106 protein-coding genes, 2 pseudogenes and 1 riboswitch (1 of these 109 running past the window's edge) are annotated in these 111,811 nt (G+C 73.2%); of the genes and pseudogenes, 57 read left to right on the forward strand and 51 right to left on the reverse strand.

Features of this window, described 5'->3' with window-relative positions:
• Positions 1-520: the 5' portion of an MBL fold metallo-hydrolase gene (locus M8C17_RS03950; RefSeq protein ID WP_252414932.1), read on the reverse strand. 110 nt of this gene lie to the left of the window's left edge; the window shows 520 of its 630 coding nt (coding positions 1-520); its start codon is at positions 518-520; its stop codon lies off the left edge, out of view.
• On the reverse strand, positions 517-1,605 hold the full coding sequence (locus M8C17_RS03955) for an S-(hydroxymethyl)mycothiol dehydrogenase (RefSeq protein WP_252414933.1): 1,089 nt from the start codon (positions 1,603-1,605) through the stop codon (positions 517-519). The genes M8C17_RS03950 and M8C17_RS03955 overlap by 4 nt, the downstream gene beginning before the upstream one ends.
• 184 nt (positions 1,606-1,789) lie before the next feature.
• On the opposite strand from M8C17_RS03955, the gene M8C17_RS03960 reads away from it, so the two are divergent.
• The 4 genes from M8C17_RS03960 to M8C17_RS03975 all read left to right on the forward strand — a co-directional run bounded on the left by M8C17_RS03960 (position 1,790) and on the right by M8C17_RS03975 (position 5,950).
• Positions 1,790-2,209, forward strand: coding sequence for a hypothetical protein (locus M8C17_RS03960; protein ID WP_252414934.1), 420 nt, complete (start codon positions 1,790-1,792; stop codon positions 2,207-2,209).
• 69 nt (positions 2,210-2,278) lie between these two features.
• Positions 2,279-3,166, forward strand: coding sequence for a glycosyltransferase family 2 protein (locus M8C17_RS03965; RefSeq protein WP_252414935.1), 888 nt, complete (start codon positions 2,279-2,281; stop codon positions 3,164-3,166).
• A gap of 72 nt (positions 3,167-3,238) precedes the next feature.
• Positions 3,239-4,426, forward strand: coding sequence for a low temperature requirement protein A (locus tag M8C17_RS03970; protein ID WP_252414936.1), 1,188 nt, complete (start codon positions 3,239-3,241; stop codon positions 4,424-4,426).
• Positions 4,427-4,492: 66 nt separating this feature from the next.
• Positions 4,493-5,950, forward strand: coding sequence for a cryptochrome/photolyase family protein (locus M8C17_RS03975; protein ID WP_252414937.1), 1,458 nt, complete (start codon positions 4,493-4,495; stop codon positions 5,948-5,950).
• Between the two features lie 3 nt (positions 5,951-5,953).
• Here the strand turns inward: M8C17_RS03975 and M8C17_RS03980 are convergent, their stop codons facing one another.
• Both M8C17_RS03980 and M8C17_RS03985 read right to left on the reverse strand, forming a co-directional pair.
• Positions 5,954-6,847 carry an SDR family oxidoreductase gene (locus M8C17_RS03980; RefSeq protein WP_252414938.1) on the reverse strand — a complete coding sequence of 298 codons (894 nt, stop codon included), beginning with the start codon at positions 6,845-6,847 and terminating at the stop codon, positions 5,954-5,956.
• A gap of 63 nt (positions 6,848-6,910) precedes the next feature.
• On the reverse strand, positions 6,911-8,410 hold the full coding sequence (locus M8C17_RS03985) for an NAD(P)/FAD-dependent oxidoreductase (protein WP_252414939.1): 1,500 nt from the start codon (positions 8,408-8,410) through the stop codon (positions 6,911-6,913).
• A 113-nt stretch (positions 8,411-8,523) separates the two neighbouring features.
• Here M8C17_RS03985 and M8C17_RS03990 point away from each other — a divergent pair.
• Positions 8,524-9,179: pseudogene (locus M8C17_RS03990) on the forward strand (TetR/AcrR family transcriptional regulator); the annotation flags it as partial.
• An 11-nt stretch (positions 9,180-9,190) separates the two neighbouring features.
• Here the strand turns inward: M8C17_RS03990 and M8C17_RS03995 are convergent.
• Both M8C17_RS03995 and M8C17_RS04000 read right to left on the reverse strand, forming a co-directional pair.
• A complete protein-coding gene (locus tag M8C17_RS03995) occupies positions 9,191-9,649 on the reverse strand; it encodes a hypothetical protein (protein ID WP_252414941.1) in 459 nt (152 codons plus the stop codon).
• Positions 9,649-10,128, reverse strand: a complete 480-nt coding sequence (locus tag M8C17_RS04000) for a hypothetical protein (protein ID WP_252414942.1) — start codon at positions 10,126-10,128, stop codon at positions 9,649-9,651. The genes M8C17_RS03995 and M8C17_RS04000 overlap by 1 nt, the downstream gene beginning before the upstream one ends.
• Positions 10,129-10,172: 44 nt before the next feature.
• Here M8C17_RS04000 and M8C17_RS04005 point away from each other — a divergent pair, with 44 nt between their 5' ends.
• The 7 genes from M8C17_RS04005 (at position 10,173) to M8C17_RS04035 (ending at position 19,453) form a co-directional block, all read left to right on the forward strand.
• The gene (locus M8C17_RS04005) at positions 10,173-11,165 is read left to right on the forward strand and encodes a YafY family protein (RefSeq protein WP_252414943.1); all 993 of its coding nucleotides are present in this window, start codon (positions 10,173-10,175) and stop codon (positions 11,163-11,165) included.
• A 99-nt stretch (positions 11,166-11,264) separates the two neighbouring features.
• On the forward strand, positions 11,265-11,897 hold the full coding sequence (locus M8C17_RS04010; RefSeq protein WP_252414944.1) for an ATP-binding cassette domain-containing protein: 633 nt from the start codon (positions 11,265-11,267) through the stop codon (positions 11,895-11,897).
• A complete protein-coding gene (locus tag M8C17_RS04015) occupies positions 11,894-13,174 on the forward strand; it encodes an ABC transporter substrate-binding protein (RefSeq protein WP_252414945.1) in 1,281 nt (426 codons plus the stop codon). The genes M8C17_RS04010 and M8C17_RS04015 overlap by 4 nt, the downstream gene beginning before the upstream one ends.
• The gene (locus M8C17_RS04020) at positions 13,171-14,937 is read left to right on the forward strand and encodes an ABC transporter permease subunit (RefSeq protein WP_252414946.1); all 1,767 of its coding nucleotides are present in this window, start codon (positions 13,171-13,173) and stop codon (positions 14,935-14,937) included. The genes M8C17_RS04015 and M8C17_RS04020 overlap by 4 nt, the downstream gene beginning before the upstream one ends.
• A complete protein-coding gene (locus M8C17_RS04025; RefSeq protein ID WP_252414947.1) occupies positions 14,934-17,312 on the forward strand; it encodes a tetratricopeptide repeat protein in 2,379 nt (792 codons plus the stop codon). Before M8C17_RS04020 ends, M8C17_RS04025 begins: the two co-directional genes overlap by 4 nt.
• Before the next feature lie 99 nt (positions 17,313-17,411).
• On the forward strand, positions 17,412-18,035 hold the full coding sequence (locus M8C17_RS04030) for an ATP-binding cassette domain-containing protein (protein WP_252414948.1): 624 nt from the start codon (positions 17,412-17,414) through the stop codon (positions 18,033-18,035).
• Positions 18,032-19,453 (forward strand): DUF6297 family protein, encoded by a 1,422-nt coding sequence (locus M8C17_RS04035; protein ID WP_252414949.1) that lies wholly within the window; start codon positions 18,032-18,034, stop codon positions 19,451-19,453. The genes M8C17_RS04030 and M8C17_RS04035 overlap by 4 nt, the downstream gene beginning before the upstream one ends.
• 32 nt (positions 19,454-19,485) lie before the next feature.
• Here the strand turns inward: M8C17_RS04035 and M8C17_RS04040 are convergent, their stop codons facing one another.
• The gene (locus tag M8C17_RS04040; protein WP_252414950.1) at positions 19,486-20,517 is read right to left on the reverse strand and encodes a PHB depolymerase family esterase; all 1,032 of its coding nucleotides are present in this window, start codon (positions 20,515-20,517) and stop codon (positions 19,486-19,488) included.
• A 166-nt stretch (positions 20,518-20,683) separates the two neighbouring features.
• Positions 20,684-22,165: a PLP-dependent aminotransferase family protein gene (locus M8C17_RS04045; protein WP_252414951.1), complete on the reverse strand. Its 1,482-nt coding sequence runs from the start codon at positions 22,163-22,165 to the stop codon at positions 20,684-20,686.
• 63 nt (positions 22,166-22,228) lie between these two features.
• Between M8C17_RS04045 and M8C17_RS04050 the strand changes: the two genes are divergently transcribed.
• Complete coding sequence (locus tag M8C17_RS04050; RefSeq protein ID WP_252414952.1) at positions 22,229-22,840, forward strand: LysE family transporter; 612 nt, start codon at positions 22,229-22,231, stop codon at positions 22,838-22,840.
• An 8-nt stretch (positions 22,841-22,848) separates the two neighbouring features.
• Positions 22,849-23,577: a B3/4 domain-containing protein gene (locus tag M8C17_RS04055; RefSeq protein WP_252414953.1), complete on the forward strand. Its 729-nt coding sequence runs from the start codon at positions 22,849-22,851 to the stop codon at positions 23,575-23,577.
• Here the strand turns inward: M8C17_RS04055 and M8C17_RS04060 are convergent.
• Entirely contained in the window at positions 23,550-24,152 is a 603-nt protein-coding gene (locus tag M8C17_RS04060) for an MBL fold metallo-hydrolase (protein WP_252414954.1), read from the reverse strand. The genes M8C17_RS04055 and M8C17_RS04060 overlap by 28 nt on opposite strands.
• An 87-nt stretch (positions 24,153-24,239) precedes the next feature.
• Between M8C17_RS04060 and M8C17_RS04065 the strand changes: the two genes are divergently transcribed.
• On the forward strand, positions 24,240-24,668 hold the full coding sequence (locus M8C17_RS04065) for an archease (RefSeq protein ID WP_252414955.1): 429 nt from the start codon (positions 24,240-24,242) through the stop codon (positions 24,666-24,668).
• A 6-nt stretch (positions 24,669-24,674) separates the two neighbouring features.
• Here M8C17_RS04065 and M8C17_RS04070 read toward each other — a convergent pair whose 3' ends face one another.
• Entirely contained in the window at positions 24,675-26,093 is a 1,419-nt protein-coding gene (locus M8C17_RS04070) for an RtcB family protein (protein WP_252414956.1), read from the reverse strand.
• Positions 26,094-26,172: 79 nt separating this feature from the next.
• Here M8C17_RS04070 and M8C17_RS04075 point away from each other — a divergent pair, with 79 nt between their 5' ends.
• Entirely contained in the window at positions 26,173-26,979 is an 807-nt protein-coding gene (locus M8C17_RS04075) for an SDR family oxidoreductase (RefSeq protein WP_252414957.1), read from the forward strand.
• Between the two features lie 7 nt (positions 26,980-26,986).
• Here M8C17_RS04075 and M8C17_RS04080 read toward each other — a convergent pair whose 3' ends face one another.
• On the reverse strand, positions 26,987-27,595 hold the full coding sequence (locus tag M8C17_RS04080) for a hypothetical protein (protein WP_252414958.1): 609 nt from the start codon (positions 27,593-27,595) through the stop codon (positions 26,987-26,989).
• 182 nt (positions 27,596-27,777) lie between these two features.
• On the opposite strand from M8C17_RS04080, the gene M8C17_RS04085 reads away from it, so the two are divergent.
• Positions 27,778-28,878 (forward strand): DUF5919 domain-containing protein, encoded by a 1,101-nt coding sequence (locus tag M8C17_RS04085; RefSeq protein WP_252414959.1) that lies wholly within the window; start codon positions 27,778-27,780, stop codon positions 28,876-28,878.
• 46 nt (positions 28,879-28,924) lie between these two features.
• On the forward strand, positions 28,925-29,848 hold the full coding sequence (locus tag M8C17_RS04090) for a pentapeptide repeat-containing protein (protein ID WP_374557032.1): 924 nt from the start codon (positions 28,925-28,927) through the stop codon (positions 29,846-29,848).
• 22 nt (positions 29,849-29,870) lie between these two features.
• On the opposite strand, the gene M8C17_RS04095 is transcribed toward M8C17_RS04090, so the two are convergent.
• A complete protein-coding gene (locus tag M8C17_RS04095) occupies positions 29,871-30,392 on the reverse strand; it encodes a MarR family winged helix-turn-helix transcriptional regulator (protein WP_252414960.1) in 522 nt (173 codons plus the stop codon).
• A 5-nt stretch (positions 30,393-30,397) separates the two neighbouring features.
• Here M8C17_RS04095 and M8C17_RS04100 point away from each other — a divergent pair, with 5 nt between their 5' ends.
• Positions 30,398-31,618, forward strand: coding sequence for an MFS transporter (locus M8C17_RS04100; protein ID WP_252414961.1), 1,221 nt, complete (start codon positions 30,398-30,400; stop codon positions 31,616-31,618).
• Positions 31,619-31,657: 39 nt separating this feature from the next.
• Complete coding sequence (locus tag M8C17_RS04105) at positions 31,658-31,894, forward strand: preprotein translocase YidC (RefSeq protein ID WP_252414962.1); 237 nt, start codon at positions 31,658-31,660, stop codon at positions 31,892-31,894.
• A gap of 7 nt (positions 31,895-31,901) precedes the next feature.
• Here M8C17_RS04105 and rnhA read toward each other — a convergent pair whose 3' ends face one another.
• On the reverse strand, positions 31,902-32,378 hold the full coding sequence (gene rnhA / locus M8C17_RS04110; protein ID WP_252414963.1) for a ribonuclease HI: 477 nt from the start codon (positions 32,376-32,378) through the stop codon (positions 31,902-31,904).
• Between the two features lie 94 nt (positions 32,379-32,472).
• Complete coding sequence (locus tag M8C17_RS04115; protein ID WP_252414964.1) at positions 32,473-33,735, reverse strand: lycopene cyclase family protein; 1,263 nt, start codon at positions 33,733-33,735, stop codon at positions 32,473-32,475.
• Between the two features lie 424 nt (positions 33,736-34,159).
• Between M8C17_RS04115 and M8C17_RS04120 the strand changes: the two genes are divergently transcribed.
• From M8C17_RS04120 to M8C17_RS04150, 7 genes are all read left to right on the forward strand, one after another.
• Positions 34,160-34,645, forward strand: a complete 486-nt coding sequence (locus tag M8C17_RS04120) for a hypothetical protein (RefSeq protein WP_252414965.1) — start codon at positions 34,160-34,162, stop codon at positions 34,643-34,645.
• A gap of 88 nt (positions 34,646-34,733) precedes the next feature.
• Positions 34,734-35,345, forward strand: a complete 612-nt coding sequence (locus M8C17_RS04125) for a class F sortase (RefSeq protein WP_252414966.1) — start codon at positions 34,734-34,736, stop codon at positions 35,343-35,345.
• Between the two features lie 112 nt (positions 35,346-35,457).
• Positions 35,458-36,567: a magnesium and cobalt transport protein CorA gene (locus M8C17_RS04130; RefSeq protein ID WP_252414967.1), complete on the forward strand. Its 1,110-nt coding sequence runs from the start codon at positions 35,458-35,460 to the stop codon at positions 36,565-36,567.
• A gap of 198 nt (positions 36,568-36,765) precedes the next feature.
• Complete coding sequence (locus M8C17_RS04135; RefSeq protein WP_252415085.1) at positions 36,766-37,533, forward strand: SGNH/GDSL hydrolase family protein; 768 nt, start codon at positions 36,766-36,768, stop codon at positions 37,531-37,533.
• 47 nt (positions 37,534-37,580) lie between these two features.
• The gene (locus M8C17_RS04140; protein WP_252414968.1) at positions 37,581-37,997 is read left to right on the forward strand and encodes a YchJ family metal-binding protein; all 417 of its coding nucleotides are present in this window, start codon (positions 37,581-37,583) and stop codon (positions 37,995-37,997) included.
• A gap of 201 nt (positions 37,998-38,198) precedes the next feature.
• Positions 38,199-38,915, forward strand: coding sequence for a DUF4287 domain-containing protein (locus M8C17_RS04145; RefSeq protein ID WP_252414969.1), 717 nt, complete (start codon positions 38,199-38,201; stop codon positions 38,913-38,915).
• Positions 38,912-39,298 carry a VOC family protein gene (locus M8C17_RS04150; protein ID WP_252414970.1) on the forward strand — a complete coding sequence of 129 codons (387 nt, stop codon included), beginning with the start codon at positions 38,912-38,914 and terminating at the stop codon, positions 39,296-39,298. The genes M8C17_RS04145 and M8C17_RS04150 overlap by 4 nt, the downstream gene beginning before the upstream one ends.
• A gap of 51 nt (positions 39,299-39,349) precedes the next feature.
• Here the strand turns inward: M8C17_RS04150 and M8C17_RS04155 are convergent, their stop codons facing one another.
• From M8C17_RS04155 to M8C17_RS04165, 3 genes are all read right to left on the reverse strand, one after another.
• The gene (locus M8C17_RS04155; protein ID WP_252414971.1) at positions 39,350-40,618 is read right to left on the reverse strand and encodes an MFS transporter; all 1,269 of its coding nucleotides are present in this window, start codon (positions 40,616-40,618) and stop codon (positions 39,350-39,352) included.
• 209 nt (positions 40,619-40,827) lie between these two features.
• Positions 40,828-41,910 (reverse strand): hypothetical protein, encoded by a 1,083-nt coding sequence (locus M8C17_RS04160; RefSeq protein ID WP_252414972.1) that lies wholly within the window; start codon positions 41,908-41,910, stop codon positions 40,828-40,830.
• Between the two features lie 80 nt (positions 41,911-41,990).
• Positions 41,991-42,872 carry an SPFH domain-containing protein gene (locus tag M8C17_RS04165; protein WP_252414973.1) on the reverse strand — a complete coding sequence of 294 codons (882 nt, stop codon included), beginning with the start codon at positions 42,870-42,872 and terminating at the stop codon, positions 41,991-41,993.
• A gap of 191 nt (positions 42,873-43,063) precedes the next feature.
• Here M8C17_RS04165 and M8C17_RS04170 point away from each other — a divergent pair, with 191 nt between their 5' ends.
• From M8C17_RS04170 to M8C17_RS04205, 8 genes are all read left to right on the forward strand, one after another.
• Positions 43,064-43,753, forward strand: a complete 690-nt coding sequence (locus M8C17_RS04170) for an RraA family protein (RefSeq protein WP_252414974.1) — start codon at positions 43,064-43,066, stop codon at positions 43,751-43,753.
• Between the two features lie 162 nt (positions 43,754-43,915).
• The gene (locus M8C17_RS04175; RefSeq protein ID WP_252414975.1) at positions 43,916-45,025 is read left to right on the forward strand and encodes a peptidoglycan-binding protein; all 1,110 of its coding nucleotides are present in this window, start codon (positions 43,916-43,918) and stop codon (positions 45,023-45,025) included.
• A 136-nt stretch (positions 45,026-45,161) separates the two neighbouring features.
• Positions 45,162-45,575, forward strand: a complete 414-nt coding sequence (locus M8C17_RS04180) for a VOC family protein (protein ID WP_252414976.1) — start codon at positions 45,162-45,164, stop codon at positions 45,573-45,575.
• Positions 45,576-45,636: 61 nt separating this feature from the next.
• Complete coding sequence (locus tag M8C17_RS04185; protein ID WP_252414977.1) at positions 45,637-47,211, forward strand: FMN-binding glutamate synthase family protein; 1,575 nt, start codon at positions 45,637-45,639, stop codon at positions 47,209-47,211.
• A gap of 56 nt (positions 47,212-47,267) precedes the next feature.
• Positions 47,268-47,792 carry a GNAT family N-acetyltransferase gene (locus M8C17_RS04190; protein ID WP_252414978.1) on the forward strand — a complete coding sequence of 175 codons (525 nt, stop codon included), beginning with the start codon at positions 47,268-47,270 and terminating at the stop codon, positions 47,790-47,792.
• Positions 47,789-48,316 (forward strand): GNAT family N-acetyltransferase, encoded by a 528-nt coding sequence (locus M8C17_RS04195; protein WP_252414979.1) that lies wholly within the window; start codon positions 47,789-47,791, stop codon positions 48,314-48,316. The genes M8C17_RS04190 and M8C17_RS04195 overlap by 4 nt, the downstream gene beginning before the upstream one ends.
• Before the next feature lie 27 nt (positions 48,317-48,343).
• On the forward strand, positions 48,344-49,531 hold the full coding sequence (gene dinB / locus M8C17_RS04200) for a DNA polymerase IV (protein ID WP_252414980.1): 1,188 nt from the start codon (positions 48,344-48,346) through the stop codon (positions 49,529-49,531).
• A 100-nt stretch (positions 49,532-49,631) separates the two neighbouring features.
• Entirely contained in the window at positions 49,632-49,994 is a 363-nt protein-coding gene (locus M8C17_RS04205) for a hypothetical protein (RefSeq protein ID WP_252414981.1), read from the forward strand.
• 30 nt (positions 49,995-50,024) lie between these two features.
• Here the strand turns inward: M8C17_RS04205 and M8C17_RS04210 are convergent, their stop codons facing one another.
• The 3 genes from M8C17_RS04210 to htpG form a co-directional block, all read right to left on the reverse strand.
• Positions 50,025-50,702, reverse strand: coding sequence for a transglycosylase family protein (locus tag M8C17_RS04210; RefSeq protein ID WP_252414982.1), 678 nt, complete (start codon positions 50,700-50,702; stop codon positions 50,025-50,027).
• Positions 50,702-50,875: riboswitch (cyclic di-AMP (ydaO/yuaA leader) on the reverse strand. (Overlaps the previous gene by 1 nt.)
• 165 nt (positions 50,876-51,040) lie before the next feature.
• Positions 51,041-51,697, reverse strand: a complete 657-nt coding sequence (locus M8C17_RS04215) for a ThuA domain-containing protein (protein ID WP_252414983.1) — start codon at positions 51,695-51,697, stop codon at positions 51,041-51,043.
• 73 nt (positions 51,698-51,770) lie between these two features.
• Positions 51,771-53,687, reverse strand: a complete 1,917-nt coding sequence (gene htpG / locus M8C17_RS04220; protein WP_252414984.1) for a molecular chaperone HtpG — start codon at positions 53,685-53,687, stop codon at positions 51,771-51,773.
• 161 nt (positions 53,688-53,848) lie between these two features.
• Between htpG and M8C17_RS04225 the strand changes: the two genes are divergently transcribed.
• Positions 53,849-54,547, forward strand: a complete 699-nt coding sequence (locus tag M8C17_RS04225; protein ID WP_252414985.1) for an SDR family oxidoreductase — start codon at positions 53,849-53,851, stop codon at positions 54,545-54,547.
• A 95-nt stretch (positions 54,548-54,642) separates the two neighbouring features.
• Here the strand turns inward: M8C17_RS04225 and M8C17_RS04230 are convergent, their stop codons facing one another.
• Positions 54,643-55,149: a hypothetical protein gene (locus M8C17_RS04230; RefSeq protein WP_252414986.1), complete on the reverse strand. Its 507-nt coding sequence runs from the start codon at positions 55,147-55,149 to the stop codon at positions 54,643-54,645.
• A gap of 138 nt (positions 55,150-55,287) precedes the next feature.
• On the reverse strand, positions 55,288-57,045 hold the full coding sequence (locus tag M8C17_RS04235; RefSeq protein ID WP_252414987.1) for a M28 family peptidase: 1,758 nt from the start codon (positions 57,043-57,045) through the stop codon (positions 55,288-55,290).
• Between the two features lie 317 nt (positions 57,046-57,362).
• On the opposite strand from M8C17_RS04235, the gene M8C17_RS04240 reads away from it, so the two are divergent.
• Positions 57,363-60,212: an ATP-binding protein gene (locus tag M8C17_RS04240; protein WP_252414988.1), complete on the forward strand. Its 2,850-nt coding sequence runs from the start codon at positions 57,363-57,365 to the stop codon at positions 60,210-60,212.
• Between the two features lie 19 nt (positions 60,213-60,231).
• Here the strand turns inward: M8C17_RS04240 and M8C17_RS04245 are convergent, their stop codons facing one another.
• Positions 60,232-61,002 (reverse strand): hypothetical protein, encoded by a 771-nt coding sequence (locus M8C17_RS04245; protein ID WP_252414989.1) that lies wholly within the window; start codon positions 61,000-61,002, stop codon positions 60,232-60,234.
• Positions 60,999-61,502 (reverse strand): SigE family RNA polymerase sigma factor, encoded by a 504-nt coding sequence (locus M8C17_RS04250; protein WP_252414990.1) that lies wholly within the window; start codon positions 61,500-61,502, stop codon positions 60,999-61,001. Before M8C17_RS04250 ends, M8C17_RS04245 begins: the two co-directional genes overlap by 4 nt.
• Before the next feature lie 136 nt (positions 61,503-61,638).
• Here M8C17_RS04250 and M8C17_RS04255 point away from each other — a divergent pair, with 136 nt between their 5' ends.
• A complete protein-coding gene (locus M8C17_RS04255; protein ID WP_252414991.1) occupies positions 61,639-62,484 on the forward strand; it encodes a DUF3152 domain-containing protein in 846 nt (281 codons plus the stop codon).
• A gap of 11 nt (positions 62,485-62,495) precedes the next feature.
• Here the strand turns inward: M8C17_RS04255 and M8C17_RS04260 are convergent, their stop codons facing one another.
• The 3 genes from M8C17_RS04260 to M8C17_RS04270 form a co-directional block, all read right to left on the reverse strand.
• Positions 62,496-63,191, reverse strand: coding sequence for a hypothetical protein (locus M8C17_RS04260; protein ID WP_252415090.1), 696 nt, complete (start codon positions 63,189-63,191; stop codon positions 62,496-62,498).
• A 123-nt stretch (positions 63,192-63,314) separates the two neighbouring features.
• Positions 63,315-64,604 carry a snapalysin family zinc-dependent metalloprotease gene (locus tag M8C17_RS04265; protein ID WP_374557053.1) on the reverse strand — a complete coding sequence of 430 codons (1,290 nt, stop codon included), beginning with the start codon at positions 64,602-64,604 and terminating at the stop codon, positions 63,315-63,317.
• Between the two features lie 70 nt (positions 64,605-64,674).
• Complete coding sequence (locus M8C17_RS04270) at positions 64,675-65,658, reverse strand: DUF5937 family protein (RefSeq protein ID WP_252414993.1); 984 nt, start codon at positions 65,656-65,658, stop codon at positions 64,675-64,677.
• 72 nt (positions 65,659-65,730) lie between these two features.
• Between M8C17_RS04270 and M8C17_RS04275 the strand changes: the two genes are divergently transcribed.
• From M8C17_RS04275 to M8C17_RS04310, 8 genes are all read left to right on the forward strand, one after another.
• The gene (locus M8C17_RS04275) at positions 65,731-66,993 is read left to right on the forward strand and encodes an MFS transporter (protein WP_252414994.1); all 1,263 of its coding nucleotides are present in this window, start codon (positions 65,731-65,733) and stop codon (positions 66,991-66,993) included.
• Between the two features lie 146 nt (positions 66,994-67,139).
• Positions 67,140-67,724, forward strand: a complete 585-nt coding sequence (locus tag M8C17_RS04280; RefSeq protein ID WP_252414995.1) for a hypothetical protein — start codon at positions 67,140-67,142, stop codon at positions 67,722-67,724.
• A gap of 89 nt (positions 67,725-67,813) precedes the next feature.
• A complete protein-coding gene (locus tag M8C17_RS04285; RefSeq protein WP_252414996.1) occupies positions 67,814-68,494 on the forward strand; it encodes a response regulator transcription factor in 681 nt (226 codons plus the stop codon).
• A 13-nt stretch (positions 68,495-68,507) separates the two neighbouring features.
• Positions 68,508-69,977, forward strand: coding sequence for a HAMP domain-containing sensor histidine kinase (locus M8C17_RS04290; protein ID WP_252414997.1), 1,470 nt, complete (start codon positions 68,508-68,510; stop codon positions 69,975-69,977).
• Positions 69,974-70,876: a Gmad2 immunoglobulin-like domain-containing protein gene (locus tag M8C17_RS04295; protein WP_252414998.1), complete on the forward strand. Its 903-nt coding sequence runs from the start codon at positions 69,974-69,976 to the stop codon at positions 70,874-70,876. Before M8C17_RS04290 ends, M8C17_RS04295 begins: the two co-directional genes overlap by 4 nt.
• A 137-nt stretch (positions 70,877-71,013) precedes the next feature.
• Entirely contained in the window at positions 71,014-71,643 is a 630-nt protein-coding gene (locus tag M8C17_RS04300; protein ID WP_252414999.1) for a TetR/AcrR family transcriptional regulator, read from the forward strand.
• A 39-nt stretch (positions 71,644-71,682) separates the two neighbouring features.
• A complete protein-coding gene (locus M8C17_RS04305) occupies positions 71,683-73,176 on the forward strand; it encodes an MFS transporter (RefSeq protein WP_252415000.1) in 1,494 nt (497 codons plus the stop codon).
• 107 nt (positions 73,177-73,283) lie between these two features.
• The gene (locus M8C17_RS04310; protein ID WP_252415001.1) at positions 73,284-74,075 is read left to right on the forward strand and encodes a maleylpyruvate isomerase family mycothiol-dependent enzyme; all 792 of its coding nucleotides are present in this window, start codon (positions 73,284-73,286) and stop codon (positions 74,073-74,075) included.
• 21 nt (positions 74,076-74,096) lie between these two features.
• Here M8C17_RS04310 and M8C17_RS04315 read toward each other — a convergent pair whose 3' ends face one another.
• The gene (locus tag M8C17_RS04315; RefSeq protein ID WP_252415002.1) at positions 74,097-74,675 is read right to left on the reverse strand and encodes a CGNR zinc finger domain-containing protein; all 579 of its coding nucleotides are present in this window, start codon (positions 74,673-74,675) and stop codon (positions 74,097-74,099) included.
• Between the two features lie 132 nt (positions 74,676-74,807).
• Here M8C17_RS04315 and M8C17_RS04320 point away from each other — a divergent pair, with 132 nt between their 5' ends.
• The gene (locus tag M8C17_RS04320; protein ID WP_252415003.1) at positions 74,808-75,806 is read left to right on the forward strand and encodes a zinc-dependent alcohol dehydrogenase family protein; all 999 of its coding nucleotides are present in this window, start codon (positions 74,808-74,810) and stop codon (positions 75,804-75,806) included.
• A gap of 35 nt (positions 75,807-75,841) precedes the next feature.
• Positions 75,842-76,861, forward strand: a complete 1,020-nt coding sequence (locus M8C17_RS04325; RefSeq protein ID WP_252415004.1) for an alcohol dehydrogenase catalytic domain-containing protein — start codon at positions 75,842-75,844, stop codon at positions 76,859-76,861.
• Between the two features lie 60 nt (positions 76,862-76,921).
• On the opposite strand, the gene M8C17_RS04330 is transcribed toward M8C17_RS04325, so the two are convergent.
• Positions 76,922-78,121: an RtcB family protein gene (locus M8C17_RS04330; RefSeq protein WP_252415005.1), complete on the reverse strand. Its 1,200-nt coding sequence runs from the start codon at positions 78,119-78,121 to the stop codon at positions 76,922-76,924.
• Positions 78,122-78,489: 368 nt separating this feature from the next.
• Positions 78,490-80,490 (reverse strand): translation factor GTPase family protein, encoded by a 2,001-nt coding sequence (locus M8C17_RS04335; protein WP_252415006.1) that lies wholly within the window; start codon positions 80,488-80,490, stop codon positions 78,490-78,492.
• Positions 80,491-80,707: 217 nt separating this feature from the next.
• Between M8C17_RS04335 and M8C17_RS04340 the strand changes: the two genes are divergently transcribed.
• Entirely contained in the window at positions 80,708-81,667 is a 960-nt protein-coding gene (locus M8C17_RS04340; protein ID WP_252415007.1) for a YafY family protein, read from the forward strand.
• 46 nt (positions 81,668-81,713) lie between these two features.
• Here the strand turns inward: M8C17_RS04340 and M8C17_RS04345 are convergent, their stop codons facing one another.
• On the reverse strand, positions 81,714-83,021 hold the full coding sequence (locus M8C17_RS04345) for an RICIN domain-containing protein (protein WP_252415008.1): 1,308 nt from the start codon (positions 83,019-83,021) through the stop codon (positions 81,714-81,716).
• Positions 83,022-83,189: 168 nt separating this feature from the next.
• Between M8C17_RS04345 and M8C17_RS04350 the strand changes: the two genes are divergently transcribed.
• Complete coding sequence (locus M8C17_RS04350) at positions 83,190-84,377, forward strand: spore photoproduct lyase family protein (protein ID WP_252415009.1); 1,188 nt, start codon at positions 83,190-83,192, stop codon at positions 84,375-84,377.
• Positions 84,378-84,401: 24 nt separating this feature from the next.
• On the opposite strand, the gene M8C17_RS04355 is transcribed toward M8C17_RS04350, so the two are convergent.
• The 7 genes from M8C17_RS04355 to M8C17_RS04385 all read right to left on the reverse strand — a co-directional run bounded on the left by M8C17_RS04355 (position 84,402) and on the right by M8C17_RS04385 (position 92,492).
• Positions 84,402-84,908: a DinB family protein gene (locus tag M8C17_RS04355; RefSeq protein ID WP_252415010.1), complete on the reverse strand. Its 507-nt coding sequence runs from the start codon at positions 84,906-84,908 to the stop codon at positions 84,402-84,404.
• A gap of 50 nt (positions 84,909-84,958) precedes the next feature.
• Positions 84,959-85,804: a M15 family metallopeptidase gene (locus M8C17_RS04360; protein ID WP_252415011.1), complete on the reverse strand. Its 846-nt coding sequence runs from the start codon at positions 85,802-85,804 to the stop codon at positions 84,959-84,961.
• A gap of 40 nt (positions 85,805-85,844) precedes the next feature.
• Complete coding sequence (locus tag M8C17_RS04365) at positions 85,845-86,843, reverse strand: acetylxylan esterase (RefSeq protein WP_252415012.1); 999 nt, start codon at positions 86,841-86,843, stop codon at positions 85,845-85,847.
• 7 nt (positions 86,844-86,850) lie between these two features.
• Entirely contained in the window at positions 86,851-89,226 is a 2,376-nt protein-coding gene (locus M8C17_RS04370) for a glycoside hydrolase family 3 N-terminal domain-containing protein (protein ID WP_252415013.1), read from the reverse strand.
• Positions 89,227-89,323: 97 nt separating this feature from the next.
• Positions 89,324-90,187, reverse strand: coding sequence for a carbohydrate ABC transporter permease (locus M8C17_RS04375; protein WP_374557066.1), 864 nt, complete (start codon positions 90,185-90,187; stop codon positions 89,324-89,326).
• 2 nt (positions 90,188-90,189) lie between these two features.
• A complete protein-coding gene (locus M8C17_RS04380; protein ID WP_252415014.1) occupies positions 90,190-91,188 on the reverse strand; it encodes a carbohydrate ABC transporter permease in 999 nt (332 codons plus the stop codon).
• Positions 91,185-92,492 carry an ABC transporter substrate-binding protein gene (locus tag M8C17_RS04385; RefSeq protein WP_252415015.1) on the reverse strand — a complete coding sequence of 436 codons (1,308 nt, stop codon included), beginning with the start codon at positions 92,490-92,492 and terminating at the stop codon, positions 91,185-91,187. Before M8C17_RS04385 ends, M8C17_RS04380 begins: the two co-directional genes overlap by 4 nt.
• A gap of 137 nt (positions 92,493-92,629) precedes the next feature.
• Here M8C17_RS04385 and M8C17_RS04390 point away from each other — a divergent pair, with 137 nt between their 5' ends.
• Positions 92,630-93,685, forward strand: coding sequence for a LacI family DNA-binding transcriptional regulator (locus M8C17_RS04390; RefSeq protein ID WP_252415016.1), 1,056 nt, complete (start codon positions 92,630-92,632; stop codon positions 93,683-93,685).
• Positions 93,686-93,906: 221 nt separating this feature from the next.
• Positions 93,907-94,935, forward strand: coding sequence for a LacI family DNA-binding transcriptional regulator (locus tag M8C17_RS04395; protein ID WP_252415017.1), 1,029 nt, complete (start codon positions 93,907-93,909; stop codon positions 94,933-94,935).
• Between the two features lie 162 nt (positions 94,936-95,097).
• Here the strand turns inward: M8C17_RS04395 and M8C17_RS04400 are convergent, their stop codons facing one another.
• The 3 genes from M8C17_RS04400 to M8C17_RS04410 all read right to left on the reverse strand — a co-directional run bounded on the left by M8C17_RS04400 (position 95,098) and on the right by M8C17_RS04410 (position 98,008).
• Positions 95,098-95,946: a peptidylprolyl isomerase gene (locus M8C17_RS04400; protein WP_252415018.1), complete on the reverse strand. Its 849-nt coding sequence runs from the start codon at positions 95,944-95,946 to the stop codon at positions 95,098-95,100.
• 70 nt (positions 95,947-96,016) lie between these two features.
• A complete protein-coding gene (locus tag M8C17_RS04405; RefSeq protein WP_252415019.1) occupies positions 96,017-97,228 on the reverse strand; it encodes a D-alanyl-D-alanine carboxypeptidase family protein in 1,212 nt (403 codons plus the stop codon).
• Between the two features lie 9 nt (positions 97,229-97,237).
• Complete coding sequence (locus M8C17_RS04410; protein WP_252415020.1) at positions 97,238-98,008, reverse strand: MerR family transcriptional regulator; 771 nt, start codon at positions 98,006-98,008, stop codon at positions 97,238-97,240.
• A 165-nt stretch (positions 98,009-98,173) separates the two neighbouring features.
• Between M8C17_RS04410 and M8C17_RS04415 the strand changes: the two genes are divergently transcribed.
• The gene (locus tag M8C17_RS04415) at positions 98,174-100,453 is read left to right on the forward strand and encodes an excinuclease ABC subunit UvrA (RefSeq protein WP_252415021.1); all 2,280 of its coding nucleotides are present in this window, start codon (positions 98,174-98,176) and stop codon (positions 100,451-100,453) included.
• Between the two features lie 27 nt (positions 100,454-100,480).
• On the opposite strand, the gene M8C17_RS04420 is transcribed toward M8C17_RS04415, so the two are convergent.
• The 5 genes from M8C17_RS04420 to M8C17_RS04440 all read right to left on the reverse strand — a co-directional run bounded on the left by M8C17_RS04420 (position 100,481) and on the right by M8C17_RS04440 (position 105,209).
• On the reverse strand, positions 100,481-100,900 hold the full coding sequence (locus M8C17_RS04420; protein ID WP_252415022.1) for a protein-tyrosine phosphatase family protein: 420 nt from the start codon (positions 100,898-100,900) through the stop codon (positions 100,481-100,483).
• A gap of 339 nt (positions 100,901-101,239) precedes the next feature.
• A complete protein-coding gene (locus M8C17_RS04425) occupies positions 101,240-101,800 on the reverse strand; it encodes a hypothetical protein (protein WP_252415023.1) in 561 nt (186 codons plus the stop codon).
• Between the two features lie 807 nt (positions 101,801-102,607).
• Positions 102,608-103,252: a response regulator transcription factor gene (locus M8C17_RS04430; protein ID WP_252415024.1), complete on the reverse strand. Its 645-nt coding sequence runs from the start codon at positions 103,250-103,252 to the stop codon at positions 102,608-102,610.
• Complete coding sequence (locus M8C17_RS04435; protein WP_252415025.1) at positions 103,243-104,400, reverse strand: sensor histidine kinase; 1,158 nt, start codon at positions 104,398-104,400, stop codon at positions 103,243-103,245. The genes M8C17_RS04430 and M8C17_RS04435 overlap by 10 nt, the downstream gene beginning before the upstream one ends.
• 20 nt (positions 104,401-104,420) lie before the next feature.
• A complete protein-coding gene (locus M8C17_RS04440; RefSeq protein WP_252415026.1) occupies positions 104,421-105,209 on the reverse strand; it encodes a DedA family protein in 789 nt (262 codons plus the stop codon).
• An 82-nt stretch (positions 105,210-105,291) separates the two neighbouring features.
• On the opposite strand from M8C17_RS04440, the gene M8C17_RS04445 reads away from it, so the two are divergent.
• The gene (locus tag M8C17_RS04445; RefSeq protein WP_252415087.1) at positions 105,292-106,008 is read left to right on the forward strand and encodes a carbon-nitrogen hydrolase family protein; all 717 of its coding nucleotides are present in this window, start codon (positions 105,292-105,294) and stop codon (positions 106,006-106,008) included.
• 35 nt (positions 106,009-106,043) lie between these two features.
• A complete protein-coding gene (locus M8C17_RS04450) occupies positions 106,044-106,874 on the forward strand; it encodes an MOSC domain-containing protein (RefSeq protein ID WP_252415027.1) in 831 nt (276 codons plus the stop codon).
• A gap of 30 nt (positions 106,875-106,904) precedes the next feature.
• Here M8C17_RS04450 and M8C17_RS04455 read toward each other — a convergent pair whose 3' ends face one another.
• Positions 106,905-107,516: a TetR/AcrR family transcriptional regulator gene (locus M8C17_RS04455; RefSeq protein WP_252415028.1), complete on the reverse strand. Its 612-nt coding sequence runs from the start codon at positions 107,514-107,516 to the stop codon at positions 106,905-106,907.
• 116 nt (positions 107,517-107,632) lie between these two features.
• Here M8C17_RS04455 and M8C17_RS04460 point away from each other — a divergent pair, with 116 nt between their 5' ends.
• Positions 107,633-108,499: an SDR family oxidoreductase gene (locus tag M8C17_RS04460; RefSeq protein WP_252415029.1), complete on the forward strand. Its 867-nt coding sequence runs from the start codon at positions 107,633-107,635 to the stop codon at positions 108,497-108,499.
• 101 nt (positions 108,500-108,600) lie between these two features.
• Here M8C17_RS04460 and M8C17_RS04465 read toward each other — a convergent pair whose 3' ends face one another.
• Entirely contained in the window at positions 108,601-109,476 is an 876-nt protein-coding gene (locus tag M8C17_RS04465; protein WP_252415030.1) for an alpha/beta fold hydrolase, read from the reverse strand.
• A 43-nt stretch (positions 109,477-109,519) separates the two neighbouring features.
• A complete protein-coding gene (locus M8C17_RS04470) occupies positions 109,520-110,017 on the reverse strand; it encodes an N-acetyltransferase (RefSeq protein ID WP_252415031.1) in 498 nt (165 codons plus the stop codon).
• Positions 110,018-110,096: 79 nt separating this feature from the next.
• On the opposite strand from M8C17_RS04470, the gene M8C17_RS04475 reads away from it, so the two are divergent.
• Entirely contained in the window at positions 110,097-110,621 is a 525-nt protein-coding gene (locus M8C17_RS04475; protein ID WP_252415032.1) for a GNAT family N-acetyltransferase, read from the forward strand.
• Positions 110,622-110,634: 13 nt separating this feature from the next.
• Here M8C17_RS04475 and M8C17_RS04480 read toward each other — a convergent pair whose 3' ends face one another.
• Together M8C17_RS04480 and M8C17_RS04485 are read right to left on the reverse strand one after the other, a co-directional pair.
• Positions 110,635-111,267 carry a histidine phosphatase family protein gene (locus tag M8C17_RS04480; RefSeq protein WP_252415033.1) on the reverse strand — a complete coding sequence of 211 codons (633 nt, stop codon included), beginning with the start codon at positions 111,265-111,267 and terminating at the stop codon, positions 110,635-110,637.
• Between the two features lie 33 nt (positions 111,268-111,300).
• Positions 111,301-111,811, reverse strand: a pseudogene (locus M8C17_RS04485) (serine/threonine protein kinase); the annotation flags it as partial.

Consider the following 111,811-nt stretch of genomic DNA (forward strand, 5'->3'; position numbering starts at 1 on the left):
GGGTACGGATCGACCGGACGATGGTGTCGAAGTCGCTGTACGAGCGGCCGGTGGCACCCGGCCCGCCGGCGAAGAGCGTGTCGCCGGTGAACACCGCGCCCAGCTCCGGGGCGTGGAAGCTGCACGCGCCGGGGCTGTGCCCGGGGGTGTGCAGCACCCGCAGCGTGGTGCCGGCCACCTCGATGCTCTGCCCGTCGTGCAGCTCGCCGTGCGGTGGCAACTGGGGGTGGACCATGTCCCAGAGCACCCGGTCGGCGGCGTGCAACAGCACGGGCGCGCCGGTGGCCCGGGCCAGCTCGGGCGCCACCCGGACGTGGTCGTCGTGCGCGTGGGTGGCCAGGATCGCCCGGACGTGGCGGTCGCCCACCAGGGTGAGGATCGCGTCCACGTCGTGCGGCGCGTCCAGGACGACGCACTCGCTGTCGTCGCCGAGCACCCAGACGTTGTTGTCCACGTCGAAGGTCTGCCCGTCCAGGGAGAACGTGCCGGAGGTGACCGCGTGGTCGACCCGGGCGGTCACGGGAACACCACCACCGAGCGGAGCACGTCGCCGTGGTGCATCCGGTCGAACGCGTTCTCCACCTGGTCGAGCGCGATCTCCTCGGTGACGAACGCGTCCAGGTCGAGCCGGCCCTGCAGGTACAGCTCGGTGAGCATGGGGAAGTCCCGACTGGGCAGGCAGTCACCGTACCAGCTGGACTTGAGTGCGCCGCCGCGCCCGAAGACGTCCAGCAGCGGCAGCTCGATCTGCATCTGCGGGGTGGGCACGCCCACCAGCACCACCGTGCCGGCCAGGTCCCGGGCGTAGAACGCCTGCTTCCACGTCTCCGGCCGGCCCACCGCGTCGATCACCACGTCAGCGCCGAAGCCACCGGTGGCGGCACGGATCGCCTCGACCGGGTCGGTCTCGGAGGCGTTGACGGTGTGCGTGGCGCCGAACTTTCGGGCCCAGTCCAGTTTGCGGCTGTCGGTGTCCACCGCGACGATCGTCGTGGCGCCGGCGAGGGCCGCGCCGGTGACCGCCGCGTCGCCGACGCCGCCGCAGCCGATCACCGCGACCGAGTCGCCGCGGGTGACGTTGCCGGTGTTCATGGCCGCGCCCAGCCCGGCCATCACGCCGCAGCCGAGCAGGCCCACCGCGGCGGGTCGGGCGGCCGGGTCCACCTTGGTGCACTGCCCGGCGTGCACGAGGGTCTTCTCGGCGAACGCGCCGATGCCGAGTGCGGGGGCGAGTTCGGTGCCGTCGGTGAGGGTCATGCGCTGGGTGGCGTTGTGGGTGTTGAAGCAGTACCAGGGGCGGCCCCGGCGGCAGGCGCGGCAGACCCCGCAGACCGCCCGCCAGTTGAGCACCACGAAGTCGCCCGGGGCGACCTCGGTGACGCCCTCCCCCACCTGCTCGACGATGCCCGCCGCCTCGTGGCCGAGCAGGAACGGGTAGTCGTCGTTGATGCCACCCTCGCGGTAGTGCAGGTCGGTGTGGCAGACCCCGCAGGACTGGATCCGGACGATCGCCTCAGCCGGGCCGGGATCGGGCACCACGATGGTGGTGACCTCGACCGGCGCGCCCTTGCTGCGGGAGATGACTCCCCGGACTTCCTGGCTCACTGCGCCTCCTGCTGGTGATCTGCGGCGGAGCTGGTGCCGGGCGGGCGGGTGCGCCGGCCCGGCGTTGGGCCCCTGGCGAACCTACCGCGATCACCACGGCTGGCCCAGTCGGCCGGTTGGCGGGTTATCGCCGGTCGGGACGGGTACGCGGGCCGCATTCGAGCCACGGCCACGGGGAGTGAACATGAAGCTGGCGCACCTGCCGCTACGGGTCAGCATCGGCGCGTACATCCTCAACTCGGGTCTGACCAAGCGGAACCTGGAGGGCGAGGCCGCGCAGGGCATGCACGGGATGGCCGTGGCGGCCGTTCCGCAGCTCGGCCAACTGGAGCCGGCGCGGTTCGCCAAGCTGCTGTCGTACTCGGAGATGGCCCTGGGGGCCGCGCTGATCGCCCCGTTCGTCCCGGCCACCCTGGCCGGGCTGGGCCTGACCGCGTTCGGCGTTGGCCTGGTGCAGCTCTACCTGAAGACGCCGGGGATGCGCGAGGCGGGCAGCGTGCGCCCGACGCAGCAGGGCAGCGGCCTGGCGAAGGACGTGTGGCTGGTCGGCGCCGGGTTGACCCTGGTGCTGGAGGGGTTGACGCACGGCCGCCGGCACCACTGATCCGACCGACGCGAGGGTCGGCCGGCCGCGGCAGGCGTGAGCTGGCCGCGCCGGGGTAGCAGGGCCGCCATGACCGACGTGACCGTGGTGGTGGCCACCCGCAACCGACGTGCGCAACTGCTCGACACGCTGGGCCGGCACGCCGCCCCGGTGATCGTGGTGGACAACGGCTCCGACGACGGCACCCCGGCCGCGGTGGCCCGGGCCTTTCCCGCGGTGCGGGTGGTGCGGCTCGACGGGAACGCGGGCGCTGGCGCGGCCCGCAACATCGGCGTCGAGCTGGCCGACACTCCCTTCGTGGCGTTCGCCGACGACGACTCGTACTGGGCGCCGGGTGCGCTGGAACGAGCCGCCGCAATCCTGCGGGGGCACCCCGGCACCGGCCTGCTCACCGGGCAGGTGCGGGTCGGGCGGGAGCAGCGGCTCGACCCGGTGTCCGCCGCGATGGCCCGCGCGCCGCTGGGCACCCCGCCGGGCGCGCCGGGGCCCGCGGTGCTGGGCTTCCTGGCCTGCGCGGTGGTGCTGCGCCGCTCGGCGTTCCAGCAGGTCGGCGGCTTTACCGAGCGGCTGGGCACGTACGGCGAGGAGGCGCTGCTGGCGATGGACCTGGCCGCGGCCGGCTGGCAGTTGGCGTACGCCGACGAGGTGGTGGCTCACCATCTGCCTCTGCCGGCGGGACGGGACGGGCTGGCCCGGCAGCGGATGGAGGCGCGCAACCGGCTGCTCACCGCGCTGCTGCGCCGCCCGGCCGGGGTGGTGCTGCGCACGGCGGCCACCGTGGCCCGGGACGCCGCCGGCCGGGGCGGGCTGTTCGACGTCGGCCGTGAGGTGGGGTGGGCGCTGCGGGGCCGGCGCCGGTTGCCGGCCGAGGTGGAGGCGGCCCTGCGCACCCTGGCCCGGCGTGAGGCAGGCGAGCCGGTCGCGCCGCCGCCGGCCCGGGTGGCCCCGGCCGGCTGACCTCGCCCTGCGGCGATCATTCTCGGGACGGGTGCCGGGCTCGCTATCGTGTGGGCGACCCGAGGAGCTGCGTTGACCCGTTCCCCATCCGTGCGGCCGTTCTACCGGCCGATGAGGCCCCGTTCCCGGGATGAGCCGCACCGCTCGGCCACTCCGCTGGAGCTGTTCTTCGACCTCTGCTTCGTGGTGGCCGTGGCGCAGGCCGCCAGCAGCCTGCACCACGACGTCTCCGAGGGTCACCTCGGTCACGCGGTGACCAGTTACGTGATGGTGTTCTTCGCGATCTGGTGGTCGTGGATGAACTTCACCTGGTTCGCCTCGGCCTACGACACCGACGACGACGTCTACCGGATCACCGCGCTGGTGCAGATCACCGGAGCACTGATCCTGGCGGCCGGGGTGCCGCGCGCCTTCGCCGACGGCGACTTCACCGTCATCACCTACGGGTACGTGGTGATGCGGCTGGCTGCCGTCGTGCAGTGGAGCCGAGCGGCAGTCGGCGACCCGGCGCACCGCGCGGCGGCACGCCGCTACGCGATCGGCGTGACCGTGGTGCAGGTCGGCTGGTTGCTGCGGTTGGCTCTGCCCGCCGAGTGGGGCATGGCGTCGTTCGTGCTGCTGGCGCTGGCCGACCTGCTCGTGCCGGCGGTGGCCGAGCGACCTGGAATGACCCCGTGGCATCCCCGGCACATCGCCGAGCGGTACGGACTGTTCACCCTCATCGTGCTCGGTGAGGTGGTGCTGTCCGTCTCGGTGGCGATCCAGACCGAGCTGGACGCCGGCGACCAGAACCTGTGGACGCTCACCGCGGCGGGTGTGATCATCGTGTTCGCGCTCTGGTGGCTCTACTTCGACCGGCCGATCGAGGCGCCCGACCGGCTGCCCTACTCGCTGGTCTGGGGCTACGGCCACTATCTGATCTTCGCCGCGGTCGCCGCGGTCGGCGCGGGCCTGGTCGTGGCGGTGGACCACGAGCGGCACATCGGGCACGTCTCCGGGGTCACCGCCGGGTACGCGGTCGCCGTCCCGGTCGCCGTCTACCTGCTCACCGTCTGGGTGCTGCACGTCCGCCGGCAGCAGCACGGGGCGGTGGTCGTCGCCTTTCCCGTCGTCGCGCTGTTGGCGCTGCTCGCGCCGCTGGGCCCGGCCCCGGTCCACGTGCTCGCGCTGCTCCTCTTCGCCCTGGTGGCGCTGACGGTGTTGATGCGCAGGCGCGACGTCCGACGGGGCACGATGCCGGTTGACGCCGACCCGGCCTGATTCGGCACCCCCGGGGTTCCGGCCCGCCACCGGGCGCGACGGCCCGGAAGTCGGCAGAATTGCGGCATGCTTCGCCGCCGATGGCTGTTGGCCGACCAGCTCGGGCCACACTTCCTCGACGACCCCGACCAGCCGGTGCTGCTGGTGGAGATCCGGGAGATGTTCCGCCGTCGGCCCATGCACCGTCAGAAGGCGCACCTGATCCTCTCCGCGCTGCGGCACCGCGCCGCGGAGCTGGGCGACCGGGCGCTGCTGCTGCGGACCGACACGTTCCGAGAGGCGCTGGCGCAGGTCGGCGAGCCCGTGGAGGTGTGCCATCCGCACTCCCGGGCGGCGCTGCGCTTCGCCCGGTCGGTCCCCGGGCTGACCGTGCTGCCGCCGCGCGGCTTCGTCACCAGCCAGGCCGACTTCGCCTCCTGGGCGGACCGGGCCCGGCGCGGCCCGCTGCGGATGACCGACTTCTACCGGCACGCCCGCCGCCGGCACGGTGTGCTGACCGCCGCCCCGGGCGACACGACCGGGCGACCCCGCACCGAGGGCCACGCCACGCCGGCGGCACCGCCACCGCCGCCACCGCCGATCGTCGAGGACGACATCGACGCGCAGGTCCGTCGCGAGCTGGACCGGTGGGCGGCCGACGGGGTGCGGTTCGTCGGCCGCGACGGCCCCCGCCGGTATCCGGCCACGCACGCCGAGGCGCAGGCCCGGCTGGAGCACTTCCTGACCCACCGGCTGCCCGGGTACGGCCGCTACGCCGACGTGATGAGCGTCGACGACCCGCTGTTCGCGCATTCGGTGCTCTCGTCCTCGTTCAACCTCGGGCTGCTCGACCCCGAGCCGGCCGTCCGCGCCGCCGAGCAGGCATGGCGGGCCGGCACCGCTGCGCGTACGGCGGTGGAGCCGTTCATCCGGGGGCTGCTCGGCTGGCGCGAGTTCCTCTGGCAGCTCTACTGGTACTTCGAGCCGGGGTTCCGGGGCGCCGACTGGCTGGCCGCCACCGAGCCGCTGCCGGAGTGGTTCGCCGAGCTGGACGCCGACGCGGTCGAGGCCCGCTGCCTGTCCGACGTGCTCGCCAGCGTCCGGGACCGGGCGTGGACGCACCACGCCCCCCGACTGCTGGTGCTGGGCAACTACGCGTTGCAGCGCGGCTGGCGCCCGGCCGAGGTCGTGGACTGGTTCCGGCAGTGCTTCGTGGACGGCACCGACTGGGTGATGAACGCGACCGTGATCGGCATGAGCCAGTACGCCGACCTGGCCCGGGTGGACACGCGACCGTACGCGGTGGACGGCACCGACATCGACGAGATGAGTGACTACTGCTCCGGCTGCCGCTACGCGCCGGAGCGGGCGCTCGGCGACCTGGCGTGCCCGTACACCGGGGGTTTCGAGAGTTTCCTGCACCGCAACCGGGACCGGCTGGTGGCCGACCCCCGGCTCGCGGCCGAGCTGGCCCGCCGCGACGAGCCGGAGCACCGCGAGGCGGTGCTCGCCCAGGAGGAGAAGCGGGGCAGCAGCCCGCCCTGACCGTCAGCCGCCGGCCACGTCGGCGGCCGGCGCGGCGGCGGTGGGCGCGGCGGCGGTCGCCGGGCGGACGACGCCCCGGTTCAGGCCGGTGACGAGCAGCCGGTTGTAGGAGGCCGGCAGGAGTCGGGCGAGCAGGTCGGGCACCTTCGCCGACCAGCCGATCAGCACCCGGCCCCGGCGACGCTCGACGCCACGCAGGATCACCTCGGCGGCCCGTTCCGGCGCGATGGTGAGCAGCTTCTCGAACTGTGCCCGGCCGGCCGCGTACTCCTCGTGGGAGACGCCGCTGCCGACCCGGGCGTTCTCGGTGATCCGGGTGCGGATCCCGCCGGGATGCACCGAGGTGACGCCGATGCCGTCGTCGACCAGCTCGTGTCGCAGGGCCTCGGTGAAGCCGCGTACCGCGAACTTGCTCGCCGAGTAGGCGGTCTGCCCGGCCGGCGCGATCAGCCCGAACAGGCTGGAGATGTTGACCAGGTGCGCGCCCGGCTCCGCCTTGAGGGCGGGCAGCAACGCGTGGGTCAGCTGCACCACGGCCCGGAAGTTGACGTCGATCACCCAACGGAACTCGTCGTACGTCACCTGGTCGAACCGGCCGCCGAGGCCGACACCGGCGTTGTTGATCAACAGCCGGACCCTCGGATGCCGCTGGCCGATCTCCGCGGCCACCTGGCCGGTGGCCGCCTCGTCGGCGAGGTCCACCACATGGGTGTGCAGGTGGCGGTCCGGGTGTTCGGCGCGGATCGCGGCGGTGACCACGTCCAGCCGCTCGGCGTCACGGTCCAGCAGGACCAGGTCGCTGCCCCGGCGGGCCAGGGCGTGCGCCAGTGCGGCACCGATGCCGCTGGCCGCGCCGGTGACCACGGCCGTGGCACCGGCGAAGTCGAACCTCTGCACGATGGGTGCTCCTCTCCTGGCGGGTCTCCGGCGGAGGCCGGGATGTGCTCGGGGATGCGCCGCTCAGGCAACCCGGGTGCCGGCCGACTCGGCCGGGTCGACGGCGCCACGAGCGCGGGAGAACCGCACTCCCTCGTCGGTCAGCCGGCCGTGCCGCATCAGCAGCACGTCGCGCGCGTAGTTCTGGTAGAGCCGCCACGGCGCCGCCGCGCCCTGCTTGGGCAGCGCGTCGATGCTGCGCAGCACGTACCCGGAGTGCAGGTCGATGAGCGGGACCCGCTCGTCGTCGGGCGGCGGGAGCGGGGTGACGACCTGCTGGCCGGTGCGGTCCAGGTGGCGCAGCAGCCGGCAGACGTAGCCGGCGACCAGGTCGGCCTTGAGCGTCCACGAGGCGTTGGTGTAGCCGATGGTCAGCGCGAAGTTCGGTACGCCGGAGAGCATCATGCCCTTGTAGGCGACGGTGCTCGCCAGGTCGACCTCGGCGCCGTCCACGGTGAGCGTCAGGCCACCGAGGGCCAGCAGGTTGAGCCCGGTGGCGGTGACCACGACGTCGGCGGGCAGCTCGTCACCGGAGGTGAGGCGGACGCCGTGCGCGGTGAACGTGTCGATGGTGTCGGTGACCACCGACGCCCGGCCCTCCTGCAACGCGGTGAAGAGGTCACCGTCGGGCACCACGCAGAGCCGCTGGTCCCAGGGGTCGTAGCGGGGCGAGAAGTGCCGGTCGACGTCGTAGCCGACCGGCAGCCGACCCTTGGCGGCCCGGCGCAGGAGCCGCCGTACCAGCCCGGGCGCGCGCCGACTCAACTGGAAGTTGAGGGTGGACAACAGCACGTTCTTCCAGCGCACCACCGGATACGCGGCCCTCGCCGGCAGCCAGCGCCGCAGCGCGTCGGCCAGCACGTCCCGTGAGGGCAGCGCCATGACGTACGTCGGTGAGCGCTGGAGCATGGTCACGTGGGCGGCCTGCTGCGCCATGGCCGGCACCAGGGTGACCGCGGTGGCGCCGCTGCCGATCACCACGACCCGCTTGCCGCTGTGGTCGAGGTCGTCGGGCCAGTGCTGCGGATGCACCAACCGCCCGGTGTACGCGTCGATGCCGGGCAGCGGTGGCGTGTAGCCCTCGTCGTAGCGGTAGTAGCCGGCGCAGGCGAAGAGGAACGAGCAGGTCAACACCGTGGTCTCGGCGGTGTCGGTGCGCTGGGCGTGCACCGTCCAGCGGGCGGTGGCGCTGTCCCACTCGGCGCGCAGCACCCGGTGGGAGAAACGGATGTGCCGCTGCACGTCGTACTCGCGGGCCGTCTCCCGGACGTACTCCCGGATCGCCGCGCCGTCGGCGATGGCCTTCGGGTCGGTCCACGGCTTGAAGGAGTAGCCGAGGGTGAACATGTCCGAGTCGGACCGGACACCCGGGTAGCGGAACAGGTCCCAGGTGCCGCCGATGGCGTCGCGCGCCTCCAGCACCGCGTACGTCTTGTCGGGGCAGTCGCGGCGCAGGTGGCAGGCGGCGCCGATGCCGGACAGGCCGGCGCCGATGATGAGCACGTCGACGTGGTCGGAGGTCATGGCGTTCCTCCATCCGGGGCAGTGGACCGGACACTATCCATCGACGTCGACACCCGTCAACACCCTGTCGAGTTTCGTCGACAGGGTGTTGAGTTCGGGTAGCATCAGCGGCCATGACGACCTCCCCCACCGGCACCGGGAAGGCCGGCGCACGGGGTCGCCGCGCCGCCCGCTCCACCGGCGACGACCGGGAGACGGCGATCCTCGGGACCGCCGAACGGTTGCTGGAGCAGCGCGCGTTCGCCGACATCTCGATCGACGACCTGGCCCGAGGTGCGGGCATCTCCCGGCCGACGTTCTACTTCTACTTCCCGTCCAAGGACGCGGTGCTGCTGACCCTGCTGGACCGGGTCACCGAGGAGGCCGACGCGGCCGCCGGAGACGTGCTCGTACGCCTCGCCGAGGACCCCCGGGCACGCTGGCGTGAGCTGATCCACCGGTTCCACGAGACGTTCGGCGCGCACCGCGCGCTGGTGCTCGCCTGCGCGCAGGTCCGTGGCACCAACGCCGAGGTACGCCGGCTCTGGGCGGCGGTGCTGGAGCGTTGGGTGCAGGCCATCGAGGCGGCCATCGAGGCGGAACGACGACGCGGCGCGGCCCCGGACGGCCTACCCGCCCGGGACCTCGCCATCGCGCTCAACTCGATGAACGAGCGCGTCTGGTACGCCACGTTCGCCGGCGACGGTCCCGCGGTCGCCGAGCGGGACGTGGTGGACGTGCTGCTCGACCTCTGGATGGCCGGCATCTACCGCGACACCACTCCCCGACCGTCGAGCTGACCTACTCCGCCGCCTTGGTGAACTCCATGATCCAGTTGGTCTCCCAGGTGCGCTCGCCGTCGGCGGAGAACGCCTGCTCCCAGCGGGCGGTGGTCGCGGTGATCCCCGACCAGATGAACCGGCACCGGACCGGGCGCCCCTCGTGCTGGTCGTCGGCGTAGAAGCGGCCGACGCCGTCGACGAAGCGGCCCACCATCGGCGGCTGCTCCAACTCGCCGCGATCGCTGTTCATCCAGTAGATCGACCACTCCTGGCGCGCCGGGTCGAAGATCCTGATCGTGGCGCCGGCCGAGCCCTTCGTCGGGAAGGTGATCTCGTCGAAGTGGCCGCCGCCGCCGAAGAAGCCGTGGGCGGTCGACAGCCCCGGAAACTCCTCCCACTCGTCCGAGCCGACCAGCCGCTTGCGCAGCCGGCGGTTGACCACGTTCCAGGTGCCCACAAAGAAGTCGAAGTCGCCCATCAGCGGCCCACCGGCCCTTCCGCTCGTGTGTCGTGCAGGTAACCGGTCAGGTCGGGGCTCTCCGGCACCAGCATGTGCCGGACCCAGGCGGCGCGCTCGTGCTCCAGCACCGCCAACTCCCAGACGCAGCCCGCTCCGGGACGGCGCAGGTCGACGAAGTGTGTCGGATCATCGTCCGGGCAGTCCAGTGCCGGTTGCCCGGCCGCCGCGATGCGGACCTCCACCACGTTGTCCCACATCCAGGTGTACGCCAGCAGGTAGGCGCCGCTGTCCGCCCCCCGGTGCAGCACCACCCACCCGGCGGCCGGCGTGCCGTCGTCCTCCACGTCGGCCAGCAGCGCCGGCAGCAGGTCGTACGCGGCCTTCTCCACCTCCGGTTCGATCCGCTGCTCCGGCTGGTCGATGTGGTAGCGCTTGAGCTGCCGGCCGTCCACCATGACCGGTCCCGGTGTTCGTAGATCCTTGTCGCGAAATGCCATGCCGGGACGGTAGGACCACTCCCCTGACAGCTAGTGTCAGTGAAGTGCGAGCGAGTCGACTTCTCTCCGTCCTGCTGCTGCTCCAGTCGCACGGCCGGCTGACCGCCGCGCAGCTCGCCGAGCGGCTGGCCGTCTCGCCGCGCACCATCTACCGGGACGTGGAGTCGCTGCACGCCGCCGGCATCCCGCTCTACGGCGAGGCCGGGCACGCCGGCGGCTACCAACTGGTCGACGGCTGGCGGACCCGGTTGACCGGGCTGACCGTCGAGGAAGCCGACCGGCTCTTCCTCGCCGGGCTGCCCGGGCCCGCCGGCGAGTTGGGCTACGGCGACGTGGTGGCCGCGCTGCAACTCAAGCTGCACGCCGCGCTGCCCGCGCCGCTGCGCGACCGCGCCACCCAGCTCCAACAACGCTTCCACCTCGACACACCCGGCTGGTACGCCGACGGCGACGCCTCCCCCGAGCTGGCCCGCACGGCCGAGGCGGTCTGGCGGCAGCACCGCATCGAGGTGCGCTACCGCAGCTGGCGGGGTGAGGTGACCCGGGTGCTGGAGCCGTACGGCCTGGTGCTCAAGGGCGGCCGCTGGTACGTGGTGGCCGACCAGCCCGGTCGGGGCGCACCGGCGACCTACCGGGTCAACCAGATCCTCGCGCTGACCCCGCTCGAGCAGGGGTTCGAGCGGCCGGCCGACTTCGACCTGCCGGCCTGGTGGCGGGCACACGTGGTGCAGTTCCGGGCCCGCCTGCACCGCGACGAGGCCACCGTCCGGCTCTCCCCTGCCGGCCGGGCACGGCTGCGGGAGATCGGCAGCGATCCGGTGGTCGCCGCGATGGACGCCAGCGCCGGGCCGCCCGACGGGCAAGGCTGGGTGACCGCCGTGCTGCCGATCGAGTCGCTCACCCACGCCCATGGCGATCTGCTGCGCCTCGGCGCCGACGTGGAGGTGCTGACCCCGGTCGCGCTGCGCGAGCAGCTGACCGCCACGGCGGCCGGGCTGGCCGCCCTCTACGCGCCTGCCGACCAGTCCGCCCGGTGACAGCCCGCCCCGGGCGGCTTCTCCACAGTGGAAGATCCGAGGGGCATCGACCGTCGGCACGGTGTGCCACCCTGGGACGGTCACCAGCGGTCACCGGAGGTGAGGGTCACGTTACGGCTACGCGCACTGGTCGCCGTCCCCGGCACCGGGCCGGTGACCCTCGACGTCCCGGCCGGCTCGACGGCCGCCCTGGTGGCACCACCCCGGGTCGGCACGGCCGTCGCGCGGGTGCTGGCCGGGCTCGCCACCCCGGTCACCGGCCGCGTCCTGGTCGGCGACCGCGACGTCACCGCCCTGCCGCCGCCACGCCGGCAGATCGGCTACGTGCCCGCCGGCGGCGCGCTGCTGCCGCAGCTCACCGTGCGCCGCAACATCGAGTACGGCCAGCGCAAACGCGAACGGGTGCACGAGGTGGCCGACGACTGGACGGCCACCGTGGTGGACCGGCTGGAGCTGGCGCCGACGCTGGCCCTGCTGCCGCACCTGCTCTCCGACGCCCAGCGCTTCCGGGTCGCCCTGGCCCGGGCTGCGGTGTGCCTGCCCGAGGTGCTCGTCATCGACCTGCCCACCGACCCGGCCGGCGGCAGCCGCCTCGGCGATCTGCTGCCCCGACTCTCCCCACCGGACGCACCCGGGGTGGCCGTGCTCGTGTGCACTGCGGACCAGGCCGCCCTGACCGAGATCCCCCGCCGGCACGAGCTGCTCACCGAGCCCGACGGGATCAGCCGGTGACGCCGACGGGCCGGGTGAGCCGGCGTAGCCTGCTGCGCGCCGCCGCGGCCGGCACCGCGGTGACCGCCGCCGGCTGCACCGGAGGCACCCGGTCGGTGCAGGTGGCCGTCGTCTGGAGCGGAAGCGAGCTGGAGCGGTTCCGCAGGGTCGTCGCTGGCTACCCCGCCCCGGTGCACGTGGTCAGCGCCGGCAACGACATCGACGCGTTCCTGCGCGCCCGGCATCTCGCCGGCACCAGCCCGGACGTGGCGATCCTGCCGCGCCCCGGCCTGGTCACCGAGTACGCCCGGCGGGGGTGGCTGAGCCCCGTGCGCCCATCGACGGAGTACGCGGTGCCCACCGGGCTGAGCGACCTGCTGATGACCCGCGACCGGCGCTACGGCGTCTGGGTGAAGGCGGCGCACAAGTCCCTGATCTGGCGCCTGCCGTCGGTGCTGCCCGACCCGCCCGGCAGCTGGGACGAGCTGGTCACGCTGACCCGCCGCCTCGGCGCAGTCGCCCGGCGCGGCGCCGGCCCGGCACCGCTGGCGATCGGCGCGGCGGACGGCTGGGTGCTCACCGACTGGTTCGAGAACGTGCTGGCCGACCTGGCACCGGACGCCTACGACGCCCTCGCCGGGCCGGACGCCGACTGGCAGGGCCGGCCCGTGCGCGACGCCCTGGACCGGCTCGCCGAGCTGTGGAGCATCGACGGAGCCTTCCCCGGCGGGGGGCGCCGCGCCCTGCTCACCCAGTACGAGGAGTCGGTGATCCAGGTGGTGCGCTCCCGGCGCGCGGTCATGGTCTTCGAGGCCGACTTCACCGCCGAGGTGGTCGGCACGTTCCGGCGCGGCCCGGAGGAGCCGGTCACCTTCCGGTTCCCGAGCACCCGGCCCGGCGGGCGCGGCCCACTGATCGTCGGCGGCGACGCCGCGGTGGCGTTCGTCGACGCCCGGGGCGGGGTCGAGCTGGTCGAGTGGCTCACCAGGGCCGACTCGTTCCAGCCCTGGCTGCGCGCCGGCGGCTACCTGTCGCCCAACACCACCATCCCGCTGGACGGCTACGTCGACCCGGTCCGCCGCCAGCTCGCCGGCGAGATGCGCGCCCCCGGCACCCTGCGCTTCGACCTCTCCGACCAGCTGCCCGGGCCGTTCACCGGCTCCGACGGCCTGGGCATCTGGCGCATCATGCAGGACTTCTTCGCCGACGTCACCGACGGCGTGTCCGCCGCCGACGCGATCCGTCGGGCCACCGGCCAGCTCGCCGCAGCGGCACGCAGCGCGGGCAGCGGCCGATGAGCCAGGTCCGGGTGCTCGGCGAGCTGGCGGTGCTCGACGACGTGGGGCCGCCCCGGCGTGGCCGGGCGTACCCCGCGGCCGGGGCCACCTCCGCGCTGCTGCTGCCCGCCATCGTGCTGCTCGGTGGCCTGGTGGTGTGGCCGGTGCTGCGCACCCTGCACGCCAGCGTGACCACCGACGGTCGCTGGGTCGGCGTGGATCACTTCGAGACCGCGCTCGCCGCGCCGGGCACCGGCGCGGTGGTCGGCCGCACGGTGCTCTGGGCGGTGCTGGTGCCGGCGGTGGTGACGGCGCTGGGCTACCTGCTCGCCGCCGCGTCCCGCCGCTCGCAGGAGGGCGGGCTGGTCCGCCTGATCCTGCTGGTGCCGGTGGCGTTGCCGCTGGTCGTCACCGGGGTGACCTTCCGCCTGATGTACGACCCCGACCCGACCCGGGGCCTCGCCACGCTGGTCGCGGCGCGGCTGACCGGCCGGTCCGCCGAGGACGCCCCGCAACTGCTCGGGCCGGGCCTGGTCACGGTGGCGCTGATGTCGGCGTTCGTCTGGGCGTGGGTGGGGCTGGCCGTGCTGGTCTTCCGCGCCGCGCTGGACGCGGTCCCGCCGAGCCTGGCCGACGCGGTCCGCGCCTACGGCGGCGGTCGACGCCACGTGCTGTGGGACGCGCAGTGGCGGCCGCTGCTGCTGCGGACCGTCGCCGTCGTCTTCGCGCTGGTGGCGGTGGGGACCAGCCGCACCTTCGACCTGATCCTGGTGATGACTCCCGGCTCGGTCCGTGACGAGGCCGCCGTGCTCGCCCTGCGGGTGTGGCAGACCTCGGGTGGCACCACCACCGGCGAGGGCGCGGCCCTCGGCGTGGTGTGGATGGTCGCGGTCGTCGGCGGGATCCTGGTGGCGGCGCTGTTCGTCCGGCAGGCGTGGCCGCCCCCGCGTGCCGAGACACCACCGGACCCGGGCCGGGTCGCCCCGCCCCGGCGGGTGTTCCGGTTGCTCGCGGCCGGTGCCGCGGTGGCCTGGCTGGTGCCGCTGGCGGTGCTGGTCGCCACCTCCATGCACGGGCGGGTGGACGCCGCCGCGCGCGGCTGGTGGTCGGCACCGCCGGGCATCGGCTCCTACCGCGCCCTGCTCACCGGCACGGAGCTGTGGCGGACGCTGGCGTTCACGCTGCTGCTGGCCACCGTGGTGACCGCCACGGTGCTGGTGGTCGCGCTGCTGGCCGCGTACCCGCTGGCGTGGCTGACCGGGCCGGCCGCGCAGGCCACCGGGCTGCTGCTGCTCGCGGCCAGCGTGGTGCCGGTCCAGGTCATCGCCGGACCGGTCAACGAGGTGCTGGGCCTCGTGCTCTCCTCCGGCACCGCCCGCGGCCTGGCCCTCGTGCACGTGGCGCTGGGCGTGCCGTTCGCGGTGCTGGTGCTGCGCAACGCGTTCGCCGACCTGCCGGCCGAGCAGGTGCGCGGCGCCCGGCTGGGCGGACGGCGCTGGTGGGGCACCCTGCGCCGGCTGGCCCGGCACAACCTGCCCGCCGTGGTGGCGGTCTCCGTGCTGGAGTTCGTCCAGGTCTGGAACGACCTGGTGGTGGGTCTGCTGTTCAGTTCGCCGGAGGCGGCACCGCTGGGGCTGTTCCTGGCCGGGCAGACCCGCGGCTTCGTGAGCAACAGCGGTCTGCTGGCCGCCAGCTCGGTGCTCGCCTCGGTGCTGCCGGTGGTGCTGGTGGTGCTCGCCCGGCGGCACCTCGTCGCCGGGCTGGTCTCCGGGGGCGTCCGGTGACCAGCCCCACCGGCACCGGCCGGGGGCCGCGCTGGCCGGTGCTCATCGCGGTCGGCACGCTGGTCAGCGGGGTGCTCGGCAACCTGGCCAGCAACCTGCTCTCCGAGCTGGCCGCCAGCGTGCTCGGGCCGGCCAGCATCGTGCTGGTGATCAGCGGTGGAGTCGGCTTCGTGGTGTTCGAGATGCGCCGCCGCCGCGCCGCCCGGGAGGTGAGCCCGGAGCCCACCGACGTCGTCGCCGTACCGGCCACCGGCGCGCCGACGCTGCCCTATCCGGCCGGCTTCACCGGACGCGACGAGCACGTGCACGCGGTGCTCGGGCTGCTCGCGCGCGAGCACGCGGTGGCCGTGCTGGGCCGGCGGGCGGTGGGCACCTCCGCCTGCGCCGTGCAGGCGGCGAACCTGTGCCGGGAGGACTTCCCCGACGGGCAGTACTACCTCGACCTGCGCCGCGGCGGCCGACCCCGGTCCGCCCGGCAGGTGCTCACCGCGCTGGCCGGGGTCCTGGGCACCGCGCCGCCCACCTCGGGCCGGCCGGACGCCCTCGCGGTCGCCGCCGACGCGCTGCGCCGCCAGCTCGACGGCCGCAAGATCCTGCTGGTGCTCGACAACGTCGACCGCCCCGAGCAGGTCCGGCCACTGCTTCCGCCCACCGCACGCACCTGCCGGCTGCTGCTCGCCGGCGGCCCGGCGCTGAGCGGGCTCGAGGGCGTGGTCGCGCACTGGATCGCCGAGCCGGGCCCGGCCGAGGCGGTGGAGCTGTTCGCCGCCGCCGGCGTGGCCGCGCCAGCCGCCCGGATCCGCCGCGCGGACCCGCGGAGCGACCCGGCGGTCCGCGAGATCGTCGAGCTGTGCGGGCAGCAGCCACGCACCGTCCGGGCGCTGGGCTACCGCACCGCGCAGCACGGCTGGCGGCACGCCGACGTGCTGGACGCGCTGCGCCGCGCGGTGCAGACACCCCCGCACCAGCGGGTCACCATCTCGCCGGCGGCGCGGCTGGTCACCGAGCGGGACACCGCGTACCGGGCGCTGACCCGCGAGGCCCGCCGCCTGTACCGGCTGATGTCGCTGGCCCCCGCGCCGGTGGACCGGCCGGCCATCGCCGCGCTGGCCGGTCGACACCCGGAGCGGGTGACGGCGCTGCTCGACGAGCTGGCCGCCGCGGCGTTCGTGGTCGGCGCTCCCGGCGACCGGTACGAGATCCGCCCGCTGCTCGCCGGCAACGCCCGGCTGCACCTGCGAAGTGCCGATCCCGCGCGGGCCCGGGTCGCCGCGCAGGCCCGACTGACCCGGCACCTGGCCCGCCGGGCCGAACGGCACGCGGCCAACCTGGCCGTGCTCGGCTCCCCACCGGACCGGGAGTGGTCACTGCCGCTGGACGACGACCCGTACGGCTGGTTCGACCTGCACCAGGAGCTGCTGCTGGCGGTGGTGCGGGTGCCGGCCGGCGCGGCCGAGACGCTGCCCCGGCGGGTGCGACGGTGGTGGTTCCGGCTGGCCGTGGCGCTCTGCGGGTGGCTGGCACACGCCGAGCGGCTGGACGAGTGGGAGCAGGTGTGCCGGACGGTGCTCAACACCCCGACCGCCGACGACCGGCCCGAGATCGCCGGATGGGCGCACAACGAGCTGGGGGTGCTGCGCCGGCGCCGGCACGACCCGCAGGGGGCCGCCGCCGCGCTCACCCTGGCGGTGGCCGAGCGTGGGAGGCGGGGCACCGCCCAGGCCCGGATGAACCTCGGCCTGGCCCTGCTCGACCTGGGGCAGCTCGACGACGCGGTGGAGCACCTGGAGCTGTCCCGCCGGCACCGCTCGGGCGCGGACCGGGCCGGGCTCGCGCTCACCGACCTGGGCCTCGGCGCGGCGCAGCTGGCCCGGGGCGAGCTGGACACCGCCCACCACCACCTCGTGCGGGCGGCCAACACGTTCCGGTCGGTCGGTGACGCGCGCGGCTACGCCGCGGCGCTGACGAACCTGGTGCTGGTGCACTCCGCCCTCGGCGAGCACCTGGACGCCGCGCAGGCCTGGCGGGCCGCGCTGCGCGAGTACGAGTCGGTCAGCGACCCGACCAGCCGGGCGGCGGCGCTGCTCAACGCCGGTGCGACGCTGCTGACCGCCACGCCGGCCCAGGCACGCGCGGCATACGAGCTGCTGGCCGAGAGCCGGCGGCTGCGCGAGGAGAGCCGCCCCACCCCGGGGCTCGCGCGGACCCTGCTGTACCTCGGTGACGCCGCCGCCGAGCTGGGCGACCGGTCCGAGGCGCGGCGGCACTGGGCGGACGCGGCGGCGGTGGCCGAGGAGGTCGACGACGCCGACGGGCTGGCCGCCGCCGACCGCCGCCTGGACGACGGCGCGGACCGGGCACCAGCCGGCCCGTGATCAGCGGACGAGCGCCGGCGGGACGCTCCGGTCCGGCATCGGGCGCCGGCGTGATGTCGATCGCTCACGTTGGCCGGTGGAACGGGTCTGGGAGAGTGTGTGACCGTGGATGCGCTCTCGGTGCGGGGACTTAGCCGCAACTTCGGCAACCTGGTCGTGCTCGACGACGTGAGCTTCACGCTCCAGGCGGGCCGGATCGCGGTGGTGCTGGGCCCCAACGGCAGCGGCAAGACCACCCTGCTGCGCTGCGTGGTCGGCGCCGACCGGCCGGACGCGGGCGAGGTGCTGGTGCAGGGCCGCCGGGCCGACGAGACCGACCCCCAGGTGCGTGCCCTGGTGGCGGCCGCCCTGGACGACATCGACTTCTTTCCCGACCTGTCCGTGGTCGAGCACCTGGAACTGGTCGCGTACGCCCACGGGGGTGACGCCGACCCGGTCGACGAGGTCGTCGCCGAGCTGGGCCTGGAACCGGCCCGCGACCAACTGCCGGTGACGTTGTCCAGTGGGCAGCGCCGCCGGTTGGCCCTGGCGTCCTGTTTCGTACGGCCGCGCCGGGTGCTGATCCTCGACGAACCGGAACAGCGGCTGGACGTACGAGGACGACAGTGGCTGGCCGACCGGCTGCGCCGGGAACGGGAGGCGGGCACCGCCGTGCTGCTGGCCTCGCACGACCCGGAGCTGATCGACGCCGTCGTCGACGAGCGGATCGAGATCGGCCGGTGACGGCACCGCCCGCCACGGTCGCCGACGCCCCGGTCGGGGTGCCCACCGCCCGGCAGGTGCGCTCACACCTGCGCCGGGCCCGCCGACGGCACCACGACCACTCCCTGGGCGACGTGCTGGGCGACGCGTACGTCGTGGTCCTGTTCGTGGGCATGTACGGCTGGTTCGCGGTCAGCGCCAGCCGCGACATGCTGGAGTCGCCCACCGTCGGGCGGGCCGATCCGGGGGTGCGCTGGTGGCTGGCGGTCGCCGCGCTGCTGGCCGCCGCCGGGCTCGCCTGGCGCGGCCTGCGCGCGCTCGGCCCGTTGCTGGTCACCCCGGCGACGCAGAGCTGGGTGACCAGCGCGCCGGTCGACCGGCGGGCCTGGCTGGCGCCGCGCCTCGCCATCCTGCTGACGGGCGCGACGGCCGGCACCGCGCTGGTCGGGGTGGGTGTGGCGGCGCTCGGCGGCGTCACCGACCTGACCGCCCTGGGTTGGGCGGCGGCGGCCGGCGCGGGGTGGGGTGCGACCGCGTTGGCGTCCAGCGTCGTCGCCCAGGGCAGCGGGGCCGGCCGGCGGTGGCCGACGCTGGCCGGGGTGGTGCCGGTGGTGGCGGCCGCCCTCGTCACGGCTCTGGTGGTGGTCGTCGGCCGCCTCGGTGACGCGCTGCCCCGGCCGTCGACGTCGCCGACCGCCGGTCTGGTCGCCGTCGGGGTGCCCCTCGCGGTCGCCGCCACCGTCCTGGCGGTACGCGCGCTGCCCCGGGTGGACCGGGCCACCCTGACCACCGGCGCGCAGTTCGCCAACGCCGCCGCCACGGCCACCATCCTGCTCGACCCGAGCCTGCTCGCCGGCCTGGTGGAGAGCCGGCGCTGGCGGCAGATCGGCCGGGTGCGCAGCCGCCGGTTCCTGTCCGGCCCCGGCTGGTGGGCGATGCTCCAGGCCGACGTGCGCCGGTTGCGCCGCCACCCCAGCGCCCTGCTGATCTGGACGGCGCTGATCCTCGTCCAGTACGCCGCCGCGCTCGCCCTGCCCGGGCTGGCCGGTGCCGCGCAGGTGGTGTTCGGCTACCTCGCCACCGACCGGTTGACCGGTGGCCTGCGGTCGATCAGCCGGTCGCCGGGGTTGCGTCGGGCGCTCGGCGGCAGTGACGCGGCGCTGAGCGGGATCCACGTGGTGGTGCCGGCGATCGGCGCGGGGCTGTGGTGGCTGCTGACCCTGCCGACGGTCGACGGTGGGCCGCCCTGGCTGGGGCCGGCGATGGCGCTCGGGGTGGTGGCCGCCGCGTGGCGCAGCGGCACCCGACCACCGATCAACTACGGCGGGGCGACGGTGAACACGCCGTTCGGGATGATCCCCATCGACCTGCTGCGCCAGGGCGGGCGCGGGCCGGCGCTGCTCGCCGTGCTGGTCCTGGTCCGCCTGTTCCTGGGCTGACCGGGCGGGTTGGCCCGGTCAGCCCGGGTGGCTCAGCCGTCCAGCCGGCGGACCATGTTCATGATCGTCTCTATCTGGGCGCCGCCCTTGATCGGGTAGTTGGTCGCGCCGAGGTAACCCCACCAGTCCCAGCAGCCGTTCGGGTTGCTGACGGCGGAGGTGGCCTGCGGGTAGAGGACGATCAGGTTGTTGGTGTCGGCGTACGGGTTGAGGTTGGCCCGGTCGACGAAGGCGGTGCCCACCGAGCCGTACCCCTGCAGGCAGCCGTGCAGGGCGACCATCAGCCGGCACGACTGGCCGGCCGCGCAGGCCGACGGGACGTAGGCGAAGCCGTTGGCGTCCATGCTCAGCCCGTTGGCCCAGCCGTTGACCGCGAAGGTGTTCTGGTTGAACCGGATGAGCGTGCCGCCGAGCGGGCCGGTGTTCGGCGCGTTCACGCCACCGAGCAGCTTGCGCAGCAGGGCGTTCTGCGGGTCGCTGCCGCAGTCGTTGAGGAACGGCGACGCGGTCGCGGTGCATCCCAGCGTCCCGTACGGGGTGACCCACGAGTGGCCGGCCGCGGAACCGCTGTCGTACTGCACGCTGGCGCCGAAGTGCTGGTAGTAGCGGACCAGGTCGTCGGTGACGGACTTCTTGACGGTGTTGTCGTTGGCGCCGTGGAAGACGTACACCGGGTCGCCGGACAGCTTGCCGACCGGGTCGACCCAGCCGTAGGACGCCCAGGTCCGGGTGTAGGTCTGCAGGGCGGACACGTTGGTCGGGTACTGGTTGTCGCCGCAGCCGTAGAGCGCCTGGGCGACGTTGTTCTGGGCGCAGTAGTACGGCCCGGCGGCGAAGACGGCCGCGCCGCGGATCCTGGACGAGTAGGCGACGTGCAGTTGGGTGGCCAGGTATCCGCCCGAGGAGACGCCGGCGACGTACACGCCGGAGACGTTGTAGGTGTTCAGTGACCCGGAGACCGGGGGCTTCGTCGCCGGGGTGGCGGCCTGGGCGGGGGCCGCGCCGGTGAGGATCAGCAGGAGGACGGCGGCGAGGGCGGTGGCGGCTTTCAGCGGTGTCGTCATGTGACGCTCTCCTTGGGAGCGCCGGCGGGAGGCGTCGGCGTGGGCAGACGCTACCGTGACGTAGAGCACACGAGGTATGAGCGCGACCGACACGTCGGGCGGCACCGGTGTGTGCCCGCAGTCCATTCGGCACCGTGGATGTCCACCGTCGACACCGCCGGTCTGCCTAGCCGGAGCGGAGGGCGGCAGCGATCGTCGCGACGCCCTCCTCGATCTCGGTGGCCGTACGCGCGGCGTAGCCGAGCACCAGGCCCGGCCGGTACGGCCGCTGGCAGTGCCAGGACAGCGGCTGCACCTTCACTCCCCGGGCCAGCGTCGCCGCGGCCAGCTCGCCGTCGGCCAGCTCACCGTCCAACGTGATCATCAGGTGGAGCCCGGCCGCCGCCCCGTGCACCGTCGCGCCGGGCAGGTGCCGGGCCAGCGCCGTGATCATCGCGTCCCGACGCTGGATGTGCCGGCGGCGCAGCAGCCGAAGGTGACGCTCCAGCGCACCGGAGGTCATCAGCTCGGCCAGCACCAGTTGCGGCAACACGGCGTTGCCCAGGTCGGCGTTGCGTTTGGCGGCCACCACCGCCTCCCGGTAGCGGGCCGGCACGAGCAGCCAACCGACCCGCAGCGCCGGGGCGAGCAGTTTGGACACGCTGCCGGCGTAGAAGACCTGCTCGGGCAGCAGCCCACGCAGCGCCGGCACCGGGGGCCGGTCGTAGCGGTGCTCGGCGTCGTAGTCGTCCTCGATGATCAGCCCGCCGGCCCGCGCCCAGTCGACGAGCTGGCGGCGGCGGTCACCGTCGAGCACCACACCGGTCGGGAACTGGTGTGCGGGGGTGAGCATCACCGCCGGCACGCCGCTGGCCGCCAGCTCGTCGACCCGCAGCCCGGCGTCGTCCACCGCGACCGGTGGGGTGTCCACCCGCCAGTTGTTCAGGTGCTGCCGCACGCCGAGCGAGCCCGGGTCCTCGACCGCGATCCGGTCGATGCCGGCCGCGCCGAGCACCTGGGCGAGCAGCCCGAGCGCCTGGGACACGCCGGCCACGATGATGACCTCGACGGGGTCGACGGCGATGCCTCGACTGCGGGCCAGCCAGGCGGCGACGGCCCGGCGCAGCGCGGGCGTGCCACACGGATCGCCGTAGCCGAAGTCGGCCGCGGCGAGGTGGGCCAGCACGGTCCGTTCGGCGCGCAGCCAGTCCGCGCGGGGAAAGGCGGTCAGATCCGGTACGCCGGGCGTCAGGTCGATGGTCGCGCTCGCCGCTCGTACCGCGTCGAAGATGTCGCTGCCCGGAGCCGGCGGGAAGAGCGCACCCGGCGCCGGCGCGGCGGCCGGGGCGGGTGTCGGGGTCGCCGGTGCGGGCGGCGCGGCGACGACCACCGTCCCGGCCCGGCCCCTCCCGGTGATGTGCCCCTCCTCGGTCAGCCGCTGGTACGCCTCGGTGACCACCCCCCGGGAGACGCCGAGGTCGGCGGCGAGCAACCGGGTGGCGGGCAGGCGGCCCCCCACCGGCACCCGGCCGTCGGCGAGGGCCTGGCGCAGCCGCGCGGCCAGCCAGTCGGCGCGCCCGCCGGGTGGGGCGTCGGCGATGGTCAGGTGCAGAAAATCCGACCCGGTCGTTATGGACCTGTCGGATGCCCTCGTTTTGGCCCTGCTCACCGGACCATCTTGGCAGCAGAGTGGGAATCAGGCAGCCCCGTCGAGCCACACCGGAGGACATCCGTGACAGTTCCGTTCCTGATCACCACGCTGATCGTGGTGGTCACCCCGGGCACCGGGGTGTTCTTCACCCTCTCCGCCGGACTGTCCCGGGGCGCCCGGGCCGGTGTGCTGGCCGCCTTCGCCTGCACGCTGGGGGTGGTGCCGCACCTGCTGGCGGCGTTGACCGGTCTCGCCGCGCTGTTGCAGACGAGCGCGGCGGCCTTCGAGGTGGTCAGGTACCTCGGCGTCGGGTACCTGCTCTACCTGGCCTGGTCGACCGCCCGGGACCGCAGCGCCTTCGCGGCGACCAGCACGGCGACACCCCGCTCCGCGGCCCGGGTGATCGTCTCCGGAGTGCTGGTCAACCTGCTCAACCCGAAGCCGACGCTGTTCTTCGTCGCGTTCCTGCCGCAGTTCGTGGACACCACCGCGCCGGGCTCGACCCGGTCGATGCTCGCGTGCGGCGCGGTGTTCATGCTGCTCACCTTCGTGGTGTTCAGCGGCTACGGCGTCTTCGCGGCCCGGGTGCGCGACCGGGTGCTGACCCGGCCACGGGTCACCGACTGGCTGCGCCGGTCCGTCGCCGGCACCTTCGTCGCGCTCGGCGTGACACTCGCCCTCACCGAACGATAGGGAGTCCCGTGCAGTTCGAGCATTCCGCGCAGCTTCGCGCCGCGTACCCCGACCTCGTCGCCGGCGTGGTCCAGGCCAGCGGGATCACCGCCACGGCCGACGTCACCCAGCGGACCGCCGCGTACCTCACCGTGGCCCGCGAGCGGTTGGCCGCAGGCGCCGAGAGCGGCTTCTCGGAGATCCAGGCGTGGCGGCGGGCGTACACGACCATGGGGCTGCGGCCCACCCGCTACCGGTGCGCCGCGGAGGCGCTGCTGCGCCGGCTGCGCCTGGACGACGACCTGCCCCGGCTGCACCCCCTGGTCGACCTCTGCAACGCCGTCTCGGCCGCGTACGCGATCCCGGTCGCGGTGCTCGACCTCGACCGCGTCGACGGTGACCTCATGGTCCGACCGGCGCAGGGCGACGAGGAGTACCTGAGCTTCGCCGGCGACACCGAGCACCCCGACCCCGGAGAGGTGACCTTCGTCGACAGCGCGGGCCGGGCGCACGCCCGGCGCTGGACGAACCGGCAGAGCGGCTGGTCGGCCGTGCGGCCGGCCACCTCGTCCGTGCTGATCGTCGCCGAGGCGCTGCACCCGGACGCCGAGGCGGACGTGACCCGGCTGGTCGCCACGCTGGTGGCGGAGCTGACCGAGGCGTGGTCGGCACCGACACGGGTCGCCGTGCTCACCGACGCCGCACCACGCTTCGAGATGACGGCCGCCGGTCAGGCGGTGTCGCCGGGGACGAGGTGACGGTAGCCGGGGATCGTCTCGCCGAACCAGCCGGCCACGCTGGCCAGGCCGCGCTCGTTGATCTGCGCGTCGTGGATCGGGTACGTGTGAGCGGCGCCCACCGCACGGGCGAACCGGATCGCCTCGTCGAGGCGCAGCCAGGACCCCTGCGCCGGGACCAGCAGGGTGTGCACCGGCTCGTCCGGCACGTGCAGCGCGTCGCCCGGGTGGTAGACACCGTCGCCGATCAGGTAGCCGAGGTTGGGACAGTCGGGCTGGCCCTCGAAGATGGCGGCGTGCCGGCCGCCGTGCGCGGTGACGGGGATGCCGGCGGCGGTGAAGCGCTGCCCGGCGTGGACCCGGGTCACCGGCAACGGGGCGAGGTCGGGCAGCCGGGCGCCCTCGGGGGCGTACACCGGGACGCCGAGGCCGGCCAGCCGCAGCACGTCGACGTGGTCGGAGTGCTCGTGGGTGACCAGGACGGCGTCCGCGCCGACCAGGGCAGCGGGTTCGCTCCAGGTGCCCGGGTCGACGACGAGCACCCCGCCGTCGTGCTCGACGCGGACGCAGGAGTGGGTGAACCGGGTGATCCGCATCCGGCGACGGTACGTCGTCGGACAGCCGTCGGTGGTCCCGGAGGATCCGGGCGGTGTGTGGGGCCACCGACCGGCATGATCGGAGGCATGCAGCGCTCGACGCAACGGGGGCACCGGAGCATGCCGCACACCGCCGACGTCCGGATCGAGGCGTGGGCGCCCGACCGGGACGGGTGCCTCGCCGAGGCCGTCGCCGCGCTGGTCGAGACGTTCGCCGACACCGGCGGCGCCCGGCCTCAGGCGGACACCGAGTTCGATGTGCCGCCTGGCGACGACGAGGACCTGCTGGTCGGCGTACTGGACGAGGTGATCTTCCGGCTGGACACCGAGGGCACCCTTCCGCTGGACTGCGACGTGCGGTCGACCGACGACGGCGGCCTGCGGGTGCGCTGGCGGTCTACCAGCACCGACGCGGTGGAACTGGTCGGCGCGGTGCCGAAGGCGGTGTCGCTGCACGCGCTGCACATCGCCCCGGGCTCCGCCGGCTGGTCGTGCGCGGTGACCCTGGACGTCTGAGGCCGGTCAGCCCTTGACCACGCCGAGTGGGGTGAGGCGGGCGACGAGCCGGCACAGCCCGGCGCCCCGGGCCGCCTCGACCACCGCCGAGACGTCCTTGTACGCCTCCGGCATCTCCTCGGCCAGCCCCTTCCAGGACGCGCCCCGAACGGCCACGCCCCGCGCCGCCAGGTCGCGCCGCACGTCCTGACCTCGGACGGCCCGGGTGGCCTCGCCCCGGCTGCGGGTACGGCCGGCGCCGTGACAGGTCGACGCGAAGGCCGGATTCCCGGCGACGCCGGTCAGCACGTACGACGAGGTGCCCATCGAGCCCGGGATCAGCACCGGCTGCCCGACGTCACCCAGGTCGTCGGGGAGGTCGGGGTGCCCGGGCGGCAGCGCGCGGGTGGCGCCCTTGCGGTGCACGCAGAGCCGCCGGGTGCCGCCGTCACGCCCGTGCTCCTCGATCTTGGCGAGGTTGTGCGACACGTCGTACACCAGATCCAGGCCGCTCCCGGCAACCCGGCTGAAGACCCGGCGGGCCGACTCCGTGAGCAACTGCCGGTTGGCCCGGGCGTAGTTCGCCGCGGCGGCCATCGCACCCAGGTAGGCCCGACCCTCCGGGGAACCGACCGGCGCGCAGGCGAGCTGCCGGTCCGGCACCTCGATGCCGTACCGGGGCATGACCCGCTCCATGATCCGCACGTGGTCGGTGCAGATCTGGTGGCCCAGCCCACGGGAGCCACAGTGGATCATCACGCAGACCTGGCCGAGGCGCAGCCCGAAGGCCGCCGCGACCGGCTCGTCGTACACCTCCTCGACGGCCTGCACCTCCAGGAAGTGGTTACCGGAGCCGAGGCTGCCGACCTGGCCCTGCCCGCGCTGCACGGCCCGCTCGCTGACCTGCGCCGGATCGGCGTCGGCCACCGCGCCGCCGTCCTCGCAACGGGCCAGGTCCCGGGGCACCCCGTGCCCCTGTTCGACCGCGTACCGGGAACCGCCGCGCAGCACCGCGTCCAGCTCCGCCCGGTCGGCGAGGTTCCAGACCGCGCCCCGGCCCATGCCGCGCGGCACCGCCGGGTCCAGGCCGTCCATCAGCGCGTCGAGGACCCGGGGAAGCTCCGACCGGTCCAGTTCGGCGGTGAGCAACCGCACCCCGCAGGAGATGTCGAAGCCGACCCCGCCCGGCGAGACCACCCCGCCCTCGGCGACGTCGGTGGCGGCGACCCCACCGATCGGAAAGCCGTAGCCCCAGTGCACGTCGGGCATGGCGTACGACGCCCCGACGATGCCGGGCAGGGTGGCCACGTTCGCCACCTGGTCCAGCGACCGGTCGGCACCGACGTCGGGCAGCAGCTCCGGCACGGCGAACACCACCCCGGGCACCCGCATCGGCGCCCGGCGGTCGATCCGGAACCGGTACGGCGATTCCTGAACCAGCTCCATGGCAGGCGGCTACCCACCGTGTCCACCGGTACACCAGGTCGACCCGGTTGAGCCGATCCGGCCGGGGTAGTGCGCAAGCATGCCGCAGCGATACGAGAACTACCCGAGAATCGCCGTCGTCACCGGCGCGGACTCCGGCATCGGCAAGGCGTGCGCCGTCGCCCTGGCCGAGGCCGGCTTCGACATCGGCATCACCTGGTACGGCGACCCCGACGGCGCCGAGCGGACCGCCACCGAGGTGCGCACCACCGGTCGGCGCTGCGAGGCCGTCGAGATGGACCTGACCCGGCTGCCGGACGCGGCGGCCGTGGTGGACGAGCTGGCCGACCGACTGGGCGGCATCGGGGTGCTGGTCAACAACGCCGGCACCGGCGCCTCGACCCCGTTCGTCGACACCGGGTGGGAGCAGTGGCGCGAGGTGCTCGCCGTCGACCTGGACGGGCCGTTCCTGTGCGCCCAGCGGGCCGTGCGGCGGATGAGGACCGCCGGGGTCGGCGGGCGGATCATCAACATCACCAGCGTGCACGAGCACGCCCCCCGGGTCGGTTCGGCGGCGTACTGCGCGGCGAAGGGCGGGCTCGGGCTGCTCACCAAGGTGATGGCGCAGGAGTTGGCGGCCGACGGGATCACCGTGAACGCGGTCGCACCGGGCGAGATCGCCACGCCGATGACCGACCAGGAGGACGTCGACCCGTTCACCCAGGACCGGCCCGGTGTACCGGTGGGGCGGCCGGGTGACGCCCGGGAGGTGGCCGCCGTGGTGGCACTGCTCGCCTCCCCCGCCGCCAGCTACGTCACCGGCGCATCCTGGCCCGTCGACGGCGGCATGCTGCTGATGGGCCCGCAGGCCAACTCCCTGACCTCGAACGACTGGCGCTCGGTCTGAACGCCGGTCAGTCCTGTCGCGCCGCGGACGTCCGCAGGATGTAGGCGAACTGTGCGGCGAACACCGCCACGGCGGTCACCACCCCGACCGGGACGGCCAACCCGTGCCCGGCCCCGGCCAGCCCGACCAGCAGGGCGACCCCGAGCCCGACCAGCAGCGCGTTGACCGCGCCGACCAGCGCGGCGGTGGTGAGCATGAACTCCCACCGCCCGCGCCCGATGCCCACCAGGTTCCAGGCCGACCGCATGGTGCCCTCGTCCGCGACCGCGTCGGCGAAGAAGTCGTGCTGGCCGGCGAACCGGTGGTGGTAGTAGGCGCGGATCCGCTGGATCCGCCACAGGTCCAACGAGTTCTCCACGGTCGTCTCGACCAGCCGCAGGAAGGTCAGGACCCCGATCACCACCAGGGTCGGCAGCACCGCGCCCAGGTACGGCCGGACCAGCTTCTCGTTGGTGGCCACGAAGCCGAGCCCGATCAGGGCCGCCGACAGGACGGACAGGAAGATGGTGGCCCGGCCGGTGGCCTCGGCGATGGTGCCGGAGCGGGCGGTCTCCAACGCGTAGTGCTCGGTGGTCAGGGCGGTGAGCAGGGCCTGCTCGCGCTCACTGTCGTCCATCGCACCTGACCCTCCGTTGTCGCCCGGCCCCGTTACCGTCACCCTATGAGCGGTGCGACGACTCCGGCGGGCGAAACCGGCGGTCGTGAACGGGACAGCGCCCGGCAAAGCGGGCACGTATCCTCCGCATTCCGGTGATCAACGGGCGGCGGCGGGGCCGGTCGACGACGGAGGGGGACCGGATGCCCGAGTGGGTCGGTCGGAGCGGCCGGCAACGACGCGCCTTCGTCGTCGGCGGGACGCTGCTCGGGGCCGCCGCCCTGATGCTGCTGGCCGCCTGGCGCAGCACCGGCTTCCTCAGCGACCTGCTGCTCAACCTCGGCGCCAGCGTGGTGCTCGCGGCCATCTCGTACGTCATCTTCGACCCGCTGTTCGAGGAGGCCCGCAAGGCGCGGGTGCAGGAGCACCTGAGCTTCGACCAGCAGGCGTTCGTGGCGCGGCTGCACCGCGCCGGCCGCCGGGTGCGCATCCTCGACACCTGGACGATCCTGCTGGAGCAGCGCCACCGCGAGGAGACACTGGGCGCGGTCCGCGCGGCGCTCACCAACGGCTCCCAGGTGCAGTTGCTCCTGCTCGACCCGGACTGCACCGCCGCCCAGCAGCGCTCCGAGGAGCTGGAACGCCAGCGGGTCGACGTGCCGAGGCAGATCCGCACCAACCTGCGCCACCTGGCCGCCTTCGCCGAGACCCTCGACCCCCGACTGCGGCATCGCCTGCAGGTCCGCCTGTACGACGCCTCCCCGTCGATCCAGCTCTACCAGTGGGACGGCCGGGCGCTGATCTCGTTCTTCCCGATCGGGAAGCTGTCGTTCAACGTGCCCCAGCTCGAGGTGGACATGGACAGCCCGTGGGGTGGGTTCGTGCACGCCCGGTTCGAGGAGCTGTGGGAGCACGAGCAGGCAACCCTCGACCTGGAACGGTACTGGTCGGTGACGGTCACGCTGCGCCACGACGACTCCGACGTGGTCGAGGTGCAGGTGCCCTACGTGACGGTGGACGGGCAGCACTACGTGGACTGCCACGCGTTCCGCCTGGCCCGGCCGCTGACCGTGCGGGCCGTGTTGCCGCCCCGCGCGCCGGGAGCCGCGCCGGGAGTGTTCGCGCTGGCCGAGCTGGCCGACGACGACCGTACGCCGGCCGCGACCGTGGTCCGGCACTTCGACCAGAAGTACGGTCCCGGCGGCGGGGACCGGGCGGTACGCCGGTTGGCGCCGCAGCCGTCGGGTGGCCCCCGTACTCCCGCACCCCGTTCCACGGCGGCCGGCGACACGCACGGACGGTGACCCCCGAGCTGACCCGTCGGTGCGGCGCGGGACAATGGTGGTCGCCGTGCCGATCGCCAGGAGGACCGTCCGCGTGTCGCCCCGCCCCGCTCCCCCGCCCGGGCCGGCGCAGCTGCGCGCCGACTGCGAGCGCTGCTTCGGGTTGTGCTGCGTGGTGCCCGCCTTCGCCGCGTCGGCGGACTTCGCCATCGACAAGCCGGCCGGGCAGGCCTGCCCGAACCTGCGCCCCGACCACCGCTGCGGCATCCACACGGAGCTGCGGCAGCGCGGGTTCCCCGGCTGCACGGTCTTCGACTGTTTCGGCGCCGGCCAGCAGGTCGCCCAGGTGACGTTCGGCGGGCGGGACTGGCGGGACGCGCCGGAGACACTGCCGGCGATGGCCGCGGCGTTCACGGTGCTGCGTCCGCTGCACGAGCTGCTCTGGTACGTCACCGAGGCGTTGGCGCTGCGCCCGCCGGCCGACGTGCGCGTCGAGCTGGAGCGCGCCCGCGCCGACACGGTGGCGCTGACCGGCGGCGACCCGGCCGAGCTGCGCGTGGTGGACGTGGCTGCGCACCGCGACCGGATCAACCCCCTGCTGTCGCGAGCCGGGGACGCGGCGCGCGCCCGGGGTGGCCCAGCCGGCCCGGACCGCCGGGGTGCCCACCTGCTCGGGGCGGACCTGCGCGGCGTGGATCTGCGCCGGGCCAACCTGCGTGGGGCGCTGCTGATCGGCGCGGACCTGCGCGGGGTCGACCTGGGTCTGGCCGACGTCACGGGCGCGGACCTGCGCGGCGCCGACCTGCGCGGCGCGGACCTGACGGCCACGCTCTTCCTGCACCAGGCCCAGCTGGACGCCGCGCGCGGTGACGCCCGCACCGGGCTGCCGGCGACGCTCACCCGCCCGGCGCACTGGACGGCGCTGGCGCTCACCCCGGTCCGCCGGCCCTCCCGCGCCACGGCACCCGCCCGTCGCGGCAGGCGCCGGTAACCCGATCGGGCACGCCTCGCGCTCAGTCTCCGGTCAACTCCCGGTAGCCGGCGTGGACGGGGCACCGCGGGCAGCGGGCGCGGTCGCAGAGGCGGCAGAGGTGCGCGAGGCTGCGGTCGTCGGCCACCTCGTCGTGCAGCAGGGTGCGGGCGATGTCGGCGAGCTGGCCGCGCTGCTCGGAGGTCAGCGGGGCGAGCAGCGCGGTCAGCGCCTCCTGCCGGGCGTGCAGGGTCCGGGCGGCGACCGTCGCCCCCTCGGTGGTGAGGTGCAGGGCGCGGCTGCGCGCGTCGGTGCCGGGGCGCCTCTCCACCCAGCCCTGCTCTCGGAGCCGCCGGACAAGGTGCGCGACACCCGGCTGGGTCAGCCCCAGCACCTGGCCCAACCATTCGGCGGTCACGCCCGGCTGGTCCTTGAGGACGACGAGCGCCTCGGCGAGCGCACCGCCGGCCCCGACGGAGGCGCTGACCGACGCGCGCATCCGCGAGCCGACGAGCAGGGCGAGAGCGCCGAGCAGGTTGGGCGAGCCGTCCTCGGGTAGATTCATAAGTCATGAATGTACCCCGGCGAGCGATGCTCCTCATCGTCCTGATGACCGTCGCGCAGCTACCGGTCGCGCTGCGGCAACTGCTCGTCGTGCTGCTCGGTCACCAGAACACCGGCAGCTTCGCCACCGCCGGGGTGGCCAGCGCCGGCTGCGGAATCGGGTTGGCGCTCACCGCGCCGCTGGTCGGCCGGCTCCTGGGCCGGCTCGGTGGCCGGCCCGTGCTGCTCGCCACCGGCCTCGCCCACCTGCTCGCCCTGCTCGGGTTGGCCGTGGTCACCGAGCCGGCGGCGTTCGTGGCGCTGGCCACCGTGGCCGGGCTCAGCACCCCACCGGCCGTCGGCAGTGGACGCGCACAACTGGCCCGGATGGTCCCCGCTCCCGCGCTGGCCCGCGCGTACGCGGTCAACGCCGTCGGGCAGGAGGTGCTCTACGTCGGTGGCCCCCTGGCGGTGACGCTGAGCCTGCTGCTCAGCGGTCCCACGGCGGCGCTGCTCGCCTTCGCGGCGATCGGCACCGTCGGGCTGCTCGGCATGGCCGCCGTGCTGCCGCCCCGAGAGGCCGACCGGCAGCCCGCCGGACGACGGTCCGCGCTGCCCGGCCGGGCCACCCGCCGCACCGTCGTCGGCACCCACATCGGCTACATGATCGGCATTGGCGCCATGTGGGTGCTGGTGCCCGCGTTCGCCACCACCGTCGGGCACCCGGACCAGGCCGGGCTGCTGGTGACCATCTGGTCGGTGGGCAGCCTGGCCGGTGGGGTGCTGCTGGCCCGCCTGGGTCGGCCCGGCAGCCCGGCCGGGGCGTACCTGACGATGCTCGGCACGTTGGCCGCCACCTCGCTGGCGCTGCTGCTTCCCCGGAGCGTGCCGCAGATGGCCGTCGCGCTGGCGGTCTTCGGTCTCGCGCTGGCACCGTTCCTCGCCGTCACCGACGAGATCCTCGCCCGGTCCACCCCGGCGGCCCAACTCCCCGAGACGTACGGCTGGTTGCAGACGGCAGGACAGCTCGGCATCGCCGCCGGCTCAGCCACCAGTGGCGCGGTCAACGACCACCTCGGCAACACTCCTGGTTTCCTGGTGGTCTGCGGCGCGTTGGCGCTGGCGCTGACCGTCGCGCTCAGCCGTCGCCGGACGCTGCGGTTGCCGTCGGGCCCACCGCGGGCCGAGGCCGTCGGACCGGCGGTCACCGCGGGCGGGCGAGGTTTCGTCCACGACGACGCCGGGTAGCCACCGCCGACGCGAAACGGCACCGACGGGGGGCACGGCGTGGGCTTCCGAAAGCGCGACGGTGAGCTGCCGGGCGACCCGCAGCACAGCGAGGACGAGGCCGGTCAGGCCCGGTTGGTGCAGGTCGAGGCGGACACCGAGGTCCCGCCGCCGGACGACACCGATGTGCCACCGGACATCGTGACCGAGGACGACGGCTCGGGTGTCGCCGGCGGATCCTCCGGCAGCAGCAGCGGCGGGTCGAACATGCCCGGACATCCGGACGCGACCCGCTGACGCGGGGTCAGCGGCTGGCCAGCGCGGCCGCCCGCGCCTCGGTCATGCCCTTGTTGGCCAGCCCGTCGGCCCGCTCGTTCTCCGGATGCCCGTTGTGGCCCTTGACCCACAGCCAGGTGACCTCGTGGCGTTCGCACGCCGCCTCCAGGCGCTGCCACAGGTCGGCGTTCTTCACCGGCTGCTTCGCGGCGGTCAGCCAACCGTTGCGCTTCCAGGACGCCAGCCAGCTCGTGATGCCGTTGCGCACGTACGTGCTGTCGGTGTGCAGCTCCACGACGACCGGTCGGTTCAGGCTCTCCAGCGCCTGGATGGCCGCCATCAGCTCCATCCGGTTGTTGGTGGTCGGAGTGGCCTCGCCGCCGCACAGCTCCCGCTCGTGGTCGCCGTAGCGCAGCAGGGCACCCCAGCCGCCCGGCCCGGGGTTGCCGCTGCACGCCCCGTCGGTCCAGATCTGCACACCTCTGCCGGCCGCCGCGTCCACCATGCCCGGCAACCTACCGGGCGGCGACGCCGCGCCCCCCGCTCGGGGGGCCGCCACGCCGGCCCGGGACCACGACACCGACTGGTGCTGATCCGGGTCAGCCGGGTTCCGACCCGGCACCCCGCCCGACGGTGGGCGGGACACCCACCACCGCCGCCGGAATGGCCGCCGCAGGTCGGGTCGGGCGCAGCCGGTCGCGGAACCTGTGCGCGGCGTCGCCGGCGGTGGCGGCGATCATCGGCAGCAGGCGGGTCGAGTTCATGATCGCGATCTCCTCCGCGGGAGTGGTGACTCCGTCGAGGAAGCGCAGCACCCGCTCGGCGGGGTTGCGGTCGAAGAGCCGGTCGAAGAACTCGGGACCACCGACGCCGCCCCGGTCCAGCGCGCGCAGCGCGACCGCGTCCATCCACCGGTGCCGGCGCGGGTACGCCGGGTCGGGCACCGGCGGCCGGCCGGCGGCGAGGGCGCGGGCCACCTGGTCGGCCTGCCGGTACATCGCGGAGAACGTGAAGCCGGTGGAGGGGCGGGTCGCTCCGCCGGCCGTACCGAGGCGGACCACCCGGGGCGAGGGCCGGGCGGGGAACGGCGCGTCGGTCATCGGGATCACCCCGTTCTCCACCTCGCGCACCCGGAGCCCGGCCGGGTCCAGGCCGAGCAGGTCCCGGTAGCGGATCAGCGCCGCGTCGTATCCGGCGTCGGTTAGCAGGGCCGGCGAGAACTCGGTGTACTCGACCAGGGCGTAGCGGTCGCTCACCGGCAGCACGTAGCCGAAGGAGACGCCGCGCGCGGGCTGCGGGGTACGGAAGTCCATCAGCACCGCCCGCGCCGGGTCGAAGACCGGTTGGTCCGACTCCAGCCACCAGCCCCGGAAGTGCTGCAACCAGGTGGTCCGTCCCGGACGGGCCGGCGGGCGGGGCCGGGAGTCGAGCACCCAGCCGGCCCGCACGCCGCCCCCGTCGCCGGTGCGCACCACCACCCGCGTCCCGTCGTCGACCGCCGACACGGCGGGCGCGACGATCCGGAGGGCGTCGAGCCGGCGTTCGGCCTCGGCAGCCCGGTCGTAGACCGGGCCGGAGCGGAGCATGGCGTACCGCAGGGGGGCCAGGTCCAGCAGCCGACGCCGCGCCGGCGTCGCCACCTCGACCTGCCGCCAGCTCGCGCTCAGCAGCGGGTCCAGGTCGCTGTCCGGGTGACCCCAGAACGCCCAGGTGCGGTCCTGGCCACGCCGGCGCACCGGGTCGACGACCGCGATCCGCAGGTCGCGGACGCCGTGCCGGTCCAGCGCGGCGAGCAGCAGCGACGCGGCGCCCCCGCCGCCGAGCAGCGCGAGGTCGACGTCGAGCGGCACGGCTTCGGTCATCGCCCCACGCTGCCACACCACTCCACCGGCCACACGTCGCCCACCCGAGGCGGCGGAGTGGTCAGGCAACCGGGGCGGGCTCGGGTGCGGCGGAGGGCGGATCGGCGTAGGCGCGGGCCACCTGACAACCGCCGGCGCGGTGGGGCATTCCCGTCGGCGTCGTCGATACCTCGCCATCGGCCCAGCCGCGACAGCCAGACCGGAGAAGACATCGACCGGGCCACCGGTGCCGGTCGGCTCGTCCGGGCCTTTCCGCAGCTCTCCCCGCCTTCGGGTGGACACGTGACGGCAACGAAGGTTTCTCATTTTCACCTGATCGAGGACCCAACGCACCTAGTGTTGGTCACACCGGTGCTAGTCACGGAGTTGGCCACCCGAACGACGTCCCACGCAGTCAGCGGACGAAAAGTGAGGGAAGACGCGTATGAAGGTCTCAACAGCACTCTGTTCGGCGGCGCTCGGCGTGGGCCTCGGCACGCTCCTGCTGCCGGGCGCCGCACTGGCCGACACCACGGTGTCACCGGCCACCACCCCGGTGGGTGGGACCGTCGTGCTCACCGCGACGACCTGCAACCCGAAGTCGGGTGACGCCATCTTCCGCGTCACCGGCCCCAACCGCGACCAGAACGTCCGGTCCACCACGGCCGCCGCCGGCGGCGGCCTGAGCGCCGAACTCTTCACCGCCGGGTTCACCCTCGGCACCTACACGGTGACGGCGACCTGCGGCGACGGCAGCTCAGCCGGCAGCGCCACGTTCACCGTCACCCCGATCGGCGCTGCCCCGGCCGGCTCCGGCGGAGACAGCCGCGACAACGGCACTCTCGCCGCCGGTGGCACGCTGCTCGGCACCGCCGTCGCCGGCGCGGTCATCCTGTTCCGCCGACGCCGTCCGGTGTCCGCCGTCGCCTGACCGGCGACCCGCTCCATCCCTGAGGACGGGTGCCCGTGCCGGTGACACCGGCGCGGGCAGCCCGACCATCCCGTACGGAGGCGCGCACGTGAGCTCGCGGCGGACCCTACCGGCCGTGGTCGCCCTGCTCGGGGTGACCGGGCTGGGGCTCATCACCGTCGGCCTCACCGCCGACCCGGCACGACCTCCCCGACCGCCGGTCGACGCGCCGGCGCGCACCCACCCCGCACCGGACCTGGCGCCACTGCCCCGCGCCGCACCGGTCCGGGTGCGGATCCCGGCCATCGGCGTACGCGCCGAGGTCGTCCCGGTCGGCGCGGACGCCGCCGGGGTGCTGGAGGTCCCGCCTCTGGACCGGCCCACCCTCGCCGGCTGGTACCGGCACGGGGTCAGCCCCGGCGAGACCGGCAACGCCGTCCTCGTCGGACACGTCGACTCCCCCGCCGGACCGGCCGTCTTCTTCGACCTCGGTCGGCTGCGCGCCGGCCAGGAGATCCAGATCACCCGCGCCGACGCCGCGGTCACCACGTTCACCGTGGACGACGTCCGCGCGTACCCCAAGGACCGCTTCCCCAGCAGCCTCGTCTACGGCCCGGCGGACGCCGCCGGGCTGCGCCTGATCACCTGCGGCGGCCGGTTCGACGCCGGGACCGGCAACTACGTGGACAACATCATCGTCTTCGCCACCCGCACGACCTGAGACCACCGGCCCGGCTGTCGGGAGCCGGACCCCGCTCGGCAGAATGCGGTGGCACCATCCCCACCGAACACCGTGACCGGGGCGGTGCGCCGGCGGCGGGGAGGCACACGCGGTGAATGAGCGAGCGGTGAAGGACCGGGCCGGTCGTGGCGTACGCGCTCTGGCCCGTCGACTGCTCGGCCGGGTCGAGGACGACGACTCCCCCACGCCTCGCCGGTCCAACCCGGACGCCGTGGTCGACTGCGCCGTCTACGTCAACGGCCGGCGCGAGCCCGGCCGGCCGCACTACGCCGACGCGTACGCCCGGGCCCGGCACGGCCGGGACGCCTTCGTCTGGTTGGGGCTGCACGATCCGGGTCCGGCGGTGCTCGCCGCGGTGGGTCGCACCTTCGGCCTCGACGAGCTGACCGTGGAGCAGGCCCTCGCCGACGGGCACCGGCCCACCGTGCAGCGGCACGGGCCGGTCACCCTGCTGGTGCTCCGCACGGCGGGGTACGTGGAGCACGCCGAGCTGACCGACACCTCCGAGGTGATCGACACCGGGGACGTGATGGTGCTGCTCGGTGACCGGTTCGCGATCACCGTGCGGCACGGCGCCGCCGGGGCGCTGCGCAGCGTCCGCGCCGACATCGAACGGCGCCCCGCGCTGCTGGCCGCCGGGCCGTGGGCGGTGGCGTACGCGGTGTGCGCCCGGATGGTCGACTCCTACCTGGAGGTGGCCGGGCACGTGGAGCGGGACCTGGAACGGGTCGAGGAGTCGGTGTTCGCCCGGGACCGCTCCGCCGACATCCAGCACATCTACCAGCTCAAGCGGGAGGTGGTGGAGTTCAAGCGGGCGGTGCTGCCGTTGCAGGCGCCCATGCGGACGCTGCTCGACCCGGGCGCCGACGGGCCGCCGCGCACCCTGCACCGCTGGTTCGTCGACGTGGACGGCCGGCTGAGCAGGGCGGTGGATCGGGTGGCCGCCTACGACGACCTGCTCACCTCGATCGTCCAGTCCCGGCTGGCGCAGCTCGCCGTGGAGCAGAACAACGACATGCGCAAGATCGCGTCGTGGGCGGCCATCGCCGCCGCCCAGACCGCCATCGCCGGCGTCTACGGCATGAACTTCTCGCACATGCCTGAGCTGTCCTGGCGCTACGGATACGCGGGCGCGCTGACCCTGATGGCGGTGTCAGCCCTCACCCTGTACCGCCTGTTCCGCCGCTCCGGTTGGCTCTGAGCCCGGTCAGCGAGGCTGGGAGAGGAACCTGCGGATCCGGTCGCGGGGGCGGTCGGTCAACTCGGGGCCGTGGGTGAAGGCGGCGATGACACCGCCGGGGATCGCGTCATGCCGCGAGTCTAGGAACGATCGTCAATTGTCACTGTCCGGACCGCCGCCGGGCGGCCCGTGGTGGCGGGCCGCTAACCTCGCGCGGTGATGTGGCAGCGTTACGTGGCGATCGGCGACAGCACCACCGAAGGGCTCGACGACCCGGACGGCGCCGGCGGCTACCGGGGCTGGGCCGACCGGTTCGCCCTGGCGGTGGCGCGCGCCCAGGGCGGCCTGGAGTACGCGAATCTGGCCATCCGCGGCCGGACCACCGCCCGGATCCGCGCCGAGCAGCTCCAACCCGCCCTCGACCTGGCTCCCGACCTGGCCACCGTGGTCGCCGGCATGAACGACGTCCTGCGCCCCTCCTTCGACGCCGACCAGGTCGCCGAGGATGTGGCGGCCATGCAGCGGGCACTGGTCGCGCAGGGCGCCACGGTGCTGACCTTCACCATGCCGGACCCGGCGCCGGTGATGCCGCTGGCCCGGCCGCTGCGGGGTCGGATGCTGGCCCTCAACGAGGCGCTGCGCGCCGCCACCGCGCGGACCGGGGCCACCCTGCTCGACCTGGGCGCCCACCCGGTCTCCTCCGATCCCCGGCTGTGGAGCGACGACCGGCTGCACGCCAACAGCGCCGGGCACGAGCGGATCGCCGCCGGGCTGGCGTACACAGCGGGTCTGCCCGGGTTCGACGACTCCTGGACCCGGCCGTTGCCGCCGGCGCCACGGCGTCGCCGGGCCGAGGTGTTCGGCGCCGAACTGGCCTGGACCCGACGGCACCTGCTGCCCTGGCTGGCCCGGCACCTGCGCGGTCAGTCGTCGGGTGACGACCGGGTCGCGAAGCGGCCGGTGCCGCTGCCCGTGTCGCTGGAGTAGCGGCGGCCGACATCCGGGGCCGGCCGGCGGTGCGGCAGGATGGCGGCGTGGGCAAGGGTGGGCGCCGGCGGGCGGACGCGACGACGGGACGGGCCTGCCCGTGCGGCTCCGGTCAGGCGTACGCCGACTGCTGCGCGCCGGCACACAGCGGTGTGGCGCAGGCGCCGACCGCCGAGGCGCTGATGCGCTCCCGGTTCAGCGCCTTCGCCCTCGGCGACACCGGCTACCTGCTGCGCAGTTGGCACACCTCGACCCGGCCGCAGGCGCTGGAGTTGGACCGCGGACAGCGGTGGACCCGGCTGGAGATCGTCGACACCGAGCGCGGTGGCCTGCTCGACACCGCCGGCACCGTGACGTTCCACGCGCACTACCGGGACGCGGGTCGCCCGGGCACGCTGACCGAACGCAGCCGGTTCGTCCGTGAGGACGGCCGATGGGTCTACCTCGACGGCGACCAGCCGTGACGGCTGCGCCGACGGCCGGTCCGGGCGTAGGATGACGTCGGCGTAGTCCTGCGCCGCACCTCCCTCCCGGCGCTCACGCCGCCGGCCACGCGGAGGCAAAGGGGGCCTGGAGCCCTCGGGACGTGGTGCCACATGCCCCACTCCGGCGGGGTCGACGGGAGCGTGAGTCCCGGTGACCGTGCCGTTGACCGGGAGCATGTGATGACCAATCAGAGATCGTTCAAGACCCGGGTCCGAGCCCGGATGGAGAAGACCGGCGAGAGCTACACCACCGCCCGCCGGCACCTGATCAATCGAACCGCCACACCCGCCGCGGCACCGGCGCGGGATGTGTCGCCGTCTCCGGCGTCCGCCGCGGCACAGACCGAGCGGATCGCCGACGACCTGGTCCGCGCGCGGACCGGCCGCGGCTGGGCGGAGTGGTTCGAGCTGCTCGACGCGGCGGGCGCCACCGAGCGGACGCACACCCAGATCGCCCGCCACCTGGTCGTCGAGCACGAGGTGGCCGGTTGGTGGGCGCAGAGCATCACCGTCGGGTACGAGCAGGCACGCGGCCTGCGCGCGCCCGGTCAGAGGCGCGGGGGCGGTTTCTCGGCCGGCGCCAGCCGGACGGTTGCGGTGCCGGTAGTGCGGCTCTTCGGGGCGTTCGCCGACGAGACGGCACGCGCCCGTTGGCTGCCCGACGTCGAGGTACGCCTCCGCACCGCCACCGCGCCCCGCAGCTTCCGGGCCGACTGGGCCGGTGGCCCCACCCGGCTCGTGGTCGGCTTCGAGGCGGTCGGCGAGTCGAAGGCCCGGGTCAGCGTCTCGCACGAGAAGCTGACGGGGGCGGAGCAGGCCGCGGAGCTGAAGGCGTACTGGCGGGAGCGGCTCGCCGCGTTGAAGGTACTGCTGGAGTCGGACGGAGACCACCGATGACCATGACGTTCATCAACCTGCCGGTGCGGGACCTCACCACCGCCGCCGAGTTCTACCGGGCGCTCGGCTTCACCAGCGACGAGACCACCCCGGACGGGGCCAGCGTGCAGATCGCCATCTCCGACAGCACCCGGCTGATGCTGCACATCCGCTCGGCCTTCGAGGAGTACACCGGGGTCGGCACCACCGACACGGAGGCCAGCCGGGAGGTCATTGTCGGGCTGTCGGCGCCGAGCCGGGAGCGGGTCGACGAACTGGTCGACCGGGCGGTGGTGGCCGGCGGGGAGCCACTCGGGCCGGGGACGACCAACGGGCCGATGTACATGCGCGGCTTCCGAGACATCGACGGCCACCAGTGGTCGTTCCTGCACCTGGCCGGTTGAGCGCCGGCCCGGTGGTGGCCGGGCCGGCACCCTCGGACGTGGCCGGGCAGACTAGGCGAGCTGATCCGGCAGGTCGGCCACCACTCGGGCTGCGCCGGTGGCGGGTCGGGCCCGCGACCGGCGGCGGGCCAGCAGCACGAGCGCCACGACGAGGTACGGGCCTGCCGCCACGGCGAACCCCACCGCGTTGCCCGCCGCCGTGGCGACCAGGCCGTAGCCGGCGTAGGTCGCGATGATCAGCACGTCGGTGGCCATCCCGGCCAGCGAGGTGACCGTGGCGCGACTGCTCCCGGTGATCCGGGCCTGGAGTCGCGCGTCGGCCAGCACGGTGGCCAGTTGCGCGGCTCCGAACCCCACCGCGAGGAGCACGAACCCGGCCGGATGCGCGGTGAGGGCACCCCCGGCCAACGCGACAGCCACCAGTCCCAGCAGGGCGGCGTAGCCACGGCCCCGCAGCCGCTCCCCCGCCGGCGCGAGCAGCCCTCCGACGGTGACCCCGGCCCAGAGCAGCAGGAGCAGCAGCGGCACAACCTGCGCCGCGACGCCGGTGTCCCGGGCCAGCAGCGGCGTGTACTCGTCCAGGGCGCCCCAGTCGGCGGCCACCACCGCGACCATCAGCACGGCGGCACGCACCGGCGGACGCGTACGGACCTGCGCCACCCCCGCCCGAAGCGAGTCCCACCAACCGAGGTCGGCGTCCTCCTCGTCCCGCTGCCCGGCGAGGGCGGGCGAGCGGCGGTGCTCCGGAAACCGGGCCGCGACGGCGGCGGCGAGCAGACAGGCGAGCACACTCGCCGCGCCCAGGGCCGGGTACCCGCCCGCAGCGAGGACCGGGCCGGCGAGGACCCCGGCGGCCAGGACGCCCAGCACACCCGCCGTCCGGGCCCGGCCGAGCACCCGCGCGTACCGGCCGGCCGCGCCGAGACGGTCCAGCTCGGTCCACACCAGCGCCTCCAGGGCACCGGAGACCAGCGACCCGCCGGCGCCCCAGAGCAGGAACCCGACCGCGAACGCCGGGTACGACGGGTACAGCACCCAGACCGCGTATCCGGCGGCCGTCACCAGCGGAGCGAGGCACAGCAGCAGCCTGCGGGACACCGCGTCGGCCCAGGCGCCGGACGGTACCTCGAAGAGGATGCCGGCAGCCGACCAGATGACGAAGAGCGAGGAGATCTGCCCCACCGACAACCCGGTGTCGGCGAAGAGCAGCGCGTACACCGGGTAGAGCAGGACGAGGTCGCTGAGGAACGCGTACCCGTAGAGGGTGACCGTCAGGCGGCGGACCGCCGGGTCGGGCACGCGCGAGGCGATGAGGGTCATGAGGCCTTCCCGTGGGAGTGGAGACGGACACCGGACGTGCGGTGTCCGCGGTGGCCCACGGGATCGGCCTACGGCGTTGGATCAATGTCGCCAGGTCATGTCGGCGATGCTAGACCGGCCACGCGGCGCCGGCCAGCGCTTTCGACGTGCCGGTCGACGCGAGGCGGGGCGGGATCCGAACGGATCCCGCCCCGCTGTTCGGCCAGGTGTCAGCGACGGCCCGGGTCGACCGGCGGGATGACCGTGGTGGCCTCGATGTCGTCACCGCTGCGCTGGTCGGGCACCCCGCGACCGGCGCCGCCGCCCACGACCTGGGTCGCGTCGGCGTCGGCGCTGCCGCCGACCACCTGCGTGGCGTCCGGGTCGGCCGACCCGGTGACCACCTGCGTCGTGTCGTCGGCGCGGGGTCGGGTGAGCACCGGCGACGACTCGACGTCGACATCCGGCCGGGTCACCACCTGGGTGGCTTCGGGGTCACCGGACGCACCGACCACCTGGGTGGCGTCCGGGTCGACCGGCCGGGTCACCACCTGGGTGGCCTCCGGGTCGGTGCCGGCGGTCGACGAGCGAGCCAGCTCCGCCTCGGCGTCCTTTCGGCCGGCCCGGTAGGCCCGGGCGTGCGTGGCGATCACCTGCGACTCCTGCTCGGCGCGGGTCAGCCACGACTCCCAACGGCTCTGCATCGGACGGATCAGTCCGCCGCCGACCCCGACGACGAGGATGCCGCCGACGGTGGCCAGCACGGCGATCAGCACCGGAGTGGTGACGGCGGTGGCCACGCCGATCTGGTTCAGCGCGGCGATGACGCCGAGGCCGAGGATGAACACCGAGGCGATGGTGGCCAGCACCCGGCCGTAGGACAGGCCGCCGAGCGCGCCGCTGATGATGTCTTTGACGGCGTTGGCGATGGCGGCGGCGACCACGACGATGACGATGGCGACGAAGGCGCGGGGCAACCAGCCGACCACCGAGGCGATCAGGTCCGAGATCGGGTTCGGCCCCCAGATCCCGAACGCGAGCTGCAGGGTGAACAGCAGCACCGCGTAGTAGACGAGCTTCGCGACGATGTCGCTGGCGTCGTACCGGGAGCGGCTCAGTGCCCGGCGCACGCCGCCGCGCTCGACGGCGCGGTCGAAGCCCACCCGTTCCAGAACCTTCTCCACGATCTTCAGCACGGCCTTGGCGATCAGCCATCCCGCCACCAGGATCGCCAGGAAGGCGACGGCCTTGGGCAGGAAGAGCATCACCGAGCGGAGGGCGTCGCCCACCGCGTCGCTGACGTTGTCACTCATCGGGTTTTCCTCCATGCGGGGCAGCCGGGACGGTCGGCCCCCGACCTACCCTCGCTGTCGCGCGCGGAAACGCCGGCCGCTCAGCGCCGCGGCGACTCCGGACGGTCGTCGCCCTGCTCGGCGGCGGCGGCCACCTCGTCGGTCACCGGCCCCAGATCCGGTGCGGAGGGTGTCGCCGGCTGGCCCGGCCCGGCCACGTGCGGAGCCATCTGGTCGAAGAAGCGCAGCAGCTCGACGGGGAACGGCATGACCAGTGTGCTGTTCTTCTCCGCCGCCACGTCCACCACCGTCTGCAGCAGGCGGAGCTGGTACGCGCCCGGCGTGGCCTCCATCGCCCGGGACGCGTCGGCCAGGCGGCGCGACGCCTGGAACTCACCGTCCGCGGCGATCACCCGGGCCCGGCGTTCCCGTTCCGCCTCGGCCTGCCGGGACATCGAGCGTTTCATCCCTTCCGGCAGCGAGACGTCCTTGACCTCCACCCGCTCGATCAACAGCCCCCACGGCTTCTCGGTGGGCGCGTCGATGACGGACTTCAGCTCGGCGTTGACCCGCTCCCGGTCGCCCAGCACGGTGTCCAGGTCCGCACGGCCGATCACCGACCGCAGCGCGGTCTGCGCGACCTGGAGCACCGCCGACGGATAGTCGTGCACGTTCACCAGCGCCTTCACCGGGTCCACCACCCGGTAGTAGACCACCGCGTCGACGGTGAGCGTGACGTTGTCCCGGGTGATCGCGCCCTGTGCCGGTACGCCGATCACGGTGGTCTGCATGCTGACCCGCACCATCCGGTCGGCGATCGGGACGATGAAGTGCAGTCCCGGCTGGCGGACCTGCTCCAGGACGCGGCCGAACCGGAACACGATGCCGCGTTGGTACTGCTGCACCAGCCGGACGCTCAGTGACAACACCAGCACCACGATCACGACCGCGATGACCAGGCCAACGACGACGGCAGCTCCCATGGCATCCCGCTCCCCCGGAGGCGCCCGCCTCCCGGAGCGCCGGGTACCCGTTCCGCTCCCGGCCATGCCGCCGCATGACGGGCCGTTGCGTGATCAGGCCGACCGTGGGCCAGCACGTGGGGATTGGCTGTCGTCCGGGCGGGGGGTGGGATCCCTACGATGGCGTCTCGCCGGAGTGTGGAGGGACACGGATGGACGGGTTTGCTGAGGTCTCGACGGCGCTGGTGGCCGACGCGTGCGTACGACTCGGGGTGCCGGCGCGGGTGGCACCTCCCGGGATCCGGGCGGTGGTCTCCGGCCAGCGGGTGGCCGGCCGGGTGCTGCCGGTGCGTCACTACGGCAGCGTCGACGTGTTCCTGGAGGCGTTCGAGCGGGCCGAGCCGGGCGACGTGCTGGTGATCGACAACGGTGGGCGGTCGGACGAGGCCTGCGTGGGTGACCTCGCGGTGCTGGAGGCCGGCGCGGCCGGGGTGTCCGGTGTGGTGATCTGGGGGCTGCACCGGGACACGGCGGAGCTGGTCGAGATCGGCCTGCCGGTGTTCAGCTACGGCAGTTGCCCGCTCGGACCGTCCCGGCTGGACGCCCGGGAGCCGGCGGCGTTGACCAGCGCCCGGTGCGGCGGGTACGAGGTGAGCCGGGACGACCTGGTGTTCGGTGACGACGACGGGGTGTTGTTCGTGCCCGCCGACCGGGGCGGGGAGGTGCTGGCCACGGCGACGGACATCCGCCGGGTGGAACGGGTGCAGGCGGCGCGGATCTCCGCCGGGGAGACGTTACGACGGCAGACCGGGTTCGCCGACTACCTGGTGCGGCGCGCGGCGGATCCCGCGTACACCTTCCGCCAGCACCTGCGACGGGTCGGCGGCGCGATCGAGGAGTGACGACCGGCGTCGGGGCCCAACGGTGGAAGCGAGGGTGGCGAACCTCTAGCGCCCGGGCGAGTGTTGGCAATATCCTCCGAGGCGCGTGTGGCCACTGTAGTTACTTTTCATCCCCCGCCGTCGGCCGCAGGAGGAGATGTCATGCACGTCGACCATTCCGAAATGGATCGCCGGACGCTGCTGCGGGCCGGTCTCGGCGCCGCGACGGTCGCCGTGGTCGGAAGCGAGCTCGCATTCCCGGGCGCGGCGCAGGCGGCCCCCGGCACCGATCTGGACTGGATCATCAGCTGCGACGAGTGGGCCGCCCGCCCGCCGAAGGACCCGCTGGCGGTCAGCGCCATCCCCACCAACAAGATCATCGTGCATCACATGGCGTTCCCGAACGTCACCGACTACTCCCGCGAGCAGGCGGTCAAGCTGGCCCACGACTGCCAGGACCTGCACATGGACGGCAACGGCTGGTCGGACACCGGGCAGCACTTCACGGTGAGCCGGGGCGGCTACGTGCTGGAGGGCCGCCGGGGCAGCCTGGAACGGCTGGAGGCCGGCGACCGGCAGATGATCTCCGCGCACTGCCCGGGCGAGAACGGGCGGGCCATCGGGATCGAGAACGAGGGCACCTACGTCACGGAGACCCCGCCGGAGGCGCTGACCGATTCGCTGGTCAAGCTCTGCGTCGCCGTCTGCCGGCAGTACGGGCTGCACGCGCACGACATCTTCGGCCACTGGGACTTCCGCACCACGCAGTGCCCGGGCGCCGCCTTCTACCGGCAGTTCCCCGCGCTGCGGCGGCGGGTGTTCGCCGCCCTCGGCACCGACCTCGGCGACGTTCCGGCGCGCCGCTGGCCGGACCTGTGGCGCTTCGTCAACTCCCCGTCGGTCCGCGTGGTGCAGTACCTGCTCGCGTTCCGCGGCTACCCGGTGACCGTCAGCGGCACGTTCGACGCCGCGACCGTGACGGCCGTGCAGGACTGGCAGGCCCGCAACGGCATCGCGGTGGACGTGGACGCCACGCTCACCCCGCCCACCTGGGAGACCCTGGTGCCCGAGCTGAACCAGCACGCCACCGGCCTGCCGGTCACCGCGGTGCAGGAGATCCTCGCGACCAAGGGGTACGCCGTCACCGTCACCGGGGCGTACGACCACGCCACCCGGGCCGCGGTGAAGGACCTGCAGACGCTGCACGGGCTGCCCTCCAACGGCAAGCTCAGCACGAGCACCTGGTGCGCCGTCGTCGGCGGGAGCGTCCGGCAGTCGTTCCGGGCCCGCTGATCCTCTTCACCTGGCGGCGGCACGGGCGCACCCGTTCCGCCGCCAGGCCCGGCACCTGCGCAAACGTGGGCGCGCCTCGTTGTCCACCCTCCACCGGTCTGCGACGATGACGCCGACCAGGACCAAGGAGGGTGCTGTGCAGACTCGACTCAACCCGTACCTCAACTTCCCCGGCACGGCCCGCGGCGCGATGGAGTTCTACCACCGCGTCTTCGGCGGCGAGCTGACGATGAACACCTTCGGCGAGTTCGGCAACGCCGAGCCGGGCCTGTCCGACCAGATCATGCACGCCCGGTTGGAGTCCCCCGCCGGCTTCACCCTGATGGCCTCGGACACGGCGCCCGGGATGAACCACATCCCCGGCACGAACATCGCGATCAGCCTCAGCGGCGACAACGCCGCCGAGTTGCGCGGCTATTGGGAGCGGCTCTCCGCGGACGGGTCGGTGACCATGCCGCTGGAGAAGCAGATGTGGGGCGACGAGTACGGCCAGTGCGTCGACCCGTACGGCATTGACTGGATGGTCAACATCACCCAGCCCCAGGGCTGACCAGCGGAGCGTCGGCGGTGGGCCGGTTTGGCCGGCGGCGCGGGCGGAAAGAGTGCCGGGCATGAGATGGGCCCGCCGAGCTGTACCCGCCGTCACCGCCGCCGTCGCCGCGCTCGCCGTGCGGGACCTGATCCAGCGCGACCACGCACTGCTGCGCAACTTCCCGGTGCTCGGTCGCGCCCGGTACCTGCTGGAGGCGATCGGGCCGGAGCTTCGGCAGTACATCGTCGCCGGCAACAACGAGGAGCGGCCGTTCACCCGCGACCAGCGCCGCTGGGTGTACGCGTCGTCGAAGCAGCAGAACAACTACTTCGGCTTCGGCACGGACAACGACATCGAGTACACCCCCGGCTACCCGATCATCAAACATCGCACCTTCGGTCGGGCCGTGCCGCCGTCGACACCGGCCGCCGGGCACGACGTGCGGCTGCCCTGCGCCAAGGTGCTCGGCGCGGCCCGGGGCCGGGCCCGCGCGTTCCGACCCGAGTCGGTGGTCAACATCTCCGGGATGAGCTTCGGCTCGCTCTCCGGCAACGCCATCACGGCCCTGAACCGCGGTGCCGCGCTCGCCGGCTGCCTGCAGAACACCGGCGAGGGTGGCCTGTCGCCGTACCACCGCAACGGCGGTGAGCTGGTCTTCCAGCTCGGCACGGCCTACTTCGGCTGCCGGGACGAGCACGGCCGGTTCAGCCTGGAGCGGTTGAAGGACCTGGTGGCCGGCGCGCCGGTGAAGGCGCTGGAGATCAAGCTGAGCCAGGGTGCCAAGCCCAGCCTCGGCGGGCTGCTGCCCGGGGCGAAGGTGTCCGCCGAAATCGCCGCCACCCGGGGCGTCCCGGCCGGCCAGGACTGCGTCAGCCCGTCCCGGCACGCCGAGTTCTCCGACTGCGACAGCCTTCTCGACTGGGTGGAACTGCTGGCCGCCGAGACCGGCCTACCGGTCGGCATCAAGTCGGCGGTCGGCGACCTGGGCTTCTGGCAGGACCTGGCGACGCTCATGCGGGACACCGGCCGGGGCGTCGACTTCGTGACGATCGACGGCGGCGAGGGCGGCACCGGCGCCGCGCCGCTGATCTTCACCGACTCGGTGTCGCTGCCGTTCCAGCAGGGTTTCTCCCGGGTCTACAAGGTCTTCGCCGAGCACAACCTGCACGAGCAGGTGGTCTTCGTCGGCGGCGGCAAGCTCGGCCTTCCGGACAACGCGATCGTCGCGTTCGCGCTCGGCTGCGACATGGTCAACGTGGGCCGCGAGGCGATGCTGTCGATCGGTTGCATCCAGGCGCAGAAGTGCCACACCGACACGTGCCCCACCGGGGTGGCGACACAGAACGCGTGGCTGACCCGGGGCCTGGACCCGGCGCTGAAGTCGGTGCGGGTGTCCAACTACCTGCGGACGCTGCGCCGGGACCTCACCAAGGTGGCCGAGGCGTGCGGCGTGGAGCACCCCAGCCTGATCGACACCGACGCGGTGGAGATCCTGGACGGCCGCACCGGCTCCACCCCGCTGCACGAGGTGTACGGCTACCGGCCCGAGTGGGGGCTGCCCGCACCGGCGGACCGGGCGGAGATCGTCCGCCTGATGACCCCGGAGGCGCCGCAGGGCGGCAGCGCCCCACCCTCCCCCACCGCCGTCGGCTGACCGGCGCCCACGGATAACGCGTGGAGCCGGAGCCGGAGGCACCGTATCGTGGCGCGGTGCTGATCAGACGTGAGACGCCCGCCGATGTCCCGGCCATCCACGCGGTGCACGCCGCCGCCTTCGCCGCGCCGGACGCCGACGGTGTCGTACCGGTCGAGGCCACGCTGGTCGACGCGCTCCGCGCCGACGAGGGCTGGCTGCCCGCGTACTCCCTGGTGGCGACCGACCCCGACGGGCAGGTGGTGGGGCACGTGGTGGCGACCCGCGGTCGGGTGGCCGGACTGCCGGTGGCGCTCGGCCTGGGGCCACTCGGTGTCCTCCCCGGCTGGCAGCGGCGCGGGGTCGGCACGGCGCTGATGCACGCGGTGCTCGGCGCGGCCGACGCGAGGGACGAGCCGCTGGTGGTGCTACTCGGGCACCCCGACTACTACCCCCGGTTCGGGTTCCGGCCCGCCGTCGAGCTGGGCGTCACCCCGCCGCAGCCGTGGGGTCCGCAGTACTTCCAGGCCCGCCCACTGAGCGCCTGGCGTGAGTCGATCCGCGGCGAGTTCCGCTACGCCGCCCCGTTCGACGAGCTGTGAACCAACCGGGCATCCGCCGGCGGCGCGCCACCGACCTCGACGGATGCGTCGCGGCGCTCGCCCTCGTGCACGAGGCCGACCGGTACCCGCTGAACTGGCCCGCCGACCCGCACCGCTGGCTGCGCGAGCCGCGCCCGGCGCGCGCGTGGGTCGCCGTCGACGCCGACGGGGCGGTCGTCGGGCACGTGGCGGTGCACCGGCTGCCCGACCGGGCGGACGGGCCACTGGCCCGGCCGACGGCCGAGGTGGCTCGTCTCTTCGTCGCGCCGGGCGCCCGTGGGCTCGCGCTGGGCAGCGCGCTGCTGGCCCGGGCCCGGCGGTGGGCGAGCAAGCGGGGAACGGATCTGGTGCTCGACGTGGCCGACGGCGATGCCGCGGCCGTCGCCCTCTACGAGCGCACCGGGTGGCGGTGCACGGGCACCAGCACGGCACCGTGGACGGCCCCCGACGGCAGCCCCGTGTCCCTGCGCCACTACGCCTCGCCAGCCGGGCACCAGCGACGTTCGCCCAGCTCACTGTGCTGATCGTCCTCGCCATGCGAACATATGTACGTGTCACCCGGGGCCAGCATCCTGCACGCCGACCTGGACGCGTTCTACGCGTCGGTCGAGCAGCGCGACGACCCGCGCCTGCGGGGGCGGCCGGTGATCGTCGGCGGGGGCGTGGTGCTCGCCGCCAGCTACGAGGCGAAGGCGCGGGGCGTGCGCAGCGCGATGGGCGGCCAGCAGGCGCGCCGGCTCTGCCCCGACGCGATCGTGGTGCCGCCCCGCATGTCGGCGTACACGGCGGCCAGCCGGGCGGTGTTCGAGATCTTCCGGCAGACCACCCCGCTGGTCGAGGGGCTCTCCATCGACGAGGCGTTCCTGGACGTGGGCGGCCTCCGGCGGCTGGCCGGTCCGCCCGCCGACATCGCCGAGCGGCTGCGCCGGGAGGTGCGCGACCGCATCCACCTGCCCATCACCGTGGGTGTGGCCCGGACGAAGTTCCTGGCGAAGGTGGCCAGCGGGGTGGCGAAGCCCGACGGGCTGCTGGTCGTCGCGCCCGACGCCGAGCTGGCGTTCCTGCATCCACTGCCGGTGGAACGGCTCTGGGGCGTCGGCCCGGTCACCGCCGCGAAGCTGCGGGAACGCCGGATCCGTACCGTCGGCGAGGTGGCCCGGCTCGGTGAGGCGGCGCTGGTGTCACTGCTCGGCGCCGGCGCGGGCCGGCACCTGCACGCGCTGGCGCACAACCGGGACCCCAGGGCGGTCCAGGTCGGCCGTCGGCGCGGCTCGATGGGCGCCCAGCACGCGCTGAGCCGTACCCCGCACGCGCCCACGGAGCTGGACGCCATCCTGGCCGGCCTCGTCGACCGGGTCACCCGGCGGATGCGGGCCGCCGGGCGCTCCGGGCGCACGGTGGTGTTGCGGCTGCGCTTCGGCGACTACACGCGGGCGACCCGTTCGCACACCGTGGGCAAGGCGACCGCGGATACCGGCCCGCTGCTCGCCGCCGCGCGGGCGCTGCTGCGGGCGGCCCTGCCCGAGATGGACCGTCGGGGCATCACGCTGGTCGGCGTCTCGGTGGGCAACCTGGACGACAACCCGGTCCAGCCGGAGCTGCCGTTCCACCGCGACCCCGGCGCCGAGCTGGACGCCGCGGTGGACGCGGTCCGTGACCGGTTCGGATCGGCGGCGCTGACCCGGGCGGTGCTGCTGGGCAGGGAGCCGGGCGTCGAGATGCCCCTGCTGCCGGACTGAGGCCGCACCAGGCGCAGCGGTGCACGTCACAGCGGTTGGGGGGTTTAACGGCGACCGGAGTGGTGACCTTGTGGGGATCAGCCTGACAGGGGGGACCACCATGTCCGACGACACCAGCAACCGTCCGAGCCGGCGTGCGCAGCGCCCCGCCGACGTGACCGACCCGCTGCTCTGGCAGCTCGCCATGGACGTGCTGAGCGCGCACGAGCCGGACGAGGACGGCGCCTGCCGCAACCTGCTCTGCGCCGGCCAGCCGTGGCCGTGCGCTGCGCGTGGCAGCGCGGAACAGTCGCTCCGGCTGGCCCGTGGCGCGGCCGACACACCGTCCACAGTCACATCCGAGCAGGGCGAGGGGGAAACGCCCCGCGCCCACCGGCCGGCGGAGGACGTTCCCGCCGCGCGGCGGGCCTGGTCTGCTGGTTCGGAGTCGGCGCGTCCGCAGGCGGCCGTCGCGGCGGCCTGACGCCACCTGCTCGACACACGCCGGCGGGCGTCAGAGAGAGAGCCGCTGACCCGGGAAGATCAGACCCGGGTCGGCGCCGATCAGCTGCCGGTTGGCCTCGTACAGGGCCTGCCAGCCGCCGGACACACGGTTGGCCTCGGCGATCTCCGAGAGGGTGTCGCCCGGCTTGACCAGGTACGTCTCGCCGCCCGTCACCGGCGCGGTGCGCTGGTGGTTGCGGGTCGCCGGCTGCTCGCCGCGCGACGACCGCTCCTTCGGCTTGGCCGTCGAGCCGGACTTCGAGGTCGGCTTCGAGGACTTCGCGGTGGACTTCGTCGACGACTTGGTGGCGGAGCCGCCCGACGAGCCGCCCTTCTTGCCGCAGGTCGGCCAGGCGCCGATGCCCTGCCCGTCGAGCACCTTCTCGGCGATGGCGATCTGCTCGCCGCGGCTGGCCAGGTCGGCGCGGGCCGCGTACTTCTTGCCGCCGTAGCCGGCCCAGGTGCTCTGCGAGAACTGCAGCCCGCCGTAGTAGCCGTTACCGGTGTTGATGTGCCAGTTGCCGCTGGACTCGCACTGGGCGATCGCGTCCCAGTTCACCCCGGCCTGCGCCGGTGCGGCCGGGCCGAAGAGGGCGACGGCGCCGGTGACCGCGCCGACGGCCAGGGTGCCGACGGCGGCGCGGCGGGTGGTGACCCGTCGATGACGGGGGGTGTAGTCAGACGTCATGTGAGCTTCCTCCACGCCGGCGAGGTGAGCTGTCGGGTTCGGGCCGAGGAGCCCGGCCGCGCGGTGGCGGCTTCACCCCGAGGTGACGTGCACCGAGGAACGTTGGGTCCCCCGCTCCTGCCCGGGTGACTGGGTTTCCGACGACCGGGGGCAGGATTTGGCGTTACCGGTCGCGGTGTCCGCTGTGGCGGACCCGACCGACGTTAGGCACGGTCGGTGACGGTCGCCCACCCCCTGTGAACTTCTTCACCGGCTCACGCGGGGAGCCTCGCGCAGCGGTTGCGGGCCGTCGGAGACTGTGCACTGACCATCATGGACCGTTTCCGATCAGGGCGTGGTCAGGTCTCGTGGCGCAGCCAGGCCGCGATCCGGCCGAGCAGTTCGACATGCCCCGACGACTCGTACGACCGCACGTCGTGACCGAGGGCGCTGTAGACGATGCGGCTGGTCCCGGCGGTGCGTGCCCAGACGAGCGGGTGCGTGGCGCCGCCCTCGTCGTGCACGTAGAGGGGCACGACATCGGCGCTCTCGACCAGCGCCAGGTCGGTGTAGCGCTCGTCGTGGACCTCGATGTCACCGAGGCCGATGGTGATCGGATGCTCGACGCGGGTACGCCGGATGCGGCTCGGGCCGATCGGAGGGTGGAAGGTCCGGCCGTGCTCCCAGGCGGCGCCGATCGTCGACCGCCAGCGCGGCAGACCGGGGAAGGCCAGCGTGGCGCTGTGCGTGGCGAGCAGGCTGCCACCGCGGCCCAGGAAGCCGTCGAGGACGCGGGCGAAGTCCTCGTCCTCGCGGATCGGGGTCGACCGGTCGGCGCTGGCGTTGACCACCAGCAGGCGGGCACCGTCCAGGGCGGCGGCGAGCCGGTCGACGGATGTCACGATCGTCACCGGGCCGCCGATCAGGTCGCCGATCGTGGCACTGGTCTCGGCCAGCCGGTGCCAGGGGTCGGCGTGCGGACCCTCCCCGCTGAAGATCACGGTGTCGACAGGCATGACCTCTCCCGGTGCCGGACCCGGCCGGCGGGGCCCCGCTGATCGGGCACCTGCCGGCCGGTGGGTCGACCGGTTACAGGGTGCGGGCCAGCCGGTCGGCGAGCACCCGGGTGAACCGGGCGGGGTCGGTCAGCTCGCCGCCCTCGGCGAGCACCGCCAGGCCGTACAGCAGCTCGGCGGTCTCGGTCAGCGCCGCCGGGTCGGTGCCCTGCTCGTGGGCCTTCCGCAGCCCCGCGACCAGGGGGTGACCCGCGTTGATCTCCAGGATCCGCTTCGTGGTGGGAATCTCGTGCCCCATCGCCCGGTACATCTTCTCCAGGGTCGGGGTGAGATCGTGCGCGTCGCCGACCACGCAGGCCGGTGAGGTGGTCAGCCGCGACGACAGGCGGACCTCGCGGACGCTGTCGGCCAGTGTGGTGCCCAGCCAGTCGAGCAGGGCGGCGAACTCCTGCCGCTGCTGCTCACGCTCCGCCTCGGCCTGCTGCTTCTCCTCGTCGCTGTCCAGGTCGACCTCGCCCTTGGCGATCGAGCGCAGCGGGCGGCCGTCGTACTGGCCGACCCGCTCGACCCACACCTCGTCGACCTGGTCGGTGAGCAGCAGCACCTCGTGGCCCTTGGCCCGGAACGCCTCCAGGTGCGGGGAGTTCTCGATGGTGGCCCGGGAGTCGCCGGTGGCGTACCAGATGTCGGTCTGGCCGTCCTTCATCCGTGCGACGTAACCGGCCAGGTCGGTCGGCTCGGCCGGGTCGTGGGTGGAGGCCACCGACAGGATCTCCAGCAGGGTCTCGCGGTTGTCGGTGTCGTCGATCAGCCCCTCCTTGACCACCGCGCCGAACTCGTTCCAGAAGGTGCGGTAGCGCTCGGGGTGGTTGGCCTTGAGGTCCTTGACCGTGGCGAGGATCTTCTTGACCAGGCGACGGCGGACGATCTGGATCTGCCGGTCCTGCTGGAGGATCTCGCGGGAGATGTTCAGCGACAGGTCGTGCGCGTCGACGACGCCCTTGACGAAGCGCAGGTAGGTGGGGACCAGCGCCTCGCAGTCGTCCATGATGAACACGCGCTTGACGTAGAGCTGGACACCACGGCGGCCCTGCGGTGCGAACAGGTCCAGCGGGGCGTGGCTGGGCAGGAACAGCAGCGCCTCGTACTCGAAGGTGCCCTCGCCCTTCATGTGCACGACCTCGAGCGGGTCGGCCCAGTCGTGGCTGACGTGCTTGTAGAACTCGTTGTACTCGGCGGCCTCGACCTCGTCGCGGGACCGCGCCCAGAGCGCCTTCATCGAGTTGAGGGTCTGCACCTCGCTCGTGGCGTCCGCGCCGTCGGCGCCGGGGCGTTCGACGGTCATGCGGATCGGCCAGGCGATGAAGTCGGAGTATCGCTTGACGATCTCCCGGATGGTCCACTCGGCCGTGTAGTCGTGCAGGTTGTCCTCGGCGTCGGCCGGCTTGAGGTGCAGGGTCACCGACGTGCCCTGCGGCGCCTCGTCGACCGTCTCGATCGAGTACGTGCCCTCGCCGGCGGACTCCCATCGCGTGCCACCGGTCTCGCCGGCCTTGCGGGTCAGCAGGGTGACCCGGTCGGCGACCATGAACGCGGCGTAGAAGCCGACGCCGAACTGGCCGATCAGGTCCTGCGAGGCGCGGGCGTCGGCGGACTCGCGCAGCTGGCGCAACAACTCTGCGGTGCCGGACTTGGCGATCGTGCCGATCAGCCGGACCACCTCGTCGCGGGTCATCCCGATGCCGTTGTCCCGGACCGTCAGGGTGCGGGCGTCCCGGTCGACCTCGATGGCGACGTGCAGGTCGCCGGTGTCGGCGGCCAGGTCCTTGTCGACCAGAGTCGCCAGCCGCAGCTTGTCCAGCGCGTCGGACGCGTTCGAGATGAGTTCCCGCAGGAAGACGTCCTTGTTCGAATAGATCGAGTGGACGACCAACTGGAGGAGCTGTCGCGCCTCGGCTTGGAACTCCAACGTCTCGGCCTGGTTGCTCACACCGTCTCCCTTCTCGGCTCGTACGGAGGTTCGCGGAAAGGATACGAGTCGTCACCGGTCCGGCTGTGGCCGCGTCCGGGTCGTATTCCCGATCCGGCCGATCGCCCCGGTGACATAGCTGACTTTGTCTGACAGAAGTCAGGTCGGATAGCGTGGCGGCCATGAAGATCGCTGGAAGCACCGCCCTCGTCACCGGCGCCAACCGCGGCCTCGGCCGACACCTTGCCGCCGAACTCCTCGCCCGGGGCGCCACCGTCTACGCCGGCGCCCGCAACCCCGACAGCGTCGACCTGCCCGGCGTCACGCCGGTCCGCCTCGACATCACCGACCCCGCCTCGGTGGCCGCCGCCGCCGAGCTGGCCGGCGGCGTGAACCTGCTGATCAACAACGCCGGCATCGACACCCGGACCGACCTCCTCGACGGCGACCTGGACCTCGTCCGGCTGGAGTTGGAGACCCACTACATCGGCACCCTGTCGACGATCCGGGCGTTCGCGCCGGTCATCGCCGGCAAGGGCGGCGGAACGATCCTCAACGTGCTCTCCGTGCTGTCCTGGTTCGGCTCTCCGATGCACGCGGCCTACAGCGCCGCCAAGTCCGCCGAGTGGGCGATGACCAACGTGCTGCGCGTCCAACTCGCCGACCGGGGCGTCCGGGTCGCGGGCCTGCACGTCGGCTACCTGGACACCGACATGGCCGCCGACATCACCGGCCCGAAGTCCGACCCAGCGGCGATCGCCCGGATCGGCGTGGACGGCGTCGAGGCCGACGCGTACGAGATCCTCGCCGACGACCTCAGCCGCCAGGTGCAGGCCGGACTGGCCGGCGGCGTCGCAGCGCTCTACCCACAGCTCCCCTGACCCACGACGCCACGGGCCGCCACCGGGAGAACCGGTGGCGGCCCTTTCTCGGGTACGCGGTCAGCTCCGTCCGCGCACCCGTCGCGCCGCGGCGGTCAGCAGCCGCCACAGGTGTAGAAGAGGATGTCCCAGTGGCTGCCCTCCTTGGTGTAGAGGTTGCCCGAGGCGGCGCGGTACTGGTAGCCGAAGCCGGCGATGTAGCCGACGTAGGTGTAGTGCGTGGAGATGTAGTTCTGGATGCAGGTGCTCAGCGCGATGTCGAGCTTGTAGCCGTTCCAGTGGCTGTACGTGCCGCTGGAGTGCCCGACCTCCGTCCCCGCGGTGATGGTGACCGCGCAGCCACTGGCCCGTTTGAAGGTGATGATGCCGTCGATGGTGGCCTGCCGGACCCCGTCGAACGAGGTGCAGGTGGCGACGTAGCGGTCACTGCAGTTGCCGCTGGAGGTCCAGGAGATGCCGGCGGCGCGCAGTTGCGAGGTGGCGCTGGAGTGGCTGATGGCGAAGGCCGGGGCGGCGAGACCGAGCGCGGTGGCGATCGCGGCGAGCGTGGCCACCAGCAGGGTGAGCACGCGGCGGCGCAGGGTGGATCGGGTGGGTGACATGGCACTCCCGTTCGCGTGAAGGTGGGAATTTTGCGAAACAGGGGCCGGCCTTGCAGGATTTCTACCAGAGATAGATGGGCGTGACTAGACGTCGGGCGGAGGGGGCACGAGTCGCCCACCCCCACCCGACGTCCTGCGTCAGCTCGCCTGCAACGTCACGTCGTCGATCACGAAGCTGGTCTGCAACGAGGCGTCCTCGGTGCCGGTGAACCTCACCGTCACCGTCTGACCCGCGTACGCGGCCACGTTGAACGTGCGCTGCGTGTAGCCGGCGGCGGCGTTGAGGTTCGAGTACGTCGCCAGCGTGGTCGAGCCCACCTGCACGGTGAGCCTGTCGTACGCCGTGGAGCTGGTGGTCTCGGCGGTGTCGATGTGCAGCCAGAACGACAGCGTGTAGCTGGCGCAGCCGGCCGGCACGGTCACCGACTGCGACAGGGTTTCGGTGCGGGTGGTGCCGTACCCGTTGAGCCACGCCTTGTACGACCCGGTCCGGGCCGGCTGGCCGCTGGAGTTGGTGATCACGCCGGAGGACGCGGTCCACGGCGCGCTGCCGCTCTCGAAGCCGCCGTTGCCGATCACCTGGCCGCCGGCGCAGCCTCCGGCGCCGGTCACGGTCAGCGTGAGGCTGGCGCTGCGGGTGACCGAGCCGGTGCCGGTGACCGTGATGGTGAAGGTGCCGGTGGCCGCGCTGGCCGAGGCGGTCAGGGTCATCGTCGCGGAACCGCCGGAGGTCACCGAGGACGGGCTGAAGGAGACGCTCACCCCGCTGGGCGCGCCGGAGGCCGAGAGACCGACCGACTGCGCCGAACCGGCGGTGGTGGCGGTGGACACCGTGGCCGTGGTGCTGGCGCCCCGGGCGACCGTGCGGGTCGTCGGGTTGACCGCCACGGAGAAGTCGTTGGTCGGGGTGCCCCCGCCCACGGCGAGCTGCCACAGCGCGTACGCGACGCCGTCCGCGGACCGGTTCAGCACGGTGGCGCTGACGTTGGCGGTGGTGTCGCAGGCCCGGTGGTAGCACGGGTCGTACGCGGAGTTGGCCGTGCCGCCCCACTTGGCCGCCTGGGCGCTGGTCTTGCGGGCGCTGGCACCCGAGGCGTAGCCCGAGGTGGGGATGCCGGCCTGCTGGAAGTAGTAGTCGTCGGAGCGGCCCTGACCCTCGACGTTCTCCTCCGGCTGCAGCCCCAGCGAGTCCCAGTACGCCTTCAGCGGCGCCGCCGTCGTGGAGGTGACCCGGTTGATGAAGTAGCCGCCGTTGGTCGAGCCGACCATGTCGAAGTTGTAGTAGCCCTTGATGTAGCCGCGCTGGGTGGCGCTGAGCGAGTTGACGTAGAACCGGGAGCCGTTGAGCCCTTGCTCCTCGTCGGTCCACCAGGCGAACCGGACCTTCTTCGTCATGGTCGGGTTCTGCGCGGCCAGGACCAGCGCGTTCTCCAGCAGGGTGGCCGAGCCGGAGGCGTTGTCGTTGATGCCCGGACCGGCCGAGACGCCGTCCAGGTGGGCGCCGAACATGACCACCTGGTCGGTCGGGCCGCCGGGCCACTCCGCGATCAGGTTGTTCGAGGGGTACGTGCAGCTGGAGCAGTACTGCTCACTGACGGTGTAGCCGGCCGCCTGGAGCCGGCTCTTCACGTAGGTGAGCGAGGCGGTGTAGCCGGCCGACCCGGCCCGCCGGTTGCCGCCGTTGCTGCTGGCGATGGAGCCGAACTGGGTCAGGTGCGCCTGGACGTTGCTGATGGAGATGTCCGGCGCCGCCAGGACGGCGGCGGGCGCGGCGATCGGCCGGGCCGCAGCCGTGACGACGGTGGGTGACGCGGTCACCGGCTGGGCGACCAGCGTCACCGCCATCCCGGTGAACACGGCGAGCGCGACTCCCGCGCTCAGCGTTCTGCCTCTCATGGGGGCTCCTCGGGGGTTGGAGAGATACCCGAGACACTTACAGATATCAATGTCTCGGGCATCGGTCGTTCGTCCCGAACCCCCACCGGTTCGGCGACACCCGCCGTACCGCCAGCGGGCCGTGGGCCCGACACGGTGACGGCGGAACATCCCGTTTCGCCCCTACCGCTCCGTACGCTGACCGCACGCCCGCCCTCTCGGCGGGAACGTTGGGTGCCGGCGACAGCACATGTGAGTAGAGGTGCCAGGATGGGTAGGTAACACAGCAGGGGTCGTCGGGCCCGGAACGGGGGGCTTGCGATGGGGCCGGGTCGAGCGTGACACGACCCCACACGGACCTGTTCACCGGCGGCGGTGAGACCGGCCGGTTGATGGCGGAGCTGGACTGGACCGGCACCCCGCTCGGCCCGGTGACCGGCTGGCCGCAGAGCCTGCGGGCCGCGGTGCGGATGGTGCTCTCCTCCCGCTACCCCATGCTGCTGCTCTGGGGTGACCGCTTCTCCCAGCTCTACAACGACGCGTACTCGGCCCTGATCGGTGACAAGCACCCGGCCGCCCTCGGCGGTGACGTGCGGGTGACCCTGGCCGAGGGCTGGGACGTGCTCGCCCCGCTGATCCAGCAGGCCATGGCGACCGGCGTGGCCAGTTGGGTGCCCGCCCTGCAACTGCTGCTGGAGCGGGCCGGCTACCGCGAGGAGGCGTACTTCAGCGTCTCGCACGCACCGGCCCGCGACGACGAGGGTCGGACCGTCGGCGTGCTGACCGTGTGCAGCGAGGTCACCGAGCAGGTGGTCGGCGAACGGCGACTGCGACTCCTGCGCGACCTGTCCGTACGCGGCGACGGCCGCACCGTCGACGTCGACGCCACCTGCGCCCGGCTGATCGACGCGATCGACGGCCACCCGCTGGACGTGCCGTTCGCCGCGATCTACCTGCGCGACGGCGCGGTGCTGCGCCGGGCCGCCTGCGCCGGCGGCGACCCGACGCACGCCGTTGCCGGTGCCCTACCGGACGCCATCGAACTGACCGACCCGGCGCCGGCCGCCCAGGCCTGGGGGCTGCCCGACGCCGCCGGGGGCCGCGCCGCCGAGGTGACCGGCGTCACCGACCTGCTGACCCTGCCGGCCGGCCCGTGGGACGACCCGGTCCGGACCGCCCTGGCGCTCCCGCTGCCCTCGGCCGACGAAACGCAGCCGCTCGGCGTCCTCCTGGTCGGCGTCAGCCCCAGCCGACGACTGGACGAGGCCTACCGCTCCTTCTACCAGCTACTGGCCCAGCAGGTCTCCGTGGCGCTGCGCAACGCGCAGGCGTACGAGGAGGAGCGGCGCCGAGCCGAGGCGCTGGCCGAGCTGGACCGGGTGAAGACCGACTTCTTCACCAACGTCAGCCACGAGTTCCGCACCCCGCTGACCCTCATGCTCGGCCCACTGTCCGACGCGCTCACCGACGCCACCGCGCCGCTGCCACCCGTGCAGCGAGAGCGGGTGGAGACGGCCTGGCGCAATGCCACCCGACTGTTGGCCCTGGTCAACAGCCTGCTCACCTTCTCCAGCCTGGAGACCGGGCGAGCGGGCAGCGATGTCCGTGTCGTCGATCTCGCCGCGCTCACCGCCGAGCTGACCGGCGTCTTCCGGGCCGCCGTCGAACGGGCCGGGCTGGTCCTGGAGGTCGACTGCCCGCCGCTGCCCCGGCCGGTCACGGTTGACCCGCTCAACTGGGAACGCATCGTCACCAACCTGCTGTCCAACGCGCTGAAGTACACGTTCCTCGGCCGGATCCGGGTCGGCCTGGAGGCCGACGGCGACGAGGTACGGCTCACCGTCACCGACACCGGCATCGGCATCTCCGAGCAGGAGCTGCCGAAGCTCTTCGAGCGCTTCCACCGGGTGCAGGGCGCCCGCTCACGCAGCCACGAGGGCACCGGCATCGGCCTGGCCCTGGTGCACGAGCTCGCCCGACTCGAGGGCGGTGAGGTGCGGGTGACCAGCCAGGTGGGCCGCGGCAGCACCTTCACCGTGGCCCTGCCCTGGTCGGCCGCGCTGCGCACGGCCGTGAACGGATCCCCGCCCGACGGGCGGGGCGAGGCTGCCCGAGCCGCCCTCCACGAGGCGATGACCTGGTTGACCGACCCGACCGGCGGGGTCGCGGAACCCGACCCGACGTCCGGGCCGGCCGGGGACGAACTGGCCGGTGCGCGGATCCTGGTCGCCGACGACAACAGCGACATGCGGGCGTACCTGAGCCGGTTGCTCACCGGGCAGGGCTGGCGGGTCCGGGCCGTCACCGACGGCAGTCAGGCGCTCGACGCGATCCACCGCGAACCGCCGGACCTGGTCCTGACCGACGTGATGATGCCGGTGCTGGACGGCTTCGACCTGGTCCGCCGGCTGCGTGCGGACCCGGCGACCCGGGCGCTGCCGGTGCTGGTGCTCTCCGCTCGGGCCGGCGGGGAGGCCAGCGTGGCGGGCCTGAGCCTGGGCGCCGACGACTACCTGGTGAAGCCGTTCGCCGCGGCCGAGCTGATCGCCCGGATCCGGGCCGCCATCCGCGGAGCCCGCGCCCGTGGCGCACCATCGGCGGCCCAGGGCGCCCCACAGGCCGTCAACGCGACCCCGACGGCCCGACCCGCCGCTGTCGTGTCGGCCCCGGCGACCCTCGGGCCGGCCGCCTCCACGCCAGCCCTGGTGGGCGTCGGCCTGGCCGATGACCCGGCCGACGCCTCCGCCAGGAGCGCCCTCACCGAACCGGTCGGGGTGTCGCCGGCCCACTCCGACGGGCCGGGCGGCACCGTGGACGTCGGGTGGACGTACGCCTCCGCGGCCACCTCGGCCGCGGCGATGCGCCGGGATGTCCGGACGGCGCTGACCGACCTGGACGTCGACCCGGAGGTCCTGGAGGACCTGCTGGTCGCCGCGTCCGAGGCGGTGAACAACGCCGTCGAGCACGCGCAGCGGCCCAGCCGGCCGGAGGTGCGGGTCCGGGTCGAGATTGGCGGCGGTCTGGTGCGGATCTCGGTGCGCGACTTCGGCACCTGGCGGGACCGCCGACCGGCGATGGACCGGGGACGCGGCGCCCTGCTGATGAACGCCTACGGCGACGTACGGCTGGTGTCCACCGGCGAGGGGACGACGGTCACCATCGAACGCCGGCTGGACGAGCGGGCCTGAGCGGCCGTCGAGCCGGCTGTCACAGCCGGCGGCCGTCGCCGTCCCGGGCGATGATGCCGTCCAGCCGGTCCCCGGGAGTCAGGTCGGCCGGGTCGAACCAGAAGATCACCACCTGCTTGTCGTCGCTCCACCGCGCCAGCCGGGCGGTGACCTGCCGGCCGTCCACGGTGCCGGTGATCCGCTGCGCCGGGCCGACGAAGTAGCCGAAGGCGGGTACCGGCGCGGCCGATCCCCCTTCGTCGTAGCCGACCTGGTGGAAGCCGGGACTGCGGTCGGCGCCATCCACGTCGTTGACCAGCACATCCGTGGTGAGCGTGCCGTCCGGGGCCCGACGGCCGGCGGCCAGCCCGATGGTCACCCGGGGCTCGCCGGGCACCGACACCCGAACCATGTAGTAGACCCGCTGGTCGACGCCGTGCCGAATCCCGCTGTCGATGACCTGACCCAGCGGCGACGCGGTGCGCTCCGCCTCGGGCGGAAGCGTGGGCCGGGGAGTGCCGAGCGTCGTCGGAGTGCCGCCGGCCGGCGGCGTGGGGGCGGTGGGGACCGGCGACGTGGGGACGGCGGCGACCGGTGGCGGACGCTCGACCGTCGACGGGCCGCCCGGTCCGACGGCGGCCACCACGACGACGGCGGCCAGCCCGGCCGTGAGCACCGCCGCGCCGGCTCCGGCAACGCGGCGACGGGTCCGCAGCCGCCGCCCCTCGCGCATGACGGCGTCGAGGTCGAGAGGAGCTCCGCCGCGTTCGGTCACCCGCATGGCGTGGCGGAGCCGGTCCAGCTCGCTCATCGGCACGCCTCCTGGTTGTCGGCCGCCCGCGGCCCGTTGGCGCGCAGCTTCCCCAGAGCCCGTGAGCTGGTGCTCTTGACCGTGCCGACCGAGATGGCGAGTTCCCTGGCCACCTGCGCCTCCGGAAGGTCGAAGTAGTAGCGCAGCACGACGATGGCCCGCTCACGCGGGCTCAGCGCCCCGAGGATGGCCGTCAGCCAGCGCCGGGTGGCGACCTCGTCGGCCACGTCGTCGCGCCGCTGCTCCGGAATCTCCTCGGTCGGGTACTCCCGGATCGGGCGCCGCCACCCGTCCACCAGGTGGTTGACCAGGATGCGGCGGGCGTACCCGTAGGCGTCGTCGTCGCGGACGCGGGACCACGACGCGTAGGTGCGGACCAGGGCGGTCTGCGCGGCGTCCTCGGCCTGGTGGTGGTCGCCGGTCATCAGGAACGCGGCGTGCACCAGCCGCGCGGAGGCAGCGCGCGCGAACTCGACGAACTCCGCGTCACCGCGCGCCACGCCGAACCCTCCCCCGTGCCACACCGTTACGGACGGGCGAGGGCCACGAAAGGTTGAGTCTCCGCGAGATCAACTTTTCGGCCGGGTCGTCCGTCTCCTCTCCCGGCGCCGCAGACCGCGGCTTGAGGGGAGAGACATGTCGACGAAGGCTACCCGCCTCAGGCACACGGCCTGCGCGGCGTCGCTGCTGGTGGCACTGCTCACCGGCTGTGGGCTACCGGCGTCCGGGCGGCCCGCGGCCGGCGCCGCCACGACCGATCCGGCCGGCCGTGGGCAGCCGGCGGCGGGGCAGGTCGCCGCCGGGCGCCCGGCGGGAGCCGCCGGGAGCGCCACTGTCACGGCAGCACCGACGCCGTCAATTCCCGTCAGCTATCCCGCCACCGGCGGCGGCCGCTGGTCGGTGGCGGCCGCCGAGACGACGCCGGGGAGCGGCGACAGCGGTCGGCTGATGCGGTACCGGGTCGTCGTGGAGCGCGACATCCGTGGCCTGCCGGTGGCCGACGTCGCGGCGTCGGTCTCCGCGACGCTGAACGACCCACGTGGGTGGACGGCCGGCGGGGACTGGCGGCTGCGCCGGGTGGGCGCTGGCGGGCCGGTCGACTTCACCATCTACCTGGCGACACCCGGAACCCGCGACACCCTGTGTCAGGACGTCCCGGACGGCTACACGTCCTGCCGCAACGGCGACCGGGTGGTGCTCAACGTGGCCCGCTGGGTCGAGGCGGTGCCGGGGTACGGGGCCGGCCTGGCCGCATACCGGCAGTACATGGTGAACCACGAGGTCGGGCACCGGTTCGGCCTGGGCCACGAGCGGTGCCCCGGTCGGGGCCGGCCGGCGCCGGTGATGCAGCAACAGACACTGGGCCTGCACGGATGCACGGCCAACGCCTGGCCGTACCCGGGCGGGGTTCGCTACCGCGGGCAGATCGGGGCGTACGACGACGAGATTCCGCCGCGCGAGGGCGCCCGGCCCGCCCGCTGAGCCCGACCGCCTCAGGACCGGCGGTTGCGCTCCTGTTCGAGGCGCTCGTCGAGCCGGCCCAACTCGTAGATGGCGTTCAGGTTGGTCGGCAGCCGGCTGATGTTGTCCGGCACGGGACCCGGATCCGGCGTGGGAGTCGGTGTGGGAGCAGGCGCGGGAGCCTGCGCTGCCGCGCCGGCGACGGCCGGGGCAACGGCGGTGCGGCGGCGCAGCAGGAGGACCAGCGCCAGCACCGCCAGGGCACCCGCGACCAGGAAGTAGTACGCCGGCCCCAGCGGCCCACCCCGGGCCGGGGCGGCGAGCGTCTCCGGATCGGTCGGGGCGGCATCCTCGCCGTTCGGCAGCGGCACCGCGGCGTCACGGTCGCCCCGAGCGCCGGAGGTGCGGTCGGGCGCGCCGGGGACGCCGGGCACCGCGGGCGCCAACGGTGGTCGGGGCTCGGCCGACGACCCGGCGGGCGTGGACGTCGGGGCGGGCGCCGCCGGGACCGCCGGGACCGACGGGTCGGCGGCCGGCGGCGGGCTGGAGGTGGGCGCGGGGGTCGGTGACGAGCTCGGGGTGCCGCCACCGCCGAGCAGGTCGTCGACGATCTTCCCGACGCCTCCGAGGAGGCCACCGACCGGGCCTGGGGTGGCGGTGGGCGACGGCGCGGGCGCGGGCGTTGACGACAGGGCGAGGGTCAGCATGAGCGCGGCGACGGCAGGCATGGGTTCACCTCGGATGGTCGATGTGCCAGGCACGGTACCGCAGCACGGTCACGAGCGGGTGACACACCGTCGACCGAGCGGAGGGCGCGCGTCGCGCGCCCTCCGCCCTGGTGTCCTAACTGGTCAGACAGGAAGGCCCCCGACCTGGGTGTTCATCCAGGACCGGATGGACGGCAGGTCCACGTAGATGGACGGGCCGGTCGCGCAGGTGGAGTTGTTGTTACCGGCGCGGCTCGTCGCGCCGATGAGGTTCCACACGCCGTTGACCCGACGCACCTGCGGGCCACCGGAGTCGCCGTAGCAGGCTCCGGAGGTGCCGTTGGTGTTGTTGGTGCAGATCTCGTACGGGCCGTTGATGCCGGAGCACCGGCTGTCGGCCACGATGGACGTGTCCAGTTCGTTGGCCACCGCCGGAGCCGACCCGCAGCCCGGACGCGCACACGTCTGGCCCCAGCCGATGATCCGGGTGGCGGTGCCGACCGCGCCCGACGTGGCCGGGATCGGCGCCGGTGCGTAGCTGACCGAGCTGGCCAGTTGGAGCAGCTTCACGTCGACGCTCGGGTGGTTGACCGCGCGGGTCACCCGGACGACGGTCCCTCCGGTGGTGCGGTTGACGCTGCCCACGCGGACCGAGGACGGCGTCGAGCAGTGCTTGGCGGTGACCGCCCAGTTGGCCTTGATCAGCGTGCCGGTGCACCCGGAGACGTACACCATGAAGGGGTAGTTCTCCGAGGCGGGCCGCCCGCCGACCACCGTCGGGCCGATGTCCCCGGCGCCGTCCCAGGTGTACGTCTCACCGGTGACCGGCGCGGCCAGGGTGCCGGCGAACAGCGAGTTGACCCGGGTCGCCTCCGCCGAGCTGGGGTACGCGTTGCGGCAGGAGACCGGGGCGCTGCTGCCGGACATCAGGTCGGAGCAGAGTCCGGTACGCCGGTCCGGCAGGCCCAGGATGTGGCCGAACTCGTGGGCGGCGATGCGGTTGCGGTCGTAGCCCTGGTTGACGGCCGTGCGGCCCATCCAGATCCGTCCGGAGCCGAGGCCGGTCGGCTGCGCCCGAGGCCAGCCGTCGTCGACGTAGATGGTGATGCTGGCCGGGGTGCCGGGTTGCAGCCGGACGGTGCTGACACGGCTGTTCCAGATCTGCGCCGCCTGGTCGAAGTTGGTGCGGAACTCACCGGTCCGGCTCGCGTCGTAGTAGACGGTCCGTACGGCGGCGGCCGGTGCGCCGGTGGTGAGCTGCACCCCGGCCGCCGCCAGGGTCGCCACCAGCACGGCCAGCGCCGTACGTAGCAGTTGTCGTCGGAACATCACGCACTCCCCTGCGGTCGTCCGGCGACCAACGGTCACCGGATCATCGATGTACGTCGATGTTAAAGTGACAGTGGTCGATCGGCGGCATAACGGAAGCGTCATATCGGCACCGCGGAGCGCCGCAACGGCGACGGGCCCGTCGCGCAGCACGACGTGTCGCCGTGCCCCGGCGTCAGGCGTCGGCCGTGCTGCTGGCGGCGACAAGCACCTCACCCGCGGTCGTGCGGGCGTAGAGCACGAAGCGTCCCACCCGGTGGGTGCCCACCAGACCGGCGTCACGCAGGGCGCCCAGGTGCTGTGACACCGTGCCCGAGGTGAGCCCGCAGCGGTCCGCCAGCTCCAGGGTCGAGGTCGGCACCGCCAGCTCGTGAAGCAGCGCGGCGCGGGTCCGACCCACCACCCGCGCAAGTCCGAGCCCGCGCGGCGCGGGGTCCCGCTCCCACAGGGTCGCCACCGCCCGAGCGGGATAGCGCAGCACCGGCTGGCCCGGAGAGCCGAAGTTGGACCACACCCTCGGACCGCCGAAGACCGACGGGACGAGCAGCAGGCCCCGTCCGTCGAGGCGGACCGCGCCTGCCAGCACGATGTGATCCACCCGCAGGGTGTCGGCCTCCAGCCGGACGTACGGGTCGAGGTGGTTGAGCAGGCCGTGCACCCCGTCACTGGCGATCCGCTGCGCACCGAGCAGCACCTCGCGCTCCAGCAGCGTGCGCATCCGGGGCCAGTAGGGTACGAGCACCGCGTCGGCGTACGCCCGGATGACCTCGGCCAGTCGGGTCAGCTCGACGACCGGATCCGCGTAGAGCGCGGTCAGCCGCGACGAACGGGCTCCGGGAAGCGCGTCGAGGCTTGCCCGCACCGCCTCGGGCGCGGTGGCGACGAGGGTTGCCAGCTCGACGTCGAGGTCGGGCTGCGAGGTGGCCGGGGGCGGGCAGACGAACGGTGGGATGACCAGGGTCGGCACCTGCACCAGGTCGGCGAGGAGCCGCCAGTCCAGCCTCGCCAGGCCGGGTCGTACCCGTCCGAACCAGGCCAGGTGCTCCGGGAACCGGTGCGGCTGCCGGATGACACGCACGCTCGCGATCACCTCCCACAGTGGAGAGACCGCGAACCGGGTCAGCGCCAGATCACGCGCTTCCAGCCCGACCAGCATCATGGGCGACCCCCACAGATTCGGCGAGAATCAAATCTATCGGTCCCGGGTGGTACGGCCGGCACCGTGGGCGGCATGACCTCCGCTCCGACCACGACCGCTCCCGTCGACGCGAAAGGCCGCTGGCCCCGCTCCTTCCAGCTGCTCTACGCCGCCGCGCTTGTCGACGGCATCGGCTTCCACGTCAGTCAGCTCGCCGTGCCGGTGCTCGCCGTGTCCCTCCTGGCGGCCACCCCCGGCCAGGTGGGGCTGCTGAGCGCGCTGAGCACCGCCGCCTTCCTGTTGATCGGCCTACCGGCCGGGGTCTGGGTCGATCGGTTGCCCCACCGTGCGGTGCTGGTCACCGCGGATCTGAGCCGGGCGGCGCTGGTCGCGTCCGTGCCCGTGGCGTGGTGGGCCGGTTGGCTGACGATTCCGCAGCTCTACCTCGTGGTACTGCTGACCGGGGTCGGCACCGTCTTCGCCGACGTGGCCGCGCAGAGTTACCTGCCGGAACTGGTTGGCCGGAGTCGCCTGGTGGCGGCGAACTCCCTGATGATGAGTACGAACGCGACGATGCAGATCGCCGGACGAGGGCTCGGTGGGCTGGTCGTGGAGGCGCTCACCGCACCGGTCGCGGTCGTGGTGGACGCGGTCACCTTCGCGGTCTCCGGGGCGATCCTGGCGCGGATCCGTACCGACGCGTCCCGCCGGCTTCCGCCCCGGGCGACGGGCGGCTTCGCCCGACAGCTCGGCGCCGGCGTCCGGCACGTCTTCGCCAGCCCGCTGCTGCGCCCACTCGCCCTCTCGACCGCGAGCATCAACCTGACCATGCAGCTCACCACGACCATGCTGCCGGTGGTCTTCCTGCGCGAGCTGGGGCTGGGTGCAGCCGCTCTCGGCCTCTTCCTGGGCGCGGGTGGGATCGGCGCCCTCCTCGGCGCGCTGACCGCGCGCCCGCTCGCCGAGCGGATCGGTCACGGCCGCGCGCTCTGGTTGCCCGGCCTGCTCGTCGCCCCGCTCGGCGGGCTGGTCGCGCTGATCGACGACGGACCGATGGTCTGGCTCGCCGCGTTCGGCTGGCTGGCGTTGGCCTGGCGGACCGGGATCGGCAACGTCGTCGGGGTGAGCCTGCGCCAGGGCACCACTCCGGACGCTCTGCTCGGGCGGATGAATGCCACCTTCCGGTTCCTTCTCACCGGGGCGCTCACCGTCGGCGCGGTGGCCGCCGGTCTACTCGGCCAGTACGTGGACGTCCGCACCACGCTGGTGGTCGGCGCAGTCGCCAACGGACTGACCTGGCTCCCGGTGTTCTGCTCACCTCTGCGGGCGCTGCACCGCCCACCCCCGACCGACTGATTCGCGCCGCCCACTCTGAGCTGGTGTTACATGTCCGTTACGTCCCGGCGAAGCGGCCGTTGCCCACCGGGACGACGGTCGCCAGCAGAGGGACACCGGCACCGCCGCCGCGACGTGGCCCCGAAACACTTCACGGAGGCACCACGATGAGAATCAGGACCGCACTCACCGCGCTGGCGGTCGTACTCGCCGGGCTGGTCGCCGGCGCGAGCAACGGCGCCGCGGCGAGCACCACCACCACCACAGCGTCGACCTTGTCGCCGTACTGCGGGATCACCTGGGGCAGCGCGGACCGGACGGCCGGCGCGCTGAGCAGCGCCCCGCTCGTCGACGTACGCACCGGCCGACACGACTGCTACGACCGGGTGGTGTTCGAGTTCGCCGGCCCGGTCGACGGCTACTCGGTCGGCTACGGCGAGACGTGGACCGAGGGCGAGGGGCTGGCGCTGTCGCCGTACACGGCCGGAGGCGCCCTGCTGCGGGTCTCGCTGCGGGCCCCGGCGTACGACGACGCCCACCTGGCCACCGTGCCGTACCGGGTCGGTGAGCACGCCGCGAACCTGCTGCGTTACCCGACGCTGCGCGACGTCGTCTTCGGCGGCAGCTTCGAGGGCTACACCACCTTCGCCGTCGGCGTACGCGCGCGGCTGCCGTTCCGCACGTTCGTGCTGGCCGGCCCCGGTGGCCACAGCCGGATCGTCCTCGACGTGGCGCACCAATGGCAGCAGTGACCGGCACGGTGTCGGGGGCCCGCCCGGGTCCCCGACACCGACCGTTCCGCCAGGGCTGCGCACCGTCGCGGCGGGTCTACCCTCAGGTCATGGAGGGCCGCGTGCTGGTGGTCGAGGACGATGCCTCCATCCGGGAGGTCACCGCCCTCGGTCTGCGCCGCGCCGGCTTCCGGGTCGACACCGCCGTCGACGGGCGGCAGGCCCTGGCGGCGTGGCGCGCCCACCCGGTCGACCTGATCGTCCTCGACGTCATGCTGCCCGGCCTGGACGGCCTGGAGGTCTGCCGGGAGATCCGGCGCACCAGCCAGGTGCCGATCCTGATGGTGACCGCGCGCACCGACACGCTCGACGTGGTGGTCGGGTTGGAGTGCGGCGCGGACGACTACCTGCGCAAGCCGTTCGACCTGCCCGAGCTGGTGGCCCGGGTCCGCTCGGTGCTGCGCCGGGCGAGCGCGCCGGTCACCTCGGGCACCATCGAGGTGGGCAGCCTGGAGATCGACCCGGGCAGCTTCGTGGTACGCCGCGACGGCCGCGAGGTGCCGCTGACCGCCACCGAGTTCCGCCTGCTGCTGGAGCTGGCCCGCCGGCCGGGTCAGGTCTTCACCCGGGAACTGCTGCTGGACCTGGTCTGGAACCACAGCTTCCTGGGCGACTCGCGGCTCGTCGACGTGGCGGTGCAACGGCTGCGCGCCAAGGTCGAGGACGACCCGGCGCACCCTCGGCTGGTCCGCACGGTGCGCGGCGCCGGCTACAAGCTGTCCACGGGCTGACGGGAGGTCGGCCATGGCCGGACGCGCGGTGTCCCCGGGCCGCCTGCGGCGCCGGCTGACGATCGCGTTCGTGCTGGTCGCCGGGGTCTCCGCCGGGCTGCTCGCCGGTGGTGCGGGTCTGCTGCTGCGGCAGTCCCGGATGGACGCGTCGCTGCACCAGGCCGCCGCCGACGCCCGCTACCAACTCGTCCTCGCCGGACAGTTCCTGCCGTTGACCGACCAGCGCAGCACCGACCTGCTGACCAGTTTCGAGGGCAGCGGCCGGCACGTGGTGCTCGTCGACGGCACGGCTCGGGCCTCGCACCCGGCGTACGCCCCGACGCTGGGCTCCCGCCTGCGCGCCACCGTCGCGGACGGACGGCTCGGCTACCAACGGTCCGCGCCGGCGGAGCGCCCCCGGCTGCTGGTGGTCGGCGGCCGTATCCCCGGCTCGTCCGCCGAGCTGTACGTGATCACGGTGGAGGACGACATCGCCGCCGACCTGGGTCAGCTGCGCAGCGCGCTGGTGGCCGGCTGGGTGCTCGTGGTGCTGCTCGCCGCCGGGGTGGGGCACCTGCTGGCCCGCCGCACGTTGGAGCCGGTGGGCCGGGCCAGCCGGGCCGCCCGGGCGCTCACCGAGGGCCTGCTCGCCACCCGCCTGCCGGTGCGGGGGCGGGACGAGTTCAGCGTGTGGGCGGCGTCGTTCAACGAGATGGCCGAGGCGCTGGAGTCGAAGATCGCCGCGCTGTCGGCGGCGCAGGCCCGGGAGCGGCGCTTCACCGCCGACGTCGCGCACGAGCTGCGTACCCCGGTGACCGCGTTGGTGGCCGCGGCCTCGCTGCTGCGCGAGCACCTCGACCGGTTGCCCGACGACGCCCGCCCGGCCGCGCGGCTGCTGGTCGGCGACGTGGTCCGGCTGCGCCGCCTCGTCGAGGACCTGATGGAGATCTCCCGACTGGACGCCGGGCGGGACCGGCCCGACGTCGAGCCGGTCGACGCGCCGGCGCTGCTGCGCGCGATCGTCGCGGCCCGCGGCTGGTCGGAACGGGTGCTGGTCAGCGGTGACCCGGTGGCGTTGCGCACCGACCCACGCCGGCTGGAGCGGGTGCTGGCCAACCTGGTCGCCAACGCGGTCGAGCACGGCGGCGGCGAGATCCGGGCCACCGTGGCCGGGGCGGGACCACTGGTCGTCTTCGAGGTCACCGACCAGGGGCCGGGCATCCCGGCCGAGCACCTGTCGCGCCTGTTCGACCGGTTCCACAAGGTCGACCCGTCGCGTTCCGCGCCGGGCAGTGGGCTGGGGCTGGCCATCGCCCGGGAACACGCCGCCCTGCTCGGCGGGGTCCTGAGCGTGCGCAGCGAGCCGGGGGCCGGCACCCGGTTCCGGCTGGAGCTGCCCGCCGGTGGGCCTCAGCTCGGCGACGCCGCCCGCACGGACGAGCAGGCCGTCGGGCAGATCGGGGACGGACACACCGCCGGCACGGCGGCGGGCGGTGCGGGATGAGCCGCCGCGGGGTGCTGACCGCACCGGTGCTCATCACCGCGCTGCTCGTCGGCGGGTGCGGCACCCCCCGCTCCGGTGATCTCGGTCCCGCACCCACCGCGGCGCCGACGAGCGCCGCACCCACCGGGTCGCCGGACCCCACGCCCACCCCGCCGGTGAAACCGCCACCGTCACCCACCGGCAGCCCGGCCCGCCCGTCGGCACCGGTCAGCACCGGGACGCGCCAGCCGGCCACCTTGACCATCGAGCTGTGGTACGTCCGGTCCGGGCGGCTCGCACCGACCCGGCGGACCCGGCCGGGCACCGTGGCGACGTCCCGACTGGCGCTGACCGAGCTGGCCGCCGGCCCCACCCCGGCGGAGTCCGCGACCGGGCTGGTCACCCTGCTCCCGGCCGGCGTCGAGGTCACCCGGATCACCGACGGCGTGGCGACGCTGCCGCCCGTCCCGTCCCCCGACGACCCGGCGGAGCATCGGCGGTTGCGTGAGGCGCAGGTGGTGTGGACCCTCACCCAGTTCCCCACCGTGCGGCAGGTCCGCTTCGGCGACGGTCCCCCGGTCGGCCGGGGCGACTACGACGACCTGCTGCCACCGATCGTGGTCACCGGCCCGGGCGTCGGCGAACGGGTCGACGCCCCGCTCACCGTCACCGGCACCGCCGACGTGTTCGAGGCCACCGTCAGCGTGCGGGTCCTGGACGCCGCCGGCCGGGAGGTGGCCACCGGCTTCGGCACCGCCAGCTGCGGCAGCGGCTGCCGGGGCACCTACCGCGTGGTGGTCGGCTGGCGCACGGCCCGGGAGCAGCGCGGCACCATCGAGGTGTACGAGGTGTCCGCGCGCGACGGCTCCCGGATCAACACGGTGAGCGTGCCGGTGACCCTCGCGCCCGCCGGAGGCTGAGCGGCGAGTTCACCTGCCGGACATGGGAGAGAAACGTAATCGTTTCGTCCACCCGGTGCGACGCAACTCATAAAAGCCTGCACGATGTCCCCGTCGCGAACTAGGGTCAGTACGACATCGTTTCGCGGGGGGTCGAGATGCTGGGCGGTCAACAGGTGGGGTCGGGTGCCGGGGTTCCGGCCGCCCGGGGTGCTCGCTGCACCGATCCGGACCTGTTCGCCGTGGTCATCGACCTGCTGCGCGAGGTCGGCTACGACCGGCTGACCATCGACGCGGTCGCCGCCCGGGCCCATGTCAGCAAGGCCACCATCTACCGGCGCTGGGACGGCAAGGTCGAGCTGGTCGCCGCCGCCCTGCGGGAACGACACGTCGGCGTGTTCAACCCGCCGGACACCGGCTCGCTGCGCGGCGACCTCATCGAGCTGCTGCGCGGCACCGCCGCCATCTGCGTCGCCGACTGTGACCTGATGCAGGCGTTGACGTTCGCCATGCGGACCAGCCCCGAGCTGGAACGCCTGGTCCGTCACCAGTTGCTGCCCGCCGGTCGGGTGGCCAGCACCGCCATCCTCGTCCGCGCCGCCGCCCGGGGGGAGATCCCACCCGAGGCCGGCGAACGGGAGCTGTTCCACGACCTGGCACCCGCACTGACCCTGTCCCGCGTGCTCGCGCACGGCCTACCGGCCGACGACGCGTTCCTCACCCAGGTCGTCGACGAGGTGCTGATCCCGGTCCTCCGCTACTGCCCCGACGGCCCCTCCCAGCTCTGACCCACCGACGTACCACGTACGCACACGGAAGGCTTCACCATGCCCGGAACCACCTCGACCGCTCCCGGCGCGCCCGGCGCGGGGACGTCGACAGGAGCGCCGCACCCGCAGCGCTGGATCGCCCTGGCGGTCATCGCGGTCTCGCAGCTGATGGTGGTCCTGGACGCCACCATCGTGAACATCGCCCTGCCGCAGGCCCAGGCGGACCTGGGGATCAGCGACGCGAACCGGCAGTGGGTGATCACCGCCTACACGCTGGCGTTCGGTGGCCTGCTGCTGCTCGGTGGCCGGATCGCCGACTACTGGGGGCGTAAGCGGACCTTCATCGTCGGCATGACCGGTTTCGCGCTCGCGTCCGCGATCGGCGGCCTGGCCACCAACGGCGAGATGCTCTTCGCCGCCCGCGCCCTGCAGGGCGCCTTCGGCGCGCTGCTCGCCCCGGCCGCGCTGGCCCTGCTCACCGTCCTGTTCACCGAGGCCACCGAGCGGGCCAAGGCGTTCGCCGTGTACGGCGCGATCGCCGGCGGCGGCTCCGCCGTCGGCCTGCTGCTCGGCGGTGTGCTCACCGAGTACGCCGACTGGCGCTGGTGCCTGCTGGTCAACATCCCGGTCGCCGCGATCGCCATCGCCTTCGCGCTCCCGCTGGTGCCGGAGAGCCGGGCCCACGGCAACACCCGCTACGACGTGCCCGGCGCGGTGGTCGTCACCGCCGGTCTGGTCTCCCTGGTGTACGGCTTCACGAAGGCCGCCGAGGACGGCTGGGACGCCACCGCGACGCTCGGTTTCATCGCCGCCGGCGTGGTGCTGCTCGCCGCCTTCGTGGTGATCGAGCTGCGCTCCAACCACCCGCTGCTACCGCTGCGGATCATCCTGGACCGCAACCGCGGTGGGGCGTACCTCGCCTCCACGCTCATCGGCGCGGGCCTGTTCGGCGCGTTCCTCTTCCTGACCTTCTACTTCCAGGTGGTGCTGCAGTACAAGCCCCTGGAGGCCGGGCTCGCCTCGCTGCCGGTCACCGCCGGCGTGCTGATCGCCGCGGGTGGCGCCAGCCAGTTGATGCCCCGGGTGGGCGCCAAGCCGCTGATGGTCGGCGGCTCCGTGCTCGCCGCCGTGGCGATGCTGGTGCTGACCCAGATCGACGTGGACACGTCGTTCCTCACCCTTCTGCTGCCCGCCCAGGTCATCCTCGGCATGGGTCTCGGCTTCACGTTCGTGCCGCTGTCCAGCCTGGCTCTGGTCGGGGTACCGGAACACGACGCGGGTGCGGCCAGCGCGACGCTCAACGCCACCCAGCAGATCGGTGGCTCGCTGGGCACCGCGCTGCTGAACACCATGTACACCAGCGCGGTCGCCGCGTACCTGGTCGGTCGGGCACCGAACCCGGTCAACCAGATCGAAGCTCTGGTGCACGGTTACCGCGTGGCCTTCGCCTGGGGCGCGGCCCTGATCGTGCTCGCCGGACTGGCCACCCTGATCCTGATCAAGGTGCGCAAGGAGGACATCCCGAGCGGCAACGCCGTACACATGGGCTGAACTGACCGCGCCGCCGCCGGCCGACCCGCTCCCGACCGGGAGCGGACCGGCCGGCGGCCGCGTCCGGTAGCGTCCCCACCATCGCCGAGAATCCGTTGAGGAGACACATGTCCACGGCTGCCGATCAGATCATCACCGTTCTGCGCGCGGGCCACGAGGAGCTCGCCGCCCTCGTCCGGGACCTCAAGGAGGACGACCTTCTTCTGCCGTCCGGCGCCAGCGAGTGGCAGGTGTCGCAGGTGCTCAGCCACCTGGGCAGCGGCGCGGAGATCAATCTCGCGTCCCTGACCGCCGCCCGGACCGGCGGACCCGCCCCGGACGGTGACTTCAACCGCGGTGTCTGGCAGCGCTGGGACGCCATGTCCCCGGCCGAGCACGCCGCCGGGTTCCTCGCCGCCAACGAGCGCCTCGTCGCGGCCTACGAGGCGCTGGACGCCGAGACCCGTGCGTCGCTGCGGATCGACCTCGGTTTCCTGCCGGAGCCGGTCGACGTCGCCACGGCGGGCCGGTTCCGGCTCAGCGAGTTCGCCCTGCACCAGTGGGACGTCGAGGTGGCGTTCAACCCGTTCGCGGCGGTGACGCCGCAGGCGGTGCCGCTGCTGCTCGACCATGTCGGCGGCATGCTGGGCTGGACCGGCCGCCCGCAGGAGCTGGCTGGTCGGGAGGCCACGCTGCTGCTCCGCCTGTGGGAGCCCGAGCGGACGTACGGGCTGCGGCTGGGCGAGCGGATCGAGCTGACCGACGTGCCGGAGCAGCCCGACGGTGAGCTGACCGCCCCGGCCGAGGCGTGGCTGCGGCTCGCGGTCGGCCGGCTCGGGCCCGCGCACACCCCGGACGCGGTGCGGGTGACCGGCCCGGTGAGCCTGGACGACCTGCGCCGGGTCTTCGCCGGCTTCTGACGGCCTGGCCGCGCCCGCCGCTCAGCGGGCCGGCAGCGTACCGGGCCGGCTCCCGGCCGAGCGGGCCCGGTACGCGGCGACGTTCGCGCGGTTGCCGCAGAACTCGTACGAGTGCCAGCGACGGCTGCGGTTGCGGCTCGTGTCGTAGAACACGACGCGGCAGTCCTCGTTGGCGCAGAGCCGCAGCCTCGACCAGTTGCCCTCGGTGACGAGCGCGGCCACGGATTGAACGATCTCGCCGACCACCGGGTCGCCGGTGACCTGGCGCAGCTCCGCGTGGCCCGGAGCGCTGAAGTCCTGGCGGAAGGTGATGGACGCCGTGCGCCCGGCGAGCGCGGCCCAGTGCCCGGCGGAATCGGTGCGGTCCGCCGGGTCCACGAGGTCGAGCAGGTCGGCGCGTACGGCACGGACCAGGTCCAGCCGCTGTGGGGACGGCACCCCCTCCTGCCCGAAGGGCAGCAGCACGGCGGCCGCCTGCTCCGCGGTGTCGAGCTGGTCCGGGGAGAACGGGTACGAGCGCGAGTTGAGAAGGTCCACCACGGCCGCCGCTCGGGCCGGAACGGAGCCGTCGTCGCCGGTGCGCGCGGTGCTGGTCGCCATGGGCCTCAGCATACGTCGCAGAGGTAAAACTCGAACACCCATTACATCCGGCGGATGCTGCTGCTAGTGTCGTAATGGCCAACTGGCTAACGCCCATTACTTCCGGCGCATCTCACCGCAAGGAGCACCCCCATGAGCAAGCTCACCCTGACCGGAGTCGGCGATCTCGCCCAGAATGTCCGGTTGGACCAGGGCGGCGATCTGACCGTCGGCACCCACGACGTGCTCCTTCAGATGGAGGCGGCACCCATCAACCCCGTCGACAACCTCTTCGCCAACGGCTGGTACGCCGTGCAGCCGACCATTCCCGGCCCGATCGGCTCCGAGGGCGTCGGACGGGTGCTCACCGTCGGACCGGCCGCCGACCAGTCCCTGGCGGGACGGCGCGTGGTGATCCTCGGCAGCTACGAGCAGGGCGTCTGGGCCGACCGGGTCGTCGTCCCCGCTCGTAACGTGGTCGCCGTACCCGAGGGCATCGACGCCCTGCAACTGTCCATGGCGGTGATCAACCCGGTGACCGCCTATCTGATGCTCAACAGGTACGTCGACCTCAAGCCCGGCGACTGGATCGGCCAGACGCTCGGCAACTCCGCCGTCGCGGGCGCCGTGACCACACTCGCCCGGATCGCCGGCGTCCGGACGGTCAGCGTCGTCCGCAGTGAGAAGGCCGCCGAGGAGGCCCGAGCCGCCGGTGCGGACGTCGTGCTGGTCGACGGCGACGACCTGGCCGAGCAGACCACGAAGGCGCTCGACGGTGCCCGGCTGCGCATGGTCCTCGACGGGGCGGGTGGCTCCACCGCGGGCAAGCTCGCGACCGTGTTGGAGACCGGCGGCACCGTGGTCAGCTACTCGTCGGCAACGGGTGAACCGCCGGCCCTCCCGCTGGGCAACCTCGTCTTCGGCGAGTTGGCGCTGCGCGGCCTGTGGGTGGTCAGCTGGTTCCAGAACGCACCGCGCGCCGAGATCGAAGAGGTGATCGCCGAGCTCGTCGAGCTGGTGGCCAGCGGTCAGCTCGCCGTCCCGGTCGACTCCACCTTCCCGCTGCACCGCTACGCCGAGGCCCTGGCCCGCAACGCCTCTCCGGAGCGCGCCGGCAAGGTGCTCTTCACCTTCGACTCCACCCAGGCATGACAGAACCGTCACACCACGATCACGAGGAACTGAACATGTCTGTGTACCGCGCGTACGAGGTCCAGGGGGCGGGAAACTTCGCCCTTGTCGAGCGCCAGCTGACCGAGCCCGCCCCCGGGCAGGTACGGCTGCGGGTCGAGGCCTGCGGCGTCTGCCACAGCGACACTCTCGCCGTCAACGGGCTGCTGCGGCCGGACCCGTCCGACCCGATCGTGCCCGGCCACGAGATCGTCGGAGTGGTCGACGCCGTCGGCGCCGGGGTCACGACGTGGCAGGTCGGTGACCGGGTGGGCGTCGGTTATCTCAACGGTCACTGCGGCGCCTGCGAGCAGTGCCGACGCGGCGACTTCGTCAACTGCACCGACCAGCCCGCCACCGGCACCACCGTGGACGGCGGGTACGCCGAGGTCGCCTTCGCCCGGGCCAGCGGACTGGTCCGGATCCCGGACGGGATGTCCGCCGTCGACGCGGCGCCACTGCTCTGCGCGGGGCTGACCGTGTCCAAGGGGTTGCAGCAGATCGACGCCCGTCCGGGCGCCCTGGTGGCGGTGCAGGGCATCGGCGGCCTCGGGCACCTGGCAATCCAGTACGCCACCAGGCTCGGCTTCCGGGTCGCCGCGATCGCCCGCGGCACCGGCAAGGCGGAACTGGCGGCCCAGTTGGGCGCCGAGCACTACATCGACAGCAGCACAGAGCACCCCGGTGTGGCGCTGCAGCGCCTCGGTGGCGCGGCCGCGATCGTGGCCACCGCGGCCAACGGCGCGTCGATGTCGCCCCTGATCCCGGGATTGACGCCGCGCGGCCGGCTGATCGTCCTGGGCGCCTCGTTCGACCCGATCGAGGTACAGACCAGCGACCTGATCTTCGGGACGCGGACGATCAGCGGAAGCCTGACCGGCAGCTCCATCGAGAACGAGGACAACCTGCTGTTCAGCCAGCGGCAGGGCGTCCGCTCGATGAACGAGGTCCTGCCGCTGTCCGAGGCGCCGAAGGCGTACAGCCGGATGCTGTCGGGCGAGGCCCGGTTCCGTGTCGTGCTCGACACGGCCGCCTGAGGACGCGACCACCGGGTTCGCGCCGCCGCCGCCGAACGCGGTGGCGGCGCGAACCGGTCGTCAGCCCTTCACGCAGACCACCTGCTTGAGGTGCGCGACCACCTGCACCAGGTCCTCCTGCTGGGCCATCACCTCGGTGATGTCCTTGTACGCGCCGGGGATCTCGTCGACGACCCCGGCGTCCTTGCGGCACTCGACACCGGCGGTCTGCGCGGCGAGATCCGTGGTGCTGAAGGTCCGCTTGGCCTGCGCCCGCGACATCCGCCGACCGGCCCCGTGGGAGGCCGAGCAGTACGCGTCCGGGTTCCCCCGACCCCGCACGATGTACGAGCCGGTGCCCATCGACCCGGGGATGATGCCCAGGTCGCCCCGCCCGGCCCGGATCGCCCCCTTGCGGGTGACCAGCACGTCCACGCCGTCGTAGCTCTCCTCGGCGACGTAGTTGTGGTGGCACGAGATGGGCTCGTCGTAGCCGACTTGCGGGAAGTGCTCACGCACCACCCCGCAGAACAGGGCCAGCATGACGGCCCGGTTGCGCCGCGCGTACTCCTGCGCCCACCACAGGTCCCGCCGGTAGGCGTCCATCTCCGGCGTGCCGGCGAGGAACACCGCAAGGTCCCGGTCGGGCAGGTCGGCGTTGTGCGGCAGGCCCCGCGCCACCCCGATGTGCCGCTCGGCCAACTCCTTGCCGATGTTGCGCGACCCGGAGTGCAGCATCAGCCACACCCGCCCCTCGTCGGGGCCGCCCTGCTCCAGGCAGACCTCGATGAAGTGGTTCCCCCCGCCGAGGGTGCCCAGCTGCCGCTGCGCCCGGGTCTCCAGCTGCGCCACCCGCCGGTCCAGCCCGGCGAACCGACCCCAGAAGTCGTCCCAGCCGGCCTGCTCCAGACCCCGGACCCGACGCGGGTCGACGGCCTTCTCGCGCTGGGCGAAGCCGACCGGGATGGTGGCCTCGATAGCGGAGCGCAGCCCGGCGAGGTCGTCCGGCAGGTCGGCGGCGGTCAGCGAGGTGCGGACCGCCGACATCCCGCAGCCGATGTCGACGCCGACGGCGGCCGGCGAGACGGCCTGCCGCATCGCGATGACCGAGCCGACCGTGGCGCCCTTGCCGAAGTGCACGTCCGGCATCACCGCGACGCCCTGCACCCAGGGCAGCGCGCCGATGTTGCGCAGCTGCCGGGCGGCCTGCGGCTCGATGGCGTACGGGTCGGTCCAGACCCGGACCGGTGCCCGGGTGCCGGCGAGGGGGGTGAATCCCATCGTGCTCTCCTTGTTCGTGCCGGCATCACCGTCACACGGTGACCGGAAATGATCGCGCGCCGAGCGGCGGGGCGCGGAAGCTCGTCGGATACGAAAAGGCCGCCGACCCGCAGGGGGTGGGCGGCCGCCTCTGACGCGCTGGCGTCAGCGGTTATGCCGCCCTTGGGTGCCGGCTCTGGCCGAGACACCGGTACCGCGCGCCAGCGAGCAACGCGGCACCCGCACCTGGCGAGTGCCAGGTGGCTTCGGTGCGGTTGCGCTGGGACACGGCGTACTCCCCCGGGTTGGATCGGTTGACGTTGCGCGATGACGGTAAACGGGCCCGGTCCTGTCCGCAATGGATATTGGGCCGGGCCCGGCCGCGCCGGCTACCGGCCACCGACGATCCGGCGGGCGACCGCCAGCAGGTACTCCTTGCGGTCCAGCGGGTTGTGGTCCCAGCGGGGCCGGGTGGGAGCCGGACCGCGCACCGGACGGTACCGGTCGAACGCGGTCTCCAGGACGCCCTCGCCCCGGGTCAGCGCCGGTAGCCGGCGCTCCAACGCGTGTACCCGGCCCGCCGGGATCTCCCCCTCCACCAGGTACGACGTGCCCTGCCCGGTGGTGTTGGCGGGCACCGCGTCCAGCCGGGCGAGGGCGGGAAGCAGGGTGCCGAGGATGTCACCCGGCACCTCCAGCCGGAACCGGTGCACGGGTTCGTGGACTCGGGTGCCGGCCCGGGTGAGTGCGGTCATCAACACCAACGGGGTGAGATTGCGGAAGTCCCCGGCGGTGCTGGACATGCTCTTGTCGAAGGTGCCGTGGGAGTGGCTCTGCCGGGCCCAGTAGCCGGCGTGGTTCATCGTCACCTCACAGTCGGGAACCTGCCAGCCGTGCGGTCCCTGACGCAGCGTCCGGTGCACGGTCTCCTCGACTGCGGCGAAGAACGCCGGCGGCATCGAGCCCAGTTCGACGCCGAGCCGGAAGCTCACCCCGGCGCCCGTCGGTGCCGGGGCCACCCGCAGCCCGACGGTGGCCAGGAAGGGGTTGGGCGCCACGGCGATCACCTCGACCGCCGCGCCCACGCCGCAGAGCCGCTCCACGTGCACCGTGCTGCTCTCCCGGAACGTCACCGCCACCCCGAAGTCGTCGGCCAGGGTGGCCTGGATGACCTCCTTCTGCACCTCGCCGTAGAGCGAGAGGGTCATCTCGTGCTGCCGGTCGTCCTGTCGCAGGTTGATCAGCGGATCCTGCTCGGCGAGCTGACTCAGCGCGGCATGCGCCGCGACCCGGTCGGCGGACCGCGCCGGGACCACGACGGTCTCCAGGGTGGGTGGCGCGAAGTGACGGTCCCCGCCGGCGCGCTCCGGAGGTACGCCGACCGGGTCGCCGATCCGCGCGTCCGTCAGGCCCCACAGCCGGGCGATGTGGCCCGCGCCGACCGACGACGCCGCGACGTCGGCTCCGTCGGCGACGACGCGTACGGCGGTCACCAGGGCCGCGCCGGCGGCGCCGATCCGGATCCGGTCCCGGACCCGGATGGTGCCGGCGAAGAGCCGGACCAGAGCGATCTTCTCTCCCGCCGGGCCGCGCTCGATGGCGAACACGGTGCCGGAGACCGGGGCGTGGGCGTCGCCCCGAACCGTGGGCAGCAGCTCGGTGATGCCGGCGATCAGCGCGTCCACTCCGGCGCCGGTGATGGCCGAGCCGGCGAACACCGGCTGGACCAACGCCCGGCAGGTCCAGTCCGCCAGCGCGCGGCGCAGCCGTGGGTACGGCAGCGCTGACTCGTCCGCCACCCAGTCGGCGAGCAGTGCGTCGTCCTGCCCACCGAGGAGGTCGAGCAGCCGGTCGGCGAACGCGTCGTCGGCGGGGCCGTACGGCGTGTAGCGGGCACCCCGGGTGCCGGGCGCCGCCACCGACCCCATCGCCACCACGGCCGGGGTCAGCTTCTCCGCTACGGCCCGCGACATCCGCTCCGGGTCGGCCCCGGCCCGGTCGACCTTGTTGAGGAAGATCAGCGTCGGGATGCGCAGCCGGCGCAGGGTGCGCATCAGCACCCGGGTCTGCGGCTGGACGCCCTCGACCGCGGAGATCACCAGCACCGCGCCGTCGAGCACACCGAGCACACGCTCGACCTCGGCGATGAAATCCGGGTGGCCGGGCGTGTCGATCAGGTTCACCGTCACGTCGTCCAGCACGAAGGAGACAACGGCGGAGCGGATGGTGATGCCGCGTTGGCGTTCCAGCGCCAGGGAGTCGGTGCGGGTACTGCCCGCGTCGACGCTGCCGAGGCTGTCGGTCACGCCGACGGCGTACAGCAGCCGCTCGGTCAGACTGGTCTTACCGGCATCGACGTGCGCCAGGATGCCGAGGTTGAGGGTTTTCACGCAGCGCCATGTCCTTCAGGTAGGTGACAGGTCCCTTCTGGTCGGACATCGACGCAGCGCGCATTGCTACTCCCTGGAGGCCGGTGGCGATTTCGGGTAGTTCATCAGCCCTTCGGACGGGCGAGCAACCGATTAACGACGGGGCGGCGGTGGTGCTGGCCAGCGACGCAACGCATTGCGGAAGGAAGACTTCCGCGATTGCTGCCAGACTTGCCACATGGTGGAGACCTCCGTGCGGCTGCTGCGGCTACTCGCCCTGCTGCAGGGCCACCGGGACTGGTCGGGCACGGAACTGGCCGACCGGTTGGCGGTCAGCACCCGCACCGTACGCACCGACGTCGAACGGCTGCGGGTGCTCGGCTACCGGATCGAGTCACGCCCCGGTGTCGCGGGCGGCTACCGCCTCGGCGCGGGGTCCGCCCTGCCACCGCTGCTGCTCGACGACGACGAGGCGGTGGCGGTGGCCGTCGGCCTGCGGGCGGCCGCGTCCGGTTCGGTACGCGGCATCGAGGAGACCTCGCTGCGGGCGCTGGCCAAGCTGGAGCAGGCGCTGCCGTCGCGGTTGCGGCACCGGGTGGACGCGCTGCGCACCGCGACTGTCTCCGCGGCGGCCGGCGGCCCGACCGTGGACGCCGCGACGCTCACCGCCGTCTCCACCGCCGTGCACCGCCGGGAGCGGCTGCGCTTCGACTACGCCGGGCACGACGGCACGGCGAGTGTCCGCGACGTTGAGCCGTACCGGCTGGTCTACACCGGCCGGCGGTGGTACCTGCTGGGCTGGGACGCCGACCGGGCGGACTGGCGGACCTTCCGCGCCGACCGGATCCAGCCCCGGGTGCCGACCGGTCCGCGCTTCACACCCCGGGAGCCCCCGGGTGGCGACGCCGTCGCGCACGTGCTGCGCGGCGTCGGCTCGACGGCCTGGCCGCACCCGGCCCGGGTACGCCTGCACGCGCCGGCCGACGGGATGGCGCAGCGGATCCCCGCCACGGCGGGCCTGCTGGAGGCGATCGACGAGCAGAGCTGCCTGCTGCACACCGGTGGCGAGTCGCTGGGCAACCTGGCCGCCTTCCTCGGCACCCTGGAGGTGGACTTCGACGTACTCGACCCACCGGAGTTGCGCACCGTCATCCGGGGCGTCGCCGCCCGGTTCGGCCGCGCTGGTCAGGCGTCGTAGCAGCCGTCGCAGGGCGGGCCGAACCGGAGGCGTGGCACGCGTCGGTCTACGGTTGCGGGACCAGCCGGAAGGACTGCGCGGCGGTGCCGTTGCAGGTGTACTGGATGAGCTGGACACTGTCCGCCGTGGACGCGGCCGGCACGTCGAGGCACTTGCCACTGTTGCGGTTGACCAGGCGGTAGTAGCCGCCACCCTCGGACTCCGCCCGCCACTGCTGGTTGTTGCCGCCGCTGTAGGACCAGAGCTGGATGGGCGCCGAGTCGGCGGTCGACACGTTGGTCACGTCGAGCACCTGAGCGCTGTTGTTGCGGTTGTTGACCCGCAGGTAGCCGCCGCTGGTCGGCGCGAACTGGTACTGCTGCGCGGCGCTGTTGTTGCAGGTGTACTGCTGGATGGCGGTGCCGTTCGCGGTGGCGGCGGCCCGCGCGTCGACGCACTTCCCGCTCGCCCGGTTGACCACGGTGTGCCAGGCCGTCGGCGAGATCGGGCCGGTCGGGGTGGGCGTCGGGGTGGGTGCGGTGCCGGCCCCGGCGAGCCAGTGCAGGCCGTCGATCAGCAGCCGGTTCTGCGGCTCGCTGTCGAAGGTGGACGACAGCCCGGTGTTGGTGTTGTAGTCCATCGCGTTGTGCCCGAAGTTGGCGTACAGCATCTTGAACCGCTTGTTGCTCCAGACGAGCGGGTAGTAGCCGCTGTACCAGGACTGGTTGGGGTCGGTGCCGACCGGGAAGCTGGACGGGTCGATCGAGGCGAGGATGTCGATGTCCGGGTTCTGCCGGAGGTCGTTGTTCCAGGAGTACCACTCGCTGATCGACGACGGGAACGTCGCGGGAAGCTGCTGGGTTGCCGGGTGGGTGCGGTTGTCGGCCCGCAGCGTGACCCGGGTCGGCCCCCACGTGTTGGAGCGGAACGCGCCGGTGCCGAGGAAGGTGTTGTAGTACCAGCTCCAGCTCGACGGGTTGGTGTTGAACGCGGCGACGTGGAAGCCCAGCCATGCCCCGCCGTTCTGCATGTACTGCTGGAACGCGGCACGCTGCGCGGTCGGCGGCGCGTCGTCCAGGAACATGACGACCTTGTACTGCGCCAGGTTGGCGGTGTTCAGCAGGCTCCAGTTGTTGGTCGCCTCCCAGGAGAAGCCGTACCGGGCGGCGGCCTGCGGGAACCACGCCCGGGCGTCCCGGACGAAGTCGATGTGCGCGGCGTCCCAGGTGCCGTTGTAGAAGGCCAGGACCTTGAACGTCGGCGCGGCCTGCGCGCTGCGCGAGGCGTTGACGGCGAGGCCGACGCTGAGCGCGACGACGAGGGCGACCAGCAGCGAGATGAGCCGCCTGGTACGGGAGGAGAGTTCTGCGATCACCTGATCGTCCCTTCGGTGGTGGCCCGGGGACGCGCGCCGACGCGTCGACGTGAACCATCTGTTCACAAGGTTTACAGATTGACGAAAGATTATGTGCTGCAACGGATCGCGTCAATCGCGGGCCAGCGCCGCGGGTGGGAATCCTGCGGTAACGGGTAACCCGGCCGGATGACCAGCCCGGACGCGGTCGACGTCGACCAACCGCTCGCCGTGGACGTGCCCGCCGCGCCGCACGACGCCAGCGGCGAGCGGGTACCCACCCGCGACCTGGCCGGCCTCGCACCGGCGGCACGCCCGGCACGCCGCTGGACCCCGGGCCGGGTGGTGGCCACCCCGGCAGCGCTGGAGCACCCCCACGGCCGACGGATCGCCGACCGGGTCGAGACGCTGGGCATCGAGGTGGAACGGCTGCGGTCCAACCGGCTCAGCGGCGTACGCGGGCGAACCGACCGGGAGACGTACGCGCGGGCCAAGGCGACCATGGCGATCGTGGTGAGCCCACCCTCGCGGCGCGCCCTGCAACCCATCGCGCCCAGCGCCGACTGGCGGGTCGACCTGGCCGAGGGCTGCCCGGCGCACTGCCAGTACTGCTACCTCGCCGGGTCACTGTCCGGTCCGCCGGTGACCCGGGTGTACGCCGACCTCGACGACATCCTCGCCGGGCTGGCCGCGTACGCGGGGCGCGGAACGGTGACCAGCCGCAACGCGCGACGCGCGGACGAGGGCACCACCTTCGAGGCGTCCTGCTACACCGATCCCCTCGCGCTGGAGCACCTGACCGGCAGTTGGCGGCGGGCCGTGCGGCACTTCGCCGCCTGGGACGCGCCGGTGCAACTGCGCTGGACCACCAAGTACGCCGACGTGGACACCTTCGTCGGGCTGGCGCACGCCGGCCGCACCCGGGTCCGGTTCAGCGTCAACTGCGCCCCCGTCAGCGAACGGTTCGAGGGCGGCACGGCCCGCGTGCCGGACCGGCTCGCCGCGCTGCGCCGCCTCGCGCTCGACGGCTACCCCGTCGGGTTGACCATCGCACCGATCATGCCGCTGCCGGACTGGCGGGAGCGCTACGGCGAGCTGCTGGACCAGGTCCGCGCGGCGGTCGACGGGGTTCCGGAGCTGGACCTCACCGCGGAGCTCATCACCCACCGGTTCACTCCGGGCAGCAAGGAGGTGCTGCTCGGCTGGTACCCGCGGACCCGACTGGAGATGGACGAGGAGTCCCGCAGCCGCAAGCACGGCAGGTTCGGCGCGGTCAAGTACGTCTACCCGCGCGACACGATGGCCGAGCTGCGCGGCTGGTTCACCGCCGAACTGGCCACACGGCTGCCGGCCTGCCGGATCCTCTACTGGACCTGACCGGCCGGAGGCCGGTCGACGAGGTCAGACTCCCACGGCGCCGTCGATGCCCTCGCGCAGGAAGTCCGCGTGGCCGTTGTGCCGGGCGTACTCGTGGATCAGGTGCAGCATCACCAGGCGCAGCGACACGTCCTCCCCGGAGCGGGCGTTGTGTCCGGTCACGTCGAGCGACGGCGCGGCCCGCTCGATGCGGCGGGCGTGCTCGACCTCGCGCTGCCAGGCGTCGAACGCCTCGGCGCGGGTGGCTGAGCTGGCGTCGTACGCCTGCTGGTAGTCGCCGGTCTCCGACCAGACCAGCGGGACGTCCTGGCCGTCGATCACCCGCCGGAACCAGGCCCGTTCCACCTCGGCCATGTGTCGGACCAGCCCGAGCAGGGACAGCGTCGAGGGCGGCATCGACTGCCGGCGCAGGTCGGCGTCGGAGAGGCCGTCGCACTTGAGGGCGAGGGTCGCGCGGTGGAAGTCGAGGAAGGCGCGCAGCGTCTCCCGCTCCCCACCGGTCACCGGTGGGCCGATCCGTTCGGTGGTCACGACGTCGATCATGCCGGACGGCGTCGGCGGCGCCGGTGCGGGCCGGGTCGTCAGCCGACCGAGGAACGGGCCACCGGCGCGGCGAAGTAGGTGTCCGGGTACGGCTCGTCGCGGTAGCGATAGTGCCACCACTCGCGGTCGTAGTTGACGAACCCGGCGTCGGTCATCAGCCGCCGCAACAACCGCCGGTTGTCCCGGGCCGCGTCGGTGATCCGGGGATCGGCGGTGTGTGCCCGGGCGTCGAAGCAGTCGAAGCCGGTGCCCATGTCGATGCTGTTGTCGGCGAACCGCTGCCCGCGTGGCGCGGTGCAGGCCACCAACGGCTGCCCGGGCACGTACGGGGGCTGGCTGGCGGCGGGCTCGTCGATCAGGGTCAGGTCCAGGGTGCTGCCCCGGCTGTGCGCGGTGGGCGCTCCGATGTAGCCGTCGGCGAAGAGCCGGCTCTTGGCGACGTCCGGATAGAACTCGGCCTTCGTCTGCTGCTCGCCGGGACGCTTCGCCCACGCGACGAAGTCGTCCACCGCCGGCTGCGGGCGGTAGCAGTCGTACACCTTGAGGCTGTGCCCACCCGCCAGCGCGGCGTCCTGCACCCGGCGCAGCGCCTCGGCTGCCTGCCGGGTGAGCAGGCACAGCGGCTCCCGGTAGGCGGTCACCGGCCGGCCGACGAAGTTGTGCGCGGTGGCGTACCGGATGTCGGCGTGGATACGCGGGTCGAGGTCGGTCAGCACCACGAACCCCGGCAGCCGGGCGGTGGCGGACGGTTCGGGGCTCACCGACGCCGGAGGTGTCGGGGCAGGAGGTGTCGGGGCCGGGCGGGGCTCCGGCCGGGAGCAGCCGCCGAGCAGCGCGACCAGCACGAGCACGACGGCGGCGCCCACCCGGCCTGACCTGCGCACCCGTCCTGTCTACCAGGCCCGGCCGGTGCTCGGCGACGGATCAGCTCCCGGTCGCCGTCTGAGCCGGTCGGACGCCCTCGCCCAGGTGCTTCAGGAGGAAGCGGAACGCCGCCTCGTCGTCGTCGATCCCGCCGGCCTCGTGGCCGTTGTACCGCCACACCGACAGTTCGGTCGGCCCGGCGTGGGCGTTGACGGCCGCGTAGACCGTCGACGGCGGCACGATGTCGTCCATCAACGCCACCGAGTACCGCGCCGGCCGGCGGCAGCGCCGGGCGAAATTGACCCCGTCGACGTACGCCAGGGTGGTCAGCACCCGCTCCTCGGCGTCCCGGTGGATCGCCAGGTAGTCGCGGATCTCCCGGTACGGCCGCGCGTCGGTGGCCACCACCGCACGCGGGATGTCGCAGAGGAACGGCACGAAGGCGACCACCGCCCGCACGCCCGGTGCCAGCGCGCCCGCCGCGAGCGCCAGCCCACCGCCCTGGCTGTGCCCGAGCACCGCCACCCGGGTCGGGTCGACCACCGGCAGGGTCCGGACGGCGTCCACCGCCCGGACCGCGTCGGTGATCAACCGCCGGTAGTAGTAGGTGCGCGGGTCGGCGATACCCCGGGTGGCCACTCCGGGCGCCTCCGGACCGGCGGCACCCGGATCCGGGGTGGCACCCCGACTCCAACCCGAACCCTGCCCCCGGGTGTCCATCTGCAGGTGCGCGAACCCGGCCGCCGACCAGAGCAGGTTCTCCAGCGGATGCCCGCGCCCGCCGCCGTAACCGGCGTACTGCACCAGGGTCGGCAGTGCCGTGCCGGCCCCTCGGGGCACCCGCAGCCAGGCCCGCACGGGCTGGCCGGCGAAGCCCGGGAACGTCACGTCGAACACGTCGACGCTCGCCAGCCCGGTCGTCACCGGCTCTGCCCGCACCGGCCAGCCGGCATCCCGTGCCTCGGCCAGGGTGCCGGCCCAGAACTGGTCGAAGTCCGCCGGTTCCCGGACCGCGCTGCGGTAGCCGCGCAGCTGCTCCTCGGGCAGGTCGGTGTACACGTCGCGCTCAGTCGGTCGGGTGGGCCGTGAACAGGGGGTGCATCCGCCGGGTGTGGTCCACCTGCCGTACCGGCCCGGTCAGCTCGACGGTCGCCACCAGCCGCGGTTGGGTGCTGGACGAGGCGAGCCGCAACTCCAGCTCCCCCGGCTCGACCACCCGCCGCCCGTCCCGCCCGGTGAACGAGAGCACGTCGGCCGGCACGGTCACCTCGATCCGGCGGCAGGCGCCGGCCTCCAGCGGCACCCGCAGGTAGCCGATCAACCGCTGCACCGGCTGCACCACCGAGGCCACCGGGTCGTGCGCGTAGAGCTGCACCACCTCACTGCCCCACCGGGTGCCGCTGTTGCGCAGCGTGAAGGCCAGCCGCAGTTCCCCGTCGGTCTTAGCCGTCGCCTGTTCGACCGTCAGCTCCGACCAGTCGAATCGCGTGTAGCTGAGCCCGTGCCCGAAGCCGTACGCGGGCGTGGGGTCGATGTTGGAGACGTCGCTGGCGTGGCCCAGCCGGGCGGCGAGGTAGGTGGTCGGCTGACCACCCGGGCCGCGCGGCACACTGACCGGCAGCCGGCCCTGCGGCTCGACCCGCCCGCTGAGCAGACCGGCGATCGCCGACGGCCCCTCCTCGCCCGGGAAGAACGACTGCACGATGGCCGCCGCCTCGTCGACCGCCCGGCCCAGCGCGTACGGCCGGCCGGCGATCAGCGTGACCACCACCGGGACGCCGACCTCCAGCAGCGCGTCCAGCAGCTGCTGCTGCACCCCGGGCAGGGCCAGCGACTCCGCGTCGCAGCCCTCACCGCTGGTGCCCCGGCCGAACAGCCCGGCCCGGTCACCCAGGGCCGCGATGACCACGTCCGCGCCCCGGGCCGCCTCGACGGCCGCCGCGAACCCGGCGGTCTCCGGACCGTCGACGCTCGCGCCGGGCACGACCACGACCTCGCTTCCGGGAAACTCGGCGCGCAGCGCCTGCGCGAGGGTGGGCAGCTCGATCCCGAGCGGCAGCTCCGGGTGGTGGGATCCGACGTGCACCGGGAACGAGTAGCAGCCCAGCACCGCCGTCGGACTCTCGGCCTGCGGGCCGACCACCGCGATCCGCGCCGGCCTGGCCAGCGGCAGGACGCCGTCGTTGCGCAGCAGGACGACGGCCTGCTCGGCCACCTCACGGGCGAGTTCCCGGTTGGCGGGTGGGTCCAGGTCGATGGTGCCCCGCACCGCCTCCGGGTCGGAGAGGTCGACGCCGGCGAGCGCCACCGGCACCGGGTCCCACCCGTCGTCGAGGAGCCCGAGCTGGGCCTTCTGCAGCAGCACCCGCCGCAACGCCCGGTCGATCAGCGCCTCGGGCACCCGCCCGGCGGCGAGGGCCTCGTGCAGCGGCTCACCGAAGGTCTTCACCGTCGGCAGCTCCACGTCGACTCCGGCGGCGAGGGCCAGGCCGGCGGCCTCGCCCCAACTGCCGGCCACCCCGTGCAGGGTACGCAGGAAGGCGATGGCGAAGTAGTCGGCCACGACCGTGCCGGTGAACCCCCAGGTGTCCCGGAGCAGGCCGGTGAGCAGCTCCTCGTCGGCCGCCGACGGCATGCCGTCGGTGTCGGTGTAGGCGTTCATCACCGACCGCGCGCCGCTCTCGCGTACCGCCATCTCGAACGGCGGCAGCATCACGTCGGCCCGCTCCCGTGGGCCCATGCCGACCGGCGCGTGGTTGCGCCCGGCCCGGGAGGCGGAGTAGCCGGCGAAGTGTTTCAGGGTGGCCACCACGCCGGCGGACTCCAACCCCTGGATGTACGCGGTGGCGACCGTCCCCACCAGGTAGGGGTCCTCGCCGATGGTCTCCTCCACCCGCCCCCAGCGGGCGTCGCGGACCACGTCGAGCACCGGCGCCAACCCCTGGTGCACACCGAGACTGCGCAGGTCCGCGCCGATCAGGCCGGCCATCCGCCGGATCAGTGCCGGGTCGAAGGTGGCACCCCAGGACAACGGCACCGGGTACGCGGTCGCACCCCAGGTGGCGAAACCGGCCAGGCACTCCTCGTGGGCGAGGGCCGGGATGCCGAAACGGTTCGCGGCGGTGATCCGCTGCTGGGTCCGCAGCAGGGAGAGTGCGCCGAGCGCCGGGTCGACCGGAGCGGTGCCGAACGGCCGGGTCAACTGCCCGAGCCCGGTGGGCAGCAACTCGTCGAGGTCGACCGGCTCCTCCATCTCGTGCTGGTGGGGCGCGACCTCACCGCCGTCGGCGGAGGCGCCCACCCAGACGCCGTACAGCTGGGCGATCTTCTCCGGCAGGGTCATCGCGGCGACGAGGGCATCGACGCGGGTGGGCAGGTCGTAGGAGGGATCGTTCCAGATGGTGGTGCTCGGTTCGGTGTCCACGGTCACGTTGTCGGTCACTTTCCTCCGACGCCCGCCGGCCCCCGTACGAGGGACCGCCGGGCGAACAGGTAGACGGTTATGCGGTGTTTCGCTTCTCTGCGCGTACCGGTGCTGCTCAGCCCTTCACCGCACCCTGCAGGCCACCGACGATCTGCTTCTCGGCGAAGGTGAAGAAGAGAAGTGCCGGCAGCATCGCCAGCGAGGTGAACGCGAGGATTCCCGCGGTGTCGGAGGTGTACTGGCTGGAGAAGTTCTGCACGCCCAGCGGCAGGGTGTGCAGGTCGGCGTCGCCGAGCACGAGCAGCGGCAGGAGGAAGGCGTTCCAGCTCGCCACGAACGCGAGGACCCCGACGGTGACCAGCGCGGGCCGGGACAGCGGCAGCATGACCCGCCAGAGGAAACCGAGCCGGCCGGCGCCGTCGATCGCCGCGGCGTCCTCCAACTCGCGGGGTACGGCGGCCAGGAACGGACGCAGGATCACGATCGTGAGCGGCAGCGAGAAGGCGACCTGCGGGAGGATCACCGCGTAGTAGGAGTTGATCAGGTTGAGGTCACGCAGCATCAGGTAGAGCGGCAGGATCGCCGCCCCGGAGGGGAAGAGCAGACCGAGGGTGAAGAAGGTGTAGAGCGCCTCACGCCCGCGGAAGCTGTAGCGGGCGAGCACGAACGCGGCGCAGACGCCGAGCAGCACGACCGCGAGCGTCGTGCCCAGGGCGATCACCGCGCTGTTGAACGCCTGCTGCCAGAAGTCGCTGCGCGTCAGCACCCGGGCGTAGTTGTCCCACACCCACGGGTCGGGCAGCCCGGCCGGGTCCGCGATGATCTGCGGGGTGGTGCGGAAGCCACCGACGATCACATAGACCACCGGGGCGATGGAGACGGCGGCGATCGCGAGGGCCAGCCCGTAGGTCAGCGGACTGCCCCACGAGAACGGACGGCGGTGCGACGACGAGGGGGACGTCAGCGCGTTCTCGGCCACGGTCAGTTCCTCCTTCCGGTGACGGCGCCCTCGATGTCGCGGCGGAGGAGGAAGCGCTGGAACAGCAGCGCCGCGATGAAGGAGATGGCGAACAGGATCACGGCGACCGCGTTGCCGTAGCCCCAGAGCCGGGCGAAGAAGCCGTTGTCCACCATGTAGGTGGCCATGGTGGCCGAGGCGCCGAGCGACCGGACCGCGGGCACCGAGGTCACCCAGATCACCTCGAAGGCCTGCAGCGAGCCGATCATCGACAGGAACATCCAGATCCGGAACGTCGGGCCCAGCAGCGGGAGCGTGACGTGGCGCTGGGTCTGCCACCAACTCGCGCCGTCGATCGCGGCGGCCTCGGTCAGCTCGGGCGGCACGTTCGACAGGCCGGCGAGCAGGAGAACGATCGCGAAGCCGACGTATTTCCAGGTCAGGACGAACAGCATCGTCCAGATCACGACGTCGAGGTCGGCGAGCCACGCCTGCACGAAGTTGCCCAGGCCGATCTGCTTCAGCAGGGCGTCGACGGTGCCGCCGCCGGTGAGCAGCAGCTTCCACATGATGCCGACGGTGACCTCGGCGAGGACGTACGGCACGAACACCAGGAGCCGGACCACGGTGCGGCCGCGGAAGCGACGGTTGAGCAGCAGGGCCACGGCCAGGGCGATGGGGCCCTGGATCAGCAGTGACCCGAACACGATGATGGCGTTGTTGCGCAGAGCGTCCAGGAAGATCGGGTCCTGGAAGGCGAGGACGTAGTTGTTGAATCCGACGAACTCGGTGGGCGGCCCGACTCCGCGCCAGCGAAAGAGGCTGTAGTAGACCGCGAAGCCCATCGGCACCAGCACGAACATCACGTAGACGACGACCGCCGGCGTGGTGAGCCCGATGATCTCGTACCACTTGCGTCTGGTCTCGGCGGCGCGGGACGACGGGCGTCGGGCGGCCGGGGGGCCCGCCGGCGGCACGGACATGCCGCCGGCGGGGCTCAGGGTCGGGTTGGTGGAGGTCACTTCTTCGCGGCCGCCTTCATCGCCTCGACGACCTTCTCCGGGGTCCCGTTGCCGGCGAAGATGGCGATGATCGCGTCGTTCATCGCGCTGCCGACGGTGCTGCCGAAGGCCGTGTCCAGCCAGAGCTGCACATACGTCGCACTCGAGGTGGCCTCCAGGATGGACTTCAGGGCGGGGTCGGCCACGCCGGCCTCCGCACCCTTCGCCACGGGCAGGCCGGTGCGGGTCTCCGCAAAGCCCTTCTGCACCTCGGGGCTCACGATGTACTTGAGGAACTCGACGCACTCGGCCGGAGCGTTCTTCGCGCAGGCGAAACCGTCGCCGCCGCCGAGGGCCGCCTTCGGGTCACCGGCGGAGCCGGCGATCGCCGGTACGGGGAACCAGCCGAGGAACTTCGTGAGCGCTTGCTTATCCTCGGCCACGGTCTCCAGGGTGCCCCTGTTCCAGTCACCCATCAGCTCCATCGCGGCCTTGCCGTTGGCGACCAGCCCGTTGGCGCTGGTCGGGTCGTTCTGGCCCGGCGTCGCGATGAAGTTCGGCTGGAACGGGTTGGTGCCGATGAAGGTCTTCAGGTCCTGTCCCGCCTTGACGAAGCACGGGTCGTCGAAGACCGGCTCGACGGATGCCTTCTTGAGCGTGTCGACCGAGCAGGCACGCAGCGCGAAGTTGTACCACCAGTGCGCGGCGGGCCACTTGTCGCCGGCCCCCAGCGCGATCGGGATGACGTTGATGGCCTTGAGCTTCGTGACCGCCTGGTTGAGCTCCTCGAAAGTGGTCGGAGGAGCGGTGATGCCCGCTTTCGCGAACATGTCCTTGTTGTACCAGATGCCCTCGATGCCCATCCGGTACGGCAGGCCGTACTGCTTGCCGTTCACCTGCCAGATCTCGGTCGCGCTGCCGATGTTGGCGACCTCGTCCTTGACCTGACCGGTGATGTCCTTGAGGTAGTCGGCCTCCACCTGCTCACGCATCTCGCCGCCGCCCCACGCCTGGAAGATGTCCGGCGGGTCGCTGGACAGCAGCGCGGCGGGGAGCCGGGTGCGCTGGAGCTGGTTGGTCTCGATCGCCTCGATCTGGACCGTGACGGTCGGGTGCAGTGCGGAGAAGTCCTTCGCGACCTTCTCCCAGTAGGTCTTGCCAGGCCCGTCCTGGGAGGCGTTGTGCCACCAGGTCAGGGTCACCGGGTTTTTGTAGAGCTCGTTCTCGGCGGGTGCCTCGCTGTCGCCGCCGTTACACCCGGCGACGAGCAGTGCGGTCGTCATCAACAGCGCCAGGGTGGCGCCCGCGCGGTGCTTCATCGCCATCGACACGTCTCCTCGACTAGCAGTGGCGGTACTTAGGTGCGGCGAGTTTTACAGTCCCGTAACGGGGTGTCAACCGTTGTCGATAACGTTTTCGACCCCGCGCGACGAGTCCCAGGTGGCCCACTATCATCGTCGGCGTGACCTTCCCCGAGCGTGTCAAGATGTCGGACGTGGCCCGTACGGCCGGCGTCTCGGTGGCGACCGTGTCGAAGGTCGTCAACGGTCGCTACGGCGTGGCGCAGGCGACCGTGGAGCGCGTCCGGGAGGTCATCCACCAGCTCGGCTACGAGGCCAGCCTGGGAGCGCAGAGCCTGCGCAGCCACCGGACGAACGTCCTGGGCATCCTGGTCGCCGAGTTCGAGCCGTTCTCGACCGAGCTGCTCAAGGGCGCGTCGAGGGAGGTCGCCGGCACCGGCTACCAACTGCTGGCCTACTCCGGCGGCGACGGCGACGGCACGGCCGTCGGCTGGGAACGACGCTCGCTGGCCCGCCTGTCCGGGACGCTCATCGACGGGGCGGTGATCGTCACGCCGACGGTTGTCGAGACCAAGCAGGGCTTCCATGTCGTGGCCGTCGACCCCCACACCGGCCCGTCGGGGCTGCCCACCGTCGACTCGGACAACTTCGCCGGCGCGGTGCTCGCGACCAACTACCTGCTGTCGCTCGGCCACCGCCGCATCGGCCACATCAGCGGTCGCCCCGACCTCGAGTCGTCGCGCCTTCGCGAGGCCGGCTTCCGCCGAGCCATGGCCGACGCCGGCGTCGCGGTCGACGAACGACTCGTCCGCGTCGGCGGTTTCCGGGTCGAGAGCGCCGCCGCCACGGCCGCGGACCTGCTGGCGCTGCCCGACCGGCCGACCGCCGTCTTCGCCAGCAACGACCTCTCCGCGATCTCGACGATGGACGTCGCCCGGACCATGGGCCTCACGGTGCCCGACGACCTGTCCGTGATCGGCTTCGACAACATCCCCGAGTCGGCGCTGGTCACCCCGCAGCTCACCACGATCGCGCAACCCCTGCAACGCATGGGCGCCGTGGCGATGCGGCTGCTCATCGACCTCGTCGGCGGCGTAGAACGCGACCCGCACGTCCGGCTGCCGACCGAGTTGGTCGTCCGGTCTTCGTGCAGCCCGTACACGCCCTCCCCCGGGCCCGACCGGCCGCCCTCGGCAGCCGGTGTGGCGAGCGGCTGAGCGGCGAGGTCACCGTTCTGCGCCGGGCCCGGCGACGCGCCGGCCCGTGCCGGTCAGCCGGACTTCCGGGAATTCTCCGCAACTTCCCCGGACACGGCGGCACTGCGCCCTGTCGCCAGCCCTCGGTCCGTGCGGCAAGATGACCGATGGTACGGGCACGCTGCTCCGGGGCATCCCGGTGCCGGCGTCCGGCCCGCCCCCGAAAGACCAAAGGAGACGCGGTGGACGCGGACGACGGACGCAGGGTCACCATCAGCGCCATCGCGCGAGAGGCCGGAGTCTCGGTGCCGACCGTGTCCCGGGTGCTCAACGGGCGATCGGACGTGGCCCCCGGCACCCGGGAACGGGTCGAGGAGCTGCTGCGCCACCACGGCTACCGGCGTCGTACCAGCCGCACGGTGCAGCCCGCCGGCCTGGTCGACCTGGTCTTCAACGACCTGGACAGCCCCTGGGCCGTGGAGATCATCCGCGGGGTGGAGGACGTCGGGCACGCCGCCGGCGTGGGCACCGTGGTCTCCGCGATACACCGACAGTCCACCGCCGCCCGGCAGTGGCTGCAGAACCTGCGCGCCCGGGCCACCGACGGCGTCATCTTCGTGACCTCGCACGTCAGCCCGCCGCTCTACGCCCAGCTGCGGCGGCTCAACGTGCCCGTGGTGGTGGTCGACCCGGCCGGCGTGCCCGCCATCGACGTGCCGACCATAGGAGCCACCAACTGGGCCGGCGGGCTCGCCGCGACCGAGCACCTGCTCTCGCTCGGGCACCGGCGGATCGGGTTCGTGGCCGGGCCGACGCACCTGCTGTGCAGCCGAGCCCGGCTGGACGGCTACCGGGCCGGGCTGGAGGCCGCCGGCCTGCCGCTGGAGGAACACCTGCTCCGACCCGGCGACTTCTACCACGCGTCCGGCTTCGCCGCCGGGTCCTCGCTGCTGGACCTCGACGAGCCGCCGACGGCGATCTTCGCGGCGAGCGACCAGATGGCGTTCGGCGTCTACGAGGCGATCCGGCAACGCGGTCTGCTGGTCCCGGGCGACGTCAGCGTGGTCGGCTTCGACGACCTGCCCGAGGCGCGGTGGGCGTCACCGCCACTGACCACTGTGCGGCAACCGCTGGTCGAGATGGGTCGGCTGGCCGCGCGGACCGTCCTGCGGCTCGCCCAGGGCGAGGCCATCGACTCGCCACGGGTGGAGCTCGCCACCGAGTTGGTCGTCCGGGACAGCACCGCCGCCCCGTCGACCAAGGTCATCTGACCCGCCGCGACGGCCCGAACCGGGTCGCACACTGGCTCCGTCGGTTCCGGTTCGGCTCCGGAAAGTTCCGGTTTCCGGCCTAGCGAAGGCGGCCGGCCGTCGGTACGCCCACGACACGCGGGGCGCGGTGAGCGACCCAGGGCCGCCCACCGCGCCACGCCCTCAGTGGTGGTGGTGCGAGCGGACGGCCCGGCGGATGTCCACCGGCAGCGCGGGCGCGCCGTCGACCGGCGCCGGATCCTCGGCGGTCGGCGCCACTCCTCCGGCGGCGATCCGGTCCAGGGTCGCCAGCCCGGCCGCGTCGATCTCCCCGAAGATCGTGTAGTTGGGGCGCAGCGCGGAGTCGGCGTAGACCAGGAAGAACTGGCTGCCGTTGGTGTCCGGCCCCGCGTTGGCCATGGCCAGCACGCCCCGGGCGTACAGCCGGCGTTCACCGGTCGGGTCGGTCGGTGCCGGCGGCAGGTCGGTCGGCAGTTCGTCGCGGTACCGGTATCCCGGGCCGCCCTCGCCGGTGCCGGACGGGTCACCGCACTGCAGGACACTCAGCGTCGGGTACGCGGTGAGCCGGTGGCAGATGGTGCGGTCGTAGAAGCGCTTGCGGACCAGGTGCAGGAAACTCTGCACCGTGCACGGCGCGGCCGCGCGGTCCAGGGTCAATCCGATCGGCCCGTGGTTCGTGGAGAGGGTCACCCGGACGGTGCCCCGGTCCGGGGTGCGCCGCGGGTCGGGCGGCAGTGGCACCGGCCGGGCGGCCGGCTCGTCCGGCGTCTCGGTGTACGCGCACGGGCCGTGGGTGGTGCGCGGCGGGCGGGTGGCGGCCTCGGCGGCGGTCGGCGCCGCGGCGGACGCGGTCACCGCGTCGACGGACGGGCCGGGCGCGGCCACGGCGGTGGCGGACGCGCCGACGACCAGCGTCCCGGCGAGCATCGTCACGCCCGCCAGGCGGGTCAGCGCGCGCACCGGCCGGCGGGGTGCCGCCACGCCCGACCGCGGTTCGAGTTCACTCGACACAGGGATCCTCCTGGACTCGTGGTGCCAGAAAGACCGGAGTCTATGGAGGGCAGAGCCTGTTGTCGATCCGTCAGGGCAGCCGGCGTCGGCGCCGCCACAGCAGCCCGCCGAGCAGCAGCACTCCCGCGCCGGTCAGCGCGACCACCGCCCACAGCCACCCCGACCCGCTGTGCGCCGCACGGCTGGCCGCCGCCGGTCGGGCCGTGCCGGGCGCGGCCAGCTCGGACGGCGTGGCCGACGGCGTTGCGGTCAGCTCGCCCGGCTCGACCAGCCGGCCCACCGAGGCGTCGCGGGGCAGCGAGAAGCCCCAGTCCAGCAGGGCGGCGCCCTGCTCCCAGCCGCGCTTCGGCGCCGGCTCGGCGCCCAGGAGGGTCACCACCAGTCGCCGCCCGTCGCGTTGCGCCGCACCGACGTAGGTGTGCCGGGCCAGGTCGGTGAAGCCGGTCTTGCCGCCGAGCGCACCCGGGTACCGGTAGATGAGCTGGTTCTCGTTCTGGATCTGGAAGCCCTTGGTGCGTTGCGCCGGCTGGGCCGGGATCCGCGCCTGCCGGGTGAGCGCGTACCGGCGGAAGTTCGGCTCGGCGAAGCAGGCCCGGGCGATCAGCGCCAGGTCGTACGCGCTGGTGAACTGGCCCTTGCCGTCCAGCCCGGACGGGGTGACGGCGTGCGTCTGGAGCGCGCCCAGCCGGTGGGCCTGCTCGTTCATGGCGCGGACTCCGGCGGCCGCGTCGTCCACTCCGCTGCCCAGTCGGGCCAGGGCGTTGGCCGCCTCGTTGCCCGAGTTGAGCAGTAGGCCGAGCCAGATGGTCTCGATGGTGTACCGGCCGCCCTCGACCAGGCCGACGGCGGACGAGCCCGGCTCGATGTTCATGTCCGCCTCGGTGACCGTGACCGTCTGCTTCGGGTCCAGCCGGGGCAGCATCGTGGCGGCCAGCAGCAGCTTCTGCACGCTGGCCGGGGTGCCGTACTCGTGGGGGCCGCAGCCACCGAGCACCTGTCCGGTGTCCAGGTCGGCGACCAGCCACGAGGTGGCCGTGACCGCCGGTGGCGCGCCGGCGCCGGCCGGCACGACCAGGCCGGTGGTGCCCAGCGCGGCTCCGCCGACCACGCGCTGTTCGGGCACGGCGGGCGGAGGCGAGGGCCGCGGTGGCCGGGACATCGCCGGCGCCGGCACCCGGGGGCACCGGACGGCCGGAGCGGCGGGGGTACCCGTGGCGGCGGCAACCGGCGCGGGAGCGAGCAGGACGGCGGACGCCGTGACCGCCAGCAGCGCAGCTCTCATAGCCCGACCCTAACCAACAAGATCCGCTGGCGGGACGGGATGGTCGGCCGACCAACCGGCGGCGTCCCGACCACGCAGGTAGTCGTACAGCGCGGCGCTCCCCCGCAGCCGGCGCAGGCTGCGGGCGTGCAGCTCCTGCTCGCGGCGGGCCAACTCGGCGCGGACCCGCTGCGCGCTGCCGGTGGTGCGCAGCTCACCCAGCACCGCCGCGATGATCTCGAACGGGTAGGCGCCCCGGCGTAGCAGCGCCACGACGTGCGCGGCGCGCAGCTCGGCCTCGTCGTACACCCGGTACCGGGTGTGCGGTGTGCGGGCCGGCCGCAGCAGCCCACGCTCCTCCCAGAGCCGCAGTTGCGACGTCCGGACGCCGACCAGGGCGGCGACCTCGCCGATGCGGGCACCGCGGCGGGGCACCGGTCGGGCCTGCGACGGGCTGGCCAGCACGGTCTCGAACGCGCCGAGCACCCGGCGGATCTCGGCGCGTTCCCGGTCCAGCTCGGCGTGGCCGCCGTCGAGCGCGGCGAGGGCCGCCGGCAGGTCGCCCCCGTGCACCGCCGCCATGATCTCCCGGGTACGGCTCCAGCCGTGCCCCTCGGCGAGCCGCCGCGCCACGGCCAGGGCCCGGGCGTGCTCGGTCGTGAAGATCCGGTAGCCGCTGGCCGTGCGCCGCACCGGCGGCAGGACACCCGCCTCGACGTAGTTGCGCACCTGCTGCACGGAGATGCCGGCGGTGGCGGCCAGGTCCACCGCCCGCAGGCGGTCCTTCGGCGGTGCGCTCACGCCGGCAACCGTACCGGTTGCCACGTGATTTGAGACTTCTCGGGGCGTTCCGGCTCGACCACCAGGGGGATTTCGGCAAAAGCCTCTACGAGGGGGTGAATGAGACAATGTAATCCGTCAGCTCGGCGGGACGCGCGTCCCGCCACGATCTCGTGAAGGGTTCGCATGTCGCAGCCAGCACGGTCCGCCGCCGACAGCCACGACATGATCGAGGTACGCGGAGCGCGGGAGAACAACCTCGCCAGCGTCTCGGTCGACATTCCCAAGCGCCGGTTGACCGTCTTCACCGGCGTCTCCGGCTCAGGCAAGTCGTCCCTCGTGTTCGGCACCATCGCCGCCGAGTCCCAGCGCCTGATCAACGAGACCTACAGCGCCTTCCTCCAGTCGTTCATGCCCAACCTGAACCGACCCGACGTCGACTCGCTGCGCAACCTCGGCGCGGCCATCGTCGTCGACCAGGAGCGGATGGGGGTCAACTCCCGCTCCACCGTTGGCACCGCCACCGACGCGTACGCCATGCTGCGGATCGTCTTCAGCCGGCTCGGCCAGCCGTCGGTGGGCGGCGCCGGAGCCTTCAGCTTCAACCTCGCCGAGGGGATGTGCCCGACCTGCGAAGGGCTGGGCCGCGTCTCCGACCTCGACATCAACGAGTTGGTGGACGTCGAACGCTCGCTCAACGACGGCGCGATCACGGTGCCCAACTTCGCGGTCGACTCCTGGTACTGGCAGACCATCGTCTCCTCCGGGCTGTTCGACCCGGACACCAAACTCCAGGACTTCACCAAACAGCAGTGGCAGGACCTGCTGCACAAGCCCGCCACGAAAATCAAGATGGGCAGCAACAACTGGACGTACGAGGGTCTGGTGGTCAAGGTCAAGCGGCTCTACCTGACCAAGGACCGCGAGTCGATGCAGGGGCACATCCGCGCCTTCGTCGACCGGGCGGTCACCTTCACCACCTGCGCGGACTGCGGCGGCACCCGACTCAACGCCGCCGCGCTGTCGTCCCGGATCGCCGGTCGCAACATCGCCGAGTGCTCGGCCATGCAGATCAGCGACCTGGCCGCGTTCGTCCGGGGCGTCGACGACCCGGGGGTGGCGCCGCTGATCGCCAACCTGCGCGACCTGCTGGACTCACTGGTCGAGATCGGGTTGGGCTACCTCAGCCTGGACCGCGAGTCGGCGACCCTCTCCGGCGGCGAGGCCCAGCGGGTGAAGATGGTCCGACACCTCGGCTCCAGCCTCTCCGACGTCACGTACGTCTTCGACGAGCCGACCGTCGGCCTGCACCCGCACGACATCGCCCGGATGAACGACCTGCTGCTGCGGCTGCGCGACAAGGGCAACACCGTGCTGGTCGTGGAGCACAAGCCGGAAACCATCGCGATCGCCGACCACGTGGTCGACCTCGGGCCGGGCGCCGGCACCGACGGCGGCCAGATCTGCTTCACCGGGGACGTTCCCGGTCTGCGCCGCTCCGGCACGCTCACCGGGCGGCACCTGGACCACCGGGTCACCCTGCGCGACCGGGTGCGCCGACCGACCGGGCAGCTCGCCATCCGCAACGCCGACCTGCACAACCTCCGCGACGTGGACGTGGACCTCCCGCTCGGGGTGCTCACCGTGGTCACCGGAGTGGCCGGCTCCGGCAAGAGTTCCTTGATCCACGGCTCGCTGCGCCGCCGAGCCGGGGTGGTGATCGTCGACCAGTCCCCCATCCGCGGGTCGCGACGCAGCAACCCGGCCACCTACAGCGGGCTGCTCGACCCGATCCGCGCCGCCTTCGCCAAGGCCAACGGGGTCAAGGCGGCGCTGTTCAGCGCCAACTCCGAGGGCGCCTGCCCGGCCTGCAAGGGCATCGGGCTGATCTACACGGACCTGGCGATGATGGCCGGCGTGGCGAGCGTCTGCGAGCGGTGCGAGGGACGGCGGTTCACCGACGAAGTGCTCACGTACACGCTGCGCGGCAAGAACATCAGCGAGGTGCTGGCCATGCCGGTCACCGAGGCCCACGGGTTCTTTCCCAGCGGGCCCGCGCACCTCATCCTCGGCCGGCTGGTCGACGTCGGGCTGGGCTACCTCAAGCTCGGCCAGCCGCTGACCACCCTGTCCGGTGGGGAGCGGCAACGGCTCAAGCTCGCCATCCACCTCGCGGAGAAGACCAGCACGTACGTGCTGGACGAGCCGACCACCGGCCTGCACCTCGCCGACGTGGACCAGTTGCTGGCGCTGCTGGACCGGATGGTCGACGCCGGCAACACGGTGATCGTCATCGAGCACCACCAGGCGGTCATGGCCCACGCGGACTGGCTCATCGACCTCGGCCCGGGTGCCGGGCACGACGGCGGGCGGATCGTCTTCACCGGCACTCCGGCCGACCTGGTCGCCCGCGGTGACACGCTCACCGCCAAGCACCTGCGCGAGTACGTCGACACCCAGGGGTAGAGCACACGCGGCCCGGAGGGCGGTGGTTCAGGCGACCCGGCGCAGCCAGCGCCGCTGCCAGGGCGTCTCCACCGCCTTCGGGTGGTAGCCCGCCCGCACCCACGGCACCGCCCGCTCGACCGGCAGGCCGTCGAGGATCGCCAGCGCGGCCAACGCCGTGCCGGTGCGCCCCACCCCACCCCGGCAGGCCACCTCGACACGCTCACCGTCGTGTGCGCGCCGCAGCGCCGCCCGCAGGGCGTCCAACGCGTCCGCCCGATCGAGCGGAACCCAGAAATCGGGCCACCGGATCCGCCGGTGCGCCCAGGCCGGCGCCGGGCCGGGCGCCAACAACAGGGCGAAGTCGGCGGGCGAGGCCTCCGCGCCGATGCGGCGACCGCGCACCGTCGCCCCGCTGGGGAGTACGAGCACACCCGCCTGCTCGGACCAGGTCTGCGCGACAGTCATCCGAGTATTGTGCCGGCGCGCGCACCCGAGCGTGGTGCCGCCACAGCGGGTGGGTACAGACAGCGCCGCCCCCGGCCGGTGGGCCGGGGGCGGCGCTGGTGTCGGTGTGCAGGTCGCCTCTCGGCGAGTGGCGCGACGCGGCTCCAGCCGAACGGTATTCCGCGAAGGCGATATTAGGTGAGGCCCGGGGACACTGAGTCACACCGACACTGTCCACAACCAGCCCAGGCCCGGCATCATTCCCCGGCCACCGGCGGTCGCGACATCCAGCCTACGACCCACACCGCTGGCCGACACCCCTCTCGGGTGCCGGCCAGCGATCAGATTGCTCTATCGGGGTCAGCTGTTCCAGTACTGCGCGACGAGGTCGGTGGCCTGCTGCTCCCACTGGGCGTAGGCGTCCGGGTACGCCGACACCTGCACGGTCTGCGCGGCGTCGGTCAGTGGCATGTCCTGCCACCCGTCAACCTGCTTCAAACCCTTCAGGAACGCGGTGGTCGAGTAGTCGGGGTCGGTGATCTGCTCCGGAGTACCCCAACCCGAGCTCGGCCGCTGCTGGAACAGGCCCAGCGAGTCGTGGTCGTTGCGGTCGCCGAGGTGGCCCAGGTTCTCCAGCTTCGACTCCTGCAGGCTCGTCGCGATCGAGATGACCGCGGCCCGCTCGGGCAGGCCCGCCTTCTTCGTCGCGGCGATGATCGCCTTCACGTTCGCCACCTGCTCATCGTTCAGGGTGATCCGGGACTGCTCGCCCTGCGGGCTCGGCTTGGCCGTCTGCACCGCAACCGCGACCGCCTTGCCCTCAACCGGAGCAGCGTGGGCGGCGATGGGACCGGCGAACACACCACCGGCGAACGCCAAACCAGCAACGGACAGCATGCTCTTACGGATGATCGTGTTCATGGGGGTAGCTCCTTCACGGGGGTAGACACCCAAGCGAGCCGATCGGGGGAACGACACGCAGGGTGCAAGCACCTCGTCCGGCGCTCTCAAACACGGGGGAAAGTCTCACGGCGGCTCACGGGCGGGGGGCTCGTGGCGCCGGGTCTGTGTGTAACGACCGCCGGGCCGGAGTCATTCCGGGGTGCGGCACCCTGACGTGCGGGTGCTGGTGCGGTCGTTCAGGGGATGTGTAACGACCGGCTGGGGCCTGGCATTCCAACCCGGGGGTCGGGGCGGCGGGCCGTGGTGCTGCGATCGTCAGGGTATGTAACGACCCCCGGCCGGCCCCCATTCCGGCACACGGATGCACCGGATCACAGGTCAACGCGGCATGAACCGGACAACAGGCCACGCCAGTGTCAGGTCGCCCGACCGGCCCGGCGTCACACCGGCCCCAGCGGTGGTGATCCACTCGGCATCCCTGACAGTGGGCATCCCCACCCCAGGACACCGCGACATCATTGACCGCGAGTCGATCGCCTCAGAAGGCGACATCCGGCCGGTCTCGACAAGACCGGCGATACCTCACAGGTATATATGCCTCACAGGTATCGCGGACACGACCGCGACCGCCCCCGGTGGGCTTGCGTGCCAAGAACGCCGCCGGGGCCGGCCACACAGGGGTCGACGCTTCCCCCGCAAGCCGGTGATCGGCGGTGATCGGCGGTGATCGACTCCGATCACGAAACCGGGCCATCCTCGGCACCCGGACACCCCGATATCACCGACCGCGAGTCGATCGCGGTGACCCGCGCCGTGCGAAAGGTGTCAGGTGCCCAGGTAGCGCAGCACGGCGAGGATCCGGCGGCTGTAGCCGGCCGTGTGGGCGAGGTCCAGCTTGTCGAAGATGGCGTTGACGTGCTTCTCCACCGCGCTCTGTGACACGTGCAGCCGTTGGGCGATCGCGGCGTTCGTGTGCCCCTGGGCCATCTCGTGCAGCACGTCCCGTTCGCGCGGGGTCAACCGACCGAACGGGTCCGGCCGGTCCGAACCGGCCACCACCTGACGGACCACCTCCGGGTCGAGCGCGGTGCCCCCGGCGGCGACGCGGTCCAGTGCGTCGAGGAAGTCGTCGACCTGGGCGACGCGGTCCTTGAGCAGGTATCCGACCCCCTCGGGACGGTCCGCGAGCAGCCGGCCGGCGTACCGCCGCTCCACGTACTGGGAGAGCACCAGGACGGCCGTGGTGGGCCAGCGCCGGCGGATCTCCAGGGCGGCGCGTAGCCCGTCGTCGGTGTGCGTCGGCGGCATCCGGACGTCGGTGACGACGACGTCGGGACCGCACCGTCCGACCGCCTCGACCAGTTCGTCGGCGGTGCCGACCGCCGCGACCACCTCGTGGTCCTCCTCGGCCAGCAGCCGCGCCAGGCCCTCCCGGAGCAGCGTCGAGTCTTCGGCGAGGACTAGCCGCACGGAAGCTCCGCGAGCACGGTGGTCGGGCCGCCCACCGGGCTGGTCACCCACAGCCGGCCGTCCAGCGCGGCGACCCGTCGGGTCAGGCCGGACAGTCCGCGCCCGGCCGGGTCCGCACCGCCCGCGCCGTCGTCGTGCACGCGCATCCGGACCCACCCCTCCCGTACCCCGATCTCGACGGTGACCAGGCTAGCGGCGGCGTGTTTCGCCGCGTTGGTGAGCGCCTCGCAGGCCACGAAGTACAGCACCGTCTCGATCTGCCGGCCGGGGCGGACCGGCAGATCGCAGCGGATCCGCACCGGCACCTCGGAGCGGCGGGCGACCATGGCGAGCACCTCGCCCAGGTCGCTGCCGTCCAGCGCCGACGGGTAGACCCGCCACGCCACCTCACGTAGCTCCTCGACGGCCCGCTGCACGTCCTCGTGTGCCTGGGCGAGCAGTGCGTGGGTGCGGTCGGTGTCCCGGGCACGTCGGGCCCGGCCGAGCAACATGCCGAGCGCGACCAGCCGCTGCTGGAGCCCGTCGTGCAGGTCCCGCTCGATGCGCTGCCGTTCGGCGTCGACGGCGGCGATGACCCCGGCCCGGCTGGTGGTCAGCTCATGGACCCGCTGCGTCAGCTCCGCCCGGCTCCCCGGGCCGAGCAGCCGCCGAGCGAGCCGAACGTCCAACGCGGCGACGCTGGCGATGGCCTGGACGTTGAGCAGCAGCAGTACGGCGCCGACGACGACCTGGACCAGCGCGTCGACGAGGCTCAGCTCGCCGCGTACGGTCGCGAGCAACACGATCCCGGCCAGTACCACGCCGACGCCCAGCACCCCGTACGCCAGGAGGCCGAGCGCGCCGGGCAGCAGCCGGGCGGCCAGGTAGCCGATCTGCCGCCGGGTCACCGCGCCGACCGGCGCGGGTAGTTCACCGGCGGCGAGCAGCCGGGTCAGCCGACGGCGTTCCACGAGCAGCAGTAGTGCGGCGTACCGCCTCGTCAGGTCGGCGACCCGGCGGCCGACCGTGGGTGCGGGCGCGGACACGGCGAGCGCCATGGCCGCGACGGCCAGGAAGACGAGTTCGACGACGGCGGTCGCGGTCCCGGCGGCGACGCCGACCGGCAGCCGCGACCGCTCCGACCAGCGACCGGTCCGACGCTCCCCCACCGCCTGCCGCCCTCGCCCGCCTAGCGTTCCTCGGAGGCCCACGAGCCGCCACGGTAGAGCGTGCCGCGACCGCCCGGGTCGGGTACGCCGTGCTCCCAGTGCTCCGGGGCGTCGCTGGTGGCCGCCTCGGGGTCCCGGCCGGCACGGCGGGCCCGCAGCACACGAGACCCGACGAACCAGGCGACGGCCGCCACGCAGACCACGATCACGACGTTCTGGAGCACGCCGACGTACCCCTCGACGAGGTGCCAGTTGTCGCCGAGCAGGTAGCCGGCCAGCACGAAGGTGGTGTTCCAGATGAGGCTGCCCAGCGTGGTGTAGAGCAGGAAGGTGGTGACGGGCATCCGCTCCACCCCGGCCGGAATGGAGATCAGGCTCCGGAAGATCGGAATCATCCGGCCGAAGAAGACCGCCTTCACGCCGTGCCGGAGGAACCACGCCTCGGTCCGGTCCACGTCGCTGAGCTTCACCAGCGGCAGCCGGGCCACGATGGCGCGCATCCGGTCCCGACCCAGTGACGCGCCGATCAGATAGAGCGCCAGCGCACCCACCACCGAGCCCAGAGTTGTCCAGAAGATCGCGCCGATCAGGCTGATCCGGCCCTGCGCGGCGACGAACCCGGCCAGCGGCAGGATCACCTCGCTCGGGATCGGCGGGAACAGGTTCTCCAGCGCCACCGCCAGGCCGGCACCCGGCCCGCCGAGCCGTTCCACCAGGTCACTGACGTAGCCGACCATTCCATCCTGCGGTGGTTCGGCCGCAGCGGTGGGGGTTCCGGTGGCGAGCACGACGTGGGACGTTCGAATCATGCCCCCACGCTACGAAGTGATCCTGAGAGTCGACCATGAGGTCGACCGCCCGGCCGTGCGGGTCGACCCCAGCCGCGGGGGTGTGGAAGACCGCACCCCGCTGCGGCTCGCGGTGGCGCAGCCGTTGTGCGTACCCCGGGACGTCGCGGCGAACGCGCGGGCGCACGCCGCCGCGGTCCGCGCGGCCCGTGCCCGGGTGGTGCTCTTTCCGGAGCTGTCCCTGACGGGGTACGAGTTGGACGCCCCGGTCGTGCCGGTCGACGACCCCCGACTGACGCCGCTGGTCGAGGCGTGCGCCGAGACCGGCGCGCTGGCCCTGGCGGGTGCGCCGGTCGCCGGTGACCACATCGCGACGCTGGCGGTGACCGGGGCCGGGGCGACGGTGGCGTACCGGAAGATGTGGCTGGGTGACGCGGAGGCCCACCGGTTCCGGCCGGGTGACGCGCCGACCGTGCTCGATGTGGACGGGTGGCGGGTGGGGCTGGCGATCTGCAAGGACACCGGCGTCGCCGCGCACGCGGCGGAGACCGCCGCGCTCGGCATCGACGTCTACGCGGCGGGCGTGCTGGAGTCGGCGACCGACGTGGCCGTGCCGGACCAGCGGGCGCACCTGATCGCCACCACGCACCGGGTGTGGGTGGCGATGGCGAGCTTCGCCGGGTCGACCGGTGGTGGTTACACCGAGGCGGCCGGCCGGTCGGCCATCTGGACGCCGCAGGGCGAGCTGCGCGCCCGGACGGGATCCGAGCCGGGAGAGCTGGTCGGTGCCAGCCTCGAATCGACCGCCCGCACCGGGTGAACGGGCCGGCGATCCCGCACGGCTAGGGTGGCGTGGTGGATTCCGGGCGACTGGTGCACCTGCGGCGCTATCCGGTGAAGTCCCTGCTGGGAGAGCGGCTGCCGGCCGCCGAGGTGGGCGAGAGGGGCCTCGCGGGTGACCGTGCGCTGGCCCTGCTGGACAGAGCCACCGGACGGGTGGCCAGCGCCAAGCAACCCCACCGCTGGCGCACCCTGCTCACCCTGCGGGCGGCCGGCGCGGCGCCCGATCAGGTGCGGATCACCCTGGCCGACGGTCGGCAGCTGTCGACCGTCGACCCCGACATCGACGTGGCGCTCTCCGCGGCGGCGGGTCGCCCGGTGACGCTGGTCGACTCCGTACCGGCCGACGCCACGCTGCTGCGGTCCCACCCGGACGCGGTGCTGGCCGCCGGATGGACCGACGAGGTCCCGGCGGACGAGAGCCGGCTCGGCTCGGCCGCGCCGGGCACCTTCTTCGACTTCGCTCCGATCCACCTCGTCACCACCGCCACCCTGGACCGCATCGCCACGGACCTCCCGCCCGGCGCCGGAACGGTGCAGCGCTATCGACCCAACCTGGTGCTCGACGCGCCCGGGGACGCCTTCGCCGAGAACGGGTGGGTCGGCCGCGAGTTACGGATCGGCCCGAGCCTGGTGCTGGCCGTGCTGGCGCCGACGCCGCGCTGCGCGGTGCCGACGCTGGCGCACGGCCCGCTGCCCCGGGAGACCGGGGCGCTGCGGGTGCCGGCGCGGCTGAACCGGGTCGAGCCGCTGCCGGGCCTGGGGCCGCAGCCGTGCGTGGGCGCGTACGCGCGGGTGGTCCGGCCCGGCCGGGTGGCGGAGGGCGATCGCGTCACGGTCGGCTGAGGAACGGGGCCGGTTCGATCCTCGCCCGGGTCACGCCTCGCGCGGCCGGAGACCGCGCAGTGCCGTGTCGACCACCTGGTCGGCGTAGTCGGAGGTCAGGGGGCCGGTGCGCTGGAGCCACCGGTTGAGGACCGGTCCGAAGAGCATGTCGACGGCCACGTCGAGGTCGATGTCCTCGGCCAACTGCCCCGCGCGTTGGGCCGCGCGCAGCCGGTCCTTCTTCACCTCCCGCATCGGCTCGTCCAACCGCTTCGCGTAGTCGGCGGCCAGGACGGGATCGTGGACGATCTCGGTGTGCAGGGCACGCATGGGCTGGTCGTAGCGCGGATCGTCCAGCTCGACGATGGTGGCCCGTAGGACCGCCTTCAGATCGGCGGCCAGGTCGCCGGTGTCGGGCAGTGCGCCGCCCTGCCCGTCCTGCCCCTCCGTGGTGAGCGCGAGGAAGGCGTCGAACAGTAGCGCGCCCTTGGAGGGCCACCAGCGGTAGATGGTCTGTTTCCCCACGCCGGCGGCGGCCGCGATGCCCTCGATGCTGAGTTTCGCGTAACCCACCTCGGCGACGAGGTCGAGGGCGGCGGTGAGGATGGCCCGCCGGGCTGTCTCGCTGCGGCGGGTGGAGTCGGGGGCGACCTTCTTGGACACGCGTCCAATCTAGCAAGGAAGAGACGAGACGGTCCGTCTTGACAGCCGGCCCTGTGCGGGTAAGGTCATGCAGCAACGAGACGGTACGGTTCGTCTTGCTCGACTGAAGGAGCCTCATGGAAACCTCAGGCACCGCCCCCTCCCGGGTCTGGTTCATCACCGGGGCCAGCCGTGGTCTCGGACGCGCCTTCACCGAGGCGGCGCTCGCCGCCGGTGACCGGGTTGTCGGCACCGCCCGCGACATCTCCCCGCTCGACGATCTCGTCGCCCGACACCCCGACCGCCTGCTGGCACTGCGCCTCGATGTCACGGACCGCTCGGCCGTCTTCGACGGTGTCGACCGGGCCGTCCAGCACTACGGCCGACTCGACATCGTCGTGAACAACGCCGGGGCGCTCTTCGCGGGCATGGTGGAGGAGTTCACCGAAGCCCAGGCCCGTGCCCAACTGGACGTCAACTTCTTCGGCGCGCTCTGGGTCAGCCAGGCCGCCCTGCGGGCGATGCGGGCCCAGGGCCGCGGACACATCGTGCAGATCTCCAGCATCGGTGCGCTCGGCGGTTTCCCCAGCACCGGCCTCTACAGCGCCAGCAAGTTCGCCCTGGAGGGCATGAGCGAGGCGCTGGCCGCCGAGGCCGCCGGGTTCGGCGTCAAGGTCACCATCGTCCAGCCGGGTGGCTACTGGACGGACCTCTACACCAGCAGCACGGCGACCACCCCCGACGCCGCCTACGACTCCCTCCGTGCGGAGCTGGAGAGGCAGTGGGCGGACGGGTCGATCGACAGCGAACCACGGCTGGCCGCCGAGGCGTTGATGACGCTGGTCGCCAGCGACGACCCGCCGCTACGGCTCCTGCTGGGCAGCATGGTCTACGACCTCGCCTTCGACATCTCCCGACGACGCATGGACACCTGGGCCGGCTGGGAAGAGGTGAGTCGTCGGGCGGAGAAGGCCGTCCCGGCCCCGGCTGCCGAGCTGACCTGACCGCTCCCCGTGGACAGCGTCGCGGATCGCGTCGGCCAGGGACGGCCCGCTTCGACGAGCGCGGCGCCCTCACCTCGTTCGGCTGAGTCCTGTCTGGACGGTCAGCCGGCGTCCAGCACCTCGCGCAGCCTCACCGCGAACTCCTCGGGCTTGCCCGCGTAACCGAACTCACCACCGAGGAAACCGCCGTGGTGGCTCGGGAACACCACGGCCTCCTGGCCGAGCAGTGCGGCAAGGCCGAGGGCCGTACGCGCGGTGTACGTCCCCGCCGACTCCTCGCCCACCGCGACCACGACCCGGGTCGATGCCGCGGTGAGCAGGCCGGCGTCGGGGCGGTAGTCGGTGATCGCCCACGAACTCTGCGACAGCAGCGGATCGTCGCGGGTGCCGTCGTCGTCGGTCGGCAGGCCGAACGTCGCCGGGTCGGGCGTGGGTTGGGCGAAGTAGGCGTCGGTGAACTCGCCCTGCCAGGACGTCATCGCGATGAACGCGGCCATGCCCGCGCCGGTGCCCTTCGCCTGGTACGCCTCGTAGAAGCCGGCCCGGGCGCGCTCGGCGGCCGTGGCGTCGGGGAGCACCGCGTTGATGGGCGGCTCGTGCGCCACCAGCGTGACGACGTCGCCGGGGTGGGTCGCGACCAGTTCGAGCGCGGTCACCGCACCGCCGCTGCTGGCGAAGACGTCGACCGGCCCGGCGCCGAGCGCCTCGATCAGCAGGTGCAGGTCGGCCGCCTGCTGCTGCGGCGTGTGGTCGGATCGGCCGTCCCTGCGGATGCTGCGGCCCAGGCCGCGCGGGTCGTAGGTGACCACGGTGCGGTCCGTGAAGTGTGGGGCGAGCGCGCCGAAGCCCTCCGCCGTCATCGGCTGGCCGATCATCAGCAGCGCGGGGTGCCCGCCGGATGGGGGAAGCGGGCCGCGGACGTCGTAGACCAGGTCGACGCCGGGTGCGGCGAGGGTGTGTGTCTGCGTTGTCGTCATGACGGTGAGACTACGGCCGCCGGCCACGGATCGGCGTGCTGTGTCAGGAGACGCGCGGCAGCGCGAGCCAGTCCTGCCAGCTGATGTCGCGACCCAGGAAACGGGGCTGCTGGAAAGGCCAGTCGGCGGCGATCCACTGCGGCACCAGCGCGTCCAGCGCGCGCTCCACCTCGCCGCCGACCAGGTCGTCCACCACCCACCAGGAGACCTCCCCGTCGGAACCGGTGCGCTCGGGCGGGTCGATGTAGACGCAGCCGAGGATGACCGTCTCTCCCTCGTCCAGCAGCGCGTAGTTGAACGACTGGTGTGCGGCTGTCTCCTTCTCGTGCCGCAGCAGGTCGACGCGGTCCTCCTCGTACGTCATCGTCTCGCTGGGCCAGGCCCAGGCCGGGCCGAAGATCTCCCACAGGCGCTCTCGGGAGCCCATCACGGCCGGGTAGTCGAGCGGGGTGTCCGCCTCCCGAATCGGCCGCAGGTGAAGCGCCGTGTCGGGCACGGGCACATGGACGGGGTGGACGAAGTCGTCAGGCAGCCAGCTCATGAGGGCGGAGACTACAACCGTCGCACGCGGGGTGGTCCAGGTGGCAGGGCGTGGCCGTGACAACGGCTATCGTCGCCGCATGCCCGAGCTGATCGCTCCGACCGTCCGCCTGCACGCCGCCTGGCTGGAGGCGCACGCCGAGTGGGGTCCGGGCCTGCACGAGGACGGTTTCGGGTTGCGGCCCTCCGATGAGGTGCGCTCGCCCGCCGGGTTCGCGGCCTGGGTGAGGCTGCTGGCTGACGAGTCGGACCCCGCGAAGCCGCTGCCCGCCGGCCAGGTGCGGTGCACGTACCGGTGGATCGTCGAGGGCGACCAGGTTCTCGGCGGGATCGCGCTGCGGCACGAGCTCGACGACTACCTGGTGCGGGTCGCCGGCCACATCGGCTACGGCATCCGACCGTCGGCGCGCCGGCGCGGTTTGGCGACCTGGGCGTTGGGGCGGATGCTCGGTGCGGCGCGGGCGCTCGGCCTGGATCGGGTGCTGGTCACCTGCGAGGTGCACAACGTGGCCTCGGCGCGGACGATCGAGCACCACGGCGGGGTCCTCGAGGACATCCGGGACACCGATCTCGGCGCGGTGCGGCGATACTGGATCAAGCTGTAGGGCCCACCCGCTGTCACAGACCCCCGGTGTCACTGAAGCGGCGCAGGGTCCAGCGGGCCGGCGGCCAGGCGGCGGTGTCGTCGTCGGTGGTCCATTCGGTGATCGATGCCGCGGCCACCCCCAGGTCGAACGCCCGGTAGAGCGGCTGCGCCGCGAGCGCGTGGAACGAACTCTCGACCGTCTCGGTGTGCCCGACCAGCAGCACCGTGGCACCCCGGTGGCGGTGTGCGATCTCGGTGATGGCTCGGCTCACGCGGACGACCAGCTCGGCCCAGCTCTCGTTGCCCCGCTCGAAAGGCCGGAACACGCCCCCGCCCTCGGCCGTGTGGTCCGCCTGGAAACGGGTGATCGGCAGCCCGTCGGCGTACGGCGGCGTGTGCCAGGTGCACAGGCCGCAGTCGGCGACCCCGTTGACGCCCAGCGCCGCGGCGATCGGCTGTGCGGTCTGGACGGCCCGGCGCAGCACGGACGAGTACACCGCGGTCGGCCTGTCGGCGGCCAGGTCCACGGCGAGTCTCCGTGCCAACGTGCGCGCCTGGTCGTGGCCGAGGTCGGTCAGGCCCCGACAACCGTGCGGGCCGCCGACGATCCCCTCGACGTGGTGGACCGACTCGCCATGTCGTACGAAGATCAGCCGCGTCCGCATCGGACCATCATGCCAGCGGCGCTGGTGGATGGATCAGTCGTCCGTACGGCCGGTGGAGAAGCGGGCGGCCTGGGTCAGCAGGGTGTCGAGTTGGGCGCCCGTCCGCGCCGACAGCCGGCCCCGGTCCACCAGCTCGGCGATGCGCTCCCGCAGGTCGGCGACGCGCCTGGCGCGGTCCTTCGACCGGCCGTTCAGATCGGCCAGGTCGTCGCGCAGATCCTCGACGGTCCTCCGGTCGATCTCGCCGCGGGCCTGCGCCTCGGCGAGCACGGAGGCGAACTCGTTGGTCACCTGTCGCAGGCTGACCGGCATCTGCTGACCGACCGTCGAGGGTGCCGGACTGCTGCTGGACGGCGGCGAGGACGGTGCGGCCGGCGTCGGCGAGCCGCTGGTGGGTGACGGTGCGGCGGCGCTGGCCGACGGCGGGTCGGCGACCTGCGACGAATCGGGCGGGTCGATGCTCTGGGAGAGCAGCGCGCCGAGGCCGACCAGCGCAGCGAGACCGGCGGCGACCAGCACGGCGAGGGGTCGCCGTGACCGTCGC

It is taken from the genome of Micromonospora sp. RHAY321, from assembly GCF_023896955.1.
Classification (GTDB): domain Bacteria; phylum Actinomycetota; class Actinomycetes; order Mycobacteriales; family Micromonosporaceae; genus Micromonospora.

Excerpts from the sequence above, each read along its gene's own strand:
- M8C17_RS04165 (WP_252414973.1), bottom strand. The coding sequence starts at position 42,872 with ATGGGAGCTGCCGTCGTCGTTGGCCTGGTCATCGCGGTCGTGATCGTG.
- M8C17_RS04185 (WP_252414977.1), top strand. The coding sequence starts at position 45,637 with ATGAGATGGGCCCGCCGAGCTGTACCCGCCGTCACCGCCGCCGTCGCC.
- M8C17_RS04230 (WP_252414986.1), bottom strand. The coding sequence starts at position 55,149 with ATGTCACCCACCCGATCCACCCTGCGCCGCCGCGTGCTCACCCTGCTG.
- M8C17_RS04155 (WP_252414971.1), bottom strand. The coding sequence starts at position 40,618 with ATGACCCTCATCGCCTCGCGCGTGCCCGACCCGGCGGTCCGCCGCCTG.
- M8C17_RS04070 (WP_252414956.1), bottom strand. The coding sequence starts at position 26,093 with ATGGAGCTGGTTCAGGAATCGCCGTACCGGTTCCGGATCGACCGCCGG.
- M8C17_RS04060 (WP_252414954.1), bottom strand. The coding sequence starts at position 24,152 with ATGCGGATCACCCGGTTCACCCACTCCTGCGTCCGCGTCGAGCACGAC.
- M8C17_RS04135 (WP_252415085.1), top strand. The coding sequence starts at position 36,766 with ATGTGGCAGCGTTACGTGGCGATCGGCGACAGCACCACCGAAGGGCTC.
- M8C17_RS04290 (WP_252414997.1), top strand. The coding sequence starts at position 68,508 with ATGGCCGGACGCGCGGTGTCCCCGGGCCGCCTGCGGCGCCGGCTGACG.
- M8C17_RS04065 (WP_252414955.1), top strand. The coding sequence starts at position 24,240 with ATGCAGCGCTCGACGCAACGGGGGCACCGGAGCATGCCGCACACCGCC.
- M8C17_RS04235 (WP_252414987.1), bottom strand. The coding sequence starts at position 57,045 with ATGAGAGGCAGAACGCTGAGCGCGGGAGTCGCGCTCGCCGTGTTCACC.
- M8C17_RS04150 (WP_252414970.1), top strand. The coding sequence starts at position 38,912 with ATGACCATGACGTTCATCAACCTGCCGGTGCGGGACCTCACCACCGCC.
- M8C17_RS04415 (WP_252415021.1), top strand. The coding sequence starts at position 98,174 with ATGTCGCAGCCAGCACGGTCCGCCGCCGACAGCCACGACATGATCGAG.
- M8C17_RS04295 (WP_252414998.1), top strand. The coding sequence starts at position 69,974 with ATGAGCCGCCGCGGGGTGCTGACCGCACCGGTGCTCATCACCGCGCTG.
- M8C17_RS04270 (WP_252414993.1), bottom strand. The coding sequence starts at position 65,658 with ATGATGCTGGTCGGGCTGGAAGCGCGTGATCTGGCGCTGACCCGGTTC.
- M8C17_RS04440 (WP_252415026.1), bottom strand. The coding sequence starts at position 105,209 with ATGATTCGAACGTCCCACGTCGTGCTCGCCACCGGAACCCCCACCGCT.
- M8C17_RS04170 (WP_252414974.1), top strand. The coding sequence starts at position 43,064 with ATGGACGGGTTTGCTGAGGTCTCGACGGCGCTGGTGGCCGACGCGTGC.
- M8C17_RS04325 (WP_252415004.1), top strand. The coding sequence starts at position 75,842 with ATGTCTGTGTACCGCGCGTACGAGGTCCAGGGGGCGGGAAACTTCGCC.
- M8C17_RS04460 (WP_252415029.1), top strand. The coding sequence starts at position 107,633 with ATGGAAACCTCAGGCACCGCCCCCTCCCGGGTCTGGTTCATCACCGGG.
- M8C17_RS04245 (WP_252414989.1), bottom strand. The coding sequence starts at position 61,002 with ATGAGCGAGCTGGACCGGCTCCGCCACGCCATGCGGGTGACCGAACGC.
- M8C17_RS04315 (WP_252415002.1), bottom strand. The coding sequence starts at position 74,675 with ATGGCGACCAGCACCGCGCGCACCGGCGACGACGGCTCCGTTCCGGCC.
- M8C17_RS04080 (WP_252414958.1), bottom strand. The coding sequence starts at position 27,595 with ATGGACGACAGTGAGCGCGAGCAGGCCCTGCTCACCGCCCTGACCACC.
- M8C17_RS04205 (WP_252414981.1), top strand. The coding sequence starts at position 49,632 with ATGTCCGACGACACCAGCAACCGTCCGAGCCGGCGTGCGCAGCGCCCC.
- M8C17_RS04020 (WP_252414946.1), top strand. The coding sequence starts at position 13,171 with ATGAGCCAGGTCCGGGTGCTCGGCGAGCTGGCGGTGCTCGACGACGTG.
- M8C17_RS04420 (WP_252415022.1), bottom strand. The coding sequence starts at position 100,900 with ATGACTGTCGCGCAGACCTGGTCCGAGCAGGCGGGTGTGCTCGTACTC.
- M8C17_RS04310 (WP_252415001.1), top strand. The coding sequence starts at position 73,284 with ATGTCCACGGCTGCCGATCAGATCATCACCGTTCTGCGCGCGGGCCAC.
- M8C17_RS04100 (WP_252414961.1), top strand. The coding sequence starts at position 30,398 with ATGAATGTACCCCGGCGAGCGATGCTCCTCATCGTCCTGATGACCGTC.
- M8C17_RS04305 (WP_252415000.1), top strand. The coding sequence starts at position 71,683 with ATGCCCGGAACCACCTCGACCGCTCCCGGCGCGCCCGGCGCGGGGACG.
- M8C17_RS04040 (WP_252414950.1), bottom strand. The coding sequence starts at position 20,517 with ATGACGACACCGCTGAAAGCCGCCACCGCCCTCGCCGCCGTCCTCCTG.
- M8C17_RS04275 (WP_252414994.1), top strand. The coding sequence starts at position 65,731 with ATGACCTCCGCTCCGACCACGACCGCTCCCGTCGACGCGAAAGGCCGC.
- M8C17_RS04265 (WP_374557053.1), bottom strand. The coding sequence starts at position 64,604 with ATGACGCTTCCGTTATGCCGCCGATCGACCACTGTCACTTTAACATCG.
- M8C17_RS04075 (WP_252414957.1), top strand. The coding sequence starts at position 26,173 with ATGCCGCAGCGATACGAGAACTACCCGAGAATCGCCGTCGTCACCGGC.
- M8C17_RS04350 (WP_252415009.1), top strand. The coding sequence starts at position 83,190 with ATGACCAGCCCGGACGCGGTCGACGTCGACCAACCGCTCGCCGTGGAC.
- M8C17_RS04285 (WP_252414996.1), top strand. The coding sequence starts at position 67,814 with ATGGAGGGCCGCGTGCTGGTGGTCGAGGACGATGCCTCCATCCGGGAG.
- M8C17_RS03985 (WP_252414939.1), bottom strand. The coding sequence starts at position 8,410 with ATGACCTCCGACCACGTCGACGTGCTCATCATCGGCGCCGGCCTGTCC.
- rnhA (WP_252414963.1), bottom strand. The coding sequence starts at position 32,378 with ATGGTGGACGCGGCGGCCGGCAGAGGTGTGCAGATCTGGACCGACGGG.
- M8C17_RS04465 (WP_252415030.1), bottom strand. The coding sequence starts at position 109,476 with ATGACGACAACGCAGACACACACCCTCGCCGCACCCGGCGTCGACCTG.
- M8C17_RS03975 (WP_252414937.1), top strand. The coding sequence starts at position 4,493 with ATGCTTCGCCGCCGATGGCTGTTGGCCGACCAGCTCGGGCCACACTTC.
- M8C17_RS04160 (WP_252414972.1), bottom strand. The coding sequence starts at position 41,910 with ATGAGTGACAACGTCAGCGACGCGGTGGGCGACGCCCTCCGCTCGGTG.
- M8C17_RS04210 (WP_252414982.1), bottom strand. The coding sequence starts at position 50,702 with ATGACGTCTGACTACACCCCCCGTCATCGACGGGTCACCACCCGCCGC.
- M8C17_RS04085 (WP_252414959.1), top strand. The coding sequence starts at position 27,778 with ATGCCCGAGTGGGTCGGTCGGAGCGGCCGGCAACGACGCGCCTTCGTC.
- M8C17_RS04300 (WP_252414999.1), top strand. The coding sequence starts at position 71,014 with ATGCTGGGCGGTCAACAGGTGGGGTCGGGTGCCGGGGTTCCGGCCGCC.
- M8C17_RS04480 (WP_252415033.1), bottom strand. The coding sequence starts at position 111,267 with ATGCGGACGCGGCTGATCTTCGTACGACATGGCGAGTCGGTCCACCAC.
- M8C17_RS03960 (WP_252414934.1), top strand. The coding sequence starts at position 1,790 with ATGAAGCTGGCGCACCTGCCGCTACGGGTCAGCATCGGCGCGTACATC.
- M8C17_RS04145 (WP_252414969.1), top strand. The coding sequence starts at position 38,199 with ATGACCAATCAGAGATCGTTCAAGACCCGGGTCCGAGCCCGGATGGAG.
- M8C17_RS04000 (WP_252414942.1), bottom strand. The coding sequence starts at position 10,128 with ATGGCATTTCGCGACAAGGATCTACGAACACCGGGACCGGTCATGGTG.
- M8C17_RS03965 (WP_252414935.1), top strand. The coding sequence starts at position 2,279 with ATGACCGACGTGACCGTGGTGGTGGCCACCCGCAACCGACGTGCGCAA.
- M8C17_RS04470 (WP_252415031.1), bottom strand. The coding sequence starts at position 110,017 with ATGAGCTGGCTGCCTGACGACTTCGTCCACCCCGTCCATGTGCCCGTG.
- M8C17_RS04330 (WP_252415005.1), bottom strand. The coding sequence starts at position 78,121 with ATGGGATTCACCCCCCTCGCCGGCACCCGGGCACCGGTCCGGGTCTGG.
- M8C17_RS04120 (WP_252414965.1), top strand. The coding sequence starts at position 34,160 with ATGAAGGTCTCAACAGCACTCTGTTCGGCGGCGCTCGGCGTGGGCCTC.
- M8C17_RS04175 (WP_252414975.1), top strand. The coding sequence starts at position 43,916 with ATGGATCGCCGGACGCTGCTGCGGGCCGGTCTCGGCGCCGCGACGGTC.
- M8C17_RS04475 (WP_252415032.1), top strand. The coding sequence starts at position 110,097 with ATGCCCGAGCTGATCGCTCCGACCGTCCGCCTGCACGCCGCCTGGCTG.
- M8C17_RS04255 (WP_252414991.1), top strand. The coding sequence starts at position 61,639 with ATGTCGACGAAGGCTACCCGCCTCAGGCACACGGCCTGCGCGGCGTCG.
- M8C17_RS04215 (WP_252414983.1), bottom strand. The coding sequence starts at position 51,697 with ATGCCTGTCGACACCGTGATCTTCAGCGGGGAGGGTCCGCACGCCGAC.
- M8C17_RS04280 (WP_252414995.1), top strand. The coding sequence starts at position 67,140 with ATGAGAATCAGGACCGCACTCACCGCGCTGGCGGTCGTACTCGCCGGG.
- M8C17_RS04225 (WP_252414985.1), top strand. The coding sequence starts at position 53,849 with ATGAAGATCGCTGGAAGCACCGCCCTCGTCACCGGCGCCAACCGCGGC.
- M8C17_RS04260 (WP_252415090.1), bottom strand. The coding sequence starts at position 63,191 with ATGCCTGCCGTCGCCGCGCTCATGCTGACCCTCGCCCTGTCGTCAACG.
- M8C17_RS04320 (WP_252415003.1), top strand. The coding sequence starts at position 74,808 with ATGAGCAAGCTCACCCTGACCGGAGTCGGCGATCTCGCCCAGAATGTC.
- M8C17_RS04385 (WP_252415015.1), bottom strand. The coding sequence starts at position 92,492 with ATGGCGATGAAGCACCGCGCGGGCGCCACCCTGGCGCTGTTGATGACG.
- M8C17_RS04405 (WP_252415019.1), bottom strand. The coding sequence starts at position 97,228 with ATGAGAGCTGCGCTGCTGGCGGTCACGGCGTCCGCCGTCCTGCTCGCT.
- M8C17_RS03995 (WP_252414941.1), bottom strand. The coding sequence starts at position 9,649 with ATGGGCGACTTCGACTTCTTTGTGGGCACCTGGAACGTGGTCAACCGC.
- M8C17_RS04340 (WP_252415007.1), top strand. The coding sequence starts at position 80,708 with ATGGTGGAGACCTCCGTGCGGCTGCTGCGGCTACTCGCCCTGCTGCAG.
- M8C17_RS04425 (WP_252415023.1), bottom strand. The coding sequence starts at position 101,800 with ATGAACACGATCATCCGTAAGAGCATGCTGTCCGTTGCTGGTTTGGCG.
- M8C17_RS04095 (WP_252414960.1), bottom strand. The coding sequence starts at position 30,392 with ATGAATCTACCCGAGGACGGCTCGCCCAACCTGCTCGGCGCTCTCGCC.
- M8C17_RS04115 (WP_252414964.1), bottom strand. The coding sequence starts at position 33,735 with ATGACCGAAGCCGTGCCGCTCGACGTCGACCTCGCGCTGCTCGGCGGC.